Consider the following 115,343-nt stretch of genomic DNA (forward strand, 5'->3'; position numbering starts at 1 on the left):
TATCGAGTATTGGTGACTCAATATAACGTTGTAATAGTGGCTGGGCTACCTGGATTCGAACCAGGGAATGCCGGCATCAAAAGCCGGTGCCTTACCGCTTGGCGATAGCCCAACTGGATGTTTTAAAATCTCGATGAGATTTACAGTCATCAACTGCTCTTACTTACTCTAATCAAAGAGGGTAAAGAATAATGGTGCGGACGGAGAGACTTGAACTCTCACACCTTGCGGCGCCAGAACCTAAATCTGGTGCGTCTACCAATTCCGCCACGTCCGCAGCAAGTTTTTAGTCATAGTCGACGATTGGTGATCAACTAGACGTTGTATGGTGGCTACTGCGGGATTTGAACCTGCGACCCCATCATTATGAGTGATGTGCTCTAACCAACTGAGCTAAGTAGCCAAAATAATGTATTCACACTATTTTAATGTATGGTGCGGTCGGAGAGACTTGAACTCTCACACCTTGCGGCGCCAGAACCTAAATCTGGTGCGTCTACCAATTCCGCCACGACCGCGTTGCTTTTTATTTCAATTAAGAAATCTCTAAGCAAGAGTTTGTAGTCATAGTCGACGATTGATGAATCAACTAGACGTTGTATGGTGGCTACTGCGGGATTTGAACCTGCGACCCCATCATTATGAGTGATGTGCTCTAACCAACTGAGCTAAGTAGCCATCTTTTCGAGCGAGACAATATAATCAATCTCACTGCTAGTGTCATCATCTTTTTCAAGATAAATGCCACTTTTAATTAGTGGCTGGGCTACCTGGATTCGAACCAGGGAATGCCGGCATCAAAAGCCGGTGCCTTACCGCTTGGCGATAGCCCAACAATCGATATCATTAAGACATCTAAATATGGTGCGGACGGAGAGACTTGAACTCTCACACCTTGCGGCGCCAGAACCTAAATCTGGTGCGTCTACCAATTCCGCCACGTCCGCTTTATTTCCTAAAAACTCTTTTAATTCATATTGAATGAAGAAAGTGTTTAGGAAATGGTGGCTACTGCGGGATTTGAACCTGCGACCCCATCATTATGAGTGATGTGCTCTAACCAACTGAGCTAAGTAGCCATTTTCCAAATTTTTGCTCTCGTTGACTTGTTGCCTTATCGCTGAGAACGGGGCGCATTATGCGTAGTTGAGCGAAACCCGTCAACAGTTTTTTTAAATAAATTGCGATAAATCCGTTGTTCGGTTTCTTTTTAAACAAAGAGGCGTATTTGTGATCAAAAACTCACAAAAAATCCTGAATAGCTTCCAAGTTAATGACTTTACTCAGCCTTAATTGAAGGAGTAGCAACAAAAAAGCCAGCAATGAATGCTGGCTTTTATTATTTTAGACTGGTTGTAAATTAAACGTTGAAGCGGAAATGAACCACATCACCATCTTTTACAATGTAATCTTTACCTTCTAGACGCCATTTACCTGCGTCTTTCGCACCGCTTTCACCGTTAAATTCGATGAAGTGGTCGTAACCAACAACTTCAGCACGGATGAAACCTTTTTCGAAGTCCGTATGGATCTTACCTGCTGCTTGCGGCGCAGTTGCTCCAACCGGGATAGTCCAAGCGCGAACTTCTTTAACACCTGCTGTGAAGTAAGTTTGAAGCGTTAGTAGTTCGTAACCAGAACGGATAACACGGTTTAGGCCTGGTTCTTCGATGCCCATATCAGCAAGGAATTCTTCACGATCTTCGTCATCAAGCTCAGACAACTCTGATTCGATAGCGGCACATACTGCTACAACAACGTTGTTTTCTTTCTCTGCGTATTCACGAACCGCGTCTAGGTAAGGGTTATTTTCGAAGCCATCTTCACTAACGTTTGCAATGTACATTGTTGGTTTAAGCGTTAGGAAGTTTAGGTAGCCAATTGCTGCCAGTTCTTCTTTTGCTAGTTCAACGGTACGTGCCATGCCGCCTTCAGTTAATACTGGTAGTAGCTTTTCTAATACAGTGATTTCAAACTTAGCGTCTTTATCGCCGCCTTTTGCTTTTTTAGCATTACGCTGAAGTGCACGTTCACAGCTGTCTAAATCTGCTAGTGCTAGTTCTAGGTTGATCACTTCGATATCTTCAATCGGAGAAACCTTACCTGATACGTGAACGATGTTTTCGTTTTCAAAGCAGCGTACAACGTGACCGATTGCATCTGTTTCACGGATATTCGCTAGGAATTTGTTACCAAGACCTTCACCTTTCGATGCGCCTGCAACTAGACCTGCGATATCTACGAATTCCATTGTGGTTGGAAGGATCTTTTGTGGATTAACAATTTTAGCTAATGCATCTAAACGAAGATCTGGAACCGGAACGATACCTGTGTTTGGCTCGATCGTACAAAAAGGGAAGTTTGCTGCTTCGATGCCTGCTTTTGTCAGTGCGTTAAACAGAGTTGACTTACCAACGTTTGGTAGACCAACGATGCCACATTTAAAACCCATGATATAAACCTTATTCTGCTTTGAACGTATGTAAGCGATTTTGTGCTTTTGATAGGCCATCTTTTAATAAGATGTCTAGGCTACGTACTGATTCGTCTACGACGGCGTCAATACATTCTTGCTCTTTTGCGGGAGCTTTGCCTAATACATAACCTGCAACTTTATCTTTGTGTCCCGGATGGCCGATGCCTAATCTAAGACGATAGAATTCTTTATTGTTACCCTGTTTACTGATGATGTCTTTGAGGCCGTTATGCCCGCCGTGCCCACCACCTTTTTTGAACTTACCTATGCCAGGAGGTAGATCTAACTCGTCATGAGCGACCATGATCTCTTCTGGTTTAATTTGGTAAAACTTTGCAAGAGCTGCAACTGCTTTACCAGACAAATTCATGTATGTCGTGGGGATCAGTAAACGAAGATCTTCACCGTGAACCATTATACGGCCAGTTAAACCAAAGAACTTTGCTTCATTCTTTAGCGTTACATTGTGCACGCGTGCTAATTCTTCAACCACCCAAGCACCCGCATTATGACGAGTTTTGGCGTATTCTGGACCTGGATTTGCCAGTCCAACGAGAAGTTTTATTTGTTGGCTCAAGGTATGGATCTCTCTGGGATTTCAAAAAGCGCCGTATCATATCACATTTTATGAACGAGGTGCGAGACGGCTTAATTTATCCTCGCCAAGGATATTCCAGGTATAAAAAAAGCACTTCACAAAAATGAAGTGCTTAAATTCTGTCGTTAAGTTTAATTAAACTTAGTTGAACATCGCAGAGATAGACTCTTCGTTGCTGATACGACGAATCGCTTCAGCAAGCATGCGAGATAGGCTTAGCTCAGTTACTTTGCCTGTTGCTGCCATCTCTGGAGATAGAGAGATAGAGTCAGTTACGATAACTTGGTCTAGAACAGAGTTCTTGATGTTATCTGCAGCGCTGCCTGAGAATACTGCGTGAGTTGCGTAAGCGAATACACGCTTAGCACCGCGCTCTTTTAGAGCCTCAGCTGCTTTACATAGCGTGCCACCAGTATCGATCATGTCATCAACGATTACACAGTCACGACCTTCAACATCACCGATTAGGTTCATTACTTCAGAAACGTTAGCGCGTGGACGGCGCTTATCAACGATAGCGATGTCTACGTCACCTAGAGCTTTAGCTGTTGCACGAGCACGTACAACGCCACCTAGGTCTGGAGAAACCACTACTGGGTTTTCTAGGCCACGGTTCTGCATGTCTTCTAGAAGTACAGGAGTACCGAAGATGTTATCAACTGGTACGTCGAAGAAGCCTTGGATTTGCTCTGCGTGTAGGTCGATAGTAAGAACGCGGTCAACACCAACGTTAGAAAGGAAATCTGCAACAACTTTTGCAGTGATTGGCACACGTGCAGAACGTACACGACGATCTTGACGAGCGTAGCCAAAGTATGGGATTACCGCAGTAATACGGCCCGCTGAAGCACGGCGCATTGCGTCAATCATTACCACCAATTCCATAAGGTTGTCATTGGTTGGTGCACAAGTAGATTGAATTAGGAATACATCACTACCACGAACGTTTTCGTTGATTTGGACAGCGACTTCGCCGTCAGAAAAACGGTCTACAGTAGCATCGCCAAGAGAGATGTATAGACGGTCAGCAATACGTTGGGCTAGTTCAGGTGTTGCGTTACCAGCAAATAGCTTCATATCAGGCACGGTGGAAACCTCAGGGTTGCGTCCAGTTTTTAAATAGATTGTGGGTGGACTGATTGGTAATCAGTCAAAGTCTCTTTTAAGGGCGAAACATTCCGTCCTTTCGCGACAAATGCGGAGACTGTGTCTGGCAGTTTTTCTAGGATCGAATCGGCTTCTAATTTGCTGCTAAATTCAGCAAAAACGCACGAACCCGTCCCAGTCAATCTCGACGGCGCATATTGTAGCAGCCATGAAAGTTGCTTATCAACCTCTGGGTACAGCATTCGCACAATTTTTTCGCAATCGTTTACGTATTCTTGCTCTAGAAGCGTTGTCAGCGCTCGCTTTGGCGTATTTCGAGTTAATTCTGGGTGTGTGAATATGTCTACCGTTGCTATGCTCACTTGAGGTTTGACAACCAAATACCATTTTTCATCCGGATTAGCAGGGTGTAGCTGTTCACCAACGCCTTCAGCAAAGGCTGAATAGCCGCGGACGAATACGGGGACGTCAGCGCCGAGTTTAAGACCAATGCCAGCAAGCTCATCATCTGAAAGATTCAGTTGCCATAAAAAGTTTAATGCCACTAATACGGTTGCAGCATTCGAAGAGCCGCCGCCAATACCGCCCCCCATTGGTAGCACTTTCTTTAGCTCTATATCCGCCCCGAAAGAGGTTGAGGTATATTGCTGAAGCGCAGTGGCCGCTTTCCAAATTAAATTGTCTTCGGTTGCTACTCCGGGGATCGCGGGCGTGATCGTTATTTGATTGGAATGGCTATTCGCTGTGATCGATAATTGATCACCAAAGTCGACAAATTGAAAGAGCGTTTGTAGCTCGTGGTAGCCATTGTCGCGTCGTCCGGTGATATAAAGAAAGAGATTGAGTTTGGCGGGAGAAGGCCAATGGGTTGTATCTAAAATCATTTCGTCAGTGTCCACTTGGAAATAACAATGTTTATTCGGGTTTGATCTTGCTTAAACGTCAGCTTAGCTGGAAGCGGTAGCTTCAAAGGCGAGTTTGTATTGTCATTGCTTGAAGTCGAACTTGTTAGTTCGATATTTCGATAACTGGTGTAATCGAGTTGCCAAAATTGATGACCAACGACTTTACTGAGCGATGCTAACGTATTGGTGTCATCATTAAGTGTATAAGAGTCTGCTTGCTCTGGGTTACCTAGTAACCATTGGGGCATATGTTGAACAGGGATGCTTAGCCCTGTGAGTTGTTTTACAAGCACTGAGGCATCTTGGTGAGTAAAGACTTCGTCATCGTAAGTGACTACTTTCGCCCCTTGTGCGTCTATCGTTAAATTGAGGGCGGTTTGGCCGAGAAAAGTGGTCAATCTAAGTTGACTTTGTTGTGGGCTATGTTTCCAAATGAAGTTGAGGCTTTGGCGCTGTTCAGGAGAAATATACGCAAGCTTACCGGCTGCTTGATAGTGGGTAAGTTTCTCGAGTTGAATTTGATGGGATTGCCATTCAACACTGGTTGGCTGCTCAGGAATGCTGGAGCATCCAGCCATGACCATAGCAATAAACATAAGGTAGACGATTTTACTAAATCTGCTCATGGCTGCTCACAACTTACTCAAAATAATGAAAAAATCGAGCCAACTATAGCATTGAACTCACGAACTCAGGAAAACAAATCCTGCTTTCCCTTTAAATAGAGCCATGCATCAAGTAAAATTCGGCTCTTATTTCTAATCCCTGATCGAGAACTTCTGATACATGTCTTTGCTTGCCGTAGGTATCAATCACAATACAGCGTCGGTTGAATTGCGAGAAAAAGTCGCTTTTGGTCCAGATAAATTATCTTCTGCACTAGAGCAACTTAGCGCAAATATGCACGTTAATGGGAGTGTAATTCTTTCAACATGCAACCGAACCGAGATTTATTGCGATATTAAATCGGCTGCGAAAAGCAAGGTCATCGATTGGCTATCTGTGTTTCATCAAGTGAGCCCAGAAGAACTTAAACCTAGTTTATATATCCATGAAGAACAAGCGGCGATCAAACACTTGATGCGAGTGTCCTGTGGACTTGATTCTTTGGTGTTGGGTGAGCCACAGATTCTTGGTCAGGTAAAGCAAGCGTATTCAGACTCACGTGAACAGAAAGCCGTTGATGCTTCAATGGAGAAGTTGTTTCAAAAAACCTTCTCTGTGGCAAAGCGTGTTCGTACAGAAACTGAGATTGGCGGCAGCGCTGTTTCAGTTGCGTATGCAGCTTGTACTCTTGCCAAGCATATCTTTGAGTCAATTGAAGACTCAACGGTGTTGCTGGTAGGTGCGGGTGAAACAATAGAACTGGTGGCTAAGCACCTTTCTGCGAATGGTTGCCAAAAGATGATCGTGGCTAACCGTACTCGTGAACGTGCTCTAGGGCTAGCTGAAGAATTTGGTGCTGAAGTGATTAGTTTGAACGAAATCCCTGACCACTTACCGCGAGCCGACATTGTGATCAGTTCTACGGCAAGCCCATTACCGATTATTGGTAAGGGGATGGTGGAAACGGCGCTCAAACAAAGAAAGCATCAGCCAATGCTATTAGTGGATATTGCGGTTCCTCGTGACGTGGAAGCGCAAGTAGGCGACCTAAACGATGCCTATTTGTATACCGTTGATGATCTGCAATCAATCGTTGAAAGCAACATTGAACAGCGTAAGGTCGAAGCCATTCAAGCGGAAGCCATCGTTAGCGAAGAAAGTGCGGCATTCATGACTTGGATGCGTTCTTTACAAGCTGTCGATAGCATTCGTGAATACCGTAAATCGGCCAATGAGATTAGAGAAGATTTATTAAGTAAGAGCTTACAGTCACTTGCCGCTGGCGGTGATCCTGAAAGAGTTTTACTAGAGCTAAGTAATAAGCTCACCAACAAATTGATCCATGCTCCAACACGCGCGCTGCAAAGCGCAGCTGAGCAAGGAGAACCTGCAAAATTAACGGTCATTAGACAGAGTTTGGGTCTTGACGGCCCTCAATAATATTAGACCTCCAACAAGATAAGACATTATGAAAGCCTCGATTCTAGTAAAGCTTGAAACACTTGTTGAACGCTATGAAGAAGTTCAACACCTACTTGGTGATCCAGATGTGATCGGTAATCAAGATAAATTCCGTGCTCTTTCAAAAGAGTACTCTCAGCTAGAAGAAGTGACTGCGTGCTTCCAAGCGTACCAGCAAGCTCAAGAAGATTTAGAAGCTGCTGAAGATATGGCGAAAGAAGACGACGCAGAAATGCGTGAAATGGCGCAAGAAGAGATTAAAGACGCGAAAGAAACCATTGTTCGTCTAACCGATGAGCTTCAAATCTTGTTGCTTCCGAAAGATCCTAATGATGAGCGTAACTGTTTCCTAGAGATCCGTGCCGGTGCTGGTGGCGATGAAGCGGGTATCTTTGCGGGTAACTTATTCCGTATGTACTCAAAGTTTGCTGAGAAAAAGGGCTGGCGCATCGAAGTGATGAGCAGCAACGATTCTGAGCAAGGTGGCTATAAAGAAATGATCGCTAAGATTAGCGGTGATGGCGTTTATGGTGTGATGAAGTTTGAGTCAGGCGGTCACCGAGTTCAACGTGTACCGGAAACTGAATCTCAAGGTCGCGTACATACGTCGGCTTGTACTGTTGCAGTAATGCCTGAAATCCCTGAAGCGGATCTACCGGAAATCAAAGCAGCAGACCTGAAAATTGATACTTTCCGTGCATCGGGCGCGGGTGGTCAACACGTTAACACCACGGACTCTGCAATCCGTATTACTCACTTGCCAACAGGTACAGTGGTAGAGTGTCAGGACGAGCGTTCTCAACATAAGAACAAGGCTAAAGCGATGGCTGTTCTTGCTGCTCGTATTGTACAAGCTGAAGAAGAGCGTCGTGCTGCTGAAGTATCAGACACGCGTCGTAACCTACTAGGTTCAGGTGACCGTAGTGACCGTATCCGTACTTACAACTACCCACAAGGTCGTGTATCTGATCACCGTATCAACCTAACACTTTACCGTCTAAATGAAGTGTTAGAAGGTGATCTGCAAAGCTTGCTTGATCCTGTGCTTCAAGAGCACCAAGCCGATCAGCTTGCAGCATTGGCTGAACATAACTAATTTATGTCATCTAACTATACGGTTGAAGGTGCACTAAAATCAGCAATCGTACAGCTTCAAGAAGGCGATAATCCATCGCCTTCGATTGATGCTGCTGTTCTGCTGTGCCACGCCCTTGATAAACCACGATCCTACCTACTAACTTGGCCTGAAAAATTACTGACTTCAGAACAAGAGTCTACTTTCCATGCTTTACTGAAACGTCGCCTAACGGGTGAGCCCGTCGCTTATATCGTTGGTGAACGTGAGTTTTGGTCTCTGCCTTTGAAAGTGTCCCCATCCACGCTTATTCCGCGCCCTGATACCGAAAGGCTAGTAGAAGTTGCACTCGATAAAACTTTCGGTGCCCAGGGAGAGATTCTGGATTTAGGTACGGGTACGGGTGCTATTGCATTAGCATTAGCCTCTGAAATGCCAAACCGAAAGGTTACAGGGATCGACTTACGTCCTGAAGCTAAGTTATTGGCTGAAGAGAATGCGCAGCGGCTAAACATCGCTAACACGACGTTTTTTCATGGCAGTTGGTTTGAACCTTTAAATGACACTGGTACAAAGTTTGCTTTGATTGTGTCAAACCCTCCGTATATCGAGAAAGATGATCCGCACTTAAGCCAAGGTGATGTTCGATTTGAGCCGATTACCGCATTAGTCGCGGAAGAAAAAGGGCTAGCAGATATAAAGCATATCTCTACTCATGCCCTTGAATTTCTTGAGCAAGGTGGGTGGTTAGCGTTTGAACACGGCTATGACCAAGGGCTAGCGGTACGAGAAATCATGCAAGACCTTGGTTATCATAACGTCGTAACGGAACAAGATTATGGCGGCAACGACAGAGTAACCTTAGGGCAATATTTGCCTCTTAACACCTCTAGTACGCTAACAAGTAGTACAAAATAAGAGAGAGAACATGTACGACGTATTAAAACATTTTCACTTACTAACAGTTGGCTTAAGCGCATTACTGTTATCGGTCCGTTATGCATTGATGATGGCTAACTCACCAATGCTAAAGCACCCATTCCTACAACGCTTCCCGCACATTAATGATTCACTACTGTTACTGTCGGGTATTGGTTTAATCTTCATTACGGGTTTTATTCCATTTACTCCAGCAGCACCTTGGTTAACTGAAAAGTTAACGTGTGTTATGGCGTATATTGCTCTTGGCTTCTTTGCTTTGCGTTTTGGTAAAAACAAGTTATTGAGAACATTTTCATTTTTCGGTGCTCTAGGTTGGTTGGCAATGGCTGGCAAAATCGCGGTCACTAAAGTTCCAACCTTTTTCGGGTAAGCGATGATGTACGAGTTTTTTGATGAAGATTTTGACAAGTTAGAATTAGCCGAAGGAGCGATCATTCTAAATAAAGCTGTGAATCCAGAAACTCAAGATTCATGGGCAGAAAAAGAACTCGATCGACTTTTTAATGAAGCAGAACTGGCTTTAGTCAATGAAATGGACGAGCAGCAGAAGTTTGAGTCGTTTCTGCGTTTGTTCTTTTTTGAATGGGGCTTTAGTGGTGATAAAGAAGCGTACTTTTCATCTGAAAATGCCTTCATTGATAAAGTTCTAGAACGCCGGAAAGGAATTCCGGTGAGCTTAGGAGCTATCTTCCTTTATCTTGGTCGTCGATTAGGCTTCCCACTGGAAGGGGTTTCTTTCCCGACTCAGTTCTTGCTTAAGCTAAATTGGTACGGGCAAACGCCAGTTTATATCAACCCATACAATGGGGAATATGTTGGTGAGCAGACATTGCGAGCTTGGTTAATTGGTCACGATGGACCATTAGCCACGTTAAAGTCGGAGCATTTAGAATCGGCAGACAACCCAACAGTAATCGGCCGCTGGTTAGCACTATTGAAAAGCGCATTGCTACGTGAAGAGCGTTATACATTAGCTTTAAAATGTACCGATCTTGCACTAACGTTTGTACCAGATGACCCGTATGAAATTCGCGATCGTGGATTTATTTATCAACAGTTAGATTGTCATCAAATAGCGGCTTCAGACTATCAATACTTCATTGATCAGTGCCCTGATGATCCCGCGTCAGAATTATTGAAATCTCAAGTGAATGCGATGAGTGAAACGTCCGTCATCATTCACTAGTCCCAAATAAAATTAGAGAGAAAACGATGGAACAGAAAACAGTTCATATTGGCGATTTGCCAGTAGCAAACGACAAGCCATTTACCTTATTTGCTGGTATGAATGTTCTAGAGTCTCGTGACCTAGCCATGCAAATCTGTGAGCACTACGTAAAAGTGACAGAGAAACTAGGTATCCCATACGTATTTAAGGCTTCTTTCGACAAAGCAAACCGCAGCTCAGTACATTCTTACCGTGGCCCAGGCTTGGAAGAAGGTATGAAGATTTTCCAAGAGCTGAAAGATACATTTGGCGTAAAAATCATTACTGACGTACACACTGAAGCACAAGCTCAGCCTGTTGCAGACGTCGTTGATGTTATTCAATTACCAGCATTTCTTGCGCGTCAAACTGATCTGGTAGAAGCGATGGCGAAAACAGGCGCAGTGATTAACGTTAAGAAGCCTCAATTCATGAGCCCAGGCCAAGTTGGCAACATCGTTGATAAGTTTGCTGAGTGTGGCAACGAAAATATCATCTTATGTGAGCGTGGTTCTTGCCTAGGCTACGATAACTTAGTTGTAGATATGCTAGGTTTTGGCGTGATGAAAAAAGCGTCGAACGGTAGCCCAATCATTTTTGACGTGACTCACTCATTGCAAATGCGTGACCCTTCAGGTGCCGCATCTGGTGGCCGCCGTGAGCAAACGGTAGAGTTGGCTAAAGCTGGCTTGGCAACTGGTATTGCAGGCTTATTTATTGAAGCGCACCCGAACCCAGATCAAGCTCGCTGTGATGGCCCTTCAGCGTTACCGCTTGATAAGCTAGAACCGTTCTTAGCGCAAATGAAAGCGCTAGACGACGTGATCAAAGGCTTCGAGCATATCGATATTAAATAATCGTTAATGCAATGATTAAACAAAGGCTGACATTAAATGTCGGCCTTTTTTGTATCTAAATGCTGGCAAGTTAGCGACAAAGTGCCGCTGATGTTTTCGAAAATTGTAGGTTTATCGATGATGTTCTCGCCATTAGCTGTTTGTATTGATATCACAGTAAAACGATTGCTTGTGACCTATTGGATTGAGCAATGTAATCGAATGCAGTTGTTGCACTTTAATGAGTCTTTTATCGTGATCAATTCGACATAAATATGAAATCCTAATGTCACATGTGGTTTGTTAATTTAAACTAAGTCAAGTTTTATAGGTATTTCAGGCAGGTAGATTCTGCATGTCTTATTTTAGCTATAGACCCTATTAAGTAGTGGATATCCCCCCTAAAAGTTCAAAAGGTATGACAATGAAGCAACGCCTTATTCTAAAGACGGCACTTAGTGCTGCGATTCTAGCAACTCTTGCTGGCTGTGCATCTCAACCCACTCATGAGTGGAATCAGGATGAAACCTACAAGCTAACTGTTCTTCACACAAACGATAACCATGGTCGTTTTTGGCAGAATAAATACGGCGAGTACGGCATGTCTGCACGTAAGACGCTAGTCGATCAGCTACGTGCTGAAGTAAAAGCTGAAGGCGGCAGCGTGTTGCTTCTATCTGGTGGTGACATCAACACTGGTGTACCAGAATCTGATCTACAAGATGCTGAACCAGATTTCAAAGGCATGAACAAGATTGGTTACGATGCAATGGCATTGGGTAACCACGAGTTTGATAACTCTCTAGACGTGCTAAACAAGCAAATTGATTGGGCTAACTTCCCAATGCTATCTGCAAACATTTATGACAAAGAGTCTGGTGAGCGTAAATTCCAAGCTTACGAAATGTTCAACAAGCAAGGTATCAAAATTGCGGTTATCGGTCTTACTACTGAAGACACAGCAAAAATTGGTAACCCAGAATTTATCGGCAGCATTGACTTCCGTGATCCTAAAGAAGAAGCGAAAAAGCTAATCGCTGAGCTTCAAGAAACTGAGAAGCCAGATCTAATCTTCGCTGTTACTCACATGGGCCACTACGAAAATGGTCAACGTGGTGTTAACGCTCCTGGTGATGTAGCGCTAGCGCGTTACCTTGATGAAGGTTCTCTTGACATGATCGTTGGTGGTCACTCACAAGAGCCTGTATGTATGGAAGCGCCAAATGTAGTTAAGAAAAACTTCAAGCCTTCTGACGAGTGTCGTCCAGACGTACAAAACGGTACTTACATCGTGCAAGCACACGAGTGGGGCAAATACGTTGGTCGTGCTGATTACGAATTCCGTAACGGCGAACTAGAAATGGTGAGCTACGATCTGATTCCTGTAAACCTGAAGAAGAAAATCAAGGTTGATGGTAAGAAGAAACGTGTACTTATCGAAGATGAAATTGCACAAGATCCAGAACTACTAGAATTCCTACGCCCTTACCAAGAGCAAGGCCAAGCTCAGCTGAACGTTAAGATCGCTGAAACTAACGGTAAACTTGAAGGTGACCGTAACGTAGTTCGTTTCCAGCAGACTAACCTAGGTCGTCTAATCGCAACGTCTCACATGGAGCGTGCTAAAGCTGACTTCGCTGTGATGAACTCTGGTGGTGTTCGTGATTCTATCGAAGCGGGTGACGTAACTTACAAAGACGTTCTAACGGTACAACCGTTCGCAAACATCCTGACTTACACAGACATGTCTGGTAAAGAAGTTCTAGATTACCTAAACGTTGTTGCGACTAAGCCTGTAGATTCTGGTGCTTACGCTCAATTCGCGGGTATCTCGATGACTGTCGCTAACGGTGAAGTATCTAACGTATTCATCGGTGGCAAGCAGCTTCGCCTAGACGAAACTTACCGTTTCACAGTGCCAAGCTTCAACGCTTCAGGCGGTGACGGTTACCCTAAACTGTCTGACCACCCTGGTTTCGTGAACACTGGTTTCGTAGATGCTGAAGTACTAAAAGATTACCTAGAAGCTAACAGCCCAGTAGATGTAAACAAATACGCGCCATCAGGTGAAATGGTTTACAAGTAAGAATGAATCAAGGAGCTAGAAAGCATTTGACTCTAGTCCCATGATAAATTTAACTAAAGCGATGCTCCGGCATCGCTTTTTGTTTATCTGGCTTTTGGATTTGTTATGACCCCTGCTATCAATCTCGCTAAAAAGAAGAAAATTGCTCATACCATTCATCAATATCACCATGACTCTAATAATACTAACTATGGATTAGAGGCGGTGGAGGCTCTTGGTCAGGATCCTAAAACAGTATTCAAGACTTTGCTGTTTAGTCTTAATGGCGAGCCTAAAAACTTAGCGGTTGCGGTGATTCCTGTTGCCCACAAATTGAATTTAAAATTAGCGGCCAAAGCCGCGTCGGGTAAAAAAGCCGAAATGGCGAACCCAGATATCGCTCAGAAGACGACAGGCTATGTGGTCGGTGGCATTAGTCCTTTGGGTCAAAAAAAAGCCTTACCGACTTTTATCGATGAGAGTGCATGTGAGTTAGAAACGATATGCGTGAGTGCGGGAAAACGAGGTTTAGAGATTGAATTATCGCCGAAAGATTTGTCGGGCCTGACACGAGGAAGCTTTGCGAGTTTATGCATGGACTAATGTTAGCACATCAATAAAAACGCCCTTTATCAGCAATAAAGGGCGTTTTCGTTTATTAGAGGTCTATTTTTTTAGGCCAAGCGTACCAGGTGTTCTGCGAGCAGGTTTACCTGATGGCTTGCTTGAATCTGGTTTGTTATAAGAGCGACTAGGGCGCTTATTACCTTGAGAGTCATCGTTGGAGCGACCGCCACCGTTTTTACCACGCTTAGAGTTAGGCGCATGGCGGAACTCGTCTGCGTTATTACCTCTGAAGGTACGTGGTTTACGATCTTTTTGATTACGACGTGCCGTTGAATCTCGATTTTCATCACGACTATCAAATAATTTTGCATCAGTCGCTTTGCGAATACGTTTTCCTTTCGCATCTAATTTAGATGCTTCTTCCGTGCTACTTGAACCTTCGCACATCGCTAGAATTTCAGCGACTTCTTCATCGCTTAGGTAACGCCATTTTCCGTTAGGAATGCCATCAAGAGAAATGTTCATGATACGAACACGGCGCAGCTTAAACACTTCGTAGCCAAGTGCTTCACACATACGGCGAATCTGACGGTTAAGGCCTTGAGTCAACGTAATGCGGAATGAGAACTTCGTTTCTTTTTCTACCTGACAAGGTAAGGTCACCGTATCTAAAATAGGGACACCAGCAGCCATTTTCTTCAGGAACTCACCTGTGATTGGCTTGTCGACACGAACTACGTATTCTTTTTCGTGGTTGTTACCGGCACGCAAAATTTTATTTACGATGTCACCATCGTTGGTTAAGAAAATCAAACCGTCTGAAGGTTTATCTAAACGACCAATAGGGAAGATGCGCTTGTTGTGGCCAATAAAATCCACAATGTTACTTGGAATATCACGCTCGGTAGTACAAGTAATACCGGTTGGTTTGTTCAGAGCAATATAAACGGGTTTCTCTTTTGAGCGGACTGGTTTGTCATCAATACATACGTCATCACCAGGAAGTACTTTAGTGCCCATCTCTGGCACTTTTCCATTAATAGTGACACGGCCTGCATCGATAAGTTTATCGGCTTCACGGCGTGAGCAAAATCCAGTTTCACTGATGTATTTATTGAGGCGTTTAGCTTGGGAATCTTGTGACATGATCATCTCTTAGCGTTTCACAACGTTTCTAGGTAAAAGAAAAGCAACTAAGAATAGTTGCTTATTGATTCAATTTTATCACTAAGTGTGACAATGAGCACTAACTCATTCGCTTCTGATGACGCTCGCGGTTTTCGAGTTTCTTGTCGTTGCTTTTTCTTAGCATGACATAAACAGCGCCACTCCCACCATGGAAAGCTTGAGCAGAGTGAACACATTGCACATCGTTAATTTGACTTAGCCAGTTCGCGACATAGCTTTTCATCATGGCTGGTGGGTTAGAGCGTTCACCCTTGCCATGAACAATGATTACCGTTCGGACATCCATTCTTAAACATTGGCGTAAGAAAGAAAGGATTTCATTGCGTGCGTCTTTAAGTGTCTTTCTATGTAGGTCTAATTTAGCCTGAATCGGATATTTTCCTAAACGGAGCTTTTTATAGACTCCTTCTTGCACACCATCTTTTTTGTATTCAATGATGTCGTCAGGCTTGATCATTGGGCAATAATCTAAAGACAGATAATCCTCATCGTTATCCGATAGCCACATGGCGGCTTCACGCTTGGCGAGTTGAGATTCTGATACTCGATGGACTTTCTGGTGCTCAGCCGTATCGTGATCGATACGCTTTACGTCGTCCATCATCTGTTGGAATAAGTCTAAATCGTCGTCATGAGACATAAGGTTCATCTCAAGTATTCTTTGGGTGACTTGAGTATACCCAAGCTAAGAAAGGAAGTGTTTAAATTTAGTGAGTAGGATGAAAAAACCGGAGTGGACAAGAAGTCGACTCCGGTGCAAAGCGTATCACTATGTTAGTTATTGCTCGATAACTAAATAGGGCTTAGCGATTCTAGTGAGGAGATTTCGCATTCATAACTTTGTAGACGAAGTAGCCTCCATAAAACATCATAAGACCGATAGCGCCAAAGATTACTATCATCGAAGAAAGACCAACTGCATTACCGAATAGAAGATCAAGCCAAAAGTCCATGTGTTTTACCTCAAAATTAGAATACGTGATTCACGGTAAAATTTCCGAAGCAGCCTCACACTGATCTGGATCAATGTTGTTGCATAGGTTAAATATATGTACCTAACATTGAGTTTTTGGTCACATTTTAGCTTGCGCTGTCGGTTAATTGAGCGAACGAATGTTTATTTGAAAAAACTTCACTAAAAGCACTTGCGCAGAAATTCAGAATCCGTATTATACGCTCCATCGACAGGCAATGAGCCAGTTAGATATCTCGGTGAATAGCGCAGCTTGGTAGCGCATCTGGTTTGGGACCAGAGGGTCGGGGGTTCGAATCCCTCTTCACCGACCACTTTTAGAAAGCCTGCTCAATGAGCAGGCTTTCGTCGTTTCGGGACGTAGGAAATAGGATTAGAACCCAGGTAGGGTTCGTCTGATGTTCAGAATAAGCTCTTCACCGATTACATTGAAAAAAGCCGTAGCACTCTTTGCAATAGAAGGGGCTACGGCTTTTTTGCATCTGCACTTTTTATTTCGATTTTGTTTGGTACCCGTGGGTGGGGACTGGAAGCCTAGCCGCGTCGAATCCCTCTTCACCGACCACTTTTAGAAAGCTGGCTCAATGAGCAGGCTTTCGTCGTTTCAGAATGTAGGAAATAGGATTAGAACCTAGACGGGCTTCGTCTGATGTTTAAAATAAGCTCTTCACCGATTATATTGAAGAAAGCCGTAGCACTCTTTATAACGAAAGGGCTACGGCTTTTTTGCATTTGAGAGCAATTTAAACTTTCAGATGATTTGGGCTACAAGAAGTAAGAGGGCTAAATGCCAGCCCAATTCTTTTTCAGAGGCTGCATAAAGAAAAGACTCTGTAGAAGTGCAAAATCTCTGTAGAAGAGCAAAACCGTCTCCCGTCTTAGAACGATGAAGTAAGCCAAGAAGGATTGTCTAGCAATGCAACTGGCTTTTCATTGAACGTATTGAAAAGTCACGGTGCGTTAAATGTTTAGGTGAGCTCATGTGACTTTTTGAAGAAAAGTTCATCTTTTGAATCCCATTGGGTTATATGAAAGGGATGCGTTTTATCTAGGTTAAAATGTGCAGCTTGCTGCTTCACTTTTGGAGAGTTGAGCAACACTAAACCCTTGCTGCTTTAATAGGGCTAATAAGTTTTGCTCACCGACTAAATGCAGTGTACCAACCACAATAAGATGCTTGCTCTTTTCTGAAATTAATTGGTTTCCATCAAGAAGTTCTACCCACTTGTGGTTTCGTGAGTACACAAAACGCTCGTTGATCTCCGGGCTGATTTCACTGGTAATTCCTAAGTCTGCTAAGTTTTCTGTATCGCCTTTTTTCCAGCTTTCGATCATGCAGTTAGTCATATTCGGTGTGTCATCCCATTCATCCAGCCCACTTAGTAGTAAGTCTTTACCATCGTTCGGCAACTGTGTCAGTAAGTTGATTTGAAACTGTAAGCTCTCCAATCCTAGAACGGGAATGTGGTTTTGTTCTGCTTGAGCCATTAAGAAGCTATCTACACCATACTGACTCTTGTAGCCAAGTGACTCGAACTGCTTCATCTGTATAGTGAGCGCTGTAGCCCAAGGTGGTGATTTCAGTAATACGTGAGGGTTCAGGTTGAGTGATTTAGCTATCTCTAGGATCTGTTGTTTCTGTCCACTAGAGAGTAGCTGTTCACTTTGCACTTTAGGTTGAGGGTACTGAACATTCCCATCTTGGCGGATGTCTGCTTCAACAATTAACCCGTCGCTCGTTTTTAAAAAGTCGAGCACTGGCTTAGGGAGTGGGTACATACCTTCATTACCGACATGTACAGAACCAAAAATTAGTAGTTCTTTATCTTCTTTTACCGCACTCCAATATAAAGGTTCTGACATCACTGGTTTAGCGAGCAAGCCCACTAGGAAAAATAGAAAGGTAAGAAGGTAAGAGTGTCGACGCATAGTTGCGCTCCTTTATAGTTCCCTTGCTCGTCAAAACCAATTTAGCGTGATGTTTTTGACGTTTTGTTTTGGGATGCAATTCACAATGTGGTCGGTCAATTTATAACAAGAATAATCAACTTCAAAAAGGATTGTGATTTTTAGGCGGATAAACACGCAATTACTCAAATATATTGTGATGTTAGCCGCATAAATTCCGTCAAAATTAAAGTGACGGAATGTACGTGAGCTCTAAGTTATTAATTTAAAAATAAAATTTTTAGTCACCTAATTTGATGTTTGAACAAGATCACTTTCTTTTATCGATTAAATTCACGCAGAAAAATAACTCCATATAGTTTCTACATCTTCAGAAATGAGCCTTTCTCATTTCAATGTTTTTTGTTTTATAGGTATGTAGAGATGTTAAAGAGAAACTTAATTGCAGTATCAGTGCTCGTGGGGTTAGCGGGTTGTGCGGTGACACAATCTTCAGAGCAAAAGGTTGTTAACTCACTAGCAGATAACTTGGACATTCAATATCAGGTACTGACTAATCATGGGGCAAATCAAGGGTTAGCCTGTCAGGATCTGGGTGCTGAATGGGCGTCATGTAACAAAGTGAACATGACCATGGTTAATCAAGGTGCAGCCATTGATTCTAAGGATTGGGCGATTTACTTCCACAGCATTCGCTTGATTCTGGATGTCGACAACGAGCAGTTTAAGATTTCTCGTGTGACGGGAGACTTACACAAACTGGAACCAACCGAGAAGTTTGATGGTTTTGCGGCTGGCGAAGAAGTGGTGTTACCGCTAATTGGTGAATATTGGCAGTTATTCGAAACTGACTTTATGCCAGGAGCATTTGTGACAGCGCCAAACGCAGAACCAAGAATCATCGCGTCTCTTGATACCGAGGACGTCGCTTCCTTTGTGACGGGATTAGAGGGCGATAACCTTAAGCGTACTCCGGATGATAATAATGTGCTGGCGACAGCGGTTTCTCGCTTTGAAAACAATCAAGATATTGCTACGCAAGATGTCACAAGTACATTACTGCCAACTCCTATGTCGGTAGAAGTTGGTAAAGGTATTGTCGATATATCTAATGGTATTGACCTGCCTGAAGATGTCTTCGATGCAGCGCAGTACTCCGCAATTGAAAACCGTTCTGAAGTGGTAAATGTGAATATTAGCGGTGATCTCCCTGTGAGCGTCACTGTTGTTCCTGCTGATTTCACAGCTGACTTAGCAAAATCTGGTGCGTACGAATTAACTATCCAAAATAGCGGGATTGAAATTAAAGCGTTCGACAAAACGGGTGCGTTCTATGCCGTGCAGTCTATCTTTGGCCTGATAGACAGTCAGAATGCTGAGTCGTTACCACAACTTTCGATTCAAGATGCTCCGCGCTTTGATTATCGCGGTGTGATGGTAGATGTTGCGCGTAACTTCCATTCAAAGGACGCCATTTTGGCAACGCTGGACCAAATGGCCGCGTACAAAATGAATAAACTTCATCTTCACCTTACAGATGACGAAGGGTGGCGTATCGAGATCCCTGGATTACCAGAGCTGACAGACATCGGATCAAATCGTTGTTTTGATTTGGAAGAAAAAAGCTGTCTTTTCCCTCAACTAGGCTCTGGCCCAACTTCTGATAATTTTGGTTCTGGCTTCTTTAGTAAGACCGATTACGTAGAAATCTTAAAATACGCGAAAGCACGTGGTATTGAAGTCATCCCTGAAATCGATATGCCTGCTCACGCACGTTCGGCCGTTGTTTCGATGGAAGCGCGTTATCAAAGGTTGATGGAAGCAGGGAAAGAAGCACAAGCTAATGAATATCGTTTAATGGACCCTCAAGATACGTCTAATGTCACAACGGTTCAGTTCTACGATAAACAGAGTTTCATCAACCCATGTTTAGAGTCATCCACTCGCTTTGTCGATAAGGTGATTTCTGAAGTAGCGATGATGCACCAAGAAGCAGGGGCTCCTCTAACTACGTGGCACTTCGGTGGTGACGAAGCGAAAAATATTAAGTTTGGTGCAGGCTTCCAAGACGTTAATGCTAAAGACAAAGTGGCTTGGAAGGGGACCATAGATCAAAGTGAGCAAGATAAGCCTTTCGCACAATCTCCACAATGTCAGAACCTAATTGCTAGCGGCGCCGTGAGTGATTTTGGCCATTTACCAAGTTATTTCGCTGAGGAAGTTTCTAAGATAGTCGCAGACAAAGGGATCCCTCACTTCCAAGCGTGGCAAGATGGTTTGAAATATAGCGAAGGAGCAGCAGCTTACGCGACTGAAAGTACACGCGTTAACTTCTGGGACGTATTGTATTGGGGCGGTACGGCATCGGTCTACGATTGGTCTAAGAAAGGCTATGATGTAATTGTTTCTAACCCTGATTATGTCTACATGGATATGCCTTATGAGGTGGATCCGAAAGAGCGCGGTTATTACTGGGCAACTCGTGCAACGGACACGCGCAAGATGTTTGGGTTTGCACCAGAGAACATGCCACAGAATGCAGAAACCTCATTAGATCGTGACGGTAACGGATTTACAGGAAAAGGCGAAGTTGACGCAAAACCATTCTATGGCTTGTCGGCTCAACTATGGTCGGAAACCGTGCGTACCGATGAACAATACGAGTACATGGTTTTCCCACGCGTGCTAGCAGCCGCGGAGCGAGCATGGCACAAAGCAGAATGGGAAAACGACTACAAAGTGGGAGTGGAGTATTCACAAAACTCTAAGTTGGTGGACCAAGACGCATTGAACCGTGATTTCAATCGGTTTGCGAATATTTTAGGGCAACGTGAACTTGCTAAGTTGGAGCGCTCGGGTATTGACTACCGATTGCCTGTTCCAGGTGCAAAAATTGAAGAAGGGAAACTCGCGATGAATGTCCAGTTCCCTGGTGTGGAGCTTCAATACTCATTGAATGGTGAAGATTGGATTTCCTATTCTGAGGGTGACCGTCCAAGCGTTGAAGGGGAAGTGTTTGTTCGCTCCGTCTCTGCAACCGGTGAAAAAGTGAGTCGAGTTACCAGCGTGAAGTAACGCGATAATCAAGAGGCTCTCTGGGTATCAGGGAGCCTCGTATTTATATGAGTTATTAAACAGCCCGTCCATTGATAATGTTAGTGATATAGATCTCATTATTCTCGTCAAAAATTAAGTCACACCTAAAAACGTCTAAATCCAGCGTGACCAAGATATACAAATCTATCATTAAGCCTTATTTTTGTGTGATCTGGATCTTTCTTTGTTTGTTCTAAATTTCGTTGAGTTATTTTTATGTTTTTAACTCATTGATTATTAAGTTAAAAATATCTTTGTGGTTTTTGAGTGTGAAGGGGATCACTGATGAATTACTTTTATTTTTCAGGGCGAATTAAATGGAGCAATATGAGTGACATGCCAGGGAGGCAACCCCATTATTAGCGGTCAAGGTGAATGATATACCGACGAGGAACCGCAAAAATTTAAAATAAAGGCAGTTTATTATGAAAAAAGTTATCGCATTAAGTGCACTTTCTCTTGCTTTCGCTTCTAGCGCTTTTGCTGGTTCTTCTTACGTTACAGGTAACCTTCAGTTCCATACTGATAGCGATAAGATGCATGGCTCAGATGTGACTTCTACACTAGAAGCGGGTCATACATTTGACAATTCTTTAGGCGGCTTTACGGTTTACACTGAGTTTGACGGTATTCAACTGGGTAATATGGCTACTGAACCAACAGCAACGGATCGTGGTTCAATGGATTCTGTGTACACAACTGTAGGCGGTGAGCAATCATTCAGCATTAATGATAACTTATGGGTAGCTGCAGGTTACCAGCACGTGATTTATCAAGGCGACACTCTACAGTACCGCCCATTAGTGAAAATCGGCTACAACTTTGATAACGGTCTTCAACTAAGCAACCGTACTCGTGCTCACATGCACGAAGAAAGCGGTAACGACACAGATTTCCGCTTTGATACTCGCATTGCATACGCTTTGAATGACGACATTGCATTAAGCTACAACAACGTTTACGTAATGGCTGGCGACACAGATGCAAATGGTGACGCTAAAGATAGCTCAATGGACCATGAGCTTCGTGCTACTTGGACTCGTCAAGGCGTACAACCTTACTTTGAGTTCCGTAACCAAGGCGATAACACAAACAATGCATTCGTATTTGGTGCTTCTTACGGCTTCTAATGCGTAATCAATTCTTTACTTAACTTACTGTCCATATGTCTTAAGTAAAAACAAAGAGCCTCGCAATTGCGAGGCTCTTTTTGTATGTAAGACGGGAGATTAGTTGCCTTGGTAATGGCGGTATTCGAATACTTGGCCTTTGTCGTTAAAGGCGTAAACAGAGTACTCGTCTTTCTTATCTCCATATTCCATTCCCGGAGAACCCATCGGCATACCAGGTACAGCTAAGCCTTTTGCGTTACGTGGCGGGTTTTCTAGAAAGGCTTTTACGTCTTCAGCAGGCACGTGACCTTCAAAAACATAACCATTGATTTCAGCGGTATGGCAAGAAGCGAGCTCTTGAGTGACTCCTAACTTCTGTTTGATAGGGTTCATGTCTTCATGCAATTTTTCTTCAACATTGAACCCTGCTTCTTTCATGTGCTCTGTCCATTCAGTACAGCACCCACAGTAAGGAGATTTGTGGTTTAAAACATCGGTCGCTAAAGCTTGGCCTGAAATTAAAGTAAGAGCGGCGATAGCGATGGCTTTATTGATCATAGTTAACCTCGTTTATGACTATGTTGATTCTTTAAAGTGGAGTGTTGAGGCTCAAATAGCCTTAATCGGTTGGCATTACTTACAACGGTAATTGATGAGAGCGCCATTGCCGCACCTGCGACAACAGGGCTAAGTAAAAAGCCAAATATTGGATAAAGAACGCCAGCGGCGATCGGAATCCCGAGAGAGTTGTAAACAAAAGCACCAAATAAGTTTTGCTTCATATTCTTTACTGTTGCTTGCGATAATTTGATGGCATTGCTTACGGCTAAGGGAGAAGAGTTAAGCAAAGTCATCTGTGCACTTTCGATTGCGACATCACTGCCGCTCCCCATTGCTATTCCTATATCTGCTTGTGCTAATGCAGGCGCGTCATTAATGCCATCACCAACCATCGCAACGATGGTCGAGTTTTGTTGCAGTGCTTGAATATGCGCTGCTTTTTGGTCTGGCAATACTTCAGCTATGACTTCATCGATACCAAGCTGTCCAGCGATAAGGTGAGCGACTTGTTGATTGTCTCCGGTGAGCATCACCGTATGAATCCCTGCTTGTTTTAACTGTGATACAGCTAAAATACTGTCTTCTTTTATTGTGTCGGAGATACTCAGTGCACCTTGTAATTCGCCATTTATTGCGATGAGCACAGGCGTACAACCAGAGCGGGTACTTTGCTCTAGGAATTCATCGGCCATCTTAGTATCGATCTTCAAGTTCTGGATATAGGAATAAGAGCCAATTTGAATGAATTTACCATCGATTGTCGCTTCAATTCCTTGACCTCGGTGGTTATTGAAGGTGGTTACTGAGTAAGGTGTTAGCTGTTCTTGTTCTGCGAATAAACAAATCGCTTTGGCTAACGGATGCTCAGACTGCAACTCGGCAGAGTAGGCCAGTTTAAGTAACTCTGATGATTCCAGAGTTGGACTAAATATGTTTTGGAGAGTGGGTTTTCCTTGTGTAAGGGTACCCGTTTTATCAAATACGACGGTTTGCACTTTGCTTGCCGATTGAAGCACATCCGCATCTTTGATTAAGACGCCAAACTCAGCCGCTTTACCTACGCCAACAGTGATTGATAGTGGCGTTGCAAGGCCAAGCGCACATGGGCAAGCAATGATCAGAACCGTAGTCGAGACAACTAACATATAACTGGCGCTAGGCTGTGGACCAACCAAAAACCAAACTAATGCGGCAATTACGGCGATTATGACAACAACAGGCACGAACACGGCTGAAACTGAATCGGCTAGTTTGGCAATAGCCGGTTTGCTACTTTGAGCTTGTCGAACCATTTGAATGATGCGAGCCAGCATAGTGTCAGAGCCAATACCGGATGCTTCGATTAGAATACTTCCGTCACCGTTGATGGTTCCAGTCGCGACAGAGTCGCCCACATTTTTTAGGACAGGTAATGGCTCGCCCGTTAGCATTGACTCATCGATATAGGTGTTGCCTTGCCTGACGATACCATCGACGGGTACTTTCTCTCCTGGCTTGATTCTAATCATCATACCGAGCTCGATGGCTTCTACTGAGATAGAACGGTCTTTGCCTTCTACTACTAGCGTAGCGGTTTGGGGTTGAAGATTAATTAAAGCTTGCAGCGATTGAGTCGTTCTTGCCTTGGCTTTGGCTTCAATATAATGACCTAGTGATATTAGGCCGATGATCATAGCGCTGGCTTCAAAGTACACGTGACGAGATTCCAACGGGAACCAGTTTGGAGCTATCACAACAAGCATGGAATAGAACCACGCAGCACCAGTCCCTAAGGCGACAAGAGTATCCATGGTGGCGCGTTTATGTCGAATGGATTGCCATGCATTACTGAAAAAGCTACGTCCAGACGTCGCTAGTAATACAAAGCAAATAATACCGATGAGCCCCCAACCAATTTGATCGGCTTGAGTATTGATCATCATCGAGCCACCAACTACTCCCCACGCCATTAAAGGAATACCTAAAGCTAGAGCTAAGGCTGAGTTTCTTTGGTGTGAACGTTGAATGGCGTGCTGCTTTTGTTGCTGTTTCTGTTGTTGTTCTTTTGGATCGTCGACAAACTCGGCGTGATAGCCTGCAGATTCAACAAGGTGGGTGATCTCATCTGCTAATGCCTCTTTTAGAGAAGAGCTAAATAAGACGGCACTTTGTTCCGCAAGATTAATTTGAACCTTATCAACCAAGTCTGACTTTAAGATTGCTTGCTCTACAGAGGCCACGCAGCTTGCGCATGTCATGCCTTGGATGAGTATATGATAAGAGTACTGACTGTACGTTACCGGGCCAGCTGTAGGCTGTTGCTCTTCTATAGGAGTTGTCGAAGTCTGTTCTGAAAATGGAGCCGCTGAATACCCTAAAATATCCACCGCTTGAATGACATCAGTCTCACTTAAAGCGGTAAACAGTTTAAGATCGGTTTTAGTCACCTCGATAGATTCGACTTTCGGGTTAGCTTCAAAGTGGTCTTTCACTTTCGTTACGCATTTCCCACAGTTCAGGCCGCTTAAGTGCATGTGAAGATCGGCGCCTAATTGGTAGCCGACGTTTTCAATGTTTTTTTGAAGTTCTTGATAAGTTAGTGGTGTCGAGATATCCAGCTGAGTCGGTGAAATATGATTGATCTGGCTACGGTCATCAGCTAACAAGGCGCGTTTTAACTTATTCGCACACCCCATACAGCTTAATCCTGTTAGTGGCACCACATAATGATTCATTTCGACTCTCCATCTCTTATCTAACGCTAAAGATAAACCTTACCTTAAGGGGAAGGTCAATCATCATTTTGCTGATTGGTTGAAATCAACAAAACGTTAATTCTCTCGAATTCACATCGATTTTGACGTTTTTACTTGCGAGACACTTCAAAGTTCCTCCTCAATAAAAATAAAGTTCCCCTAAAGCCAAAATAAATAGAGTGATTTGGATCCTTGTTAGTGAGTTTTTGGGGCCATTTAATTTGCAGAAGGTCACACGTTAAAATGGTTTTAACGAAAGGTTTTTTTATATTTAGTTTATAACTTACTGTTTTTTATTGTTTTACTTGTTTTTATAAAACTGCGTTTTGATGCGCGTCTGATTTAATATCCGAATGTTTTTTTAAGAAAAAAAAGTTTGCCATATTTGCCTCGTCCATAAATAGAACGTTCGTTTAAAGCACTAGCTGACAACGGAATACACAAAAAATAATAGGGGTTAATCTTATGTCTACTTTTAAAAAGACATTGCTAGGAGCGGCTGTTTCTACATTGATGCTAAGCGGTGGTGCGTACGCAGAAGGTGCTAACAGTGATGCAGCAAAAAACTATTTAACTAAAGACTCTTTTGCATACGAAGTGTACGGCATTATAGCGATGCAAGCGGCTTATCGTGATTATGATTCAGGCAGCAGCGCGACAGATGACAATCTGGGTGGCACGCAATTAAATAACGAATCACGTATTGGTTTCCGTGGTAAGAAAGATTTTGCTAACTTCGGCCCAACGTTTATCTGGCAAATCGAAGGTGGTTATGTCGATCCAAGCTTCGGTGGTGAAGGCGCAGGGCTAGGTGAACGTGACACATTCGTAGGCTTTGAAAGTGAGTCACTCGGTCAAATTCGCCTAGGTCGCGTATTAACTCCTATGTATGAACTTGTCGATTGGCCAGCATCAAACCCTGGATTGGGTGATGTATATGACTGGGGTGGTGCTATTGGTGGCGCAAAATACCAAGATCGTCAATCAAACACTATCCGTTGGGATAGCCCTATGTACAACGATGCATTGTCTTTTGATGTTGCGGTTGGCGCAGGCGATAAAGCTGGCTTGGGTGAAGGTAATGACTACTGGAGTGGCCTAGCTGCACACTACAAACTGGGGCCAATTCAATTTGATGCCGCATATGAAGCAAACCGCAACGTCGAGTCTGAATCGATTAAAGACACAAATGGAAATGTAACGACCCAGCACCTTTGGGATAATGATACTTACTTAGTTGGTCTTCAAGGTTGGTTTGATAACGGTATTTCTTTCTATGCGCAGTATAAGATGATGGAAGCGAGTGCGAATAACGGCACTAAAGAGAAACAAAACGCAATGTCTTCGGCAATTATGTACACCACGGGTGATTGGCAGTACAAACTGGGCTACGCAGCTAACTTCGATTTAGAGCGTAACGGACAAACTATTGATAATACAGGTGATGACGTGTTGTCTGCTCAGGTGATGTACTTCGTCGACCCATCAGCAGTACTTTATGTGCGTGCTCGTACTCTAGATTTTGGTGATGGCGCGACGTCTATCGATACTTCTGGCGATGCACGCTGGAAATCAGCCGATTACGATGAGTTCTCTGTAGGTGTTGAATACTACTTCTAATCAGAATCTGACAAAAGTTATGTATCAACATCGTAGATTAATGTAATGCAAATCAAGGGTATGCGAGTCATACCCTTTCCTCGTTCAATATTGGTAATCGTTATGAAACTGAAAAACTCTTTAATGCTAGGCGCTATTCCACTGCTTTTTTCATCCCTTGCGTTGGCGAGTGGAACATTGACGCTTCAACAAGAAATTGTTCCTCAAGTCTTAAATGGTGAGGCGATCGCGTCTTCTCACTTTACGGCCCAAAACACACTGTTGTTAAAAGAAGGAGAAAACCAACTTGCTCTTACGGTTGGGCAAATTGTGTTTGAAGACGGTAAGCGCAGGAAGTACGACTCACAGCCAATTTTGTTGAACTTTGAAGCAGAACAAGATCAATCTTTGTCGATTCACTATAAGACATTCAGAACGATTGAAGACGCTAAAAAGTTTGAACGTTCTCCTGAACTTACGTTTACCAGCGACGATGGGGACGCGGTTGATTTTGAGTTAGTTCAGCTGAGCAAAGGGGGCTTACAAGGCTTCCGTGATTTTGAACGTGAAGTTGCTGATTACAACGCCAAAGCTGGCAATGATGTAGCCGGACATACTAAAACCGTGGTGCCTAAATCATCGGTAAAAAGCGTAGCGGTATTGCAAAGTGAGTTTGCTGAGTTGAATGCAGAACAGCAGCAAGAATTCATGCAATGGGCGATGCGCAATTTAAAGTAATTTCTAGCATTGTAGATTTACCTTAGGGTGGTAAAATGTCGCCACTTTTATCCTTGTATCCGCAGACGGCGCCGTTAAAGCCGCTGCACATCCATCTCTAAGGTATTTAAATGACGGTTAAAACTCGTTTTGCTCCTAGCCCAACTGGCTATCTTCACGTTGGTGGTGCACGTACAGCACTATACTCTTGGCTTTTCGCTAAAAACCAAGGCGGTGAATTCGTTCTACGTATCGAAGACACTGACTTAGAGCGTAACTCTCAAGAAGCGGTAGATGCGATCCTAGAAGGAATGCAGTGGATGGGTATGGAATGGGATGAAGGTCCTTACTTCCAGTCTAAGCGTTTTGACCGTTACAACGAAATGGTTGATAAGCTTCTTGCTGAAGACAAAGCATACAAATGTTATGCGTCTAAAGAGCTGCTTGATGAGATTCGTGCAGAGCAAGAAGCAAACAAAGAAATGGCTCGCTACGATGCTAACCACCCGAAAATTGTTGCAGCGAACGAAGCGGCACAAGAAGGTGATGCGTGCGTTATCCGTTTCCGCAATCCGAAAGAAGGTAGCGTAATTTTTGATGATCAAATCCGTGGCCGCATTGAAATTGCGAACAGCCAGCTTGATGATTTGATCATTCGTCGTACTGACGGTTCTCCAACATACAACTTCGTAGTAGTAGTGGATGACTGGGACATGGGTATCACACACGTTGTTCGTGGTGAAGACCACATCAACAACACACCTCGTCAAATTAACATCTATGAAGCACTAGGCGCGCCAGTACCAACTTTCGCTCACTGTGCGATGATCCTTGGTGATGACGGTGCGAAGTTATCTAAGCGTCACGGCGCAGTATCGGTAATGCAATACCGCGACGAAGGTTACCTACCAAATGCTCTAAACAACTACTTAGTACGTTTAGGCTGGTCTCACGGTGACCAAGAAATTTTCTCTCAAGAAGAAATGATTAACTTGTTCGCACTAGATGCTATCAGCAAGTCTGCTTCTGCATTCAACACTGAAAAGCTACTTTGGTTGAACAACCACTACATTAAAACGTCAGAGCCTGAATACGTTGCTGAATACCTACAATGGCACCTAGACGAGCAGAAGATCGATACCTCGAACGGCCCTGCAATCACTGAAGTGATTAAACTAGTGGGTGAGCGTTGTGACACGCTAATCGAACTTGCTGAGCAATCTCGTTACTTCTACGAAGATTTCTCTGAGTTTGAAGCGGGCGCGGCGAAGAAACACCTACGTGGTGTGGCTAAAGGCCCACTAGAGCTTGCACTTGCTAAAGCTGAAGCACTAGAAGACTTCACAACAGTGAACATCAAAGAAGGCATCATTGCTGCAGTATGTGAAGAGCTAGAAATTGGCATGGGTAAAATTGGTATGCCACTTCGCGTAGCAGTAACAGGCGGCGGTCAGTCTCCTTCAGTTGATGCTGTGATGGAACTTGTTGGTAAAGAGCGCGTAATCGCTCGTATCAAGATGGCACTAGAGTTCATCGCTGAGCGCGAAGCTAATGCTTAATTAAGCTTGTAATAAGCTTAATTAAAAAAGGGTCAGTAACTGAGTTACTGACCCTTTTTGTTGTTACGAACTCTGAGAACTACATCTTATCTTCTGCGATGAGCTGAGTTGCTTGCTCGGGAGTAGTTTTATCAAATAGGATATCCATCATGGCTTTGATTCGCGCCATATCGTCCCCAAATTTTGATAAATTAGCGCTATTTGGTGCTTTGAACTCGACGTTACCAATACGCTCTTGACCTTGATAGGCTGAGATTTTTGCATCGGCAACGAAAGTTTTTAAGTCCCAGCTCCAGCGAGATACATAATCCAGTGTTACTTCTTCTGGGTTATGTTCCGTGTGATCGGCCACCACCTTACATTTCATTTGGTTGTTCAAACACCAGTCGTTCATCGAATCTAAGAATACGGAACGGGTTTTTATGTCTTCGACAATCGTGACACTCGTTAGTACTTCACTATTCGGAATTGCACTTCCGGTATATTTGGGAGCACTACAACCAGCAAGAGTCAGTATCGATACGATGAGTAACCACTTTTTCATCACAGGTTATACCTTCTTGAAAATCAATGAAGTGTTAATGCCGCCGAATGCAAAGTTATTGCTCATCAAATATTCGACTTCTAATTCACGGCCAGAGCCGGTGATGTAATCTAAGTTTCCACAGCGCTCATCAATATTTTCTAAGTTCAATGTTGGGCTGAACCAGTTACTGTGCATCATTTCTAGGCTTAGCCAAGCTTCGATTGCACCACATGCGCCAAGCGTATGACCAAAATAGCTTTTCAAAGAGCTGATTGGCACGGAACCAAAGATGTTTGCCGTTGCATTGCTTTCGGCGATGTCGCCTTTATCTGTCGCCGTACCGTGTGCAGAGATATAACCGACTTTTTTAGGATCTAGCTGCGCATCATTTAGTGCCATTTCCATACAGATCTGCATGGTTTCCATTTGTGGTTGTGTGACATGGGCAGCGTCACAATTGCTCGCAAAGCCAATGATTTCAGCATAGATTTTTGCACCGCGTTCAACGGCGTGTTCGTACTCTTCTAGAATTAAGGTACCAGCGCCTTCACCTATCACTAAACCGTCGCGGTCTTTGTCGTAAGGGCTAGGTGAACCTTTTGGATTATCGTTTTTCAAGCTGGTGGCGAAAAGCGTGTCAAACACCGCTGACTCGGTTGGGCAAAGCTCTTCACCGCCACCTGCTACCATGACGGTTTGATAACCATGTTTAATGGCTTCGTAAGCGTAGCCAATTGCTTGGCTGCCAGAGGTACAGGCGCTACTGGTTGGAATCACTCGGCCTTTCAAACCGAAGAACAAACCTACGTTTACCGCTGCGGTATGCGGCATCATTTGTACGTAAGTGGTAGCGGTGATAGCACGGGTTGATTTTTCATTTAGCATCACACCGAATGCACCTACTGCATCGGTACTGCCTGTTGAAGAGCCGTAAGCGATGCCTGTTTGACCATTGGTCAATACATCGTGACCAATCAAGCCCGCCTGTTCTAGCGCGTTTTCAGTGGCAACAGTAGCAAGGCGTGAAACTCGCCCCATACCTCGTACTTGTTTGCGCTTGTAGTGCTTAGGCAGTTCGAAGTGGTCAATAGGAGCGGCCAGTTTGGTGTTGAGACCGTCATATTGCTCAAAGCTCGGCATATATTGCGTGGCATTTTCACATGTACGTAATTTAGGCTCGACACTGGCCCAATCGTTACCAAATGCAGTGACACCTGACATTCCGGTAACTACGACGCGACGGCTCATACTAAACCTCCATTTACTGAGATCACTTGGCGAGTGATATAAGCAGCAATATCAGACATGAGATAGCTCACTAGGCCTGCCACTTCTTCCGGTTCACCCATGCGACGCAGCGGTACTTGTGGAAGCGCGTGTTCTTTAACATGTTCATCGACCATACCTGTATCGATAAGCCCTGGCGCAACACAGTTTACGGTGATTTTGCGCTTAGCGAGTTCTAGGGCAAGAGACTTGGTTGCACCAATGACACCTGCTTTTGCTGCGCTGTAGTTAGTTTGGCCTCGGTTACCCATGATGCCTGAAACAGAGGCTAAGGTAACAATACGGCCGCCTTTACGTTTTTGCACCATAGGCATAACGCAAGGGTGTAAGACGTTGTAGAAACTGTCTAGGTTAGTGTGAATGACGCCATCCCATTCTTCTTCAGTCATCGCTGGAAATGCCGTATCTCGAGTAATACCAGCATTGTTCACTACACCATAATAGGCGCCATGTTCTGCGATATCGGCTTCTAATTGGCTTCGGCATTGCTCTCGGTTGCTAATATCAAATTGAATAATTCGACCTTGGCCGCCATCTTTATGAATCGCATCTAAGGTGTCCAATGCGCCTTGTTTGTCGCCCATATAATGGACAGCAATAGTGAATCCATCTTTTGCCAGTTGGATTGCAATGGCTCTACCAATGCCTTTACTGGCACCAGTGACTAAAACTTGACGAGTCATGACTGGCTCCTAATTTTCATTTCTTGTAATTTCTTTTCGGATGGAACGTAAACGTTCAACTGGCACTCAGCGACGGTTTTACCTTGGTGTTCTACTTTTGCCGTAAATACAGCCATGCCGTTGTCTTCCATGAGTTGTTCCGCGTAAATATCTAAGGTTTGCCCTTTGGTAAACTCATCGCACATTGCTTTGTAGCGTCGGCTACCTAGTAGAAACCCTATCGGAGGCTGTAAGCCTTTCTGCAGTGAATGATAGCCGGACCAAGCTGCGACCGATTGCGCCATAAATTCTATTCCTAAGTAGGCGGGCGCCGATTGCGATGTGGAATCAAAGAAAATACAGTGCTCGCCGATATCCACTTGGCAATGGATCGACTCATCTTCAATTGTGATTGCACGATCGATTAAGATCATCGGCTCATCATGGGGAAGCAATTGGTTAATAGACGGGATATCAGTCATTTACGATACCAAAAATAAGGCTAATATTATTGCCACCAAACGCGAAAGAGTTGCTCAGGATGGCCTTAGATTGTAATTTTTGCGTACAGTTTACCAAATCCACTTCAATATCCTCAGCTTTATCCTGAGTTTTTTGTAAGGGAAGCGTAAGGTCATCCTTTAAGATATTCCATGCTAGAGCTGCTTCCACAGCGCTAGCAGCACCGAGTGTGTGCCCCGTTAATGGCTTGGTTGAGCTTACTGGTGTCTTAGTACCAAAAACTCGATGAATGGCTTTGGCTTCCATACTGTCATTCAAAGGTGTCGCGGTACCATGTGCGTTTACATAGCCAATACTGGAGGGCTCTAGCCCTGCATCGTTAAGGGCATTCCGCATCGCTTGTTCTGCCCCATTTCCTTCAGGGTGAGGCGCAGATATGTGGTGTGCGTCTGAGCTGTCTCCTACACCAAGTAACGCAACGTTTGGTTGTTGAGTATTTATGGGCTTATCTCGACTTAGCAGCATGAAAGCAGCCGCTTCACCTATGTTGATTCCATCTCGGTACTGGCCAAAAGGCTGACACAGTGCGGAGGATAATGCTTCTAAACTATGGAAGCCATTTAATGTGAGCTTACATAAGCTATCGATACCACCCACCAAAACCGCGTCAACTATTCCTGATTTCAGCAGCCTTTTCGCTGTGAGATAGACTCGTCCACTCGATGAACACGCCGTCGAGATTGCGTAGTTAGGCCCAGTCGTTCCTAAGTATTGGCTAACAAATTCGCTGACATTGCCAAGCTCTTGTTTTGAATAATGGAAATCGGCAGGGAACTCTCCAGAATGCATCTTTTCTTTAAAGGCTATTTCTCCATCCGAAATACCTGAGGTGCTGGTGCCTAATACTACCGCGACACGCGAACGTCCATATTGCGCGATTGCGTGATGGATTTGCGGTTCAATACTGTATAAGGCCGACAAGGCTAAGCGGTTGTTGCGCGTGTCATAGGCGGCGAAATCGCTGGGTAAAGCAGAGAGGCTTTCTGACACGCGACCCACAACAGTGTGGCTACCGTCGTTCAGAATACTACTGTCTACTACCATGTTTGGATTTTCGCCAGATTGCAGCGCATTGCGGATATCTTCTTCGGGGCTCCCTAACGCTGAATGCAGACTGCAAGCCTGAATATAGATGGGATATTTAAATTGTTGATTCATAGCCTAGCCAGTCTTTATTGAGTAATGGTGTGATTCAGCGTTTGAATGGAGATCAAGTAGCTTAACTGTAAGTGTTGGAACGTCATACTTCCATTGAGCCTATCTTTCGCTGATGTTGAATCTTGATAGGTGATTTCTATTATTTTTTGGTCGTCACTATCAAACACGATACGTCGATTATCCGATTCAACCATTTGCCAGCCAATAGCACTGAGGGGCTGGTGCCACGCTTGCATAGGCCATAGTGTAAGCATCAGATTAAAAAGTACCTGCTCAGGCTGAGGAAGCTTCCCTTCTAACCCATTGAGTACGCTGGTTTCAATACGATTATCTTGGTACTTGAGAGTTAGAATACGCGTCCCCCAAGATGAGAATCCAGCTAAATTGATTTGTTCCGATGTGACTTCAAGTTGGACGGGCAGTTGTTGCGTGGTTTCATCCCATGTGGCAGAGACTAGCTGCGTCGCGGTCACTTGATAACCAAGTTCGCCTGGTGTTGGCAGGTGGAGTTGAATACCTTGACTGATCTCCACACTCGGGGTGGTCGAAGTAAGAGGCTGTAGGCTACAGGCCGTTAAACTAACAAGTGCAACGAAGATTAGAAGAAGTTTCATCGGTTATCCTTTTCTATCGTTTGTTGAATTGCCATGGGCGCCAATAACCAAGCAATGAAAATACCGGTAAGAACTGTTATACCAAAGCTATGAATCGCGTGGGTCTGGCTTAAGGCCAGCAGGCCAAACGACAGTAGCGTTGTCATTGCAGATAACGTGATGGCCAGCAAAGTACTCTGGCCTTGATTTTGTTCTGAGAAGAACAAGGTGTAGTCAATGCCGATGCCAAGAATGAGAATCAAACCTAACAAATTAAAAAGATTGAGTGACGAACCAAGTGCTGCCGTAATGGCTAGTGCAGCAATGCCTGCGATTAAAGAGGGCAAGATCATTTTTAGGCTCTGTTTCCAGCCATAACGCCAACTTAGTAAAGCGAAAATAGTGATGAGAGCGAGTGACAATAACTCTGCAATTTTGACGCGATACTCCCCAAATAAGTTTGAAATATCCTTGGCTTTATTTAGGTAAACGATCCCTAAATCTTTGGCTTTTGGAGAGGCTAGCCATTGTTGGAATTTGGCATCATCTTGAATGCGTTTAAGCATAACGACCGAAGAAAACTGGTGATCGTTAACATCTAACCACATGAATCGCATTGGCTTTGAAACAGGGGACTTCAAAAACTCATCTATCGTAATGGGAGCGAAAGCAGGGAGGTCGGGTATGTTACTCCATCCTAATGTTGATTGGAGGGTTGCGCCTTTCTGTTCGTAAAGTTGTTCGATGAGTTGGTAATGTTTCGCCTGTTGACTTTGGCTTGGCAGGTACTGGTCAATGCTTTGGTGGCCAGAGATAACTTGTTGTTTGGTGAGTATATCGAGCTCTACTGATGCTTGAGATAGTTTATTTAGTAACGATTCCGGTGATTCGGCAGTGACGAGTAACATTTGTTGAGAATTATTAATGCCTGCAAGATCGGCAATGACTTGCTCTTGATCTTGCAAGTGTTTAGGCATGGCTTGCAGTTGGCGAATATCATCATCGTAATGGATTTGTGAAAGTCCAATCAGGCTTAATAAGGTAATGGCACATGGTAGGCCATAAGCTAGCTTAGGGCGTTGCCATAAAGACAACCATTGAGTCAGAATACTTTGCCCAGGTAAAGTCCTAGTCGCTTGGCTCGGTGAGCGAGCGAGTAACGGATACCAACACACAACACTCGCATAGGCCGCAAATAAGCCTATCGCCGAGAACAGTGCGAGTTGTTGCAAGCCTGGAAACGGTGCTATCAATAGCCCGAGATAACCAATCAAACTGGTTATAAGCCCCAAGGTGATGGCGATGAAAATATGCTGTAAGCCTTTACGGCTATTCCATTGATTACCAGCAGCAAGGCGATCCGTTAAAAAGTGGAACGCATAGTCAATGGACACGCCGATTAGGCTTGCACCAAACACTAAACTGAAAAGATGTACCTGACCAAAAATCGCTATAGTCGATGCTAACGCAACCAGCAGTCCCGTTGAGATGGAGAGCAGGGCAAGGCTAAGAGGCAGTGCGCTACGAAATACCCATAGAACCAGAAATATCACACCGAGCAATGAGCCAAGACCAATGGTACTGATTTCCGATTTGGCACTTTGGGTTCCATAATCTGCGTAGAAAACCACCCCGGTATGGCGGGGCTCAACGTTATACTGCTCAGAAATCTGTTTTTCTAGAACAAATAATTCAGGTAATTGTTTTTGTACCGACAGTTGATAGGGCGAACCTGCAAGCTCTGCGCTGAGTAATACGTGGTATTGGTCATTTTTTTCGGCAGTAAGAAAACCATTACTTAATGAAAAGTTGCCTGATTTTACGCTAAGTTCGGTAATGTATTCGCGAAAAAGCAAGAATGGGTCTTGGCTTAGTTCGCTTGCGGTAACCCCAAGGAATGGGTTGTAGAGCGACTGTAATACAAATTGTACTCTGGAATCTGGCGCTGTACTGATAGTGTCGGCTTGGCTTTCTGTAAGCAGTTGCGCTCGATACTTGAAATAGAACTCTGCCCATTTTGATTGGTCGTCTTGACTGATTTGTCCCTGAACAGAGCGAAACAGGCTGAACTTTTGAAGCAGCTTTTCAAATGCTTGTGCCGCTCTTATGACATCTTGTTTAGAGTCGCTGCTGATTACCAGTACGACTTGGCTTCCCATGCTATCAGCAACTTGCTGGAAAGCATTTTCTGCAAGTGAGTTTTGCTGATTTTCTGGCAGTAGTTTTAATATATTGGTTTCTATCGGAGATTGTTCCGAGAGCGCGAATTGCTTGACCAATAAGGCGCCAAAAATCAATACAACAGCTAGCCAAATGACCGCTAGCTTAGAATTTGAATTGCGCTTGTTCTGCATCATTCAGAGTGTCTGGTTGGTGAGTGTGGTCTGAAAACTCTATTGAAGTACTGTCGCCTCTAACCTCTAGTAAAGTAATACTTTCAATGTCGGTATTACCATTAAGAACAATTTGTTTGAACACAGCGTTGAGTGGTGCTTGTTTCGGGCTAAGCTCAATCGCCCAGTGGTCAGCATTGGTTGTAAAAGTTAATTCGAACTGCTCCGCTAATTGCTTGGTATCACCATGGAATACAGATAAGAAAATATGGCTGAAGTAAAATGCCATTGGGTTTTCTTGGGCCGTAATGACTTGTGGCTCTTGATTAGCAAATCGCTGGCTGAGTTTATCTTGGGTAAGCACTAGCTCCACAGGAAAAGGCAGCGTTTGCTGCCATAGCAGACCATGAGTTTTATCGAGCAAGAAACTGCCGCTTGACACCAAAGGTTGAGCGAACATTTCCATGATACGAGTTTGGGTAAACTGACCACGTACTATGTTGTGGCTAGAAAGCGCCATTTGGACATCTTCTAAGGTATTGATTGAAGTAACCTCGTTGTGGGCTACTTGGTTTACTTCTTTCGTTGTCGGAACTGCTAATAGGCTTGTCGGTAACACGGCTAATAGCGCCCACAGTGTAAGTGATTTCATGGGCTTACCTATCATTGATACATTGATTGGATGGTAAGCAGCCATACTGATGCCAATGCTCAACTTTGTCTATGAAGACCTTTGGAGATACAAAACACATCTCTTCGTTTGACATTTCTACAGCAACCTGCATGGTGTGAGCTTTGCACATTCTTACGCCAGTTTGAGCATCGTGGATCTGGTAATCAACGCGTAAGCGGTTTTCCCATTCAGTTAGTCGGGCGGACACTTTGATCGCATGATTGAATGGGATGGCTTTTACGTACTTAACACGAGTATCGATAACTGGCCACATGTAGCCAGAGTCCTTCATTTCCACATAATTGTATTCAAGCTGTGCCATAAGAATTCGACGCGCCTCTTCAAAGAATCGGAAATAGTTTCCATGATAGATAACACCCATCGGGTCGGCATCTTGGAAAGAAGTCACCAGTTCAACTTGGGACTTGATTGGATAAAGGATTTCTGACATCTGTAGGCCCTAATTGGTTGGCTAATATAACGACCAGCGCTGCGCTCTTATTTGAGCTATAAAGTGGCGAAGATCAGCTTCAAGTGGACGATCTTCTACAACAAACTCAAATTCTTCCAATACCGCATCGCGGATCGATTTAAGATTGTCGCTCATATGGTGTTCATCCAGTTCTTTGTGACGCTTACGAAGTTCGATGGCTTGAGTACCAGCTAGCAATGAAGCGGCTGCTACTTGCTCGGTAAGCTCCAATACACGTAAACAGTCGCGAGCGGCTATTGTCCCCATGCTCACTTTGTCTTGGTTGTGGCATTCGGTAGAACGTGAGAAGACACTTGCAGGCATAGTGTGTTTCAAAGCTTCTGCCGTCCATGCTGAGATACCAATTTGTACGGCTTTGAAACCATGATTGATAGGCTTACGTTCGCCTTCGGCACCGGTTAGGTTAAATGGAAGCCCGTTATTGAATTTGTAATCCATCAACTGCGCCATTTGACGATCCAATAAATCAGCTAAATTCGCAACTGCGGTCTTTAGTGTGTCCATCGCCATCGCAATATGACCGCCGTAGAAGTGACCACCGTGCAGTACGCGTTCGTTGTCGCCATCGATGATTGGATTGTCGTTTGCACTATTAAGTTCATTTTCAATCATTTGGCGTAGCCACGGCAGGGAATCTTGAACCACGCCGATCACGTGTGGGGCACAACGTAATGAGTAACGATCTTGTAGTCGATCACTGTTTCTTGGTGGACGTTCGGCTTGTAAATCATCACGTAACCAAGCCGCTACTTGTTGCTGACCGGGGTGAGGTTTGACCGCGAATAAAGTCTCATCAAAATGGAAATCGTTACCATGCATGCCCACCGATACCATAGCGGTAATTTTGGTGGATAGCTGTGCTAAATATTCAGCTCGTTTGTAGGCAATGCACGCCAACGCCGTCATAACCGAGGTTCCATTCATCAACGCCAAACCTTCTTTTGGCTTGAGTTTGATTGGTTTAATACCTAGTTCTCCAAATACTTCAGAAGTTGGACGTACTTCACCTTTGTAGATCACCTCGCGCTCACCAATCAGAGCGGCAGCTAAATAAGACAAAGGTGTTAAATCTCCGCTCGCACCAACGGAGCCTTCTTGAGGAATGCGCGGTGAAATATCGTGGTTAATTAGGGTAACAATTTGATTCAATAAGTCGTGAGTGACGCCAGATACACCTTGTGAAAGTGAACACAAGCGTGTGGCTAATACGGCTCTAGCTTGCTGATGATCGAGAACTTCACCAAGGCCGCAGCCATGGAAGCGAGTCAGGTGTAATGGCAGTTCATCGACAAGTTCAGGTGGGATTGCCACAGTACATGAGTCACCGTAGCCCGTTGTTACGCCATATATAACGCCTTCTTCTTTCAGTAAACGTTCTAGAAAGGCTACGCCACGGTCAATTTTTCCGACAAATTCTGGGTCTGTGTTCATTTGCGCAGATGCGCCTTGAGCGATCTCGACTACATCTTCGATGGTAAGGCGCTCAGCACCAAATGTGATGTTACTTTGTTTGTTCGTTGTCATTGTGCTGGCTACTTAATTTCCAAAAATTAAAAAAGTTGTACCACTGAAGTGGAGCTTGCAAAGTGTAATGTTGGAGCCGATTTGCATATTGTTGAACTATGTTCTCAAGTGCTTGTTGGCGCTCCTTGCGAGGAAGCACGATCTTGTCGCTAAAGTGCTCGAAGTAGACATTAAAATGAGGCTCTTTCTTTTGATTGTCTCTGAGCCCAAATAGTAAAAATACTGGGGCTTTCAGCACTGATGCCAACATAAATGGCCCTTGTGGAAATGGTGCACTTTTTCCAAGAAAGTCAGCCCAAACAGAGCGACTTTCTTTGCTGGTGGAAGTGCGGTCACCGACAATTACGATCCACTCACCTTGTTCGAGTTTCTGCTGAAGTAAGATCGCAGTGTCGGGGCCCATTTTGTTTACTTGGATCAGGTTTAATTCAGACTTCGGGTTTACGGCTTTCATTACCGTGTTAAAACGTTCGGCATGCTCCGTAAACACTAACGCATTGATTTTGATATGGGAGTGACGGCGACTTAGCGCTCGGCATAACTCTATATTGCCTAAATGCGACCCTAAAATAACGACGCCTTGGTTACGTTCGATCATAGAATCAAAGTGTTCTTGGCCATGAATCGTTAGGTTTTTCACCGAGAAATCGCCTTTCCATGCGGCTAATTTATCGAGCATAGTATGGCCGAACGACAGCAAGTGATTGTAGGTCGTCAAATTGCTTGGCAGCGTGATAGAGCGCTGCTTACTGTATTCAGAGAGCTGAGCTAAGTATTGTTGTGAGGCCTGTCTTGCTTGGCTCCCCGTCAGGTGATAGTAATGCATAACAACTTTGAGGAAGGCGTTAAACACCTTGCGGCCAAGTAAGGAATAGACTGCAAGCAGAAGCTTGATACCAAGCACCGTTCCTTTTTCTTGAGTTCGAGACCAATGTGTTTCATTCGTCGATTTGGATTTTAGAGTGCGAGTGAGTAATTTAGGTGCTCGTGGTAGCATCCCGAAAAATAGTCGGGTGTGCATCCAACTGATTTTCACGTTATCCCAGAGTGCATCAAAATGAGAAATGCCACCTTCAGGGTAAATCACGCGAGTATCGACAAATCGAGTATCACAACCATCCCAATACATACGCACCATAATCTCAGTATCAAAATCCATTCGCGATCCAATAGAATATTGATTGATGGTGGCTAGTGTTTGTGTAATCGGATAAGCGCGAAAACCGCACATACTGTCACGTACTGACAATGATAGAGTCTCAATCCAAACCCAAACGTGTGTGATATATCGACCATACAATCGAGACTTTGGCACACTCTCATCGTAAATAGGTTTTCCTGAAATGAGATCTTCCGGATGTGCTTGAGACAGTGCAATGAGTTCTGGCAGGGCTGCTATGTCGTGCTGCCCATCCGCATCTATTTGAATCGCATGACTGTAGCCAGCTTGGTGAGCGTAGCGAATACCCGCTTTAACGGCTTCTCCTTTCCCCTGATTATGCGGCAAAGAGACTAATGACGTATTATCGGCTTCAGACGCCGATTCTAAGGCGCGCTGAGTTTGAGGTTGGCTACCATCGTCGACTAAAATAATAGGGAGATTAAACGGTCGCAGTGATTCCATCACCCTTGGAATGGTTGAACCATGGTTGTAGCAAGGGATGATAAAGCACGCTTGGTAACTGTCCATAAGATCGTTACTCACCTTTGTGTCCCAACTTCATTTTTCCCGAAGCGTGAGTGATCGAACCCTCTTCAGAGCTGTAACGAAAAGCGAGCTTTTGCTTGTTCTCGTCCCAATCAAGCGAAAGCGTGACGTTCGCATTCGGCAAAATGGGTTCTTGGAATTTGATGACTTCCATGCCTTTAAAGCTTTCAGGTACATTGAGATATTCTCTCGCGTAGTAAATAGCCCAATCGATTTGAGTGACACCTGGAAGAATAGGGAAACCTTTAAAATGGCCTTGGAAATCCAATATATCGTCGTCCACTTGCATTTGGATGGTAATAGATTGATCCGTTATTTGATGGGACAACAATGTAGGCTTTCTTTTTTTCATAATATCAACTAATAAAAAGTGGTGATGATATGTTGAGTAAGGTTCTGACGTACTGTTCGCTACACTGAAAGAAGCTTTTCAATATCCGAGATGAGGCGCTTCCCTTGGCTATTTAATGGGATTTCTCCACAAACACGATAACGTCTAGGGATGGCAATTGGTTCAAGCCATTGGCGTAATTCGCTGCGTAGCAGTAACCAAAACTTGCCTTTGCCTATTTGAGCTACCTTTTCTTGCCCAGCTTCTGAAAGCACCAACGCAGAGGCTAACGTTAAGCGTTGTCCTTGTTCAAAAGGGAGAACCACGCATTCTGAAATCCATGCTAGCTGCTCTAAACGTTTTTCGACTTCGACCAGAGATATACGCTTTTCCTCTATTTTGATAACACGATCAGTGCGACCTTTGAGAATAAACTGAGTGCCATTGATAAATTCACACTCGTCAGCAGTCTGATACCAATGATTGATGTCGATAAAAGGTGATTTAAGACCAAGGCAGTTTTCACTATTTAGCTTAGCCTGAATGCAGCTAAATAAGGTCCACGGAGATTGACTGCTGTGTTGCTGGCGAAAAGCGATGCCACCAGTTTCGGTGCTGCCAAAAACTTCAACAGGGTAAGTACCAAAGAGTGAGTGGGCGAGCTGGGCGGAATCGAAGCTTAACGGGCCACCAGAGGAAAAGACCATTCTCATTGGCTTGCTTGAAAAGTTAGTACTCATGCGTTTTAGCAGCGCAGGGCTGCTGATTAGAACGCTATCTTGGGCAGCAACGTTCATTACCTGCTCAGGAAATTCTATGTTCTGACAAGAAAATGGTCGTTGAGTGCAGAGCGGCCATAACAACCGAAACAAAAGGCCATAGATATGCTGCTGTGAAACCGTGCTATGTATGCGACAACTTGAAAGCGCGTCACCCCATTGTTGCTCTAATTGAACAAGTTCGGTGTCAATCTGGCGTAGCGACTTATGGATGGCTTTTGGTGTGCCACTTGAACCAGAGGTGAAGAGCGTTAATGAGAGTACATCAAGGTTTAAGTCATGGTGAAGACTTGGTTGAGCGGCTCCTCGCTTTTTAAGCTCCAACGCTAGATCGATATTGAGCTTGCCAGAGATCGCTTCGACCGCATCATCGTGCAGTAGGCCATCAAACTGTGCGGACAACTCATTTAATGCCGCGGGCTGGTAATTGCCCGGTAAAACAATGTGCTTTTGGCTATGCGCGCAAGCCATGAATGCAATCGCAAATTGATAGCTGTTTTGCGCACAGATAGCGAATTTAGTTTCAGGCAGTTCTGCTAGTTCTTCGGTTAGCTTTGCGACTGATTCGCTAAAGTGCTTCCATGAATACGTTTCAGCACCATCAAATGCAACGGGGCGTGATGCATCATGTGGGCTAGCCATTATTTGGCTTAGGGAACAAAATTGTGGAGATGATGTATTCATTGTTATTCGCTTTGACGTATTTTTTGCCTAACAAGCCATTCAATGACAAAGAGTGAACCAGCAAGTAAGTAACTAATTAATCCGTTAAAAAGAGTCCAAATCTCTAATGACTGAAAGCAGGTATAGAAAGCGATAGAGGCATTAATAATGAAAAATGCACACCATACTTTGGTGACTTTTCTTGTATAACGAACCCCGCTTTCGGGTAAGTCTGGTTCCTGTAAACGGGCTAAACGCTCGATGATGGTTTGTGGTTGTTTTAGGCTTAAAGCAAATACCGTCAACATGCACAGACTCACTACGACTGGGTAATACGTGAGCCAACCATGCTGTTTAAAGGTGACGCCAAGCAACAATAATAAGATGCCCGCGCTGCCACTAATCCAAGCTAATTGTTTAAGCTCTTTAATTTTGGCTTGTGACCCTGCAAAGATCCGCACTGCAAAAATCGCAGCCAACAATAATCCAACGGTTTGTAGCCCAAACCTATTGATACCGAAATAGACGGCAAGGGGATAGGCCACAAGGACTAGAGCTGACAATGCGGCCAGCAGACGTCGCATTAAGCGTCCTTCAATAATTCAACTACAGATTCGACCACGTCATCTACAGTGCGTACTGCTTTGAATTCGTCAGGTTTGATTTTCTTACCTGTTACATTTTGCAGGTGAACCACTAAGTCGACGGCATCAATACTGTCTAGATCTAAGTCTTGATAAAGATGCGCTTCTGGGGTGATGTCTTCTGCATCTAATTCAAACAATTCAACCAGAGCATCTTGTACTTGAGTGAATACTTCTTGTTTATTTACTGCGGTCATAACAATTCTTTCTATTTGCTGGTTTGCGAAGAGATGTAGTTAGCTAAATTTGCGACAGAGGCAAAATGCTCACGAGTATTTGAATCATCAGCATCAATGACAATGTTGTATTTCTTCTTGATCGCTAAACCTAACTCTAAAGCATCAATGGAATCTAACCCAAGGCCATCACCAAAAAGTGGTGCTTCAGTTTCAATTTCATCAATAGAGATATCTTCTAAATTTAATGCATCTATGATTAATTGTTTTAACTCGTTATGTAATGTGTCCACTATGACCTACTTATAATTTTATATTCCGGCAATCATTCTGAAAAAATAACCTGAGATAAATGACGATTTAAGCGCCTTGCTGCACTGGTTAAATTATTGGATTGCTCAATAAAGGGCTCAACCTCTATATTACCTTTCACTTCGATATGAAAAAAGGGTTTCGTTTTTGGTACTTGGTACCATTTTTTCTCTTTTGTGAGAAAACTGGGCGAAACGGTTATATTTACAACTCTTAAATCAGTAGAAGTTCGTGTGGCAATTTGTGCTGCACCTCGTTGAAGGCTTGGTTTAATACCGGGTGTTGTGCGGGTACCTTCAGGAAATACTAATAATACATTCCCTTTATTAAAGCGTTCTTCGCAGCGTGACATTAAATCGTCGGGATCATTATTTGGGATATATCCTGCCGCTTGAACAATTCTTTTCATAAAAGGATTCGACCAAATAGACGCTTTTACTAAGCAATCGCATTGCGGTAACTGAGAAGCAATTAACACGTAATCTATTAGGCTAGGGTGGTTCGCTACTATTAAACAACCTTTATTTTCACGTAATAGCCCTGCCCCCGTGATTTTGTAGTCAATCGCACCGGTAAACTTCATAATCTTGCAGAACCAGTCAAAGGTAATTTGAATTAAGCGCTGCACTTTAAGCTCAGTTTGCACTCCGGGCTTATTGGTCAGTGCGAGTAACGGAATTATGATGAAGCTTAATGTTAGGCCACCAAGCCCGAAGATACTGAAGCATAAACCTGTGGCAAAAATGCGCCAGTATTGGTTTAACTTAAGCATCATGGTGTTTGTTCCAGTGCCAAGTTTGGCCCAAGCCTTCGATAGACCACGCTGCATCATTATTGATGATGCGTTGTAAACACAGCAAACCTTGAGTCAATGAAGGGTTAGCTGCCTGAACATCTGGCGTGTTATCTTGGTGAGTAGAGCGAGCGAGTGAATACTGCTCTCCCTGAGATAGTACGATTGCTAGAGCGTAATCAGAAAAATCATTGGATTCATATTGTTGATAGACACTTGGCAGGGGCTGATCAAAGTCGACCAGTAAAACTTTTTTATTCGGGTTTTCATCAAGATACAACAAAGCGTCAAGTAGCGCGTTGTGGAATGTATCTTCACCGGCGGCAATAGATGTGAGAGGGATAGACTGTTTACTCGCAATCGTCGTTAACCCTGCAGCGGTATTGTGAACTGATTGTGCAAAAGCCATAGGTGAAGCATCTTCACCTTGTAATATCGATTCGATTAACGTGGCAGTGCGGTGCAGCTCACCGTGACGGCTAGAAAATACTAAGTAATCGATTTCTTGATTTTTAATCACACGTAAAGCAGCTTGCACAGATAATTTACTTTGCACACTCATACGGCGACGCATCATCGCAGGGAGCTCGCTCGCGTCAATTTTACCTTCGGTTGACCAAGTAATATGTTGCGCCCATTCTTTCCAATGTTGCGGTTCGGTTAAACCTAACGCACAGGCTGTCCAACTTTCGATATTGAAGGTGAATAAATGTGTGTGATTTGACATAGGATATTGATTTAATTTGAGTCTAACTAAATACTTACAGCGTTATACATAGTTCAAATTGAGGGATATATATGAAACACATTAAAGTAGCGATATCACTAGCGTTTATATTGCTTCTCGCGGGTTGTGGTCGAGTGCAACCTGTGATGAATATTGAGGATACTCCAGTTGCTTATAATCTTCAAAGTAAACAAGTGAAATCAGCAATATATGAAGCTGCAACAAATCGTGATTGGTTAGTGAGTGAAGTTAAACCTGGTTTACTTCGTGCTGAGTTATTTGTTAGGAGTCATCATGCGGTAATTGAGATTCCGTATTCTGACAAATTTTATTCAATACAATATGTTGAATCAGATAACTTAAAATATAGCGATGGAAATATTCACCGAAACTACAATCGCTGGATTAACAATTTAAATACTGATATTAAAAACAAACTAGCCAAACTTTCCGCTAGCCAATAAATAATTAACATATAGGTTATTTGTGTCTCAACATAATATTGATCCATTTAATGCTTTAGACGCGAAAACAGAGGCGCAAAAGTTATCTTTTGCGCCTATTGTTTTTCATACCGCGAGAACGTTACGTGATTTAAAAATCCTAGAGGCGCTTGATTGTGCTGGTGATACGGGGCTTGAAGCTAGTGACATTGCTCAACGCACTGGTGTATCGGAGTACGGCGTTAAAGTCCTGCTTGATATGGCCATTAGTGCCAATATCGTATTATGGAACCGTCCGAATTATCGCTTGGCTAACCTAGGGTATTTCTTACTTCATGACGGTATGACTAATGCCAATATGGATTTCACTGCGGACGTTTGCTACGCCGCAATGATGCATTTGACAGAATCCATTGAAAAAGGTGTGCCCGCGGGTTTAAAGGAGCTCGGTGAATGGGAAACCATTTATCAAGGGCTATCTCAACTTCCAGAGCAGGCCAAACAGAGTTGGTTTAAGTTTGATCATTTCTATTCAGATCGCTCTTTTCCCGTTCTACTGGAAACCATCTTTAAACATCAGCCGAAAACGATCGTTGATATTGGCGGTAATACCGGAAAGTGGGCGATGCAATGCTGTAAACATAACGCGGAGGTGGAAATCACGATTGTCGATTTGCCTCAGCAACTTGAGATGGCAATGAAGAATGCCTCAGAGCATGGTTTCGAGCATCGAGTTCATCCTTTCCCTGCAAACATGCTTGATAAACAGCAAGCACTCCCAATACAGGCGGATGTTTGGTGGATGAGCCAATTCTTAGACTGTTTTTCACCGATGGAAATTCTAAGTATTCTTAAGCGTGTTCGAGCTAATGTAACACCAGAAGATCGAGTGTACATATTAGAGCTATTTTGGGATGCGCAAAAATACGAAGCTGCAGAATATAGTTTAAATGCCACGTCTTTGTATTTTACTTGTTTAGCTAATGGCAACAGCCGTTTTTATCGTAGTGAAGACTTCCTCGAAATAGTGGCAGAAGCAGGCTTTGAAGTAACAACTCGTACCGACAATATTGGCCTAGGACACACTTTACTTGAGCTAAAAGCTGTCTAAAAACAGCTGGTTGAGTGGGTTATCTCAGTATTTAAGAAGAAAGTATGAAGACAATTTCAACACAAGTAGTGGTTATTGGTGCAGGCCCTTCAGGGTCGGTTGCCGCGGCTTTATTACACGCGCAAGGGATTAAAGTCCGAGTCATTGAGAAGAGCCTATTTCCCCGTTTTTCTATTGGTGAAAGCTTGCTACCTGCCTGCATGGAAGTGTTAGAAAAGGCTGGTATGACTCAGGCAGTGAATCAAGCTGAGTTCCAATATAAAGACGGTGCTACCTTTCGTAAACGAGGTGTGTATACCACCTTTGATTTTCAAGATAAATTCTCGATTGGCCCTGGCACGACTTTTCAGGTTCAGCGTGGATCGTTTGATAAAGTATTAGCCGATGAGGCAAGTCGACAAGGTGTCGATATTCGCTATCAACATGAACTGAAAGCGATCTCATTTTTAGATACTCATACCTTGTTGGACGTTAGTGTAGAAGGGGGCGAAGATTATCGTATCGAAGCGGAGTATGTACTGGATGCCAGTGGCTTTGCACGGGTATTACCACGAATGCTACAACTTGAAGAGCCTTCTTGCTTGCCACCAAGAAAAGCGCTTTTTACTCATGTAACGGATAACATTGATTGTGAAACCATTGATGTCCCGTATGACAGAGACAAGATCTTGATTTCTGTTCATCCTGATAACCCCAATGTTTGGTATTGGTTGATCCCGTTTAGCAACGGTACGGCATCTTTTGGCGCAGTTGGGGAACCTGAATATTTCGAACACTACCCTTTGGATAACTTAGAAGCGTTGAAACAGTTGGCGGCTGAAGAGCCAGGGCTTGCCGAAGTGTTGAAGAATGCGAAATACAATAACCCTGTCGGTGAGATTGGCGGCTATTCAGCGAATGTGAAACATCTCGCGACAAGGCGCTACGCCTTACTAGGCAATGCCGGGGAATTTTTAGACCCGGTTTTCTCTTCGGGGGTGACAATTGCAATGAAGTCGTCAGAGCTGGCTGTGAACTGTGTGGTGAAGCAGCTATCGGGCGACAATGTCGATTGGCAAGAAGAGTATGCTAAGCCTTTAATGGTTGGAGTGGATACATTCAGAACTTATGTTGAAGGATGGTATTCAGGGGAGCTACAAGACGTGATTTTTTACTCGGATCCTAATCCAAAAATTAAGCAGATGGTGTGCTCGATTCTGGCTGGTTATGCATGGGATCAAACCAACCCCTACGTGAAAGAATCGCGTCGCCGTTTAGCCACTTTGGCTGAAATTTGCCGCGCAGGATAAGAAAAAATAGCCGATGATTCGGCTATTTTTCGTTTTAGATGGGCTTGTATCTTCAGCTCAATAGTTACCTCAGAACAATCGCTATTTCAGATCAATACTATTTAATCGGCCCATAAATATAAGTAGGTCGATGCTGTCTTTGTATGCTTCAAGTAACGCGCGTTTAGTTTGAGAGTAAGCTGCCAGTTTGCCATGTTTTTTGATTGAACAGACTTTGGTTTTGTAGCGGTATTTCCCATCTTCAGTGAAGACACGCCACTTCGCGATGTAGCATTCGTCTCGATGCTCAGGATCGGTCAATGTTGGGTTAGGCTTAAAGACAACTTTTGGCTCTAAACTATGAGGAAGGCGAGTCATTAGGTATGGGTCTTTGAGTACCCGATTCCAAAATTTCCCCCACATCTCTTTCCCTAATTCATTCCGCATTTTGAGTGCTTTCTTCAGTGCTTTTTCTTCACCCATACGGACAAAGCCCACTGAGCGATGAAGTACGGTATCATCGGGGGTATGAATATGAATTTTGAAGGCGGTTTTGCCTTTAGAGATAAATCGGTGGCCAGTACTGCCGATCAAGTTGTTTTGGCTCATATCTTATTAACTAACAATTGTATTAATAGCAGGTTACGACAAATCATCAAAAACCGAAAGGACACTTATTGTGTTTATGATTATTAAGTATAGCTTTCACCTCCAAAATTGCTTTATAGCAAAGCCAGAGGAAGGTCAGTGCTTTGTCAACTGCGCTTTAATATCCCGCTAAATTCAGTTAGTTGAATGGAATATAAAATCCAAAAATAATGGCGTTTTCCCCTTTACCAAGTGGGTCATCATCGGTAGTTATTGTGGTCGCAAGGTAAGGTTCGAAAGTTGCTATATCGGTATATTTAAATTCCAACTCATATTCTTGCCAAGACTTGAAGCCTCCCTCTATAGGGTTCATGTTGGTCGAGGTTGCTGTTAGGGTGAACTCATCGCTGAGTGGGAGTCCTGTTATGAGATCAGTTCTGATTAAATCGAAGCCATTGTCACCAAGTTGATGGTCGAGTCGAACTTGGCCGGCAATATCGATGCTTTCAACCCCCAGATAAGCCCAGCCTACGCCAGCTTTTAACGCGTCACTCTTGTTGACCACGTAATTGTATTTGGCAGCAATGCCCATTAGCCAGTTCTCTGTTATCGGTACTAGATAGGTAAGTCCAGGGTGAATGTTTGTGGTGGTGCCCAATTTAGTCGTAGTGCCATTGAGCTCTAACGTTGTGTTTAATATGCCGCTCCCCACTTTACCCCAGGCGCTATGCAGTTCTGCGAAGTGTCGCTCGAAATTCTGTCCTCGTTTCTCAAATTTGAATTCAAGTAAATGATCGGTGGATTGAGCGGAAGTGGTGAACAGAGCCAAAGCTACGGCTAGGGTTTTCTTCATGTTGGGTCACTCTTTAAGGGGGAATTTCTCGACACGGAATATGGCATTGAATAATCTCATTTCTAAATCATTAATGTAGGGTTGAATCCTCACATGAACATCAGCTATGAACAGATAAGAACCTTTGTTGCGGTGGTAGAAGCGGGGTCTTTTAGCTCAGCTGCAAGAAAGCTGGATAGACACAGAACAACGCTTGGGCAGGTGATCAGCAATCTTGAAATTGAAGTGAACATGACGCTGTTTGATCGCAGCGGTAAATCCCCACGTTTGACTGAACATGGAAAGGCGCTTTATAAGCATGCCAAAAGCTTGTCTGATAGCACGATAGCTTTTAGTACTTTATGCCAAAGCATTGAGTCGGGCATCGAAAGTAATTTGACGGTTTATCACACCGATCTCATGCCTGTCGGGATGATTCGAGATGCTATGCGTGGCGTTCGTGCTCAATTCCCAAATGTGAATATCCACTGGTTGCATCGTAGTAACCAAGAAGTCAAAAATGCTTTAGAAAGTGGCGAGGCTGATATAGGTATCGTTTTACACCATCACAGTAATTCTATAAGCCCAAGAGATAATGTTTATTTGATTAACATGCCTTTTAAGGTGGTTGCTCATCCCAATTTTTTCAAAGATGAGGTAAGTAAGCTGCGTTTAAAGGACCTGAAAAGTTATAGACAGTTGTTCCTTGAAGATTATTTGTACGCCAACATTGAAGACATTATGACGGTGTCGCTTGATGTGCAGCGCATTGAAAACATGAATATTTTATTGGAACTATTGAAAATCGAAGAAGGCTGGGCTGTGGTGCCAGCGCATGCGGTGGAGAGGGAGCTGAAAAATGGTGAGCTAGTTGAAGTTGAGGTGGTTGAGCTTAATACGTTACCTAAGTTTCCGTTATCCATTTTATACATGAATCATGCTAATAGCGGCCCGGTTAGACGTTGCATGATTGATTTGCTGGCGGCTTCTTCCAGGGAATACGAACGCTAATCCTATTCTATTTCCCACCATCAACATGAGGATCTAATCCATCATATGTGATTTATTCTGTTTGAATCTTTGCTCTATATTATCGGTATAGCGAGTCAATCGTTCAGTATGTGTATTAGCACCGGGCGATCTCCGCACTTTCTCGGATCATTAGAATGAGGTTTATTTATGAAGAAATCACTTATTGCACTAGTTGTTTCTCTTGGTTTGTACAGCCATACAGGATTTACGGCAGAGCAATCTCTAATGGAATCAGTACAGCAAGATAGCCCGCGCTTGGTCGAAATATTTGAGGGGATCCACGCGAACCCTGAGATCGGTTTTATGGAGTTTAAAACTGCAGAGCTGGTTGCTAGTGAATTAACAGCGCTAGGATTTGAAGTTCATGAAGGCATTGCTCGAACCGGGGTGGCTGGTGTCATGAAAAATGGTGATGGTCCTGTTGTCATGTTTCGTGCAGACATGGATGCGTTACCCATAAAAGAGCAAACTGCTCTCGCGTACAGCCCTAAATCTCCAAGCAAAGACAGATTTGGCAATGATGTCTGGGCGATGCACGCTTGTGGTCATGACGCACACACCACTTGGTTGATTGGTATGGCAAAGCAGCTGGTGGATCGAAAAGATGAGTGGAAGGGCACTGTAGTATTAGTCGCACAGCCAGCAGAAGAGATGATCATGGGGGCGACGGCCATGGTTGATGATGGCTTGTACGATCGAGTTCCTGTGCCAGATATCTTGATTGCTGGTCATACGCACCCAGTAATACCTGAAGGGTCAGTTGCGATTAGTGATGGCCGTAGAATGGCAGGTACCGATCAAATCGATGTTACGATTCAAGGCGTGGGAGGGCATGGCTCAACGCCACACGCATCTAAAGACCCAGTGGTGATGGCGGCAATGTCGGTGATTGGTTATCAAACAGTGGTCTCTAGAATGACAGATCAAAGCCAGCCAGCAGTACTTACGGTAGGCGCAATTGAGACCGGCTCTGAGAACAATATTATTCCAGATTCAGCGACATTGAAGCTCAACTTACGTTGGTACCGAACGGAAGAGCGGGACGCGATGTTGCAAGGTATTAAACAGGTCACGGACAACGTTGCCCGCATGTATGGCATGCCAGAGAATCAAATGCCGAGCTACGAAATGAAAGGGTACTCTACTCCAGTGATTAACCCTGTAGCGGAAAGTGAAGTTGCTGAAAATGCAATGAAATCGGCGATTGGTGAAGGTAATGTAATGGCAGGGTTCCCACCCGTTATGGGCTCTGAAGATTTTCATATGTTGTCTCATCCATTCCCTGAAGTGCCAATTGTCTATGTTGAAGTGGGCGCGGCAAAGCAGCAAGTGTGGGATGATTTTATAAACGAAGGGGCTCTACCTGAATACATTAATCACAACCCTAAATTTGTGGTTGAGCAGGGGAGTATCCCAACTGGAACAGCAGCTTTAACCTCAGTGGTGTTAGAGTTTCTTGATTAGCAGCGTGATAATGCACTTGGCATAATTAGAACTGAATAAAAGAAAAGGCTTAGAGTGCGACTCTAAGCCTTTGTTGATTTGGCGCTCCCGACAGGATTCGAACCTGTGACCTGCCCCTTAGGAGGGGGCCGCGCTATCCAGCTGTGCCACGGGAGCATATTTTCATAATACTGAATTCATTAAGAAAATAAATACACCCGTTACATAATCTTATGCATCACATCACCAATCTGGATACTGCCTGCCAGGTTTGGTTTATCCACGGTTAATTCGGCTTCGTTTTCGTAGACACGAGAAACCGTAAGGATCATTTCACTCTGAGAGACTTTATTGCGTGGCAGGCCATTTTGATCGATGAATGAACCTGTGTGCCACAGTTGCAATTTGTCGCCTTCTTTTACGCCATGGGTGCGGCCAAGGCTCATCGTAATCGTATTACCGAATACAGCCGATACTTCTGGTAGTGTAATTTTACATGATACTTGAGATTCTAAATCGAGCATGATGTTACGGCTGACACGCAACATCATGCTGCCGTATGTGGATGCCCAGAAACGTGCACTACGAGTGTCGACTTCACTGGTTTTCGGAAATGGCCACTTCGCGACTTCTCGGTAAGCACGGTTATACACTTCGTGGCCAGTTTTGCCATCAAAGACCTGCATTTCCAACGCAAACTGGCGGTTTATGATGTCGTCTCGCAATAGTTTGCTTTCCACTGTAGCGGTTAAATCGGTGATGACACCACCGATAATGTATTGTGCGCCGGTGTCTTGAGCGATCATTTTCAAGATTTCAGGTTGGCGTTTGTTGATTTCATAATCGGTTGTACCAACAGAGACAAAGCTACGAGATTCTTGCGAAAGTTGACGGTTAACCACATGGCTAAAGTCGTCACCTAGCTTATAGATTCGACCCATGACCGCCTGTTGAGGAGAGGCAATATCGATGTTGCCGACTAAAAATGTCTTTTTGTATTGGTTCACATGGCAACCATTTGCCGAAGGGTAGATATCGATCCTTGCTTTGATCTGCATATTGCCGCCACGGGTTTTTTGTTCTTCTATCAATATGTAGCGAACTTCGTGGTTGGTGAATTGGTACTCTTCTCTCTCATCTTCAAGCAGCGGCATTATATTACTGATACTACCGATATCGGCGCCAGAAAATTGAACAGCCTTATATAACGCGTCTTCTAGAGCGTGCAATCGAGCGGTCTTTTCCGATGAAACAATAGCGGCAACTCCGGTAACCTCATACCAAGATGCTTTCACATTGAAGGATGCGAATGTCATTAAAGTGATTGAAAATAAAATAGAAAATATTTTTTTCATTAGTTGTTACCAGTTGGGTATAAATATTGCTTATGTTTTGTAAGCTGATTTTGGTGTTGTTTTTCTTTATATCGACAAGTAATGAAAAGCAAAGACCGTTCCAACATTGTAATCCACTAGAGACTCTAATGTAGAGAACAAGTTGGCACTGGGTTAGCACTAAATACTATCTGGAGATTAGTACAATGAAAAAATGGTTTGTTGTGGTGACCATGATGTTACTTACGTCATGCGCATACTCACCCATCTATAATGGTAAGTCTGAGTACTCGGGCAGCCAATTTATGTTAATGGACAGCCCTCGTCATACCATGGACTTCTTTGTGGAAAGCATGACGGAAGACCTGATTTTATCGAATACCAGCGTGTCGGCTCGTACTCCGATCGCGATCACCTCTTTTGTCGATCTACAAAACATGGATGCGACTAACTGGTTAGGGAATTCGGTTTCAGAAGGCTTTATCCATCAGTTTCAACGCCGTGGATTTAAAGTGGTCGACTTTAAAACGACAGGATCAATTCAAGTGACTAATCAAGGTGACTTTGCCTTGAGCCGTGATTGGAAAGATCTTGCACAAGAGCAAGATGTACAATACGTACTAACCGGTACTATGCTTCGTCAAGAAGGCGGTGTTTTGGTTAACGCTCGTGTTGTGGGTATGCAAACTCGGGTAGTGGTCGCAACCGCACAAGGTTTCCTACCAGCAGATCGTATAGGTCGAGATTTGGATACATTGAATAGCATTCGAACTCAAGATGGCGTTATTATTCGTTCAGACCCAACACTAACACAACCATACACAGTTATTCTTCGCCCTTAGGAGCTTGTCACATGAAGAAGGTAATATTTGTTTTAGCCGCCTTGTTATTAGTAGGCTGTCAGCCACTACAAAGTATGCGTTCGGATGACTTTTTAGTGGCGGTAGGCTATGCAAGTATTAGCGAGCAGTCTGGTCGAAATGATGAAGAAAAGCGTATTCGTGCAATGCGAGCTTCCAAGATTGATGCTTATAGAGAACTCGCTGAGCAAGTCTACGGTATGCGAGTCAGTGGGCGTGCTGCGCTTGAAGATCAACGCCTTGGAACAGAGCTGACTTCTGGAGCTGTTGATGGTGTGATTCGTGGTGCAGAAGTGGTGCGTAGCTACCCAGTTGGTGATAGTTATGTCACTGAGCTCCAGCTTGATATTAAGAAAATGGAAAAGCTGCGTGACTACGGTGAAGTACAGCAAGTGCCAGAGAAAAGGCAGCAAACTTTATTCTAATGCTTCCTACTGATTGGTTTAAGGTGTTTTCCAGATAGTGCCTTAAGCCTAGATATAAAAAAGCGGCAAAGTATCTACATACTTTGCCGTTTTTTTATGAGTTCATTTTTGTATTCAGGTTTAGAGCTTGGCTCTGGCACTTAAGCCTTGATGTTTGTACCTAATGTTGAAACCGTATGGGTTTGACCGCCTGCATTGTAGGTCATCCCAATTTTACCGTGGCTTTGCTGCATCATATTATTGAGCTTGTTAAAGCTTAATTGCGCGCGGCTTAGCGCTTCACCATTAACTAAGTTCGCTTGCTGGCAATCGTGCACAATCGATTGTATCTGTGCCACGATAGCTTTTAATTCTGGATTCTCGGATAGCTCTGCCACATTTGAATGTGCAGCAATCCGTTGGTCAGTTTGGTTGAGTTGGTTAACCAGTCCCATTTTTTCTTGGGCCAGTTTTTCAATGTCCGCTGAATTTCGGCTAGTGATCGCAAACTTCTCTGACTCTAATAGTTCAGCTAATGACTGAGCATTTTGAAGTTGGAAGTTAACTAAATCGACTAACGCGGCCATAACTAAACCTGCTTACTACTAATTTCTATGAGCCTTAAAGGCCTTTAAGCTCGTCTTCGAACTTGATCATGTTGTCAGCTAGCTTTTCTGGGTCAACGGTATATGAACCGTTTGCGATTGCTTCTTTGATAGCGGCAACTTTTGCGCTGTCAAAGCTTGGCTGCGAAGCCATATCTTGATGTAGCTGACCAATCGCTTTGCCCTGTTGACTTAGAGACACTGCATCTTTGTTACTTGGGGATTTGGCTGCGGTGTCCGAACTAGTGGTTTGTGTATTAGAGTCGGCACGTGAAGGACTTCGACTTGTAGTCGTTAGTGTTTGTCCTGAACGTATGTTATCAATGCCTGCCATATAAGAGCCTTTTCTACAAAAATGGGAACCTGTACAGTCGATATCGACTTAAGGTTCGAATACTTTAGTCTTTTTTTAGCTAAATATTCAACCAAAGAGCCTAATAAAACACCATTCAAATACAGTGGCGTATCCAGTAAAAACTCAATGTCACACAGAATATGGTTTAAAGGCTGACTAAAAATACACAGTAACTTCTGAAATCCCCGTTACTATTCCTTCAATTATACGCTGAGACTTGTCATTTTTCACTCTAACTTGGTCTCCGGCTGAACCATCGGTCAGAGCGGTCCCCTTAGTTGTGATAGTCATCCCACCTTTGACGGCTTGTATCACGACCTTTTCATTGCGGCACACGACGCAAACATCGCCTCTTTCAATGACGCTCCCAGGGCGAATATTCTTTTTCGCTTTGGCCCCGACCACTTGTTCAGGAAGCGAAAAGCCTTCACGGCGAAAACGTTTGAGTTCGATCATCGCCATAGAAACATCATGGGCCCCGATCATTTCTCCGCGCACGATGGAGCGGTTGGCGGTGACCAAAGGAACGGACATAGATAAGCGAACAGGGACGTATACACGCCACTCATCGGGTATGCATTGAACCAACACGGTTATGCTACTTCTTGAACCGTTGGTGCTGGATGCGCTGGTTTCGAGTGGGATAGGGCAGTCGGTCGCTTTAATTCGAGAATCAATATTTGCGGCAGTTATGGCTAATTCACCACCAACAGGTTGTTCTATAGTATTTAGAATATGTTCTTCAGCAGCGGCACGGATCACATCAACTTGCTCAGGCGTGGCCGCTTGAGCAAAAAAACTAAACAAAATTGCTAAAATGCCGATAGACTTAGCAAAAGTTTTATAGAAAGCTCTACACTTAGATATGGAAAAAAGATGTAGAGATGAATTATAATACATCGTTCTGTTTCTCTGGTGGTTCGTAGCCTGTAGTAGACTAACACTTTTTCTCATAAAAGTTTGATATGGAGATGAGCTTATGTCGGGTATTCTTGATTCAGTGAATCAGCGTACGCAACTCGTCGGTCAAAACCGATTAGAATTATTAACCTTTCGCCTAATGGGGCGTCAGCGCTACGGCATCAACGTTTTTAAAGTAAAAGAAGTATTACAGTGTCCTAAATTGACTCTAATGCCAAATTTGCACCACTTGGTAAAAGGGGTGGCTCATATCCGAGGACAGACAGTATCAGTCATTGATTTAAGTTTAGCTGTTGGTGGGCGTGCAACGACTGATATTGACAAATGTTTTGTTGTTATCGCTGAGTTCAACCGAACCATACAAGCTTTCTTAGTGAGTTCAGTAGACCGAATCGTCAATATGCACTGGGAAGCCATTCTGCCGCCACCTGATGGCTCTGGTAAAGAAAATTACTTAACGGCCGTCACGAACATCGATAATGAATTGGTCGAAATTCTAGATGTTGAAAAAATTCTTGCCGAAATTTCTCCAGTTGATGAAACGATGGATGCGTCGATCGGCGAATCTATTGCGGAAGTCGAAGCTGAAAAAGAGATTGTTCGTCGTATTCTTATAGCCGATGACTCGACAGTGGCGCGTAAGCAAGTTCAGCGAGCGATTGAATCCATTGGTTTTGAAGTCGTAGCCGTTAAAGACGGTAAAGAAGCGTATGAAAAGCTTATGGAGATGGCTTCTGAAGGCAGTATATATGAGCAAATATCCTTGGTTATTTCCGATATCGAAATGCCAGAAATGGATGGTTATACTTTAACTGCCGAAATTAGACGCCATGCTGAACTTAAAGATTTGTACGTAATTTTACACTCTTCACTCAGTGGTGTATTTAACCAAGCTATGGTTGAGCGTGTAGGAGCAAACTCTTTCATCGCGAAATTTAACCCAGATGAGCTTGGTGCAGCAGTGAAAGCTGCCTTAACTAACTAAAAGAGACATTAATGACTGCTATAACAATAAGTGATCAAGAATATCGCGATTTCAGCCGTTTTTTAGAATCTCAATGTGGCATCGTTTTAGGTGATAGTAAGCAATACCTTGTACGTAGCCGACTCAGCCCATTGGTTGCCAAGTTTAAATTGGCTTCTTTGTCAGACTTGCTGAGAGATGTGGTAACAGGAAGAAACCGCGAGTTGCGAGTTGCTGCCGTAGATGCAATGACAACGAATGAGACACTTTGGTTCCGAGACACTTACCCGTTTGCTGTGCTGGCGGATAAGCTATTACCGGAAATAGCGGCAAATAAGCGCCCAATCAAAATTTGGTCAGCGGCAAGTTCCTCGGGTCAAGAACCATATTCGATGGCAATGACCATTTTGGAAACTCAGTCTCGTAAGCCGGGAATGTTGCCTAACGTTTCTATTACCGCAACGGATATTTCTGCAAGTATGCTAGATATGTGTCGTGCTGGTGTGTATGACAACTTAGCCCTTGGTCGAGGTTTATCACCAGAGCGTCGTCGTACCTTCTTTGAAGATGCGGGTGATGGCCGAATGAAAGTGAAAGATAATGTAAAACGTATGGTCAACTTTAGACCGCAGAATTTGATGGATAGTTACGCGCTATTAGGAAAGTTCGACATTATCTTTTGCCGAAATGTATTGATTTACTTCTCTCCCGACATGAAGTCTCAAGTGTTAAACCAGATGGCGAATAGCCTAAACCCAGGTGGTTACCTTCTATTAGGGGCGTCTGAATCTTTGACTGGTTTAACCGACAGGTTTGAAATGGTGCGTTGTAATCCAGGTATCATCTACAAACTGAAATAAAAAATCGGACAACAATCTCAAAACCCAGCCTAGTGCTGGGTTTTCTTTTTTAGGCAATCCGATATATCTTTAAGCAAGAGCGACATTCCAAACGACTCTAATTCTTGGCTTGCAAATTGCAGGCTAGCATCTATGAAATTGAAGTGAATTTTGAATATCTACCGTAGTATTTAAAGTTGGTATGAAGATTGCTTTAATTATTTTATGAAAGTCAGTTCTTGAGTTGAGGTTTACATGGCTATTTCTTTTGACAATGCATTAGGCATTCACCAGCACACAGTTGGTGTACGTGAGCGCAACGCTGAGGTGATCTCCACCAATATCGCGCAAGCAAACACGCCTGGGTACAAATCGAAGGGAATGGACTTTAAGAAATCGCTGCAAGCGGCAAGTTCGGGGGCAAGCATTGGTCTTAGCCGTACGGATGGTCGGCACATTTCTGCCTCTACGAATGTGACTGGGGAAAGTATGTATCGTATCCCTACACAGCCTGATACTGGTGATGGCAATACGGTGGATTTGGATTTAGAAAGAAACCTTTTTATGCAAAACCAAATCAGACACCAAGCGTCGCTGGACTTCCTAGGAAGTAAATTTAAGAACTTAACGAAAGCAATTAAAGGGGAATAATTAGATGAGCTTATTTAATGTATTCAATGTAACTGGTTCTGCGATGAGTGCTGAGTCTGTTCGTCTAAATACGACCTCTTCAAACCTTGCAAATGCAGACAGCGTAAGTAGCTCAGCTGAAGATACTTACAAAGCTCGCCACGCAGTGTTTGGTGCTGAGTTAAATAAGGCGCGCTACAACGGTGACCACACGGTGCCAGTAAAAGTATTAGGAATTGTAGAAAGCGATAAGCCGCTCAGTGCGGAATATAACCCGGATCACCCATTAGCAAATGATGAAGGCTATATCTACAAGCCTAACGTTAATGTTATGGAAGAAATGGCGAATATGATTTCTGCTTCACGTGCGTATCAAACGAACGTACAGGTTGCAGACTCAAGCAAACAAATGCTGCTGCGTACGCTGCAGATGGGTCAATAAGGATAAGGAGGTAGCATATGGCCGGAATCAATAATGTTGGTCAAAGCGGCTTGTCCTATGTTGATCAGCTTAAAAGTCTTCAAGACAACAAGAAGCCCGATGAAACAACAGGTAAGCAGGATCTTAATCAAGAAGACTTCTTATCGTTGTTGACCAAGCAACTTGCTCAACAAGACCCTTTTAAGCCGGTCAGTAATGACCAGATGATTGCGCAAATGGCTTCATTTGCGACCGTAGACGGCATCGGAAAAATGAATACACAGTTTGAAAGCTTGAATTCATCGATGACTTCTAACCAAGCATTACAGGCATCTTCTTTGGTTGGCCGTGATGTATTGGTTCCTGGTGCAGCAGGTGTGAAACAGGCAAACGCCGGAATGGCGGCAATGGTCAAACTTCCTCAAGCGATGGATAACCTTATGGTCCGTGTTGAGAACGAAGTTGGCCAATTAGTACGAACTTTTGAAGTTGGTGCACAACCTGCCGGTGACACACGTGTTGAGTGGGACGGAAATGACGAAAACGGTAACCCATTGCCGGCCGGTAAATACAATGTGAAAGCAGCGGGTTTATTGGATGGTGAGAGTGCAGAGTTCCCAGTGTCGACTTATGCGAACGTGAACAGTGTGCTTCTTGGCAAAGGTGATGGCAACGTACTGCTCAATCTGGCTGGTTTTTCTTCGCCAGTTCGACTTGCTGAAGTACTAGAAGTTGGCAAAGCGTAACTCTTTATAGAGTCAATATGCTAGCTAGATTAGGAGAATTTTGGAATGTCTTATATTGCTTTAAGCGGATTATCCGCCGCTCAGTTAGATCTGAATACAACCAGTAATAACATTGCTAACGCAAACACTTTTGGCTTTAAAGAGTCTCGTGCTGAATTTGGTGATGTTTACTCTAGTTCTTTGTTTACTAATGCAAAAACCACTGCTGGTGGCGGTGCTCAAGCGAACAAAGTTGCTCAACAATTCCATGAAGGTTCAAGTATTTATACGAACAACCCGATGGACTTACGAGTGAGTGGTACTGGCTTTTTCGCGGTAGCGAAAGACCGTATGGTTCCAGAGATCAATGAACTGACTCGTAATGGTGCTTTCCACCTAAACAAAGATAACTACATGGTTACCAGTAACGATGAGTTTCTTTTAGGCTACGATGTGGATCCAAATAGTGGTGAAGTATTGTCTTACGCACCAAAGCCACTAGACATTCCAGCTGAATTTGGTAAACCAAAGCAGACTGAAAATATTGATGTTGGTGTAAACCTTCCTGCAAACGGCGATCTTAAAGATCCTGCGTTATTCAATTACCAAGATCCGGATACTTTCAACCGTGCGACTTCTTCTACGGTTTATGACTCTATGGGTCAATCGTACAAACTAACGACGTATTACTTGAAAGATTCAACGCAACCAAATACTTGGCAAACTTACTACACCATGACAGATGATGTAGGTGAGAAGCCGCTGAATATTGTTGGTGGTGATGCGGCAAACGCGACTGGTCACGTTGGCCACACCATGAAGTTTAACAACGATGGTACGTTGGCGAGTTTGAATAACGGCCTACCAATCACTTCAGAAGCCTTAGGAGCGGGTGCAAATCCTGTAAACCTTAACGGTGCTGATGTGACACAAACTCTGAACTTTGGTTTAGATTCTTCGACTCAATTTGCAGCCCCATTTGAACTAACTAAGTTCGATGAGGATGGTGCAACGGTTGGTTTCTTAACTAAAATCGATTTTGATGAATACGGTAGTGTTTTAGGTACCTACTCGAACGGTGAAAACGTGATTCTGGGTCGTGTTGGCTTGGTGCGTGTACCAAATGAGCAAGGTCTGGATAAGAAAGGTGGTACCCAATGGGATTCTACGAATTACTCTGGTGATAAGATCTGGGGTGAATCGAACAAGGGCTCATTCGGTAGCATTAACAACGGTTCATTAGAGCAATCGAACATCGATATGACTCAAGAGCTAGTCGATTTAATTTCTGCTCAGCGTAACTTCCAAGCGAACTCACGTTCTCTAGAAGTACATAACCAACTACAGCAAAATATTCTTCAAATTCGTTAATCGAATTCGGATTGTAATTATCTGTTTATACCGCTCTTGGCTGTTTACATAGCCAAGCGCGGTGTTATTTGTACTATGAATGATTTTGCCGCAAGTGTTTGCCGCTTGACATTGCCATAGGGCAAGCTTATTCCAATTTTTATCCTCCTTTCTCAGTAATAAACTCTAATTTCTATCCAACTATCTGATTACTAACGCTTTATATACATTGGCACACCTATTGCTTATCTAGCTTCTAGAAGATGATTTTTTGGAGCAAATTATGGATCGTGCACTGTTTCTTGCCATGAGTGGCGCAAAGCAAAATATGCAAGCTTTGCAGCTTCGTGCAAACAACTTAGCAAACGTAAGCACTACCGGTTTTCGTGCCGATTTAGCACAGGCTCGTTCAATGCAAGCATACGGTGAAGGCATGCCAACCCGCGTGTTTAGTATGACTGAACGTCCTGGCCATAATTTCTCACAGGGCAGTGTTGTTACCACTGGGCGCGATCTGGACGTAACGGTTGAAGGTGACGGTTGGATTTCCGTGATGGATAAAACCGGTCAAGAAGGCCTAACGCGTAACGGCAACCTCAAAATCGATCAAAACGGTCTATTGACGAATGGAAGTGGGCACTTAGTGCTAGGCGACAATGATGCTCCTATTACGCTTCCAATTCCACTGAGCAAAGTAGAAATCGGTACAGACGGTACGATTTCAGTACTGCCACAAGGTGCTCCAGCTGAAGAGTTGGAAATCGCTGGCAGAATTAAACTTGTTCGCCCAGATAACCAGACACTGTTTAAAGACACGAATGGTTTATTCCGTTCAAAAGATCCAAACCAGGCATACGAAGCAGATGCTGCTGTGAAACTGTTAACAGGTGCTATCGAAGGCAGTAACGTTAATGCCGTAGGCGAGATGACTAGCCTAATTGACTTACAACGTCAATTCGAGATGCAGGTCAAAATGATGAGCACAGCAGAAGAAATGGACAAATCGTCTGATTCTTTGCTTCGTATGAGCTAACTGATTTTTTAAGGGGATTGCTATGCATCCAGCATTATGGGTAAGTAAAACTGGTTTAGATGCCCAACAAACCAATATTTCAACGATTTCAAACAACTTAGCGAATGCTTCAACCATTGGCTTTAAGAAAAGCCGCGCAGTGTTTGAAGACCTGTTTTACCAAAATATCAATCAACCAGGTGGTCAGTCTTCTCAAAACACTGAGCTACCGAGTGGTTTAATGTTAGGTGCAGGTTCAAAGGTAGTCGCGACTCAAAAAGTCCACACTCATGGTAATGCTCAAACGACGACCAACAGCTTAGATATGATGATTGAAGGCGATGGCTTTTTCCAAGTCGAGATGCCAGATGGAAATATTGGTTATAGCCGTAACGGTCAGTTTACTCTAAATGGCGATGGTTCAATTGTAACGACAGGTCAAGGTTACCTATTACAACCTGAAATCGTTATTCCAGAAGATGCGATTTCGATTACTGTCGGTAACGATGGTGAAGTGTCGGTACGTATGCGTGGTGAACAAAACAACGTAGTGGTAGGGCAAATTACTATCACTGACTTTGTGAATCCTGGCGGCCTTGAACCTATTGGTCAGAACTTGTACTTGCCTACTGGCGCAAGTGGTGACCCTCAAGAGGGGGTTCCGGGCATTGATGGTTTGGGTGATATTCGTCAATCGATGCTAGAAACATCGAACGTGAATGTGACAGAAGAACTGGTAAACATGATTGAAGCGCAACGTGTTTATGAAATGAACTCAAAAGTGATTTCATCTGTCGACAAGATGATGAGCTTTGTTAACCAACAGCTATAACCGTTAGGCTTATTGTTTACTGAGAGTGTATCGCTATGAAACGATTATTTTGTTTTGCACTAATTGCATCTATGACTGGCTGTTCTATGTTAGAGCCGATCGAAACACCAGAAACCGAAAACGCGACAACGATTGTTGATGCGGTCGAAGGTGACAAGTCAGCAGAAGAAAGTTCTGGCATTGTTGATACATTACGAGGCCGTACGGATCCGATCTCCGGTGATCCGGCATGGGCACCAATTAACCCGAAACAAAAGCCTGAACATTACGCTGCTGCTACTGGTTCGTTATTTAATGTGAATTACATCGGTAGTATGTACGACGACTCTAAGCCTCGCGGTATTGGGGATATTATTACCGTTGCGTTAGATGAAAATACGCGTGCAACCAAAAAAGCGAATGCGGATATGTCGAAATCGAACGATTCTTCGATGGAGCCGCTGGCTGTTGGTGGGCAAGAGCTGACGATAGACAAATACAATTTCTCTTATGACTTGAGCAACACCAACACTTTTGCTGGTGACGCTTCAGCAAACCAAAGCAACAGCATTAGTGGTTACATCACGGTTGAAGTTATCGAAGTATTGGCGAACGGCAACTTAGTGGTACGTGGTGAGAAATGGATGACATTTAACACAGGTGACGAGTACATTCGCTTGAGCGGTACGATTCGACCAGACGACATTGATTTCGATAATACCATCGCTTCAAACCGTGTTTCTAACGCGCGAATCCAATATTCAGGTACTGGTGTACAACAAGATATGCAAGAGCCTGGATTCTTGGCACGATTCTTTAATGTAGCTTTATAAGTATAGTGTTGGCGTCGTTGAATTGACGTTAGCCTCAAGAAACATAAATTAGGTTACGACTATGAAAAAGCTTACTTTCTTACTACTGGGCATGATTTTTCTTGCCACTAGCGCCCAAGCCGCTCGAATTAAAGACGTGGCGAAAGTGGCAGGTGTACGTAGTAACCAATTAGTAGGCTATGGTCTCGTAACTGGTTTACCTGGCACTGGTGAGTCAACTCCGTTTACGGATCAAAGCTTTAACGCGATGCTGCAAAACTTTGGTATTCAGTTGCCGCCAGGTACTAAGCCAAAAACCAAGAACGTTGCGGCTGTTATTGTAACGGCAGAAATGCCAGCGTTTACCAAGCAAGGTCAGCAAGTGGACGTGACGGTTTCTTCAATTGGCTCAGCAAAAAGCTTACGTGGCGGCACCTTATTGCAAACCTTCCTCAAAGGTTTGGATGGGCAAGTTTATGCCGTAGCACAAGGTAACCTTGTAGTAAGTGGTTTTAGTGCTGAAGGTGCTGATGGCTCTAAGATTGTCGGCAACAACCCAAACGTTGGTTTAATCTCAAGCGGTGCGACAGTAGAACAAGAAATCCCGACACCATTTGGTCGCGGTGACTACATCACGTTTAACCTTATTCAATCTGATTTTACGACTGCCCAGCGTCTCGCTGATGCGGTAAACAATTTCCTTGGGCCTCAAATGGCATCTGCGGTAGACGCGACGTCGGTAAGAGTTCGTGCTCCTCGCGAAATCAGCCAGCGTGTAGCATTTTTATCTGCAGTAGAAAATGTTGAGTTCGACCCAGCTGAAGGCTCTGCCAAAATCATTGTAAACTCTCGTACAGGCACCATTGTCGTCGGTAAACACGTAAGGTTGAAAGCGGCAGCAGTAACCCATGGTGGTATGACAGTCGCGATTAAAGAAAACTTGAATGTTAGTCAGCCCAACGCGTTTGGCGGTGGTCAAACGGTAGTGGTTCCAGATACCGACATTGAAGTGACTGAAGGTGACGGCAAAATGTTCAAGTTTGAGCCGGGCCTAACGTTAGATGATTTGGTACGTGCGGTTAATGAAGTTGGCGCAGCCCCTTCGGACCTTATGGCAATTCTTCAAGCCCTCAAGCAAGCCGGTGCACTTGAAGGTCAGTTGATCATTATCTAGGGAGCGATGAAGATGATTAAAAATCAAAACGACATCGGATTTATCCACGATATTGGTAGCTTAGACCGTTTACGTCAGCAAGCCGTTAATGGTGAAGAAGGAAGTGAGCAAGAAGCGCTAAAAGCGGCAGCGAAACAGTTTGAATCTATTTTTACTTCCATGCTGTTTAAGTCGATGCGGGATGCTAATTCTAGTTTTAAATCTGACATGCTGAATAGCCAAAATGAACAGTTTTATCGCCAAATGCTGGATGACCAAATGTCGAGTGAGTTGAGTGCATCAGGCTCACTTGGCTTGGCTGATATGATAGTGGCGCAGCTGAGTGCTGGGCAAAGTGGCGATAGTTCAGAAGTTCAAATGCGAAATGAAGCGTTTAATACGACATTGCGTTTACCAACCGATGAAGAAAAAGCGCGTAATATTGCAGCGACTCTAGAGAAGCAGAATCAAGTTCGTAGTGCTACACCGTCTTCATTTGACTCACCTGAATCGTTTGTTTCTTCGATGCGACCTTATGCGGAAAAAGCGGCACAAGCTTTAGGTGTGGATTCCTCACTATTATTAGCTCAGGCGGCTTTAGAAACCGGTTGGGGTTCGAAAATGGTGAAAAACTCGTTGGGTAATAGTAACAACCTATTCAATATAAAAGCAGACCGCAGTTGGAAAGGTGATAAAGTAGCGACTCAAACTTTAGAGTTCCACGGTAAGACTCCGGTTAAAGAGTCTGCGTCTTTCCGTTCTTATTCTTCATTTGAAGATAGCTTCACGGATTATGTGAAATTCCTAAACGAAAACCCACGATACGAAACCGCTCTGCAAAACAACGGAAGCTCAGAATCCTTTATTAAAGGAATCCACCAAGCAGGTTATGCAACGGATCCAAATTACGCTGATAAAGTACTCCGAGTCAAAGCGAAAATTGACGAAATGAAATGATTAAACAAGGGCTTACGTAGGTAGGCCCTTCTTTATTTCCCCTTTTAAATCCCCGATACACATCTTATCTAACCTTTGGCACATATTTTGCTTTTATAACTAATGAGTTAATCGGTTAACGCTGATTTTATTTAGTTTTTGGGGGCATTATGGCGTCGGATCTTCTGAATGTAGGTACACAAAGTGTTCTTACTGCTCAGAGACAGTTAAATACAACTGGTCATAACATTTCGAATGTAAATACAGAGGGTTATAGTCGCCAGTCTGTCATTCAAGGTGTAAATGCCCCGCGCCAGTACGGCGGCCAAACCTATGGTATGGGCGTACATGTGGAAAATGTTCGCCGCTCGTGGGATCAGTTTGCCGTTAATGAACTGAATTTATCGACAACCAATGCCGCGAATAAAAGCGATGGTGAAGTGAACATCGATATGCTCTCTAGCATGCTTTCTTCTGTAGCATCCAAAAAAATTCCCGAGCATTTAAATGAATGGTTTGATGCGGTTAAGACTTTAGCGGATGCGCCGAATGATGTCGGTGCACGTAAAGTGGTGCTTGAAAAAGCAGGGCTTATCAGCCAGACCGTAAATGAATTTCACGAGACCATACGTAAGCAGTCCGATGTGACCAATAAAAAGTTGGAAATGGGTGTTGAGCGAATGAATCAACTCGCGGTTGAAATTCGAGATATTCACCGCTTAATGATGCGAACGCCTGGTCCACATAATGATCTACGAGATCAGCATGAAAAGCTGATTAATGAGTTATCTGAATACACCAAAGTCACCATAACACCACGCTCAAACGCTGAAGGTTATAATGTGCATATCGGCAACGGGCATACTTTGGTTTCTGGCTCTGAAGCGAGCCAATTAAAGTTGATTGATGGTGTACCGGATGCTCATCAAAAACGTCTTGCGATCGTCGAAGGTAAAGTGCTGAAGCCTATCACTAGTAAAGATATGGACGGCAAAATCGGCGCGATGCTTGATATGCGTGATGAGCTAATTCCAGGCGTGATGGATGAACTTGGGCGTATGGCTTTGTCTTTTTCTCACGAAGTGAATAGCTATCAAGCACAAGGTTTAGATCTACGCGGGGAAATTGGCGGTCTGATGTTTACCGATGTCAACTCAGAGCTTTCGGCTAAATCTCGTGTTATCTCCAGCGGTCAATCGCAAGCGGACCTTGCTGTGTATATCGCTGACACGTCACAACTTAAAGGTGGCGAATACGGTTTGAAATATGATGGCAGTGATTACTTCGTCACTAAGCCAACAGGCGAAACGGTTAAGGTGAGTACCGATTCGAGCGGCAAGGGTTTTTATATCGATGGCATGTTGGTAGAAATCCGCAATCCGCCAGCTTCCGGAGAGAAAGTGCTTCTTCGTCCAACTCGAAATTCTGCAGCAATGATGAAAATGGAAACCAATGATCCGAAAACCATTGCTGCGCAGAGTTATGAAGCCTCGACGACGTTCGCGCAGGGTAACGCCAAATTTAAAATCCTAGGTGCTGGGGAATTACGTGAATTTGAAGTGATCGTATCTCCTAAAGGTGACCAGTTTGCGGTAACCGATACAAAAGGGCGAGTGCTATTGCAGCCGCAGCCATATCCGCCGACTGGCCCTGTTACCGTTCAGGGGACAACGTTTGAGCTGACTCGCGGTGCGATTGCGAATGACAAGTTTACGGCAAACTTAGTCCCTTCAGAAGGTGATAACGGCAACTTACGTAAACTACAAAATATTCAGACCGATAAGAAGCTTGATAACAACGAGTCGACAGTTCTCGATATTTACCACAACTTGAATACCAATACCGGTTTGAAAGCATCGACAGCGACTCGACTCAGCGATATTGCCGAGTTAGAAAAAGAGGCCGCACAAGAGCGTATTGCTTCGATTTCAGGGGTTAACCTCGATGAAGAAGCGGCAAACATGATGAAGTTCCAACAAGCCTACATGGCATCGTCTCGAATCATGCAAGCGGCGAACGATACTTTTAATACTATTCTGGCGTTGAGATAAGGAGGGAGTTAAATGTTAAATCGAATTTCTAGCTTCCACAATTATCAGTCAGTACAGAATGATTTACGTCGTCAAGAGAACAAAGTTCACCATAACCAAGCTCAATTGGCGTCTGGTAAGAAGCTGATGTCACCCAGTGACGATCCGCTTGCGACTCACTACTTGCAAAATATAGGTCAGCAGTCTGAGCAATTAAAGCAGTATGTTGATGCCATTATTTTGGTGCGTAACCGTCTTGAACACCATGAAGTGATCATCGCGAACTCAGAAAGTTTTGCCGATGATGCGAAGCGTACCGTGATGGAAATGATTAACGGTGCGTTATCACCAGAAGACCGTTATGCGAAAAAGCGCGAGATCCAAGAAATCGCAAATAACTTTTTGAATCTAGCGAATACGCAAGACGAATCAGGTAACTACACATTTGCTGGGACAAAACCGAAAAGTCAGCCGTTCTTTAGAGATAACGAAGGCAACGTAACGTATGCCGGAGATGATTATCAACGAAAAATGCGTGTCGCAAGTAGCTTTGAAATGGCAATGAATGATCCGGGCAGCAAGTTATTTATGGAAATTGATAATCCATATGGTGACTTTGAACCCCAGTACGAATTGCAGGCTGCGTCTGAACTATTACTAGAGCGCGCCACCAGTAGCACTTTTGAAGACTCTTCGACTTACAAAGTGACGTTTGTCGACATGCAAAACGGCAAATACGGTTATCAGCTTGAAAAAGATGGCAGCGTAGTCGATGCCAAAGAGTTTGATCCTTCCACTGGTATTGAATACGAAGGGTTAAACATTCAGGTGAAAGGTCAAATTACCAAAGGTGACTCAATTACTCTTGAGCCAAGAGAAACGTTCACCATCTTTGACACTTTTCAGGATGCAATGAAATGGGCAGATTCTTCGGTGGCCGATGCCTCGGCAACGGCAAAGCTGCACCAGGCAACAGAAGAATTTCACGCAGCATTCATCCATTTGAATAAAGCAAGAACAGACGTTGGTGCTCGATTAAGCACGCTTGATATACAAGAGCAGCAACATGAGGATTTTAAGCTTTCGTTAGCGAAATCGAAAAGTAACTTCGAAGATTTGGATTACTCAAAGGCGATCATTGAATTCAATGAGAATTCTCGAGCGCTGCAAGCCTCTCAGCAGGCTTTTGGTAAAACCAAAGATTTAACCTTATTTAATTATATCTAATCAATTCTCTAAGTGTTCTCAATGCCTTATGTGCCATGCCTTAAGTGCGAGAAAAAGAGTGTTGAATGCTGTTTTAGTGCCTTAACGAAAATTTAGGTATGGAAGCGGCAAAAAGCGGCAACTGGAGTTGCAGTGTTTGCCTCCGCTTGTTTCTAAAAGAAGTTTTACCACTTTGATGTGGAAGTTATGAATCATAACTTGCTGAAATAATAGATTTTTAAGTTTTTAAAAGTCACTAGGTAAAACTTGGCATACTACTTGTATGTATATTAATCAGAAATGATTTACACAGTTTTTAAATTCCCCATCGGGGATTTAGCAAGTAATTTACGGTCAGTGCTTATCCAAATGAGAGTAAAGCTGGCCGCTTCGCAGAAAGCTTGCGAACTCAAAAGGAGAGCAAAATGGCTATTACCGTAAGTACCAACGTATCCGCTATGACAGCGCAACGTTACTTGAATAAAGCCTCTAGTGAACTAAACACTTCTATGGAGCGTTTGTCATCAGGGCATAAAATTAACAGTGCAAAAGATGATGCGGCAGGTCTGCAAATCTCGAACCGATTGACAGCGCAATCTCGTGGTCTTGATGTGGCGATGCGAAATGCTAACGACGGTATCTCTATTGCTCAAACCGCTGAAGGTGCGATGAATGAGTCAACCAGCGTATTGCAACGTATGCGTGACTTGGCAATTCAATCAGCTAACGGTACTAACTCACCAGCAGAACGTGAAGCACTAAACGAAGAGTCTATGGCGCTTCAAGATGAGCTTAACCGTATAGCAGAAACAACTTCATTCGGTGGTCGTCGACTTCTCAATGGATCGTTTGGTGAAGCTTCGTTCCAGATTGGTTCTAATTCTGGTGAAGCAATGATCATGGCGTTGACCAGTATTCGTGCTGATGATTTCCGCATGGGCGGTACGACGTTTGATTCTGAAAACGGCAAAGATAAAGATTGGCAAGTTCCTGCTAATGCGCGTGATTTGAAATTCGAATTCACCACTAAATCGGGCGAAGAAGTATCTCTAGATATTCAAACCAAAGCTGGTGACGATATTGAAGAATTAGCGACTTACATCAATGGTCAGTCTCATTTGGTGAACGCTTCGGTTACGGAAGATGGTCGTCTACAAGTATTCGTCGCGGAACCAGACCTGGAAGGACCAATGTCAATTTCTGGTGGATTAGCTTCAGAACTGGGTATTAGCAGCGAAGGTCGCGATACCACGGTTCAAGATGTTGATTTAACGAGCGTTGCAGGTTCACAAAATGCAATCAGCGTGTTGGATGCGGCATTAACGTATGTTGATTCACAACGTGCAGATTTAGGTGCGAAGCAAAACCGTTTAAGCCACAGTATTAACAACTTGGCTAACGTTCAAGAAAACGTAGATGCTTCAAACAGCCGAATTAAAGATACGGACTTTGCGAAAGAGACGACGCAAATGACGAAAGCTCAAATATTGCAGCAAGCAAGTACTTCAATACTTGCCCAAGCTAAACAGTTGCCAAACTCTGCGATGTCTTTACTGCAGTAGTTTATGGTTGACCTTGCTGTTGATGTTCAGACGTGAGCTAGACAGCAGGGGATACTTTGGCAAGCATACTTACTATTGGATGATTGGCTCTCTCATCTCTCACCGGCTTCTCGTTTTTACAGTAAGAATGCACTCGGTAAGAAGGGAATATGTTCATTTCTCGATGATCTCCTCATAGGCTCTGATTACCAACCAGCCCCAGTTCTCTCAAAGGAAAAGGGGCTTTTCTCTTTCTGGTGTACTGCTTTTTATTTAATGCATCTCTATTACTTAAGAGAGATGGTAATCTCCAGTATCACTTGCTTGTTCTAGCACTCCTCATTCGGTGTTTTTCTACTGACTTTCTCCACTCATCCGTTGTTTTTATCTGGCTGTTTTCTCACGTTTTTTAATTAAATGAATTTATTTTGATTTTTTTTCTAAAGGATTTGAAAACCGCGCCGTTAATAAAAGTAACTTTGAGAGAACTACTTGGTTTTCCGAGACGTCGGAAACCGTAATAACGGAAAATCAATTGGAGAAATCACCATGGCAGTGAATGTAAATACAAACGTATCAGCAATGACAGCGCAACGTTACCTAAACAATGCGAACAATGCTCAGCAAACATCAATGGAACGTCTGTCTTCAGGCTTCAAGATTAATAGCGCAAAGGATGACGCGGCAGGGCTACAAATCTCTAACCGTTTGAACGTTCAAAGTCGTGGTCTTGATGTTGCAGTACGTAACGCAAACGACGGTATCTCAATTGCACAAACGGCTGAAGGTGCAATGAATGAGACAACAAATATCCTGCAACGTATGCGTGACTTGTCACTACAATCTGCAAACGGTTCTAACTCAAAAGCAGAACGTGTTGCGATTCAAGAAGAAGTAACAGCACTGAATGACGAACTAAACCGTATCGCTGAAACAACTTCTTTCGGTGGTAACAAGCTACTAAACGGTACATACGGTACTCAATCATTCCAGATTGGTGCAGACAACGGTGAAGCCGTGATGCTAGGTCTGAAAGACATGCGTTCTGATAACGCTCAAATGGGTGGCATGAGCTACCAAGCGGAAGAAGGCAAAGATAAGAACTGGAACGTTCAATCTGGCTCAAGCGATTTAACCATTGCCCTTACAGATACTTACGGTAACGAGCAGGAAATTCAAATCAACGCGAAAGCAGGCGATGATATTGAAGAACTAGCGACTTACATCAACGGTCAACAAGACCTTGTAAAAGCGTCTGTAAATGAAGACGGTCAGCTGCAAATGTTTGCTGGCAACAACAAAGTTGACGGTGAAGTATCATTCTCTGGTGGCCTTGCAGGTGAGCTAGGCATGCAAGATGGTAAGCAAGTAACGGTTGACTCTATCAATGTTACTTCAGTGGGCGGCGCTCAAGAGTCAGTAGCAATTATCGATACTGCGCTTAAGTATGTAGATAGCCACCGTGCAGAGTTGGGTGCATTCCAGAACCGTTTCGACCACGCAATCAGCAACTTGGACAACATTAACGAGAACGTAAACGCGTCGAAGAGCCGTATCAAAGATACCGACTTCGCGAAAGAAACGACTCAAATGACCAAGTCACAAATCCTGTCTCAAGCGTCAAGCTCAATTCTTGCGCAAGCGAAACAGGCACCAAACTCAGCGCTAAGCCTACTAGGTTAATTACTGATTTAGGTAATAATCTAGCGATAAGCTTGCCACACAATTTGCTCGTGGTGAGAGATGAGCGTGAAACCCAGCTTCGGCTGGGTTTTTTCATGCCTGCAGGTTTTATACCTACACTATAAGTAGTAAGAGCAAGCGAGCCGTTTTGTCTTATCTTTAGAACGATATAAAGCAATAACTTAGATGGATATAGGTCACAGTTTTCATTGTGATGAAAAATAATACAGAAAAAAGCGATTAATTTACTAAAGCTTCTAATTAATAGGCCGTTAAAGGGATTGAGAGAAATGAGATGTATCAAAGTGAGGTGAGAGTCACCGAGATACATCAAGTAATGCCTAAAGGAGATCTATTATGGCAATAAATGTAAACACGAACGTGTCTGCAATGACCGCACAGCGTTACCTAAACAATGCTGCTGAAGGTACTCAAAAATCGATGGAGCGTTTGTCTTCAGGCTATAAAATTAATAGCGCAAAAGACGATGCTGCTGGTCTTCAAATCTCTAACCGCTTAACTTCGCAAAGCCGCGGCCTTGATATGGCTGTGAAAAATGCAAATGATGGTATTTCTATCGCTCAGACCGCTGAAGGTGCGATGAACGAGTCTACTAACATTCTGCAACGTATGCGTGACTTAGCACTTCAATCATCAAACGGCTCTAACAGTAAATCTGAACGTATCGCGATTCAGGAAGAAGTAACGGCGCTAAATACTGAATTAAACCGTATCGCAGAAACGACCTCTTTTGGTGGTAATAAACTGCTTAACGGTACTTACGGTAGCCAATCTTTCCAAATCGGTGCATCTTCTGGTGAAGCGGTAATGCTTTCTATCGGAAACATGCGTTCTGATACGTCTGACATGGGCGGTAAGAGCTATTCAGTGGAAGAAGGTAAAGATGCTTCATGGCGTGTAGGCGCTGGCGCAGACTTAACCATGACTTACACTAATAACTTTGGTGAAGAACAAGAGTTAACGATCAATGCGAAAGAAGGCAACGATCTAGAAGAACTTGCGACTTACATTAACGGTCAAAGCCAAGATGTGAAGGCATCGGTTGGTGAAGACGGTAAGTTCCAACTTTTTGCGACTAACCAGAAAGTGCAAGGCGACGTAGAGTTCGGTGGTAGCTTAGCTGGCGAATTGGGTATCGAAGATGGCAAGAACGTAACCGTTAATGACATCGACGTAACTTCAGTTGCAGGTTCAAACGAAGCAGTATCCATCATTGATGGCGCACTTAAAGCTGTAGATAGCCAACGTGCTTCTCTAGGTGCATTCCAAAACCGTTTTGACCACGCAATTAGTAACTTAGATAACATCAACGAGAACGTTAATGCTTCTCGAAGCCGTATCAAAGATACCGATTACGCTAAAGAAACAACTCAGATGACGAAGTCACAAATCCTACAACAGGCGAGTACTTCTATTCTGGCGCAGGCTAAGCAGACACCATCTGCAGCTCTAAGCTTATTGGGCTAAACTTATCGTATGATAGGTTAGGCAATAGGTTTCTATTGCTGGCTCATAAGGTGGAAGGGAGATTGTTATGGAAATACCATCCTACACATCGAACATCCAGCCTTACGGCTCGCCAAGTGGCATTAAAATTGCTTACGAAGAAAGTAGTAGCGCGCCTAGTATTTCGAAACCTAGGGAAGCAGTACCAGCCGAAAAGGTAGAGCAAAAGCAAGAAAGTTCTACTGAAACCGCGATAAAGTTAGCTCAAGAGCGTCAAGAGCTTAACAAAGAAGAGCGGGTTAGGATGGTAGAGAAAATGAATGAGTTTATTTCCTCTATCAATAAAGGGATTGCTTTCAAGGTGGATGAGGAGTCCGGAAGGGATGTTGTGACGATTTACGAAGCAACAACCGGGGATATTATCCGACAAATCCCGGATGAAGAAATGCTGGAGATTTTAAGGCGCCTAGCAGCCCATACCGCCAGTTCAGGTTTATTGGTGGAAAAGGTATAAGTCGTTTTATTGAGGTGATTGGATGAGTTTAGGCCCTATGGGGATGTCGTCTGGCATGGATATCAATTCTATGGTCAGCAAAATTGTTGATGCGGAGCGTGTGCCTAAACAGCAACGTATCGACAATGAGCGGGCACAGATTGATTCCAGTATCAGCGCCTATGGCCGACTCAGAGAATCGCTGGATTCGATGAAAAATCTGATGGCAATCTTTCGTCAGGAGAAAGCATTTGCGGTACGCACCGTAGAAAGTACTGACGAGGGTGTTGTCTCAGCGACTGCAACTACAGAAGCGATAGCAGGTAAATATGCCATCGATGTGTTGCAGCTTGCTCAGAGTCATAAAGTGGCTTCAGACGTATTATCTGAAGACATGAAGTTTGGCCCTGGTAAGCTGCAGGTTTCGCTTGGTGAAGACAGCTTTGACGTACAAGTCGATTCAAACTCAAAGTTAATCGACATTGTCAGAGGTATCAACGGCGCCGGATCGAATCCGGGCGTTCGTGCTTCCATTATTAATGACGTAGAAGGCCCTCGCCTGATTGTTGCTTCCAACTTATCAGGCAAAGAGCATCAAATAAGTATTCATGTGGATGCCGAATCAGGCAATCCGCTAAAGAAACTCGAATATAAAACTCTTGAAGAGCGCGTAAAAGCTTTGGAAGAAGCTCGACTTGCAGCTCAAGAGATCCTTTCCGAAACCCCACAGGGAAAAGCCATAGATGCGATTGATGATGCCCTTACTGGTGAAGAGGCTGTCGATGAGCAAGGCAACCCTATAGAAGATCCTGAAAAAGATGGTTTAGTCGATCCTTTATTCTCGGATGACGACGGCAGTTTATCGTTTGGCCAAAAAGCGGCACTTGCTGGCCAAGAAGCTTTAGATGCGGCCGCCGCGTCTGCGTCTGCTTTACCTGAAGATAATATCGGAGGTTGGACAGAAACGGCCTCAGGTACTCTATTGGATTCTTATCACACGCCTGAATTAGAGCTTGACGAAAAAGCGATTGAGAAGGCGCCAGATATTCCAGGGTGGTCTAATACAGCGTCAGGTACACTGACGGATTCTTATGTAACACCGAAAGAAGCGCAGCAAAAACTTGAAGCTGAGCAAGCTCGTATTGAAGAGCAATTGGCTAAAGAGAGTGAAGAGCTAGCGGCTAAAGTCGATCGCGGTGAATTGACAGCTGAGCAAGCGAAAGAGATCGAGCGGTCAAAACTGGCACCTGAAGAGCGCGCGCATTTAGAAAAAGTTGATAAAGCGAAAGAAGATCTTGACCGAGCACAGCGATCTTTTGATACCTATGATGGTATGACCGAGGTGCAAACCGGCCAAGACTCAATGGTGGTACTCGATGGTGTTGCCCAATTATCTAGCCACAACAACATCATAGAAGATGCGATTGAAGGCATTGATCTGACCGTTAAAGGAAAGACTCCAAAAGACAAAGCTCCTGCAGAAATTGGGGTTGAGTACGATAGACAAAGCGTACGTGATGACATTGAAAGCTTTGTCCAAGCCTATAACCAATTTTATCAAGTTTCGAAAAACTTAGCGGGTGTCGACCCTGCGACTGGCCAGAAAGGCCCACTTGCGGGGGATAGCACGGTTCGAAATGCTGACTCACGATTGAAGAGCGTGTTTTCGACCAATATTGAGAAAGCGCCCGAGAATTTGAAGTCGTTAACCGAGTTCGGTATTACGACTACTCGTCAAGGCACACTCGAAATTAACCATGACATGTTAGATCGTCAGCTAAACAATAACTTTGACAAGTTAGGTGATTTTTTTGGCGGCAATACGGGATTTGCTAAACGTGTTGAAGATGCTATTCAAGGAATTACAGGGGTAACAGGTTCGATTCGTACTCGAGAGAAAAGCCTTACTGAGCAAAATTATCGATTGGCAGATAACCAGGCGGCATTAGATCGCCGTATGGATAGCCTCGAAAGTCGTACGCATGCAAAATTTACCGCCATGCAGGACGCAACAGGCAAAATGCAGTCTCAACTTGGCAGCATGATGAGTGCATTAGGCTAACCGATGAAGAATGAACTCCAACAACTTTGTGAACTCGATCAACAAATCTTCGCAAAATTTGATAAAAGTGAAATTATTCCTGAAGAAATTCATGAACTAGTCGATAACAGGGAACAGTTATTGCAAAACATTCTGCAGTTACTTGAACAGTTTCCGGAAGTTAAACGTAGTTCAGAGTGGTTTGAAGCAATTAATCGAACCAAAAATTTAGTTGCATTGATGCAGTCTGAAACCGGTCGAGTTGGAAAAATGCTACATAAATATCGACACGGCAACAAATCAGTACAACAATATAAAAGATTTTTATAAAAGAGGGTTACTATGCGCGGTTCTTTACAGGCATACAAAAAGGTATCAGTGGATAGTCAGCTTAGCGCTGCCTCACCCCATAAAATAGTGCAAATGCTTATGGCAGGCGCTATTGAAAGGTTGATTCAAGGCAAAGCAGCAATGCAAGCGGGGAACATCCCAGTGAAGGGTGAACGCTTGGGCAAAGCTCTTGATATTATTATAAGTTTACGTAGCTGCCTCTCAATGGATGACGGCGGTGACATTGCCAAAAACTTAGATCAACTGTACGAATTTATGATCACTCAGATCTCTGCGGCCAATCATCAAAATGACCCTCAACCTATTGATGATGTGATTGAAATTATCCGTGAGATAAAAGGTGCTTGGGATCAAATCCCTAACGAGTATCACAACCTTACCGCTGCGGAAGTTGGTATCTAAAGAAATATTAAAGTTCCAACCAAGCTCACATCAGCTAATTGCTTGGTTGCCTTATTTTTTTATTCAAATAAAATAGAGTCATTAGTAAGCCTAATGGCTTTTTTTTGTGGTTAATTTCCGAAATTTGCTTCTCGTTTGCTCTAAAGTATAAATATCCATTTAATTTTAGCGCGACGCTGTTCTGGTTTTTCCCCGCATCGCACCAATGATTAAGGCTATAATTCCTAGTTATGCAAGGTTTGGCAAAACTGCTTGTAGTGGACGATGACTCTCATAACCGTCGTAACCTAAGCACAATATTAGAATTTGTTGGAGAGAGCTGTGAAGTGATCAGCTCTGAGCAAGCCAAAGAGATCGACTGGTCTCATGTTTGGGCTGGGTGCATTATTGGTTCTATCAAAGGAAATGGCTTTGCATCTTTGCTTAATCAGCATTTGGTTAATGCAAATCACATTCCTCTGCTTATCGTGGGTAAGAATCAATACCCGGTCGATGATCTTCCTAATTACGTAGGCGAGCTTGAGTTCCCGCTTAACTACCCTCAATTGAGTGATGCTTTACGTCATTGTAAAGATTTCCTAGGGCGTAAAGGCGTTCAGCTTGTCGCTTCTTCCCGTAAGAACACTCTATTTCGCAGCCTTGTTGGGCAAAGCTTAGGTATTCAAGAGGTTCGTCACCTTATTGAGCAAGTTTCAACAACTGAAGCGAATGTATTGATTCTTGGTGAGTCTGGTACTGGTAAAGAAGTGGTCGCACGTAACATTCATTATCACTCTAACCGCCGCACTGGCCCATTTGTACCGATTAACTGTGGTGCGATCCCACCAGATCTTCTTGAAAGTGAACTCTTCGGACACGAGAAAGGTGCATTTACTGGAGCCATTACTGCACGTAAAGGGCGCTTTGAGCTAGCGGAAGGCGGCACGCTGTTCCTTGATGAAATTGGTGATATGCCAATGGCAATGCAAGTGAAGTTGCTACGAGTTCTGCAAGAGCGTTGTTTTGAGCGTGTGGGTGGTAACACGACCATTAAAGTTGATGTTCGAGTTATTGCTGCGACTCACCGCGACTTGGAAAGCATGATCGACGATGAATCATTCCGTGAAGACCTCTTCTATCGTTTGAATGTATTCCCGATTGAAATGCCAGCGCTGCAAGACCGCAAAGAAGACATTCCTCTGCTTCTACAAGAATTGATGACTCGTATGGAAGCGGAAGGTAGCTTACCGATTTGCTTCACTCCGCGAGCAATTAATTCTTTAATGGAACATGATTGGCCAGGAAACGTTCGTGAATTGGCGAACCTGGTTGAGCGTATGGTGATCTTGTATCCAAATAGCTTGGTTGATGTCAATCATCTTCCAACTAAATACCGCTACAGTGATATTCCTGAATTCCAGCCAGAGCATGTGTCTTATGGTTCGGTTGAAGAACAAGAGCGCGACGCATTGGCTGATATTTTCTCTGAAGATTTCAGTTTTGATCAGCCTGATGAAATGACGGATAACGTCAACGCTCCCCAAGAGCTGCCTCCTGAGGGGGTAAACCTCAAGGAGTTACTTGCAGATCTTGAAGTGAATATGATCAGCCAAGCGTTAGAAGCGCAAGGCGGGGTTGTCGCGCGAGCTGCGGATATGCTTGGCATGCGTCGAACCACTTTGGTTGAGAAAATGCGTAAATATAACTTACAGCGTTAGGTGTTATTGAGTTGATGTAGGGTAGGTTTAGAGCCTAAAACCCTGAGTCAACTTCTTGTCGCTAACCTAACTATGTGATAAATATAAGAAATAGCCTGGCATGCCTTTTGCGTGACAGGCTATTCTAGTATTTGAGGCAAAATTCCGACATGCAAACACCGAACGAATCAGAAAATCAATCTCACTTAGACTCTGTAGAACAGCAAGTAGAGCGCTATAAGCAAGTGCTCGATGTTATGCCTGCCGGAGTTATTTTGCTCGATACACAAGGTGAGGTACGAGAAGCAAACCCGGAAGCGCATCGAATTCTAGGTGTTGAGCTGGTGGGCGAAAAATGGTTTTCGGTGATTCAAAGTGCGTTTGATCCTAAAGACGATGATGGACATGAAATCTCGCTCAAAAACGGCCGAAAAGTAAGATTGGCGATCTCCGCTTCGACGACAGGTCAATTGATCTTAATTACTGATTTAACGGAAACGCGTTTGTTGCAATCTCGAGTCAGTGATTTACAACGTTTGTCTTCACTTGGGCGCATGGTGGCTTCTCTAGCACACCAAGTTCGTACACCTTTATCGAGCGCAATGTTGTATGCTTCTAATTTAGCGGCACCAAATTTAGCTCCCGCTACTAAAAATCGTTTTCAATCCAAGTTGATGGACCGATTGCATGATCTAGAAAAGCAAGTTAACGATATGTTGTTATTTGCAAAAGGTGGCGATAACAAAGTGGTTAAGCCATTTACCATTGAAGAGCTGATCGGTGAGTTTCAGCCAATGGTAGAGACTTCTTTAAAGAACAATCAAATTGATTACTGCCAAGAAGTTGAAGAAGAGCAAACCCAAATGATGGGGAATGCTAATGCTATTGCTTCCGCATTAAGTAACTTGGTGCTTAATGCAATCCAGATAGCTGGTAAGGAATCACAAATCGATGTGTTTTTTAGGCCGGTTAATGGTGAATTACGGATATCTGTGCAAGATAGTGGACCAGGTGTTCCAAAAGAACTACAAAATAAAATCATGGAACCATTCTTCACAACACGTTCTCAAGGTACAGGCCTTGGTTTAGCAGTAGTGCAGATGGTATGTCGTGCACATGATGGCCGACTAGAGTTAATATCAGAAGAAGGGGATGGCGCGTGCTTTACCATGTGCTTGCCTCTTGAGAAACAAATGTAGCGACGACTATCGTCAATCTAAAAAAATCAACACTGGAGAATCACATGGCTCAAAGCAAAGTGTTAATCGTAGAAGACGATGAAGGCCTACGCGAGGCACTCGTTGATACGCTGGCTCTGGCAGGGTATGAATGGCTAGAAGCCGATTGCGCAGAAGATGCTCTGGTTAAACTAAAGTCAAATCAAGTTGATATTGTTGTCTCTGATGTCCAAATGGCGGGCATGGGAGGCTTAGCGCTACTACGAAATATTAAACAGCATTGGCCGAATTTACCTGTGCTGCTGATGACGGCATACGCCAATATCGAAGATGCGGTTGCTGCGATGAAAGAAGGTGCTATTGATTACATGGCGAAGCCATTCGCGCCTGAAGTGCTGCTGAATATGGTGAGCCGCTATGCACCTATCAAATCAGACGATAACGGTGATGCTGTTGTCGCGGATGAAAAGAGCCTGAAATTATTAGCTCTCGCCGATAAAGTCGCTAAAACTGATGCAAACGTTATGGTACTTGGCCCAAGTGGTTCAGGTAAAGAAGTGATGTCTCGTTATATTCATAATGCATCTAGCCGTAAAGACGGGCCTTTTGTAGCAATTAACTGTGCCGCAATTCCAGATAATATGCTTGAAGCGACGTTATTCGGCTATGAGAAAGGGGCTTTTACCGGGGCGATACAGGCTTGTCCGGGTAAGTTTGAACAAGCTCAAGGCGGCACTATCTTGCTTGATGAAATCAGTGAGATGGATCTAAATCTGCAAGCTAAATTGCTACGCGTCCTTCAGGAACGCGAGGTAGAGCGACTAGGTAGCCGTAAAAGTATTAAACTTGACGTTAGGGTACTAGCGACCAGTAACCGTGACCTTAAGTTATATGTGTCGGAAGGCAATTTCCGTGAAGATTTATATTACCGTTTGAATGTATTCCCAATCGTATGGCCCGCATTATGTGAGCGAAAGGGTGATATTGAGCCGTTAGCGAAACATCTAGTCGAGCGTAACTGTACTAAACTTGGTCTGCCGGTACCGTCAATTTCGGACGAAGCGATCGCTAAGCTAATTCATTACCCTTGGCCTGGTAACGTCCGTGAATTGGACAACGTCGTTCAGCGAGCTTTGATTCTAAGTGAGCAAACCAACATTACTGGTGAACATATATTACTAGAAGGGGTCGACTGGCAGGATGCGAGCAGTCTTCAACATGTCGTAGAAAGTGGTGAAGTGGCGACTCCGGCTATAAAGCCAGTTGCGGAAGTTGAAAGCCTAGTGAAGCAGCCTGCAGTTAGTGAAGGTTTAGGCAATGAACTGCGCGACCAAGAATACGCGATTATTCTTGAGACTTTGGTGGCGTGTAATGGGCGACGTAAAGAAATGGCAGAAAAATTGGGTATTAGCCCACGGACTCTGCGTTATAAGCTAGCGAAAATGCGTGATGCTGGAATCGATATTCCAAATTAGTTTTGAATTTTTTCGTGTATAGTGCGCAGACCCTGCGTTATACGATAAAGTTATTTATATCGCATGGCACATAAATTGCTCCGTCAATAATAATACATTAGCAATGGTCAGTTTTTTGACTTTTGAGGTACGAGATGAGAATAGAAGGTTTACAGGGCGAAATGCAGGCCATGATGGTCGAAGCAGCGAATGCGCGCCCTGCCGCAACGGGACAAGCGGTTGGTGCTGACTTCGGCGACATGCTAAGTAAAGCCATCAATAATGTGAATTCATTACAGAAAACTTCTGGTGATCTTCAAACTCGTTTTGACCGTGGAGACGAAGACGTATCATTGTCCGATGTAATGATCGCACGTAATAAATCTAGTGTAGCTTTTGAGGCCACCATCCAAATTAGAAATAAATTGGTTGAGTCCTATAAAGAGCTAATGAACATGCCAGTATAAGTTAGGTAGTAATTAGTGGCTGATGATAATCAATCAACGGATTTAGCGGTAGCAGATAACGACCACGCAATGGTTGCTAGCTCAGACCTCGATACTGAAGGTCAAAATCCAGATCTAGAAGAAAGAAGTACCTCCAAGTTTGACATGGCAGTAGGGGATTTAGACCTACTGCGTCAGGTTGTTTTGGTTTTATCTATTTCTATCTGTGTAGCCTTGATCGTAATGCTGTTTTTCTGGGTAAAAGAGCCAGAGATGCGGCCATTAGGCGCATACGAAACCGAAGAGTTGATTCCCGTTCTAGACTATCTCGATCAGCAAAAAATTGATTACTCTCTAGATGGCAATACCATTTCTGTTCCGGCTAGCGAATACAATAGTTTGAAGCTAGACATGGTACGTGCAGGTTTGAATCAGCAAAAAAATGCTGGTGATGACATCTTGATGCAGGATATGGGCTTTGGTGTTTCTCAGCGTTTAGAACAAGAGCGTTTAAAGCTAAGTCGCGAAAGGCAGCTTGCTAAAGCCATCGAGCAAATGAAGCAAGTACGGAAAGCTCAGGTGCTATTGGCGTTACCAAAACAAAGTGTATTTGTAAGACATAATCAAGAAGCATCAGCGTCTGTTTTCTTAACGTTGAAAACAGGAGCTAACCTTAAGCAGCAAGAAATAGATTCCGTTGTTGATATGGTGGCGAGTGCGGTTCCTGGAATGAAAACTTCCCGAATCACTGTTACGGATCAGCATGGTCGCTTACTAAGTTCTGGTTCGCAAGACCCGATGTCTGCTGCTCGTCGAAAAGAGCATGAATTAGAGCGTAACCAAGAACAAGCCCTTCGAGAAAAAATTGATTCAGTGCTGATCCCTATCCTAGGTTTTGGTAACTATACCGCTCAAGTGGATATCCAATTGGACTTCAGTGCTGTCGAACAAACGCGTAAACGTTTTGACCCAAGCACACCAGCTACTCGAAGTGAATATACTTTAGAAGATTACAATAACGGTAATGTAGTTGCTGGCGTACCCGGTGCGTTGAGTAACCAACCCCCAGCTGATGCTTCTATTCCTCAAGATGTCGCTCAAATGAAAGATGGCTCTATGATGGGGCAGGGTTCCGTTCATAAAGAAGCGACACGTAATTTTGAGCTAGATACTACAATTAGCCATGAACGCAAACAAAGTGGAATCGTTAACCGTCAGACGGTTTCTGTGGCGATTAAAGACCGACAATCCGTTAACCCTGACACGGGCGAAGTGACGCATACACCGCTTAGTGAAAGCGAAATTAATGCGATTCGCCAAGTGTTGATTGGTACCATCGGCTTTAGTGAGCCTCGCGGTGATTTACTGAATGTACTGAGTGTTCAGTTTGCACCTCAGGTCACAGACGTTGTGGCAGATGTACCAATTTGGGAACACCCTAACTTTAATGACTGGGTTCGTTGGTTTGCAAGTGCGCTCGTGATTATTGTTGTAGTACTCGTTTTAGTACGCCCAGCGATGAAGAAACTGCTCAACCCTGCTGAAGAAGAAGACGACCAAATGTATGGTCCTGATGGACTTCCTATCGGCGCTGATGGTGAGACGAGCCTTATTGGTGGTGATATTGAAGGAGGCGAATTGTTTGAATTCGGCTCTAGCATAGATTTACCAAACCTTCATAAAGATGAAGATGTACTGAAAGCGGTGAGAGCTTTGGTTGCAAATGAACCAGAGCTAGCGGCTCAAGTAGTGAAGAATTGGATGGCAGATGGCTAATGAAATTGTAGAGCAAACAGCGGGTGGTGAAGTCGCAGAAGTTGCCGATGTTGATATTTCAACGATATCCGGTGATGAGCGAGCTGCAATCTTGCTGTTGAGCTTAAATGAAGAAGATGCCGCTGGCATTATTCGTCATTTAGAACCGAAACAAGTACAACGTGTTGGTAGCGCTATGGCGCGTGCCAGTGATCTTTCTCAAGAAAAAGTGGGAGCAGTTCACCGCGCATTTTTGGATGATATTCAAAAATACACCAACATTGGTATGGGCAGTGAAGACTTCATGCGTAATGCGTTAGTAGCGGCGCTAGGTGAAGATAAAGCAAACAACCTTGTTGACCAAATCTTGCTTGGAACTGGCTCTAAGGGTCTAGATTCATTGAAGTGGATGGATCCAAGGCAGGTGGCAAGCATCATTATCAACGAGCACCCGCAGATTCAAACTATCGTATTGTCTTACTTAGAGGCCGATCAATCTGCTGAAATTTTGTCTCAATTCCCTGAACGTGTACGTTTAGATCTGATGATGCGTATTGCTAACCTAGAAGAAGTTCAACCATCCGCACTGGCAGAGTTGAACGAAATCATGGAGAAACAGTTTGCTGGTCAAGCTGGTGCTCAAGCCGCGAAAATTGGTGGCCTGAAAGCTGCTGCCGAAATCATGAACTACATGGATAACAATGTTGAAGGCTTGCTTATGGATCAAATCCGTGATCAAGACGAAGACATGGCGACGCAAATTCAAGATCTTATGTTTGTCTTTGAGAACCTTATCGAAGTGGACGACCAAGGTGTACAGAAGCTGCTGCGTGATGTTCCTCAAGATGTACTTCAAAAAGCGCTTAAAGGTGCGGATGAAGGTCTACGTGAGAAGATCTTCAAGAACATGTCTAAACGTGCTGCCGATATGATGCGTGATGACATAGAAGCAATGCCACCAGTGAAAGTTTCTGATGTTGAAGCGGCCCAAAAAGAAATTCTGGCCATTGCCAGGAAAATGGCCGACAGCGGAGAAATTATGCTGTCTGGCGGTGCCGACGAATTCCTATAATTTAGAAATCGTTAAGCCCCATTTATTGGGGCTTTTTGTTTTAAAGACCCCTTGTCGTTATTCACACTTTAGTAGGTATCAATATGTCCAGTGAACGAAAACGTGGCTTTCTAAGACCAGATGAAGACCAAACTATCGCTGAGCCTCAAAAGTGGGGGTTGCCAGATTACAGCTCTGAAGTTAATAAATCCGCGAAAGAAACCGCGTTTAACTATGATCCAAGCTGGATGCCCACGGTCGATGAAGCTATTGAAGACGAAGAGCTTGTTCTAACAGAAGAACAGATAGAACAAATTAAGCAAGGCGCTTATCAAGAAGGCCTACATCAAGGGCAAGAGGCAGGCTTTAAGCAAGGTTATGATAAAGGTAAAGAGGAAGGTATGGCGGCTGGCCATGCTGAAGGGCTTGAAGCGGGTAAGCTCGAAGGGGTCACCGCTGGGCAAGAGTACATTCAACAGCAAGTAGCCGTGTTTATGGGGCTTGCAAATCAATTCGCCCAACCGCTTGAGTTGATGAACGCCCAAGTTGAAAAACAATTGGTTGATATGGTGCTGACTTTGGTGAAAGAAGTGGTGCATATCGAAGTGCAAACGAATCCTCAGATTATATTAGATACCGTGAAAGAGTCGGTCGAGTCGTTGCCGATCTCTGGTCATGCAATCACATTAAAGCTGCACCCAGAAGACGCTGAGATCATTCGTTCTTCTTACGGTGAAAACGAACTCGATTGCCGCAACTGGACTTTGGTTTCAGAGCCTGCCCTTAATCGTGGTGATGTGCAGATTGAAGCTGGTGAGTCGAGTGTAAATTATCGCATGGAAGAACGCGTACGTAGTGTGATTCAAAGTTTTTGCGGCGCTAACCGCCATCAAGGGCACGACTGATGTTAGAGCTAGCAGAGCGCTTAGGCCAATATAAAACGCACGGCTTGAAATCACGTCCGATTGCTTCTGGTCGATTGGTTCGAGTGGTTGGTTTAACGTTGGAAGCGACTGGCTGTAAAGCACCTATCGGCAGTCTATGCCTTGTGGAAACCATGTCTGGAGAGATGGAAGCGGAAGTTGTCGGTTTCTCTGGCGATAACTTATTCTTGATGCCAAGTGAACAAATCACTGGAATCTTACCTGGTGCGAAAGTGACACCTATGACCGGTGAAAGCGGAATTCCTGTTGGAATGGAGTTATTAGGTCGTGTTATTGATGGCGTAGGTAACCCCATTGATGGCTTAGGCTCTCTTTACACTGAGCATCGTGCACCTTTTAACGCTGAACCAATTAACCCATTAGCTCGTAAACCGATTTCCGAGCCACTAGATGTTGGCTTAAAAGCCGTCAATGGGCTTTTAACTGTGGGTAAAGGCCAACGTATTGGTCTGTTTGCTGGTTCCGGTGTAGGTAAATCGGTCACGCTTGGCATGATGACTCGAGGCACCACGGCTCAGGTTGTGGTTGTAGGCTTGATTGGTGAGCGTGGACGAGAAGTTAAAGAGTTCATTGAGGAAATTCTTGGGGCTGATGGGCGTAAGAGATCCGTTGTGGTTGCAGCCCCGGCAGATGCGTCACCATTGATGCGCTTGAAAGGCTGTCAAACGGCATTAACCGTAGCGGAATATTTTCGCGATCAAGGGTTGGACGTTTTGCTCTTGATGGATTCCCTTACTCGTTTCGCGCAAGCACAGCGTGAAATTGCCCTTTCTGTGGGGGAGCCGCCAGCCACGAAAGGCTATCCACCCTCTGTATTTGCTAAGCTGCCAGCTTTGGTTGAAAGGGCCGGTAACGGAAGCGATGAACAAGGTTCGATAACGGCATTCTTTACTGTATTAACCGAAGGTGATGATCTTCAAGATCCTATTGCCGATGCATCACGGGCAATTCTTGATGGTCATATCGTACTATCTCGAGAAATGGCGGATGCTGGCCATTATCCTGCGATTGACGTAGAGAAATCGGTCAGCCGTGTCATGCCACAGATTACGACTGAAGAACACGTATTGATGTCGAAAGCCGTTCGACAAGTACTGTCGATTTGCCGTAAAAACCAAGATTTGGTGTCTATTGGTGCGTATAAGCCGGGCACGGACCCTGCTATTGATAGTGCGTTTACGCTTAAGCCTAAGCTTGATGAATACCTACAGCAAAAGATGAAAGAAACCGTTCCATATGATATGTGCGTAAACATGCTAAAACATGTTCTAGGTGGGTAATAGCGTATGGATAACGCACTTGAATTTTTGCTTGATCAGGCAAAAGATAAAGAGAATCAAGCGGTGTTAGCTTTGAATAAAGCGAATGCCGAACTCGAAGATTATTATCAACAAGTCTCTCAAATTGAGCAGTATCGATTAGATTACTGTCAGCAATTGGTCGATCGAGGTAAACAAGGGCTTACCGCGAGTCAATATGGTCATTTGAACCGATTCTTAACCCAGCTTGATGAAACATTGTCGAAACAAAGGGAAGCTGAACAACATTTCAAAACACAAGTAGATAATTGCCAAAACTATTGGATGGAATTACGTAAGCAAAGAAAATCCTACGAATGGCTGATGGAGAAAAAACAAAAAGAACATCAGCAGTTACAGGACAAGCGAGAACAAAAGCAGATGGATGAGTTTTCCACTTTGTTATACAGCCGTCGTAAAAATTAGGGCTTTATTCCAATCTTCCCTTTCCGTTCTAATTAAGTTTGTCTACGTTGGCCTTTGGCTTATTTCTTGCTTGTATCTAGGAATTATCACTTTGTACTGACGCCGCAAAGTGTTTTCTTTACCTTGCTTTCTTTCGCTTCGCCTTAAAGCAAATCAATATAGAGCTTGTAGATATGAATATTAGCCTTCCCACAACATCGACGAGTACTAAATCCGCACCTATTTTAGATGTAAGCAGTTCCGATTCTAAAGTGGAAGGGGACGGTGAATCTAAAGGTTTCTTGGAAACATTAACGGATGTGTTTTCAAGTAAAGAAGCTGAATCTTCGGAAAAGGTGACATCAGAAGATAAGAGTGATGTTGAGAAACAAGCCGACTCATCGACGGAAAATTCTGAGAAAGGTGGATCTAAAGAAGATAAGCAAGTTACTGAATCTAAAAATGAATCCTCACCGGAACAAATCAGCAAAGGAACTCAGAGTGAAAGTACAGATGCCGTTCTAGCATCGGATGTCGATGACTCTGAAGCCGATTTGAAAGTGGAAGCAGATAAAGCAGTCACTAACGAAAATAAGTTGTCTTCTGGGCAAGGTACAGAGCTCAAGAAAGCGCAAGACCTAGAGTCAGCCGCTAAGGCTTCGGTCGCAATGAGTGAAGGAAATAAGCTTCTAGGGCAGTTAGATGAAGCGAATCAAACCCTCAAAACGGCAGACGGCAAAACTTTGCCTCAGACGTCAGAGCAACTATCTAAGCTGACTCAAGACTCTTCACAACAGCCAATAGCTGAGCAAAGGAAGCGTGTTGATGAAGTGACAGCTTCTAATATGGCCGCAGGTGTCACTGCCACAAAAATCGAAGGTGAAGCCTCCGTCAATAATCAACAAGTTTCCCCAAAAGAAACCAACTCACTAGAGCGCTTTATCCAAAAGAACACGCCGCAAGCACAAGAATTATCTAATACTGTTCCTATAGCGGCTGGAAGCGCAGTAGCTTCAAACTCTTTGGTACAACAGAGCGGTGGAGCCACGGCTTTGAAAACGAGCAATATTCCAAACGTTAACGTGGATGAAGAGGGTGGACTACAAGCGAGCAACGCTGTCTTGAACGGGCAAACGCTCAATCCCCAGTCTACGGTAGTCAGTAACGCTCAATCGGTGGCAATAACTCCAGAACAAGCTGCTTTGGCAACAGCTGGAGTGTCTGGAGTAAACCTCGCAACGACTAATCAGCAAATTGCGCCAGAAGAGTTAGTTGTGGCGGTACAGCAAGTACAGGCTCAAATATCAGAGACTGAACAAGTCGCAAGTGCATTGTTAGTGAAACAAGCGAGCGGACAAGCTTTGTCTTCGCAAGAACAACAAGCTTTAGCTCAGGCGAACCAAGAACTAGACGTATTGAATACTCAATTAGAAGTGTTAGTTGCGTCAACTACGGGCACACAACCAGAGTTTATTACAGAAGCGGCGATAGCATGGGGAAGTGTCGCAGCTCCACAAGAGGTTAAATCTGCAGCTGTGTCTGAGAACACTGTTGCGACTCGAGCTGCTCAAACGGGCATTGCAGCTTCGGTACATCAGGCTCTGGCTCAAAATAGTGTAACGGCTACGCCTTCTGATAAAGCTCTAAGCTCGTCGATTCCTCAAGCTAACAACATTGATCCTAGTTTAATGGCGGCCACCACACCGACCGCGGTTTCAAGTGTTAATGTCGCCAAATCCAGCTCCGCGGACGCAATGCTAAAAGCTGGCGCAAGTGGTGCTGCACTCGCTGGGTTGAGTCGTTCTCAGTCAAAAGACGATGCTAAAGACAGTAATTTGGCTCAGCAAATTGCTGCAGCTTCTGGTCAGCAAGGCTTATCTAGCACCACTCCGACTCGCTCAGAAATTCAGGCTCAGCAACAAGCGCCATTGCAGCTGACGAAAGAGTTAGCCAATGAGCAAGTAGCGGAAAAAGTTCAAATGATGATGTCTAAGAACTTGAAGAATTTGGACATCCGTTTGGATCCGCCAGAGCTAGGTAGAATGCAGATTCGAATGACAATGAATAATGATGTAGCAAATGTACATTTCACGGTGACAAATCCGCAGGCTAGGGAAATTATCGAACAAACCATCCCTCGTTTAAGAGAGATGTTGGCTCAGCAAGGTATGCAACTTTCTGACTCTTCGGTTCAGCAGCAAGCATCAGGTCAACAACAAGGTGGTTACAATACCGCCGAAAGTAATGGCGATGAAGGAAGTAACCGCACAAATGGTGTGCAAGGTGATGAAAACCTTGATACCGACATCAATCTTGAATTGAATGTCGCGTCAAAGCGTGATGGAATTAGTTATTATGCCTAGAATTAGATACGCGTAAGTAATTAAAACTAAAAAAGTTAGAGAAGATTATGGCAGACGAACAACAACCAGAAGAAGCCCCAAAAGGCAAAAGTAAATTATTAATCATCATTATTGCTGTCGTTGTGTTATTGGCTGGTGGTGGCGGTGCGGCATTTTTTTTAATGGGCTCTGACGACTCTGCAGCGCAGGAAGAAGCGGCAGCTGAAGTCGCCGTTGTTGTTAATGAACCTGTTGCCTACGTGAATATCCCTCAACCATTTTTATTTAATGTGTCCGGCGACAAAAAAGATCGCTTAGTGCAAATCAAAGCTCAGTTGATGGTGCGTGGAACGGAAAATGAAGATTTGGCACGATACCACTCCCCATTAGTTGAGAGTACGTTACTTGCAACATTTGCCTCAGCGACGGTCGATCAATTGAGATCGCCAACCGGCCGAATTGAGTTGCGCGACAAAGCGACCGAAGATATTAAGGCAAGCCTGACTCAAGCGGTTGGGCAGCCAGTGATCGAAAAAGTATTGTTTACTGACTTTGTAATCCAATAGGTAACTCGTGACCGATTTATTAAGCCAAGACGAAATTGATGCGCTGTTACATGGTGTCGACGATGTAGAAGAAGTTGATGAGGTCGTAGAGGTCGAGTCCGAAAATGCGGTCAACTTCGACTTCTCATCTCAAGATCGCATCGTTCGTGGTCGAATGCCGACCCTTGAACTTATTAATGAGCGTTTCGCACGTCATATGCGAATTAGCTTGTTCAATATGCTGCGAAAAACAGCAGAGGTTTCGATCAACGGCGTACAAATGATGAAATTTGGTGAATACCAAAATACCTTGTACGTTCCTACGAGTTTGAACATGGTACGCTTCAGACCTTTGAAAGGTACTGCATTGATCACAATGGAGGCGCGTTTAGTCTTCATTCTGGTGGAGAACTTTTTCGGCGGAGATGGCCGCTTCCATGCGAAAATTGAAGGTCGTGAATTTACACCTACCGAAAGACGTATCATCCAGTTGCTTTTAAAAATTGTCTTCGAAGACTACAAAGAAGCATGGTCTCCTGTGATGGGCGTTGAGTTTGAATACCTAGACTCCGAAGTAAACCCGAGTATGGCGAACATTGTGAGCCCGACGGAAGTAATTGTCGTGAGTTCTTTCCACATCGAAGTTGATGGTGGTGGTGGTGATTTTCACGTAGTTATGCCGTATTCCATGGTAGAGCCCATCCGTGAATTGCTCGATGCAGGTGTTCAATCGGACAAAATGGAAACGGATGTACGTTGGAGCTCCGCACTTCGTGATGAGATCATGGATGTTCCAGTGAACTTTCGCGTTAACTTATTAGAAAGAGATATCTCACTCCGTGATTTGATGGAATTACGTCCTGGGGATGTGATCCCAATTGAAATGCCTGAAAATGCGACCATGTTTGTGGAAGAATTGCCGACATACCGTGTGAAAATGGGCCGCTCAGGCGACAAGTTAGCCGTTCAAGTGTCAGAAAAAATTGAACGACCTCATGTGGTGAAAACCGACCTCGCTTTCTTAGGGAAAGATATTATGTCTGACCTAGATGGTGATGAAGAAACCGAAGAATAATAGAAACGATTTATAGGATTTACTATGGAACCGAGTGAAGACCAAAAGCTGGCGGACGAATGGGCTGCCGCACTTGGCGAAGATCCAGATGCACCTGCCGTTGATGTTGACGATGTACTAGCGGCACCGCTTGATGAACTGACGGATTCTTCTACGCCGATTTCAGAAGATGAGCGTCGTAAACTGGATACCATCATGGATATTCCAGTGACGATATCGATGGAAGTTGGTCGTTCTCAGATAAGTATTCGTAACTTACTGCAATTAAACCAAGGTTCTGTTGTTGAGTTAGACAGAATCGCAGGTGAATCACTAGATGTGATGGTTAACGGTACCTTGATTGCGCATGGCGAAGTGGTCGTCGTGAACGATAAATTTGGTATCCGATTGACGGATGTTATTAGCCAAACAGAACGAATTAAGAAACTTCGTTAATGAAGATATTGGGATACGCTCTTGGTGCTGGGGTAACTTGGTTACTGACACCATCAATCGCTTTTGCAGCGGATGCAGCAACTTTAGATTTAGCGACCACATTTGGGTCGCTAATTTTGGTTATTGCTTTCATTTTATTTATCGCTTGGCTGTTAAAGCGCATGCAGGTGCCCTCATTAGCCAACCAAAATGGCTTGTCTGTCGTTAGACAAATCCCTGTGGGTACGAAAGAGCGGATAGCAATTGTCCAAGCGGGCGAAGAGCAGTTCTTGGTTGGGATCACTACTCAATCGATTCAATTGATTTCAAAGCTTGATAAGCCTTTGAGTCAAGAAGCGATGGAAAAAACGTCATTCTCGACTCAACTAACGCAGCTACTAAAAAATGATGCTAAAAAATAATCGATGGTTGGTTTTGTTTGCACCGTTAGTATTGGCACTGTCAGTACTTTTTTCTAATGGTACTTTTGCACAAGAAGAATTAGCGTCGACGATACCATCCTCTGCGTTAGGTGCTGAAAGCGTTACTGTCACCGCCATGGAAAAAGATCAAAGCGGCTCTCAGACGATGTCGACAGGTAGCGTGTCTGGTGGTGGGATCCCGGCGTTCACTATGACAACAAACGCAGACGGTAGCGAAGATTATTCAATCAACCTTCAGATCTTAGCGTTAATGACCATGCTGGGCTTTTTGCCTGCGATGGTTATTTTGATGACATCGTTTACTCGTATTGTGGTTGTGATGTCGATCCTTCGACAAGCAATGGGTTTACAACAAACGCCTTCAAACCAGGTCATCATTGGTATTGCGATATTTCTGACATTTTTCATCATGTCACCTGTAATAAACCAAGTTAATGAACAAGCGGTTCAGCCTTATCTTAACGAACAAATCACAGCGAGACAGGCGTTCGATGTGGCGCAAGAGCCGATGAAAGCCTTTATGCTTAAGCAGACGCGTATTAAGGACTTGGAAACGTTTGTCGAGATATCCGGTGCAGAAGTCACTAATCCTGAAGATGTTTCGATGGCAATTTTGATCCCAGCTTTCATCACATCAGAGTTAAAAACCGCTTTCCAAATTGGCTTTATGCTGTTCTTACCGTTTCTGATTATCGATTTAGTCGTTGCATCGGTATTGATGGCGATGGGTATGATGATGCTATCTCCAATGATCGTATCGCTACCGTTTAAATTGATGTTGTTCGTGCTAGTGGATGGGTGGAATTTGATTCTCTCGACGCTCGCCGGCAGTTTTGCCTTGTAGCTGGAGGAATAATGAATCCAGAGATATTCGTAGAACTGTTTCGAGACGCACTATGGATGGTATTGATTATGGTTTGTGCCATTATCATTCCAAGCCTGTTAATTGGTCTGGTTGTGGCGATCTTTCAAGCGGCAACATCGATTAACGAACAAACCCTAAGTTTTTTACCGCGTTTGATCGTGACTCTATTGGCATTGATGTTATTCGCTCACTGGATGACACAAATGATGATGGAGTTCTTTTTCGACATCATTGAGCGCTTACCTCAGGTTTTATATTAGCGCGCTATGGAGTATCCAACGGCGATTGTACTGGAGTGGCTAGCCAATTATTTTTGGCCGTACACTCGTATTTCCGCAATGCTGATGGTGATGACAGTAACAGGGGCGAGATTTGTTTCCCCTCGAATTCGTTTGTATCTAGGCTTAGCCATTACTTTTGCCGTGATGCCTGCCATTCCCGCAGTTCCGACCGACATTCAATTGCTCTCCTTTCAAGGTTTTTTGATCATCTTGGAACAAATCATCATCGGTGTAGCGATGGGGTTTGTAACCCAATTTATGATTCAAACCTTTGTAATGCTTGGTCAAATTTTAGGTATGCAATCGAGCTTAGGTTTCGCTTCAATGGTTGATCCCGCTAACGGGCAAAACACGCCTGTACTTGGTCAGCTATTTATGTTTTTAGCGACCATGTTCTTTCTGGCCACCGATGGCCATTTGAAAATGTTGCAGTTGGTTGTATTCAGCTTCAAGACGTTACCGATTGGTAGTGGCGCTTTAACGACAGTCGACTTTCGAGAGTTGGCGTTATGGCTTGGCATCATGTTCAAAACAGCGCTTGCGATGTCGCTATCGGGAATTATTGCGCTGTTAACGATAAACCTCTCGTTTGGTGTAATGACGCGTGCGGCGCCTCAGTTGAATATCTTCTCTTTAGGCTTTGCGTTTGCTCTGTTAGTGGGTTTACTGCTTTGTTGGTATATCCTAGGCGGCTTATACAGTCACTATGAGCTATTCTGGTTGGAGGGTGAGCAACAAATATGTCGCTTAATCCGCTTAAATTGTTAGGAGGCTGATTTGGCAGAGTCAGACGGTCAAGAACGCACAGAAGACGCCACGCCCAGACGCTTGCAACAGGCCAAAGAAAAAGGGCAGGTTGCAAGGTCAAAAGAGTTAGCTTCGGCTTCGGTACTTATTGTCGGCGCAATCGCGCTTATGTGGTTTGGTGAAGGCATGTCGAAAGCCATGTATGAAACCATGGAGCGTTTTTTTACGTTAAGCCGTGACGAGATCTTCGATCTTTCCAAACTATTTGATATCGCTGGCGGTGCGTTAGCTAATTTATTGTTTCCGTTATTTCTTATCTTGGTGACTCTGTTTGTTGCAGCTATGATTGGTGCGGCTGGTGTTGGTGGGATCAGTTTTTCAGCACAAGCTGCGATGCCGAAAGCATCAAAAATGAATCCGTTAAGTGGTATTAAGCGGATGTTTGGTCTGCAAAGTTGGGTTGAGCTAATCAAATCAATTTTGAAAGTGGCACTGGTGTCAGGAGTTGCGATATACCTGATACAAGCATCTCAAGCTGATTTGATGCAGCTGAGCATGGATGTTTACCCGCAAAACATCTTCCACGCGTTAGATATCTTATTGAACTTTGTCTTATTGATCAGTTGCTCATTGCTGGTAGTGGTAGCCATCGACATCCCATTTCAAATATGGCAACACGCTGACCAATTGAAAATGACCAAGCAAGAAGTTAAAGATGAATACAAGGACACGGAAGGTAAGCCTGAAGTTAAAGGACGTATTCGTATGTTGCAGCGTGAAGCTGCTCAGCGCCGAATGATGGCTGATGTCCCTCAAGCGGATGTCATCGTGACTAACCCAGAGCATTTTTCGGTTGCATTAAGGTATAAACAAGACACAGATAAAGCGCCTGTTGTGGTTGCCAAAGGTGTGGACCACATGGCGATGAAAATTCGAGAAATTGCGCGAGAGCATGATATTTACATTATTCCAGCGCCACCTTTAGCTCGTGCCTTGTATCATACCGCCGAATTAGAACAAGAAATCCCTGATGGATTATTTACGGCGGTCGCTCAAGTGCTAGCGTACGTCTTCCAATTAAAACAATATCGAAAACGCGGTGGGCAAAGGCCAAAGCTACAAGATGAAAATATGCCAATACCACCTGAGTTACGCCATTAAATAAATGGATAGGCTGTGATATCAGCTGCTTAACGTGACAGTATATTGACGAAAATGAGTGGTATAGAGCTTGCTTTAACCACCTGATGTCGCCAGAAATTAAACTTAAAAAATAGCCTGAATTTATGAAATTTTCTCTTCCGTTTGCGGATAAATTACCAGCGATACCTAATCGAGCTATGCCAGCCATTGGTGCGCCGATTATGGTACTTGCGACGCTGGCGATGGTGGTTTTGCCTATACCAGCGTTTCTACTGGATATGTTTTTCACCTTTAATATCGCTTTGGCTATGGTGGTGTTATTGGTAACAGTGTACACCCGTCGTCCCCTCGACTTTGCAGCTTTCCCAACCGTTCTATTAATCGCTACTTTACTACGTTTGGCTTTGAACGTTGCTTCAACACGTGTGGTATTGCTAAATGGTCATGAAGGCGGAGATGCGGCAGGTAACGTAATCGAAGCCTTTGGTAACGTGGTTATCGGTGGTAACTACGCGGTCGGTTTAGTGGTGTTCTTGATCTTAATGATCATTAACTTCATGGTTGTGACCAAAGGTGCTGGGCGTATTTCAGAAGTTAGCGCGCGTTTTACCTTGGATGCCTTACCGGGTAAACAAATGGCGATCGATGCCGATTTGAACGCGGGCTTGATTGATCAAGAACAAGCTAGAACGCGACGTTTTGAAGTGACCAAAGAAGCCGATTTCTATGGTTCAATGGACGGTGCTTCTAAATTCGTAAAAGGTGATGCAATCGCCGGTATTTTGATTCTCTTCATCAATATTATTGGTGGATTGAGTATCGGTATGGTCCAGTATGACCTCGAATTTGGCAACGCGATTGAAATCTATACCTTGCTAACCATTGGTGATGGCTTAGTCGCACAAATCCCATCTCTGTTACTTTCTATTGCTGCTGCAATGATGGTGACAAGACAAAACACCGATGAAGACATGGGGCAACAGCTGGTATTCCAGATGTTCGACAACCCTAAAGCGCTAATGATTACAGCGGGTATCCTTGGAGTTATGGGGATTGTCCCTGGCATGCCTCATTTCTCTTTTCTATCTTTAGCAATTATTGCTGGTGCTGCAGCTTATTACATCAATAAAAAGCAGAAAGACGCAGCGAAAGAACCAAGTGTTCCTGCCACTCAAGAAGCGGGTGGAGAAGCATCCTCTCAGAAAGAACTCTCTTGGGATGATGTACAGCCTGTCGACATTATTGGCCTTGAAGTCGGCTACCGCCTAATTCCGTTAGTTGACCGTGACCAAGGTGGTGAGCTCCTGGAACGAGTGAAAGGGGTTAGGAAAAAGCTTTCTCAAGACTTTGGCTTCCTCATTCCAGCGGTGCATATTCGCGATAACCTAGAGCTAACACCTAATAGCTACCGAATCACTTTAATGGGGGTAGCGGTAGGCGAAGCTGAAATTCGCCCCGACCAAGAGCTGGCAATTAACCCAGGACAAGTTTACGGTATGATCGAAGGTGAACCGACCATTGACCCGGCGTTTGGCTTGGAGGCGGTGTGGATCCGAGAGGAGCAACGAGAGCATGCTCAGGCACTAGGCTATACTGTAGTAGATTCTTCGACTGTACTCGCTACGCATTTGAGTCAGTTACTGACAAATAACGCATCACAACTTATTGGACATGAAGAAGTTCAGAACTTGTTAGAGATGCTAAGTCGTAGCACACCTAAATTGGTGGAAGGGTTTGTACCGGATCAATTGTCGCTGGGTGTGGTGGTTAAAGTTCTACAAAACTTGTTGAATGAAGCCATACCAATTCGAGATATTCGTACGATTGTTCAAACCTTGTCCGAGTATTCAGGGAAGAGTCAAGAACCTGACATATTGACCGCGGCGGTTCGTATATCGCTGAAACGATTAATTGTTCAGGAAATCAATGGTATAGAGCCAGAGCTGCCTGTGATAACATTGATTCCAGAGCTGGAACAAATCTTGCATCAGACCATGCAGGCTTCAGGTGGTGAATCTGCTGGTATTGAACCTGGATTAGCCGAGCGTTTGCAGACGTCATTGAGTCAAGCAACGCAAGAACAAGAACTGAAAGGCGAACCAGCTGTGTTACTGACTTCAGGTGTACTTCGCTCAACATTGGCGAAGTTTGTGAAAAACACAATACCGAGTCTAAGAGTGCTTTCTTATCAAGAAATACCGGATGAGAAACAAATTCGAATAGTACAAGCTGTTGGTAATTAGATCCCCTAGAAAATACGGATTATTGAATTGAAAATTAAACGATTTTTTGCCAAAGACATGCGAACGGCGCTGCTCCAAGTTAAAGAAGAACTTGGTTCAGAAGCTGTGATCATGTCTAACAAGAAAGTCGCTGGTGGGGTTGAAATTGTTGCAGCAATCGACGGCGAAACCGCCAATACCAATGCTGCTTCACGTGTTGCAAAACAGCAACAGCCTGCTCCTAGCCAATATTCTCAAATGGCGGCGCCAGCAGCTCCATCTCGTCGTCAATTAGATGATGACCGAGTGAGCTTGCAAGCAAGTTCTGAAGCAGGACGCTCAATGACGAAGCGCTTTGCTAACATGCTTAAGCAATATAGCGCGGGAGCAGAGCTAGAATCAGACCACAAAGCGGAAAATGAAGATTCGCTTTCGGCTTTGCTTAATCGTCAAGCGAAGAATGGTCAACGCCAACTAGGCGAAGATAGCCGACAAGCTCCTCAATCTGGTTTAGCCAAACTTATCGCTGAAGATCGTCGCGTGGAGCGACCAGCACCGCGTCTAGATCCAACCCGCTACGATAGAAACCGAGAATCAGCTCAGCAATCGACTTCTGATACTGAAATGGAAACCATGCGTGAAGAGATGACGTCTATCCGTCGTCTTCTGGAGCATCAAGTTTCCGGCCTAATGTGGCAGGAAGTTGAGCGAAGAGAACCGCTTAGGGCTATGCTGATAAAAAGGTTAGAACGCATGGGTGTATCTCAGGAGCTGGCTGACCAAATGGCTTGCTATATTCCAGAAGATACGAAACCGGCGAGAGCATGGAAAGCGTTACTCGCATTGGTTGCTGATCAAATTACGGTGACCAAGCAAGATATTTTAAAGCGTGGTGGTATCGTTGCATTGCTTGGCCCTACAGGGGTTGGTAAAACCACTACGGTAGCAAAGTTAGCTGCACGAGCAGCAATGGAATACGGTTCTGACAACGTTGCACTGGTGACAACAGATACTTACCGAATCGGTGCACATGAGCAACTATCGATTTATGGAAGAATTATGGGGTGTCCTGTAAGAGTTGCTAAAGATTCCAGTGAGTTAGCCGATGTAATATATCAGCTAAGGAATCGTCGCTTAATTTTGGTCGATACCGCAGGTATGGGTCAACGTGACGTTCGCTTGTCAGAACAGCTTGATACATTGATGCAAGAGAGTGGCTCGGTTATCCATAGCTACTTAGTTTTACCCGCTACTGCACAACGTAAAGTGTTACAAGAAACCATAGAGCACTTTAGACGCATTCCTCTTTCAGGGTGCATCATGACTAAACTGGACGAATCGTTAAGTTTAGGTGAATTCATCAGTGTAGTAATTCAAAACGCGTTGCCAGTTGCTTACATAGCAAATGGGCAACGGGTTCCTGAAGATATTGTTATAGCGCAGCCAAAGTACATGATTGCTAAGGCTAACGAGTTGCTAGAAAAGTCGACAGAGAATGAACCTCATTACTGGAACAGCGATTCCGAAGGACTCTAGGCGGCGGATAAATATGACTGAAAATATGATACATGATCAAGCTAGCGGCCTCCGTCGCTTAACGAAGCCTTCATTAACGAAAGTAATCGCGGTTACTGGCGGTAAAGGTGGGGTAGGTAAATCAAATGTAACGCTGGGACTAGCGATTTGCATGGCGCGTCAAGGCAAAAAGGTAATGGTACTTGATGCGGATTTAGGCTTAGCAAACGTTGATGTGATGTTAGGTATTCGCTCGAAGCGAAACTTAGGTCACGTACTCGCGGGTGAATGTGAATTAAAAGATGCGATTGTCGAAGGTCCGCACGGGATCAAAATTATACCGGCGACTTCAGGCACGCAGAGCATGACCGAACTGTCTCATGCTCAGCATATTGGTCTGATTCGAGCATTTGGCTCGCTTGAAGATGAAATGGACATCCTTTTAATCGACACCGCAGCGGGTATATCTGACATGGTAGTGAGTTTTTCACGTGCCGCGCAAGATGTTGTTGTAGTGGTTTGTGATGAGCCAACTTCTATCACTGATGCATATGCCTTGATTAAGTTACTGAGCCGGGAACATCAGGTTCAGCGCTTTAAAGTTGTTGCAAATATGGTCAGAAGCTACCGAGAAGGCCGAGAATTATTTGCAAAGTTGACCTTGGTCACAGAGCGCTTCTTGAATGTGAGCCTTGAACTCGTAGCATGTATTCCTTTAGATGATAAAGTGCGTCAATCAGTTAAAAAACAAAAGATTGTTGTGGATGCATTTCCTCGCTCACCAGCGGCACTAGCGATCAGCTCGTTAGCCAACAAAGCGTTAACTTGGCCAATTCCGAAAACGCCAAGTGGACACTTAGAGTTTTTTGTTGAGAGACTACTTAATCGAAGTGAATTCTTAGAGGAACCATTTGGTGAATAAAGCGCTTACTTATGACCAACATGCAAATCTCAATAGCCAGCAGGCATTTTTTGAGAAGTATTCGGTGCTGGTTAAACGTATCGCTCATCATTTATTGGGGCGATTACCGCCTAATGTTTTAGTTGATGATCTCATTCAAGCCGGAATGATAGGTTTGATTGAAGCTCAGCAGAACTACGATGGTTCAAAAGGCGCAAGTTTTGAAACTTACGCAGGAATACGGATCCGTGGCGCGATGTTAGATGACATTCGCCGTGGTGATTGGGTTCCGAGATCAGTGCATAAGAATAATCGTGAGATTAGTAATGCGATCTCAGAGCTTGAAAGTTTGTTAAATCGCGACCCAAGTGATGCCGAAGTGGCGAAGCATATGGGGCTGTCTTTAGAACAGTATCATAGCGCTTTAACAGATATTAATTGTTCAAGGCTGGTTGGAATTGAAGATTTGGGTGTTTCAGACGACGCCATTTCGCCAAATGAAGATTCACGAGATAATGCACCTTTTCAAGGAGTTGCAGACGAATCTTTCCGCCAAGCTTTGATCGATTCAATAAAACAGCTTCCAGAGCGTGAAGGCCTAGTACTTTCGCTCTATTATGATGAAGAACTAAACTTAAAGGAAATTGGAGAAGTATTAGGTGTCAGCGAATCTCGTGTCAGCCAAATATTGAGCCAATCGATGCAGCGTTTACGCACTAAACTTAGTGCATGGACACAGAACGACTAACAACACTGATTTCTAACTCAGTGGAGGCAATTTTGAACAAAAACATGAAAATTCTCATTGTTGATGATTTTTCAACGATGCGCCGTATTGTTAAAAACTTATTACGCGACTTGGGCTTTAACAATACTCAAGAAGCTGATGATGGTTTGACAGCGCTACCAATGCTTAAGAAAGGCGAATTTGACTTTGTAGTAACAGACTGGAACATGCCTGGTATGCAAGGTATCGATTTGCTTAAAAACATCCGTGCGGATGCAGAGCTAAAGCATTTACCAGTTCTGATGATCACAGCAGAAGCAAAGCGCGAACAAATCATCGAAGCCGCTCAGGCTGGCGTAAATGGCTACATTGTTAAGCCATTTACAGCTGCGACTCTAAAAGAAAAACTAGACAAGATTTTTGAGCGTTTATAAGCCCTAAATTACTTTGTCTTCAGGACGCTGCCTTAATTAGCTTTGGCTAGTTTGTTTGTAGGTAATGGCTTTCTCAATGTAAGTCATTACTTTCTTTAAGTAGCGTTGCATATATGCGGAGAAAGGCCAAATCAGGATGATTTCATTAGAACAAGCGAAACAATTGGTCCAATTGCTAGAGGCTGAAGAGCAACAAGAAGCCGATGCACTCGTTCGTAGCATTTATGAGGGAGCAACAAACCCTATGCTACAAGAGATTGGAGAATTAACACGCGACCTCCATGACTCTCTGACCCAATTTAACCTCGACGAGCGAATGAGTGTTATCGCTAATGACGAAATCCCAGATGCTCGGGATCGCCTTCAATATGTCATTGATAAAACCGAGGTTGCGGCGAACAAAACAATGGATGCCGTCGATCGTTGTTTACCAATTGCGGACAATCTTCATGAGTGCTTATTGCAGGTAAGACCGCAATGGAATGAACTGATGCATGGCCGAATCGAGCTTGCTCAATTTAAGGCTTTATGTCACCGCATAGACGGGTTACTTGTCCAAGTAGAAGGTGATAGCACCGAACTACGTGGACAGTTAACAGAAATCTTAATGGCACAAGACTTCCAAGATCTTACTGGGCAGATCATCAGCAAAGTCATCACTTTAGTTAATGAAGTTGAAGGGCGTTTGGTGGAGATCCTTACAGCATTTGGTGCTAGTCAGACAGAGCAAACCGCCGACAAAGAGAAGAAAGCATCCATCGAAGCAGAAGGGCCAATCTTGAACCCTGAAGAAAGAACGGACGCTGTTGCATCGCAAGATGAAGTGGACGATTTGTTGTCGAGTCTCGGATTTTAAAGGTAACGTATGAGCTACGAATTAGACGAAGATATTCTTCAGGACTTTTTAGTCGAAGCCGGAGAAATATTAGAACTTCTATCTGAGCAATTGGTAGAACTTGAAAACAACCCTGACGATAAAGATTTGCTTAATGCGATCTTCCGCGGGTTCCACACAGTAAAAGGTGGTGCAGGATTCTTGGCACTTACCGAGCTGGTGGATACTTGTCACGGTGCTGAGAACGTGTTCGACATTTTAAGAAATGGCCAGCGCAGCGTATCAGCGAGTTTAATGGATACAATGCTCCAAGCATTAGATACTGTTAACCACCAATTCCAAGCCGTACAAGATCGTGAGCCTTTAGTTCCAGCTGAGCAAGCTTTGCTGGATGAGCTTCACCGTCTTTGCCGACCTGAATCAGAAGACGAAGTTGCAGCTGCTCCTGTAGTTGAGGCTCCACCTGTCGTTGAGGAGCCTGTTGTCGAGCAGCCAGTTGTGGAAGCACCTGCATCTGTCAGTGCCTCTTCGGTTGATGAAATTTCTCAAGACGAATTTGAAAAACTTCTCGATGAGCTTCATGGTAAAGGAACAGCGCCATCTGCCGCTGCTGCCCCAGAGGCTCCAGCTCCAACACCTGCTCCGGCCGCATCACCTGCACCAGTGAGCGGTGATATTACCGATGATGAATTTGAGAAGTTATTGGATGAATTGCATGGTGCGGGTAACAGCCCGACCTCTGAAGGCGCTGCTGCAACGCCGCCTCCACCACCTCCTCCGGTAACTCCACCACCTGCTGCGGTATCTGCACCAGGAGGTGATGACTTGATGACAGATGAAGAATTCGAAAAACTTCTTGATCAGTTACATGGTTCGGGTAACGGCCCATCGCCTGAAGAGTTAGAAGCTGCAACAAAACCTGCTGCTGCAAACCCGCCTTCAGATAAGGCTCCAGAACCAGTAGCGGCGGCACCAGCCCCTGCGCCACAGGCTGCAGCCCCTAAAGCAGCCCCTGCGGTTAAAGCTGAACCTAAAGCTCCGGCACCAGCGAAAGCGGAAGCCAAAGCTCCTGCTGTTAAGAAACAGCAAGCTGAAGCGACAGTGCGTGTAGACACTTCTACGCTTGATACGATTATGAATATGGTCGGTGAGCTAGTATTGGTAAGGAACCGTCTGGTAAGCCTTGGCTTGAACAGCAATGATGAAGAAATGGCAAAGGCCGTCTCTAATCTAGATGTAGTAACGGCTGATTTACAAGGCGCGGTAATGAAAACGCGCATGCAGCCAATCAAAAAGGTATTTGGTCGTTTCCCTCGCGTTGTACGTGATTTGGCTCGTAGCTTGAAGAAAGACATCGTGCTAGAGATGCGCGGTGAAGAAACCGATCTTGATAAAAACTTAGTTGAAGCGCTTGCTGATCCACTGATTCACTTGGTTAGAAACTCCGTGGACCATGGTATTGAAATGCCGGAAGACCGTGTGCAAGCGGGCAAATCTCGCACAGGTAAAGTGATTCTTTCTGCTTCTCAAGAAGGTGACCATATTGAACTTGCCATCGTTGATGATGGTGGTGGTATGGACCCTGATAAGCTTCGTGGCATTGCTGTTAAGCGTGGAATCATGGACGAAGATGCGGCATCGCGCCTTTCTGATAAAGAGTGTTTCAATCTAATTTTTGCACCAGGCTTCTCGAGTAAAGAGCAAATCTCTGATATTTCCGGCCGTGGTGTAGGTATGGACGTTGTTAAAACAGCGATTAACACCTTGAACGGTTCTATCGATATTGATTCTGAAATGGGCAAGGGGACGAAGATTACGATCAAAGTTCCACTGACCCTAGCGATTCTACCGACTCTAATGGTAGGTGTAGCTGGTCACCCATTCGCGTTACCTTTGGCGTCAGTTAACGAAATCTTCCACTTAGATCTAAGCCGTACTAATGTCGTGGATGGGCAACTTACGATTATCGTTCGTGAAAAGTCGATTCCTTTATTCTATCTACAAAATTGGTTAGCTCCTCAAGCTGGTCACGTTGAATTACGTAAAGGCCATGGTCATGTCGTAATTGTTCAGTTGGGTAGTCAGCGAGTAGGCTTTGTCGTAGACGCGTTAATCGGACAAGAAGAAGTGGTCATTAAGCCACTAGATAACCTATTACAGGGTACGCCAGGCATGGCAGGTGCGACCATTACAAGTGATGGTCATATTGCACTAATTTTAGACGTGCCAGATTTGCTGAAGCAGTATGCAGCAGCTTCAAGAATTTAATTAAGGATAGATATGGCGATTAAAGTATTAGTCGTTGATGATTCAAGTTTTTTTCGCCGTCGTGTAAGCGAAATCATCAACTCAGAAGCTCGCCTAGAGGTGATGGACGTTGCCGTTAATGGTCGTGAAGCTGTTGAAAAAGCAAAACAACTGAAACCTGATGTAATAACAATGGACATCGAAATGCCTGTTATGGACGGTATCACTGCCGTCCGTGAAATTATGGCTGCTTGTCCAACTCCGATCTTAATGTTCTCTTCTCTAACGCATGATGGCGCAAAAGCGACTCTTGATGCGTTAGATGCTGGGGCGTTGGATTTTCTTCCTAAGAAATTTGAAGACATAGCGCGTAATCGAGATGATGCAGTGTCGCTTCTGCAACAACGAGTGATTCAGATTGCATCAAAACGCGGCATGATGAGAAGAGCTCCTGTTGCTCGAACTGCGCCAGCTGCGACATCAACTACACGTAGTGCAGCACCTGCTCCCCGTAGTGCGCCAGCAGCTCCTTCTGCGGCAGCTCGCTTTAAAGCTTCGGGTAAAAAATATCAGCTAACGGCGATTGGTACGTCTACCGGCGGGCCAGTTGCACTGCAGAAAATTCTGACGCGCTTACCTGCGAATTACCCACATCCTATAGTGTTGATTCAACATATGCCGGCGACCTTTACCGCTGCGTTCGCAAGCCGCTTGAATACTCTATGTAAGATTCAGGTGAAGGAAGCAGAAGATGGTGATGTACTGAAACCGGGTGTTGCGTATTTAGCTCCAGGCGGCAAGCAAATGATGATAGATGGTCGACCAGGTTCTGCACGCCTTAGAATTATCGATGGCGGCGAACGCATGAACTACAAGCCATGTGTTGATGTAACGTTTGGCTCAGCAGCTAAAATTTACAACGACAAAGTACTTTCTATGGTCTTGACCGGAATGGGTGCGGATGGTCGTGAAGGCGCACGTATGTTGAAATCAGCTGGCGCAACGATTTGGGCACAAGACGAAGATAGCTGCGTTGTATATGGCATGCCACAAGCAGTAGCTAAGGCGGGCATTTCAACTGAAGATCTGCCTCTTGATAGAATTGCCGAGCGAATGCTTGTTGAAGTCGGGCAGGCCTAGGGACTATTCATGATTGTTTGGAGTGTTGCAAACCAAAAAGGTGGAGTCGGTAAAACGACAACGACGGTTACGCTTGCTGGCTTACTGAGTCAAAAAGGGCATCGCGTTTTACTTGTCGATACTGATCCGCACGCATCACTAACAACTTACTTAGGCTTTGATTCGGATTCGGTTGAAGCCAGTTTGTTTGACTTGTTTCAATTAAAAGAATACTCCCCTCAGAGCGTTAAACCATTACTGCTAAAAACTGGGGTAGAAGGGATTGATATCATTCCTGCTCATATGTCTTTAGCTACGTTAGATCGTGTGATGGGTAATCGAAGTGGTATGGGGCTTATTCTAAAGCGTGCGTTGCATGCCCTTCAAAATGACTATGACTATGTGTTGATCGATTGCCCACCTATTTTAGGGGTCATGATGGTTAACGCGTTGGCAGCCAGTGATCGTATCTTGATTCCAGTTCAAACTGAATTCTTAGCGATGAAAGGCTTGGAGCGTATGGTCAGAACGCTGACTATAATGCAGAAGTCGCGTAAAGATCCTTTTAAAGTGACGATCGTACCGACTATGTACGACAAACGTACAAAGGCATCTTTACAGACGTTAACCCAGCTTAAAAATGATTACCCAGACCAAGTTTGGTCGTCTGCCGTTCCGATTGATACCAAGTTCAGAGACGCGAGTTTGAAGCGTTTACCCGCTTCTCATTTTGCTTCTGGGAGTCGTGGCGTGTTTGCTTACAAGCAGCTGCTTATTTATCTTGAGAGGCTGGCAATAGATGAGCAACTTTAACAGCCTTTCAAGCGAGCAAGCGCTCGACGACTATTTCACCGCTTTATTGGACGAAACTCCGGAAGCCGTTGAAGAATTGCTTGACGAGAATATTGTAGATATATCATCTGCAGAGCCAGAGCCAGAGCCAGAGCCAGAGCCAGAGCCAGAGCCAGAGCCAGAGCCAGAGCCTCAACCTCAGCCGAGTACTTTTAGCACTTATTCTGAGATCAAAGCAGAAGAGCTAGAAGTACCGAACCTTGATGATGTTCAAAAGTTATTGAGTCAGTTGGAATCAACCAATGTTGTCGCTGAGCTGAACCTCGAAGAGGTCATTGATCAAAATACTGAACAACTTGCTCAGGTCACAGCAGTAGAAGAAGTCGCTGAGCCTGTTGTTGAAGATGTAGAAACCGTTGAAGAAATTCAGGGCTGGGACATTGAAGAAGAGGTGGTCATTGAGCAGGAAGTAATTGAGCCTGTTGTTGACAACGCTGAACCAGAAATAGCTGTTGAACCGGAAACTCAAACTGGCGGCAGCGACAGCCTAACAACTTGGGAAAGTACCGTTAGGCAGGAAGACTTCCAAGTCCTGTATTTTGATGTTAACGGTGTGACTTTTGCTGTGCCTCTCGACGAGCTTGGTGGAATTCACAAACTGGCCGATTTAAGTAATTTAATAGGTCGACCTGCTTGGTATTTAGGTTTACAAACCAATCGCGACAATCAACTTGATGTTGTCGATACCGCTAAGTGGGTGATGCCTGAAAAATTAGTTGATGATTCTTATAAAGAAAATTATCAATATATTGTAATGTTAGGCGAAAGCCTATGGGGGCTCGCAAGTACTGAGCTTAAAGGTACAGAGTTACTCAATACTGAGAAAGTACGCTGGCGAGAGCAAGCGGGGAAACGCCCTTGGCTTGCCGGTATGGTCAAAGAAAAAATGTGTGCTTTGATTCATGTTGAAGCATTAATAGCTATGCTTAATGCAGGGCTAGATGTAAAAGCATTAGATTAATAATAGTGAGTCGGGAACGACATTAAGAGGATTAAATATGTCTCAAACGAACGAAGTAGAAGTAAGAAAAGATCAGGGTAATGATGAAGTACTTCAGTGGGTGACATTCCAACTAGAAGAAGAAACGTACGGCATTAACGTAATGCAAGTACGTGAAGTTCTTCGTTATAGTGAAATCGCTCCGGTACCAGGTGCTCCTGACTATGTATTAGGTATTATTAACCTACGTGGTAATGTTGTTACAGTTATCGATACTCGTTCACGTTTCGGCCTAATGCAAGGTGAGATCACGGATAATACTCGTATCATCGTAATCGAATCTGAGCGCCAAGTAATTGGTATCTTAGTTGATAGCGTGGCTGAAGTGGTTTACCTACGTTCTTCTGAAATTGATACCACACCAAGTGTAGGTACTGATGAAAGTGCTAAGTTCATCCAAGGTGTAAGTAACCGTGATGGTAAGCTTCTTATCCTTGTTGATTTGAACAAGCTACTTAGCGACGAAGAATGGGATGAAATGGCTCACCTATAATGGATGAGGCAATGCTTTCAAGCCCGATACTGCTTATAGGCGGTATTAGTATTATTGTACTGTTGTTTGCTGTCGTACTTATTCGTATCAAATCAGTATTGCAGCAGCAAGTGCAACAGTCTCGCCAACACGTGCGAGCGCTTGAGAAAGAACTACAAAAATCCAGTAAGCAACTTCTTGAAGTCCGTTCTGTTGTGGTTGGCTTGGGCCAGCGAGTTACTGAGCAGCAAGATATCATTCAGCACTTAAATGAAAGAGTTGTTGAACTAGAACACGCAGACACGGATGGTAGGCTTTATACACGAGCGACCAAAATGGTACAGCTCGGGGCTGGTATTAATGAACTGATTGAAGAGTGTGAACTTCCGAAAGCAGAAGCGGAGCTTATGATGTCTTTGCAAAATAAGCTTGCAGGAAAGGAAAAAGTGCCACCGTTGCGCAGTAATCCGACACACGCTCAGGAAGCAAATGAAGTTCCACCTCGTCGAAAACATCGGCGGTGATATTCGGAATATCAAACAGTTACATTTTAGAAAAGAAGCTTCGGCTTCTTTTTTTGTTTTCGGTATTCTATTTATAGAACGATGTATCTAAGTGATTGTTCCGGCGAGAAATAACGCGTAAGTCGGTAAATGTGTAAATTGTGATGACACATTAACAGTTTCTTACGGAGTTTGTTCATTCCTCAACCGCTAGTCCTATTTTGTGCCCTATTTGCTGTGCTACTATAGCAATCTCATTTTCATACCAATTGTACGCATGTTAGAAGTCTCAAACTTAACCGCTATTCGTGACGAAAGAGTCTTATTTGAATCTTTATCATTCCAGCTTCAAGCTGGGGATCTTGTGCAAGTCGAAGGTCGAAATGGTACTGGTAAAACGACCTTACTCAGGATTATCTCTGGGTTGGGAGACCGAGATGAGGGTTCAATTGCGTGGAAAGGTGAGTCGATTCAATCTAATCGTGATGCGTACCATCAAGATTTATTGTTTCTAGGTCACCAGACAGGCGTCAAAAGAGAGTTGAGTGCGTACGAAAACTTACATTTCTATCAGTCTATTCATAGCTCGACCTCAACCAAAGACGATATCTATTTTGCTCTGACCCAAGTCGGATTGGCAGGGCGAGAGGATGTACCTGCTGGCCAGCTATCGGCAGGTCAACAGCGACGAGTCGCGCTAGCCCGTTTGTGGTTAAGTAAGCAAAAACTTTGGATTCTAGATGAGCCTTTGACCGCAATTGATAAGCAAGGTGTGAAAGTTCTAGAGTCGTTATTCATGAAACATGCAGAAAGTGGTGGAATCGTTTTATTAACCACTCACCAAGACATGTTTGCTGATAGCCCGAAACTAAAAAAAATAAAACTGGGTGAGTAAAATGATTTCTTCAATGACAACGATCATTCGTCGTGAGCTATTGATTGCTTTTCGCCGTCAGGCCGACATTTTTAACCCTCTGTGGTTTTTTATCATAGTGATCACATTGTTTCCTTTGAGTATTGGGCCTGAGCCAAACCTCTTAGCTCGAATTGCGGCAGGTATTGTTTGGGTAGCTGCGCTCTTATCGGCTTTGTTGTCTTTAGAACGATTATTTAGGGATGATTTTCAAGACGGATCATTAGAACAAATGATGCTGATGCCCATCCCGTTGCAGTTGGTAGTATTGTCCAAGGTCATAGCGCACTGGTTATTGACTGGATTACCATTAATCCTCATCAGCCCATTATTGGCGGTTTTGTTATCTTTAAACTTCGATACTTGGCTCTCTGTCGTGCTTACTCTTCTTGTAGGCACTCCGGCACTGAGCTTTATTGGAGCGATAGGCGTGGCGTTGACCGTTGGGTTACAAAAGGGTGGGGTATTACTGAGTTTGTTAATACTGCCTTTGTACATACCAATCTTAATTTTTGCCACGTCAGCCATCGATGCGGCAGCTCTTGGTGTCGCGTATAACGGACAGCTTGCGATTTTGGGTGCGATGTTTGTTGGGGCTATGACTATGACCCCGTTTGCGATAAGTGCCGCTTTACGTGTGAGCGTGAACTAATTCGAAATATAAGACTCATAGAGTCGTCTTAAAAATATAATAATTGCAGTAAGAAATATGCTGTAAGCAATATGAAGTAAGAGTGAGAAAAAATATGTGGAAATGGCTACATCCCTACGCCAAAGCAGAAACTTCCTACCAGTTGGCAGGTAAGCTTCTACCTTGGTTCTCAGTATTGGCCTTATTGTGCTTATCGGTTGGCACAGTATGGGGGCTAGCTTTTGCTCCTTCTGATTACCAGCAGGGCGATAGTTTCCGAATCATCTACATTCACGTTCCTTCTGCTATCTGGTCGATGGGCGTATACATGTCGATGGCAATCGCTGCCTTTATCGGCTTAGTGTGGCAAGTAAGGTTGTCAGACATGGCCGCTCTCGCTATGGCGCCAATTGGTGCTGTGTTTACTTTTATCGCTCTATTGACGGGTGCGGTTTGGGGTAAACCTATGTGGGGTGCTTGGTGGGTATGGGATGCCCGTTTAACCTCTGAACTCATTCTTCTATTTTTGTATCTTGGTGTTATCGCGCTTTATCACGCATTCGACGACCAAAAGACTGCGGCGAAAGCAGCAGGTATTTTGGCCATTGTTGGCGTAATCAATCTACCGATCATTCACTTCTCTGTTGAGTGGTGGAATACACTTCACCAAGGTGCAACGATCACCAAATTCGCGAAGCCATCCATTTCTAGCGATATGTTATGGCCACTTCTATTAAATATTTTCGGTTTTGCGTTCTTCTTTGGCGCTTTGACTATGGTTCGTTTCAGAAATGAAATCATCAGTAAAGAAGGTCATCGCCCTTGGGTTCGTAAACTTGCAGCTGAAAAAGCTCAGTGAGGTAATTAAATATGTATTTTGAATCTCTGAGTGATTTCTTTGCTATGGGAGGTTATGCCTCTTATGTGTGGAGCGCATTTGGAATCACCTATTTGTCGATGTTTATTCTATACATCGTGAGCATTCGTCGTGGCAAAAAATTGCTAAATGAAGTACAGGCTAAAATTGATCGCCAAGCGCGAATCGATGCAGCAAAAAATATGGAGAACACTCTATGAATCCAAGACGTAAAAAGAGGCTAGGGATCGTATTAGCTATCTTTTTGGGTATTAGTGCCACTGTCGGTTTGATGGTTTATGCACTGAATCAGAATATGGACTTGTTCTATACCCCAACTGAATTAGTGAACGGTAAACCAGACGGTACTAAGCCTGAAGTCGGACAAAGACTCCGTATTGGTGGCATGGTAGTAGTTGGCTCTGTTAAGCGTGACCAAGAATCACTGCGTGTGAGTTTCGACCTGGCTGATGTAGGCCCGAAAGTCACTATTTACTACGATGGCATCCTTCCAGATTTGTTCCGTGAAGGTCAAGGCATCGTAGCTCAAGGCGTACTAAAAGATGCGACAACGATTGAAGCGTTCGAAGTACTTGCAAAACACGATGAAGAATACATGCCAACTGAAGTGGCAGAAGCAATGAAGAAGACTCATGAACCATTGCAATATTCTTCTGAGCAAAAAGAAGGAAGCGCGAAATGATCGCTGAGATTGGCCAATTTGCCATGATCCTTTCGCTAGGCTTAGCTTTGTTGTTGAGCGTGCTGCCGTTATACGGTGCAGCTAAAAACAACACTATGCTAATGAATAGCGCAAGACCACTATCTTGGGGGATGTTCTTATTCCTCGCTCTGTCGTTTGTTATTTTATGTTATGCATTCTATACCAACGACTTTACCGTCGAATATGTCGCGAATAACTCGAATACGCAGCTTCCTTGGTACTATCGTATTACCGCAGTTTGGGGCGCTCATGAAGGCTCACTATTGCTTTGGGTATTGATTCAAGCAGGTTGGACAGTAGCGGTTGCTACGTTTAGCCGTGGTATGCCTCAAGAATCTGTTGCACGTGTATTGGCTATCATGGGCCTAATCACTGTTGGCTTCTTGCTGTTCATTATCGTGACATCGAACCCGTTCATCCGAACACTACCTTTCTTCCCGGTAGATGGTCGTGACTTGAACCCATTGCTTCAAGATCCGGGTTTGATTATTCACCCGCCAATGCTTTACATGGGTTACGTTGGCTTCTCGGTTGCGTTCTCTTTTGCTATTGCATCTTTGATGTCAGGTCGATTAGATACTGCTTGGGCTCGTTGGTCTCGTCCGTGGACTACCGCTGCATGGTTATTCCTAACACTAGGTATCGCTCTAGGTTCATGGTGGGCTTACTATGAACTTGGCTGGGGCGGCTGGTGGTTCTGGGATCCAGTAGAAAACGCGTCATTCATGCCTTGGTTGGCAGGTACTGCTCTAATGCACTCTTTAGCTGTGACAGAAAAGCGCGGCACATTTAAGGCGTGGACTGTACTACTAGCAATCTCTGCATTCTCATTGAGCTTATTAGGTACCTTCCTAGTTCGTTCGGGCATTCTTGTATCTGTTCACGCATTTGCTTCAGATCCAGCGCGCGGCATGTTTATCTTAGGCTTCTTAGTCTTCGTAATCGGTGGTTCATTACTATTATTCGCAGTTAAAGGTGCGGCGGTCCGCGTACGCGGAAACTTCGACCTTGTTTCTCGTGAAAATGCATTGCTAGGTAACAATATCCTTCTTATCGCAGCACTTGTTGTGGTGTTGGTTGGTACGTTATTACCGCTAGTTCATAAACAGATTGGTTTAGGTTCAGTATCTATTGGTGCACCGTTCTTCGACATGCTGTTCGCATGGTTGATGATCCCGTTCTCGTTCTTGCTCGGTATCGGTCCACTGATCCGTTGGAAGCGTGACAACTTATCTAAGTTGATCAAGCCAATGTTGGTGTCCGGCGCTATTTCATTTGGCCTAGGCGCACTGTTTGTGGTTCTTTTGGCGGAACGCTTTAACACGATGGCGTTTATCGGTTGGGTAATGGCGCTATGGATCATTAGCATGCACGGTTTCGAATTGTACGAGCGTGCGACTCACCGTGACACTTTCTTTAAAGGTATTAAGAAACTACAGCGTAGCCATTGGGCGATGATGTGTGGTCACATCGGTTTAGCGGTAACGGTGATCGGTATTGCAATGGTTCAAAACTACAGTATCGAACGTGATGTACGTTTAGCGCCGGGCGAAAGCTTCCAGCTAAACGAATACAACTTCTACTTTGATGGTGTGCGTGACAAAGACGGTCCTAACTACGACGGTTACATTGCTGACTTCGAAATAACGAAAGACGGCAAGTACATTAACACGCTTCATGCAGAGAAGCGCTTCTACACAACGGCTAAGTCGATGATGACAGAAGCAGCAATTGATCGTGGTATCACTCGTGACCTATACATTGCGATGGGTGAGCGTTTAGACGACAACAAGTCTTGGGCTGTACGTATTTACTACAAACCGTTCGTACGTTGGATTTGGGCTGGTTCATTGATTATGTCGATTGGTGGTGGTTTAGCGATCACAGACCGTCGTTACCGTTTCCGTAAAACTGAAAAAAAGAAGCAGCAGCTTGAAGAGCAGGAGGCATAAATGAACAAAAAAATTCTATTTATTCCGCTGATTGCATTTATGGTGCTAGCAATGGTTTTCGCCACCCAACTGGTTCGTAACCAAGGTGGCGATGATCCGACTAAACTGGAATCTGTACTGATTGGTAAAACGGTACCAGAGTTTCGTTTAGAAGATTTAGCAGAGCCAGGAAAGTTATACGATCAGGCTATTTTTAAAGGTGAGCCTTTGCTACTTAACGTTTGGGCAACTTGGTGCCCAACGTGTTACGCAGAGCACTCATACCTAAATAAATTGGCTGCTGAAGGCGTAAAGATTATCGGCCTTAACTATAAAGATGATCGTAATAAAGCGGTTCAGTGGTTAAACGAGCTTGGTAATCCATACCTTATTAGCTTGTTTGATGGTGATGGTATGCTAGGGCTTGACCTAGGTGTGTACGGCGCGCCAGAAACGTTTCTTATCGATGCAAATGGTGTCGTTCGCTACCGTCATGTTGGCGATGTAAACGATAGCAATTGGAATGAAACGCTTGAGCCTATGTATCAAGAGCTGTTAGAGGAGGCGAAATAATGAAACGTTTCCTACTCGCTTTAGTCGCAACGTTCGCAGTGTCACTCACTGCGACGGCAGCAATTGAAGTGTATGAATTTGAAACCTTGGATCAAGAGCAGCAGTTCAAAGACCTAAGTAATACACTTCGTTGTCCTAAATGTCAGAACAACACTATTGGCGATTCAAATGCTGAGCTTGCTCAGGATCTTCGTCAAAAAGTGTATGAGATGACAAAACAAGGTCAGTCAGAGCAAGAAATCATTGATTACATGATTGCTCGTTACGGCAACTTTGTTACTTATAATCCGCCTCTGACGATTGCAACCGCCATTCTTTGGGTTGGCCCGTTTGCAGTCATAATCTTCGGTTTTGGCTTAATTGTATTACGTAGCCGCAAAGGTAAATCGAAAGTGGCTGAGTCTAAAAAAGATTGGGACGCAGACAAAGAAGCGCGCCTAAAAGAGTTACTTGAAGAAGAGAACAACGACGGAGACAAAAGATAATGACGCTATTTTGGGTATCTACCATTGTTCTTACTCTTTTAGCCTGTGCTCTCGTGGCATTGCCGCTTTTAAAACAGAAAGCGAACAATGACGAAGCGTTGCGTGACGAGTTAAATAAAGCGTTCTATAAAGACCGACTCACTGAGCTTGAAGAGGAAACCGCGGAAGGTTTGGTCGAAGATCAGCAAGAACTGATTGCTGACTTAAAACAGTCTTTATTAGATGATATTCCGACACAAGAAAAAGTTCAGCAAACTAAAATGTCGACGATGGGAGTGCTTGTTCCTTCAGTCGCTTTAGTGATAGTTGTGACTTACGGAATGTACGCGAAGTTTGGTGCTGCAGATAAGGTTCAGCATTGGCAAGAAGTTAGTGCTAACTTACCAGCGCTATCTAAAAAGCTAATGTCACCAGATGGAACAGCGCTTACTGAAGATGAAATGTCTGATCTAACCTTGGCACTTCGTACTCGTTTACATTACCAGCCGAAAGACTCTACAGGTTGGTTGCTGCTAGGTAGAATTGCGCTAGCAAACCGTGATGCTGATACGGCTATCGATGCGATGAAAAATGCCTATCGTTTAGAGCCGAAAAACGATGATGTTCAGTTAGGTTACGCTCAAGCACTCATGCTTTCACCAGATGAAGCAGATCAAAATGAAGCAAGACTGCAGCTTAGTCGCTTAATTCAGAATGATTACGTCGATCTAAGAGTGTTCTCGTTACTGGCATTTGATGCGTTTGAACGTCAAGACTACCCTGGTGCTGTTAAGTACTGGAGTATCATGCAGCAAATGATTGGGCCAGAAGATAGCCGCTATGAAATGCTGAGTCGTAGTATTGAAAGTGCAACCAAGAAGATGGGTAGCAATATCGCAACAGGTAAAAGTGTAGCGGTTACATTGGACCTGGCTGATACAGTAAATGCAGATCCAAATTCTGTATTGATTGTTTCAGTGCACGGTGCAGACGGTTCACCGATGCCAATCGCAGCGGCACGTTACCCATTAGGCAGTTTCCCTCGTACTGTAGTACTTGATGATGGAAATAGCATGATGGAAGGCCGTAATTTGTCTAGTCT

Annotated in this window: 115 protein-coding genes and 10 tRNA genes (1 of these 125 running past the window's edge); 81 read left to right on the top strand and 44 right to left on the bottom strand. The window is 44.1% G+C overall.

What is annotated here, in order from left to right:
- Nucleotides 1-37 precede the first annotated feature (37 nt).
- From ELZ11_RS11305 to lolB, 13 genes are all read right to left on the bottom strand, one after another.
- A tRNA-Gln gene (locus ELZ11_RS11305) sits at nucleotides 38-112 on the bottom strand.
- 80 nt (nucleotides 113-192) lie between these two features.
- Nucleotides 193-277: transfer RNA gene (locus ELZ11_RS11310), tRNA-Leu, on the bottom strand.
- Nucleotides 278-326: 49 nt separating this feature from the next.
- A tRNA-Met gene (locus ELZ11_RS11315) sits at nucleotides 327-403 on the bottom strand.
- A 30-nt stretch (nucleotides 404-433) separates the two neighbouring features.
- A tRNA-Leu gene (locus ELZ11_RS11320) sits at nucleotides 434-518 on the bottom strand.
- An 83-nt stretch (nucleotides 519-601) separates the two neighbouring features.
- A tRNA-Met gene (locus tag ELZ11_RS11325) sits at nucleotides 602-678 on the bottom strand.
- Nucleotides 679-758: 80 nt separating this feature from the next.
- Nucleotides 759-833: transfer RNA gene (locus ELZ11_RS11330), tRNA-Gln, on the bottom strand.
- A 29-nt stretch (nucleotides 834-862) separates the two neighbouring features.
- Nucleotides 863-947, bottom strand: a tRNA-Leu gene (locus tag ELZ11_RS11335).
- Nucleotides 948-1,002: 55 nt separating this feature from the next.
- A tRNA-Met gene (locus ELZ11_RS11340) sits at nucleotides 1,003-1,079 on the bottom strand.
- 281 nt (nucleotides 1,080-1,360) lie between these two features.
- Nucleotides 1,361-2,452 (bottom strand): redox-regulated ATPase YchF, encoded by a 1,092-nt coding sequence (gene ychF / locus ELZ11_RS11345; protein WP_137357532.1) that lies wholly within the window; start codon nucleotides 2,450-2,452, stop codon nucleotides 1,361-1,363.
- A 10-nt stretch (nucleotides 2,453-2,462) separates the two neighbouring features.
- Nucleotides 2,463-3,053, bottom strand: coding sequence for an aminoacyl-tRNA hydrolase (gene pth, locus ELZ11_RS11350; RefSeq protein WP_137357533.1), 591 nt, complete (start codon nucleotides 3,051-3,053; stop codon nucleotides 2,463-2,465).
- Nucleotides 3,054-3,215: 162 nt separating this feature from the next.
- A complete protein-coding gene (locus ELZ11_RS11355; RefSeq protein WP_137357534.1) occupies nucleotides 3,216-4,160 on the bottom strand; it encodes a ribose-phosphate pyrophosphokinase in 945 nt (314 codons plus the stop codon).
- Nucleotides 4,161-4,189: 29 nt separating this feature from the next.
- The gene (gene ispE / locus ELZ11_RS11360; protein WP_137357535.1) at nucleotides 4,190-5,065 is read right to left on the bottom strand and encodes a 4-(cytidine 5'-diphospho)-2-C-methyl-D-erythritol kinase; all 876 of its coding nucleotides are present in this window, start codon (nucleotides 5,063-5,065) and stop codon (nucleotides 4,190-4,192) included.
- A complete protein-coding gene (lolB, locus tag ELZ11_RS11365; protein WP_137357536.1) occupies nucleotides 5,062-5,712 on the bottom strand; it encodes a lipoprotein insertase outer membrane protein LolB in 651 nt (216 codons plus the stop codon). Before lolB ends, ispE begins: the two co-directional genes overlap by 4 nt.
- Before the next feature lie 160 nt (nucleotides 5,713-5,872).
- Between lolB and hemA the strand changes: the two genes are divergently transcribed.
- From hemA to ybaK, 9 genes are all read left to right on the top strand, one after another.
- Nucleotides 5,873-7,132, top strand: a complete 1,260-nt coding sequence (hemA, locus tag ELZ11_RS11370; RefSeq protein ID WP_137357537.1) for a glutamyl-tRNA reductase — start codon at nucleotides 5,873-5,875, stop codon at nucleotides 7,130-7,132.
- Nucleotides 7,133-7,160: 28 nt separating this feature from the next.
- Nucleotides 7,161-8,249 (top strand): peptide chain release factor 1, encoded by a 1,089-nt coding sequence (gene prfA, locus ELZ11_RS11375; protein ID WP_137357538.1) that lies wholly within the window; start codon nucleotides 7,161-7,163, stop codon nucleotides 8,247-8,249.
- Nucleotides 8,250-8,252: 3 nt separating this feature from the next.
- A complete protein-coding gene (prmC, locus tag ELZ11_RS11380) occupies nucleotides 8,253-9,146 on the top strand; it encodes a peptide chain release factor N(5)-glutamine methyltransferase (protein ID WP_137357539.1) in 894 nt (297 codons plus the stop codon).
- 10 nt (nucleotides 9,147-9,156) lie between these two features.
- Complete coding sequence (locus ELZ11_RS11385; protein ID WP_137357540.1) at nucleotides 9,157-9,540, top strand: SirB2 family protein; 384 nt, start codon at nucleotides 9,157-9,159, stop codon at nucleotides 9,538-9,540.
- Nucleotides 9,541-9,546: 6 nt separating this feature from the next.
- Nucleotides 9,547-10,356, top strand: coding sequence for a SirB1 family protein (locus tag ELZ11_RS11390; RefSeq protein WP_137357946.1), 810 nt, complete (start codon nucleotides 9,547-9,549; stop codon nucleotides 10,354-10,356).
- A gap of 26 nt (nucleotides 10,357-10,382) precedes the next feature.
- On the top strand, nucleotides 10,383-11,234 hold the full coding sequence (gene kdsA, locus ELZ11_RS11395; protein WP_137357541.1) for a 3-deoxy-8-phosphooctulonate synthase: 852 nt from the start codon (nucleotides 10,383-10,385) through the stop codon (nucleotides 11,232-11,234).
- 36 nt (nucleotides 11,235-11,270) lie between these two features.
- Nucleotides 11,271-11,486: a hypothetical protein gene (locus ELZ11_RS23800; RefSeq protein WP_167494671.1), complete on the top strand. Its 216-nt coding sequence runs from the start codon at nucleotides 11,271-11,273 to the stop codon at nucleotides 11,484-11,486.
- 151 nt (nucleotides 11,487-11,637) lie between these two features.
- Complete coding sequence (ushA, locus tag ELZ11_RS11400; RefSeq protein ID WP_137357542.1) at nucleotides 11,638-13,299, top strand: bifunctional UDP-sugar hydrolase/5'-nucleotidase UshA; 1,662 nt, start codon at nucleotides 11,638-11,640, stop codon at nucleotides 13,297-13,299.
- Nucleotides 13,300-13,404: 105 nt separating this feature from the next.
- Nucleotides 13,405-13,881, top strand: coding sequence for a Cys-tRNA(Pro) deacylase (gene ybaK, locus ELZ11_RS11405; RefSeq protein ID WP_137357543.1), 477 nt, complete (start codon nucleotides 13,405-13,407; stop codon nucleotides 13,879-13,881).
- Nucleotides 13,882-13,944: 63 nt separating this feature from the next.
- Here ybaK and rluF read toward each other — a convergent pair whose 3' ends face one another.
- From rluF to ELZ11_RS11420, 3 genes are all read right to left on the bottom strand, one after another.
- On the bottom strand, nucleotides 13,945-14,991 hold the full coding sequence (gene rluF / locus ELZ11_RS11410; protein ID WP_137357544.1) for a 23S rRNA pseudouridine(2604) synthase RluF: 1,047 nt from the start codon (nucleotides 14,989-14,991) through the stop codon (nucleotides 13,945-13,947).
- 100 nt (nucleotides 14,992-15,091) lie between these two features.
- The gene (smrA, locus tag ELZ11_RS11415; RefSeq protein ID WP_137357947.1) at nucleotides 15,092-15,673 is read right to left on the bottom strand and encodes a DNA endonuclease SmrA; all 582 of its coding nucleotides are present in this window, start codon (nucleotides 15,671-15,673) and stop codon (nucleotides 15,092-15,094) included.
- A gap of 172 nt (nucleotides 15,674-15,845) precedes the next feature.
- The gene (locus ELZ11_RS11420; protein WP_137357545.1) at nucleotides 15,846-15,986 is read right to left on the bottom strand and encodes a DUF3149 domain-containing protein; all 141 of its coding nucleotides are present in this window, start codon (nucleotides 15,984-15,986) and stop codon (nucleotides 15,846-15,848) included.
- Between the two features lie 257 nt (nucleotides 15,987-16,243).
- Between ELZ11_RS11420 and ELZ11_RS11425 the strand changes: the two genes are divergently transcribed.
- Nucleotides 16,244-16,320, top strand: a tRNA-Pro gene (locus tag ELZ11_RS11425).
- A gap of 739 nt (nucleotides 16,321-17,059) precedes the next feature.
- Here ELZ11_RS11425 and ELZ11_RS11430 read toward each other — a convergent pair.
- Entirely contained in the window at nucleotides 17,060-17,935 is an 876-nt protein-coding gene (locus ELZ11_RS11430) for a TraB/GumN family protein (RefSeq protein ID WP_137357546.1), read from the bottom strand.
- Nucleotides 17,936-18,337: 402 nt separating this feature from the next.
- Between ELZ11_RS11430 and ELZ11_RS11435 the strand changes: the two genes are divergently transcribed.
- Entirely contained in the window at nucleotides 18,338-20,989 is a 2,652-nt protein-coding gene (locus tag ELZ11_RS11435; RefSeq protein ID WP_137357547.1) for a beta-N-acetylhexosaminidase, read from the top strand.
- Nucleotides 20,990-21,435: 446 nt separating this feature from the next.
- A complete protein-coding gene (locus ELZ11_RS11440; RefSeq protein WP_137357548.1) occupies nucleotides 21,436-22,140 on the top strand; it encodes an oligogalacturonate-specific porin KdgM family protein in 705 nt (234 codons plus the stop codon).
- A gap of 99 nt (nucleotides 22,141-22,239) precedes the next feature.
- Here ELZ11_RS11440 and ELZ11_RS11445 read toward each other — a convergent pair whose 3' ends face one another.
- Both ELZ11_RS11445 and ELZ11_RS11450 read right to left on the bottom strand, forming a co-directional pair.
- The gene (locus ELZ11_RS11445; protein WP_137357549.1) at nucleotides 22,240-22,680 is read right to left on the bottom strand and encodes a DUF411 domain-containing protein; all 441 of its coding nucleotides are present in this window, start codon (nucleotides 22,678-22,680) and stop codon (nucleotides 22,240-22,242) included.
- A 2-nt stretch (nucleotides 22,681-22,682) separates the two neighbouring features.
- On the bottom strand, nucleotides 22,683-25,397 hold the full coding sequence (locus ELZ11_RS11450; protein ID WP_137357550.1) for a heavy metal translocating P-type ATPase: 2,715 nt from the start codon (nucleotides 25,395-25,397) through the stop codon (nucleotides 22,683-22,685).
- A 486-nt stretch (nucleotides 25,398-25,883) separates the two neighbouring features.
- Here ELZ11_RS11450 and ELZ11_RS11455 point away from each other — a divergent pair, with 486 nt between their 5' ends.
- The 3 genes from ELZ11_RS11455 (at nucleotide 25,884) to gltX (ending at nucleotide 29,293) form a co-directional block, all read left to right on the top strand.
- Nucleotides 25,884-27,038 carry a porin gene (locus tag ELZ11_RS11455; protein ID WP_137357551.1) on the top strand — a complete coding sequence of 385 codons (1,155 nt, stop codon included), beginning with the start codon at nucleotides 25,884-25,886 and terminating at the stop codon, nucleotides 27,036-27,038.
- A gap of 102 nt (nucleotides 27,039-27,140) precedes the next feature.
- Entirely contained in the window at nucleotides 27,141-27,755 is a 615-nt protein-coding gene (locus tag ELZ11_RS11460) for a YccT family protein (protein ID WP_137357552.1), read from the top strand.
- Nucleotides 27,756-27,865: 110 nt separating this feature from the next.
- Complete coding sequence (gene gltX / locus ELZ11_RS11465; RefSeq protein WP_137357553.1) at nucleotides 27,866-29,293, top strand: glutamate--tRNA ligase; 1,428 nt, start codon at nucleotides 27,866-27,868, stop codon at nucleotides 29,291-29,293.
- Nucleotides 29,294-29,372: 79 nt separating this feature from the next.
- On the opposite strand, the gene ELZ11_RS11470 is transcribed toward gltX, so the two are convergent.
- The 18 genes from ELZ11_RS11470 to ELZ11_RS11555 are packed head-to-tail and all read right to left on the bottom strand — an operon-like array spanning nucleotide 29,373 to nucleotide 45,197.
- Nucleotides 29,373-29,837 carry an Sbal_3080 family lipoprotein gene (locus tag ELZ11_RS11470; protein ID WP_137357554.1) on the bottom strand — a complete coding sequence of 155 codons (465 nt, stop codon included), beginning with the start codon at nucleotides 29,835-29,837 and terminating at the stop codon, nucleotides 29,373-29,375.
- Between the two features lie 6 nt (nucleotides 29,838-29,843).
- On the bottom strand, nucleotides 29,844-31,067 hold the full coding sequence (locus tag ELZ11_RS11475; RefSeq protein ID WP_137357555.1) for a beta-ketoacyl-ACP synthase: 1,224 nt from the start codon (nucleotides 31,065-31,067) through the stop codon (nucleotides 29,844-29,846).
- Nucleotides 31,064-31,789 carry a 3-ketoacyl-ACP reductase FabG2 gene (locus tag ELZ11_RS11480; RefSeq protein WP_137357556.1) on the bottom strand — a complete coding sequence of 242 codons (726 nt, stop codon included), beginning with the start codon at nucleotides 31,787-31,789 and terminating at the stop codon, nucleotides 31,064-31,066. The genes ELZ11_RS11475 and ELZ11_RS11480 overlap by 4 nt, the downstream gene beginning before the upstream one ends.
- A complete protein-coding gene (locus tag ELZ11_RS11485; RefSeq protein ID WP_137357557.1) occupies nucleotides 31,786-32,250 on the bottom strand; it encodes a hotdog family protein in 465 nt (154 codons plus the stop codon). The genes ELZ11_RS11480 and ELZ11_RS11485 overlap by 4 nt, the downstream gene beginning before the upstream one ends.
- A complete protein-coding gene (locus ELZ11_RS11490) occupies nucleotides 32,243-33,448 on the bottom strand; it encodes a beta-ketoacyl-[acyl-carrier-protein] synthase family protein (RefSeq protein WP_137357558.1) in 1,206 nt (401 codons plus the stop codon). The genes ELZ11_RS11485 and ELZ11_RS11490 overlap by 8 nt, the downstream gene beginning before the upstream one ends.
- 14 nt (nucleotides 33,449-33,462) lie before the next feature.
- Entirely contained in the window at nucleotides 33,463-34,062 is a 600-nt protein-coding gene (locus ELZ11_RS11495; protein WP_137357559.1) for a DUF3261 domain-containing protein, read from the bottom strand.
- The gene (locus tag ELZ11_RS11500; protein ID WP_137357948.1) at nucleotides 34,059-36,395 is read right to left on the bottom strand and encodes an MMPL family transporter; all 2,337 of its coding nucleotides are present in this window, start codon (nucleotides 36,393-36,395) and stop codon (nucleotides 34,059-34,061) included. The genes ELZ11_RS11495 and ELZ11_RS11500 overlap by 4 nt, the downstream gene beginning before the upstream one ends.
- Nucleotides 36,367-37,026 (bottom strand): outer membrane lipoprotein carrier protein LolA, encoded by a 660-nt coding sequence (locus ELZ11_RS11505; protein WP_137357560.1) that lies wholly within the window; start codon nucleotides 37,024-37,026, stop codon nucleotides 36,367-36,369. The genes ELZ11_RS11500 and ELZ11_RS11505 overlap by 29 nt, the downstream gene beginning before the upstream one ends.
- 4 nt (nucleotides 37,027-37,030) lie before the next feature.
- Nucleotides 37,031-37,498 carry an acyl-CoA thioesterase gene (locus ELZ11_RS11510; RefSeq protein ID WP_137357561.1) on the bottom strand — a complete coding sequence of 156 codons (468 nt, stop codon included), beginning with the start codon at nucleotides 37,496-37,498 and terminating at the stop codon, nucleotides 37,031-37,033.
- 21 nt (nucleotides 37,499-37,519) lie between these two features.
- The gene (locus tag ELZ11_RS11515) at nucleotides 37,520-39,064 is read right to left on the bottom strand and encodes an HAL/PAL/TAL family ammonia-lyase (protein ID WP_137357562.1); all 1,545 of its coding nucleotides are present in this window, start codon (nucleotides 39,062-39,064) and stop codon (nucleotides 37,520-37,522) included.
- Nucleotides 39,042-40,754 carry a glycosyltransferase family 2 protein gene (locus ELZ11_RS11520; protein WP_137357949.1) on the bottom strand — a complete coding sequence of 571 codons (1,713 nt, stop codon included), beginning with the start codon at nucleotides 40,752-40,754 and terminating at the stop codon, nucleotides 39,042-39,044. Before ELZ11_RS11520 ends, ELZ11_RS11515 begins: the two co-directional genes overlap by 23 nt.
- Nucleotides 40,755-40,761: 7 nt before the next feature.
- Nucleotides 40,762-41,124, bottom strand: coding sequence for a 3-hydroxyacyl-ACP dehydratase FabZ family protein (locus ELZ11_RS11525; protein ID WP_137357563.1), 363 nt, complete (start codon nucleotides 41,122-41,124; stop codon nucleotides 40,762-40,764).
- A gap of 59 nt (nucleotides 41,125-41,183) precedes the next feature.
- Nucleotides 41,184-42,566: an AMP-binding protein gene (locus tag ELZ11_RS11530; protein WP_137357564.1), complete on the bottom strand. Its 1,383-nt coding sequence runs from the start codon at nucleotides 42,564-42,566 to the stop codon at nucleotides 41,184-41,186.
- Nucleotides 42,567-42,568: 2 nt separating this feature from the next.
- Nucleotides 42,569-43,129, bottom strand: coding sequence for a COG4648 family protein (locus tag ELZ11_RS11535; protein WP_137357565.1), 561 nt, complete (start codon nucleotides 43,127-43,129; stop codon nucleotides 42,569-42,571).
- The gene (locus ELZ11_RS11540) at nucleotides 43,129-43,386 is read right to left on the bottom strand and encodes an acyl carrier protein (protein ID WP_137357566.1); all 258 of its coding nucleotides are present in this window, start codon (nucleotides 43,384-43,386) and stop codon (nucleotides 43,129-43,131) included. Before ELZ11_RS11540 ends, ELZ11_RS11535 begins: the two co-directional genes overlap by 1 nt.
- A gap of 11 nt (nucleotides 43,387-43,397) precedes the next feature.
- On the bottom strand, nucleotides 43,398-43,658 hold the full coding sequence (locus ELZ11_RS11545) for a phosphopantetheine-binding protein (RefSeq protein ID WP_137357567.1): 261 nt from the start codon (nucleotides 43,656-43,658) through the stop codon (nucleotides 43,398-43,400).
- 32 nt (nucleotides 43,659-43,690) lie between these two features.
- Nucleotides 43,691-44,449 (bottom strand): lysophospholipid acyltransferase family protein, encoded by a 759-nt coding sequence (locus ELZ11_RS11550; RefSeq protein WP_137357950.1) that lies wholly within the window; start codon nucleotides 44,447-44,449, stop codon nucleotides 43,691-43,693.
- A complete protein-coding gene (locus ELZ11_RS11555; RefSeq protein WP_137357568.1) occupies nucleotides 44,442-45,197 on the bottom strand; it encodes a beta-ketoacyl synthase chain length factor in 756 nt (251 codons plus the stop codon). Before ELZ11_RS11555 ends, ELZ11_RS11550 begins: the two co-directional genes overlap by 8 nt.
- 71 nt (nucleotides 45,198-45,268) lie before the next feature.
- Here ELZ11_RS11555 and ELZ11_RS11560 point away from each other — a divergent pair, with 71 nt between their 5' ends.
- Genes ELZ11_RS11560 through ELZ11_RS11570 form a run of 3 tightly spaced genes read left to right on the top strand, consistent with a single transcriptional unit; the run spans nucleotide 45,269 to nucleotide 48,040 of the window.
- Complete coding sequence (locus tag ELZ11_RS11560; RefSeq protein ID WP_137357569.1) at nucleotides 45,269-45,661, top strand: hypothetical protein; 393 nt, start codon at nucleotides 45,269-45,271, stop codon at nucleotides 45,659-45,661.
- Between the two features lie 22 nt (nucleotides 45,662-45,683).
- Complete coding sequence (locus ELZ11_RS11565) at nucleotides 45,684-46,751, top strand: class I SAM-dependent methyltransferase (RefSeq protein WP_137357570.1); 1,068 nt, start codon at nucleotides 45,684-45,686, stop codon at nucleotides 46,749-46,751.
- 44 nt (nucleotides 46,752-46,795) lie between these two features.
- Nucleotides 46,796-48,040 (top strand): NAD(P)/FAD-dependent oxidoreductase, encoded by a 1,245-nt coding sequence (locus ELZ11_RS11570; RefSeq protein ID WP_137357571.1) that lies wholly within the window; start codon nucleotides 46,796-46,798, stop codon nucleotides 48,038-48,040.
- An 81-nt stretch (nucleotides 48,041-48,121) separates the two neighbouring features.
- Here the strand turns inward: ELZ11_RS11570 and ELZ11_RS11575 are convergent, their stop codons facing one another.
- Together ELZ11_RS11575 and ELZ11_RS11580 are read right to left on the bottom strand one after the other, a co-directional pair.
- Complete coding sequence (locus ELZ11_RS11575) at nucleotides 48,122-48,628, bottom strand: Fe3+-citrate ABC transporter substrate-binding protein (RefSeq protein ID WP_137357572.1); 507 nt, start codon at nucleotides 48,626-48,628, stop codon at nucleotides 48,122-48,124.
- 178 nt (nucleotides 48,629-48,806) lie between these two features.
- Nucleotides 48,807-49,460: a hypothetical protein gene (locus ELZ11_RS11580; protein ID WP_137357573.1), complete on the bottom strand. Its 654-nt coding sequence runs from the start codon at nucleotides 49,458-49,460 to the stop codon at nucleotides 48,807-48,809.
- Nucleotides 49,461-49,553: 93 nt separating this feature from the next.
- Between ELZ11_RS11580 and ELZ11_RS11585 the strand changes: the two genes are divergently transcribed.
- Complete coding sequence (locus ELZ11_RS11585) at nucleotides 49,554-50,450, top strand: LysR family transcriptional regulator (RefSeq protein WP_137357574.1); 897 nt, start codon at nucleotides 49,554-49,556, stop codon at nucleotides 50,448-50,450.
- A 168-nt stretch (nucleotides 50,451-50,618) separates the two neighbouring features.
- Nucleotides 50,619-51,935 (top strand): amidohydrolase, encoded by a 1,317-nt coding sequence (locus tag ELZ11_RS11590; RefSeq protein ID WP_137357575.1) that lies wholly within the window; start codon nucleotides 50,619-50,621, stop codon nucleotides 51,933-51,935.
- A 79-nt stretch (nucleotides 51,936-52,014) separates the two neighbouring features.
- Here ELZ11_RS11590 and ELZ11_RS11595 read toward each other — a convergent pair.
- Both ELZ11_RS11595 and ELZ11_RS11600 read right to left on the bottom strand, forming a co-directional pair.
- Nucleotides 52,015-52,091: transfer RNA gene (locus tag ELZ11_RS11595), tRNA-Arg, on the bottom strand.
- A gap of 44 nt (nucleotides 52,092-52,135) precedes the next feature.
- A complete protein-coding gene (locus tag ELZ11_RS11600) occupies nucleotides 52,136-53,269 on the bottom strand; it encodes a flagellar assembly protein FlgT (RefSeq protein ID WP_137357576.1) in 1,134 nt (377 codons plus the stop codon).
- Nucleotides 53,270-53,454: 185 nt separating this feature from the next.
- On the opposite strand from ELZ11_RS11600, the gene ELZ11_RS11605 reads away from it, so the two are divergent.
- Both ELZ11_RS11605 and flgP read left to right on the top strand, forming a co-directional pair.
- On the top strand, nucleotides 53,455-54,090 hold the full coding sequence (locus tag ELZ11_RS11605; protein WP_137357577.1) for a FlgO family outer membrane protein: 636 nt from the start codon (nucleotides 53,455-53,457) through the stop codon (nucleotides 54,088-54,090).
- 11 nt (nucleotides 54,091-54,101) lie between these two features.
- Complete coding sequence (gene flgP / locus ELZ11_RS11610; protein WP_137357578.1) at nucleotides 54,102-54,533, top strand: flagellar assembly lipoprotein FlgP; 432 nt, start codon at nucleotides 54,102-54,104, stop codon at nucleotides 54,531-54,533.
- A gap of 140 nt (nucleotides 54,534-54,673) precedes the next feature.
- Here flgP and ELZ11_RS11615 read toward each other — a convergent pair whose 3' ends face one another.
- The 3 genes from ELZ11_RS11615 to flgA all read right to left on the bottom strand — a co-directional run bounded on the left by ELZ11_RS11615 (nucleotide 54,674) and on the right by flgA (nucleotide 56,372).
- The gene (locus tag ELZ11_RS11615) at nucleotides 54,674-55,099 is read right to left on the bottom strand and encodes a flagella synthesis protein FlgN (protein ID WP_137357579.1); all 426 of its coding nucleotides are present in this window, start codon (nucleotides 55,097-55,099) and stop codon (nucleotides 54,674-54,676) included.
- 34 nt (nucleotides 55,100-55,133) lie between these two features.
- Nucleotides 55,134-55,451, bottom strand: a complete 318-nt coding sequence (gene flgM, locus ELZ11_RS11620; RefSeq protein ID WP_137357580.1) for a flagellar biosynthesis anti-sigma factor FlgM — start codon at nucleotides 55,449-55,451, stop codon at nucleotides 55,134-55,136.
- 177 nt (nucleotides 55,452-55,628) lie between these two features.
- Nucleotides 55,629-56,372, bottom strand: coding sequence for a flagellar basal body P-ring formation chaperone FlgA (flgA, locus tag ELZ11_RS11625; RefSeq protein ID WP_137357581.1), 744 nt, complete (start codon nucleotides 56,370-56,372; stop codon nucleotides 55,629-55,631).
- A gap of 79 nt (nucleotides 56,373-56,451) precedes the next feature.
- On the opposite strand from flgA, the gene ELZ11_RS11630 reads away from it, so the two are divergent.
- The 59 genes from ELZ11_RS11630 to ccmI form a co-directional block, all read left to right on the top strand.
- The gene (locus tag ELZ11_RS11630) at nucleotides 56,452-57,378 is read left to right on the top strand and encodes a chemotaxis protein CheV (RefSeq protein ID WP_137357582.1); all 927 of its coding nucleotides are present in this window, start codon (nucleotides 56,452-56,454) and stop codon (nucleotides 57,376-57,378) included.
- A gap of 11 nt (nucleotides 57,379-57,389) precedes the next feature.
- Nucleotides 57,390-58,217, top strand: a complete 828-nt coding sequence (locus ELZ11_RS11635; protein WP_137357583.1) for a protein-glutamate O-methyltransferase — start codon at nucleotides 57,390-57,392, stop codon at nucleotides 58,215-58,217.
- Between the two features lie 234 nt (nucleotides 58,218-58,451).
- Complete coding sequence (gene flgB / locus ELZ11_RS11640) at nucleotides 58,452-58,847, top strand: flagellar basal body rod protein FlgB (RefSeq protein ID WP_137357584.1); 396 nt, start codon at nucleotides 58,452-58,454, stop codon at nucleotides 58,845-58,847.
- Between the two features lie 4 nt (nucleotides 58,848-58,851).
- Nucleotides 58,852-59,268 (top strand): flagellar basal body rod protein FlgC, encoded by a 417-nt coding sequence (gene flgC / locus ELZ11_RS11645; RefSeq protein ID WP_137357585.1) that lies wholly within the window; start codon nucleotides 58,852-58,854, stop codon nucleotides 59,266-59,268.
- Between the two features lie 17 nt (nucleotides 59,269-59,285).
- On the top strand, nucleotides 59,286-59,993 hold the full coding sequence (gene flgD, locus ELZ11_RS11650) for a flagellar hook assembly protein FlgD (RefSeq protein WP_137357586.1): 708 nt from the start codon (nucleotides 59,286-59,288) through the stop codon (nucleotides 59,991-59,993).
- A gap of 45 nt (nucleotides 59,994-60,038) precedes the next feature.
- Nucleotides 60,039-61,343, top strand: coding sequence for a flagellar hook protein FlgE (gene flgE, locus ELZ11_RS11655; protein WP_137357587.1), 1,305 nt, complete (start codon nucleotides 60,039-60,041; stop codon nucleotides 61,341-61,343).
- Nucleotides 61,344-61,605: 262 nt separating this feature from the next.
- Nucleotides 61,606-62,355, top strand: a complete 750-nt coding sequence (locus ELZ11_RS11660; protein WP_137357588.1) for a flagellar basal body rod protein FlgF — start codon at nucleotides 61,606-61,608, stop codon at nucleotides 62,353-62,355.
- A 22-nt stretch (nucleotides 62,356-62,377) separates the two neighbouring features.
- The gene (gene flgG / locus ELZ11_RS11665) at nucleotides 62,378-63,166 is read left to right on the top strand and encodes a flagellar basal-body rod protein FlgG (protein ID WP_137357589.1); all 789 of its coding nucleotides are present in this window, start codon (nucleotides 62,378-62,380) and stop codon (nucleotides 63,164-63,166) included.
- A gap of 35 nt (nucleotides 63,167-63,201) precedes the next feature.
- Complete coding sequence (gene flgH / locus ELZ11_RS11670) at nucleotides 63,202-63,978, top strand: flagellar basal body L-ring protein FlgH (RefSeq protein WP_137357590.1); 777 nt, start codon at nucleotides 63,202-63,204, stop codon at nucleotides 63,976-63,978.
- 61 nt (nucleotides 63,979-64,039) lie between these two features.
- Complete coding sequence (locus ELZ11_RS11675) at nucleotides 64,040-65,131, top strand: flagellar basal body P-ring protein FlgI (protein WP_137357591.1); 1,092 nt, start codon at nucleotides 64,040-64,042, stop codon at nucleotides 65,129-65,131.
- Nucleotides 65,132-65,143: 12 nt separating this feature from the next.
- Nucleotides 65,144-66,067 (top strand): flagellar assembly peptidoglycan hydrolase FlgJ, encoded by a 924-nt coding sequence (gene flgJ, locus ELZ11_RS11680; protein ID WP_137357592.1) that lies wholly within the window; start codon nucleotides 65,144-65,146, stop codon nucleotides 66,065-66,067.
- A 149-nt stretch (nucleotides 66,068-66,216) separates the two neighbouring features.
- Nucleotides 66,217-68,097, top strand: a complete 1,881-nt coding sequence (gene flgK, locus ELZ11_RS11685) for a flagellar hook-associated protein FlgK (protein ID WP_137357593.1) — start codon at nucleotides 66,217-66,219, stop codon at nucleotides 68,095-68,097.
- Between the two features lie 12 nt (nucleotides 68,098-68,109).
- Nucleotides 68,110-69,303: a flagellar hook-associated protein FlgL gene (gene flgL, locus ELZ11_RS11690; protein ID WP_137357594.1), complete on the top strand. Its 1,194-nt coding sequence runs from the start codon at nucleotides 68,110-68,112 to the stop codon at nucleotides 69,301-69,303.
- A gap of 404 nt (nucleotides 69,304-69,707) precedes the next feature.
- Entirely contained in the window at nucleotides 69,708-70,844 is a 1,137-nt protein-coding gene (locus ELZ11_RS11695; protein ID WP_137357595.1) for a flagellin, read from the top strand.
- Nucleotides 70,845-71,372: 528 nt separating this feature from the next.
- Nucleotides 71,373-72,506 (top strand): flagellin, encoded by a 1,134-nt coding sequence (locus tag ELZ11_RS11700; RefSeq protein WP_137357596.1) that lies wholly within the window; start codon nucleotides 71,373-71,375, stop codon nucleotides 72,504-72,506.
- Nucleotides 72,507-72,863: 357 nt separating this feature from the next.
- Nucleotides 72,864-73,994 carry a flagellin gene (locus tag ELZ11_RS11705; protein WP_137357597.1) on the top strand — a complete coding sequence of 377 codons (1,131 nt, stop codon included), beginning with the start codon at nucleotides 72,864-72,866 and terminating at the stop codon, nucleotides 73,992-73,994.
- A gap of 67 nt (nucleotides 73,995-74,061) precedes the next feature.
- On the top strand, nucleotides 74,062-74,487 hold the full coding sequence (gene flaG, locus ELZ11_RS11710) for a flagellar protein FlaG (protein ID WP_137357598.1): 426 nt from the start codon (nucleotides 74,062-74,064) through the stop codon (nucleotides 74,485-74,487).
- A gap of 22 nt (nucleotides 74,488-74,509) precedes the next feature.
- Entirely contained in the window at nucleotides 74,510-76,528 is a 2,019-nt protein-coding gene (fliD, locus tag ELZ11_RS11715; protein ID WP_137357599.1) for a flagellar filament capping protein FliD, read from the top strand.
- Between the two features lie 3 nt (nucleotides 76,529-76,531).
- Nucleotides 76,532-76,837 (top strand): flagellar protein FliT, encoded by a 306-nt coding sequence (gene fliT, locus ELZ11_RS11720; protein WP_137357600.1) that lies wholly within the window; start codon nucleotides 76,532-76,534, stop codon nucleotides 76,835-76,837.
- 12 nt (nucleotides 76,838-76,849) lie between these two features.
- Entirely contained in the window at nucleotides 76,850-77,260 is a 411-nt protein-coding gene (fliS, locus tag ELZ11_RS11725; protein WP_137357601.1) for a flagellar export chaperone FliS, read from the top strand.
- A 230-nt stretch (nucleotides 77,261-77,490) separates the two neighbouring features.
- A complete protein-coding gene (locus tag ELZ11_RS11730; protein WP_137357602.1) occupies nucleotides 77,491-78,957 on the top strand; it encodes a sigma-54 dependent transcriptional regulator in 1,467 nt (488 codons plus the stop codon).
- Between the two features lie 149 nt (nucleotides 78,958-79,106).
- A complete protein-coding gene (locus tag ELZ11_RS11735; RefSeq protein WP_137357603.1) occupies nucleotides 79,107-80,135 on the top strand; it encodes a sensor histidine kinase in 1,029 nt (342 codons plus the stop codon).
- Nucleotides 80,136-80,179: 44 nt separating this feature from the next.
- Nucleotides 80,180-81,589 (top strand): sigma-54-dependent transcriptional regulator, encoded by a 1,410-nt coding sequence (locus ELZ11_RS11740; protein ID WP_137357604.1) that lies wholly within the window; start codon nucleotides 80,180-80,182, stop codon nucleotides 81,587-81,589.
- Nucleotides 81,590-81,723: 134 nt separating this feature from the next.
- Nucleotides 81,724-82,035, top strand: a complete 312-nt coding sequence (fliE, locus tag ELZ11_RS11745) for a flagellar hook-basal body complex protein FliE (RefSeq protein WP_137357605.1) — start codon at nucleotides 81,724-81,726, stop codon at nucleotides 82,033-82,035.
- A gap of 15 nt (nucleotides 82,036-82,050) precedes the next feature.
- Nucleotides 82,051-83,790: a flagellar basal-body MS-ring/collar protein FliF gene (gene fliF / locus ELZ11_RS11750; protein ID WP_137357606.1), complete on the top strand. Its 1,740-nt coding sequence runs from the start codon at nucleotides 82,051-82,053 to the stop codon at nucleotides 83,788-83,790.
- The gene (gene fliG, locus ELZ11_RS11755) at nucleotides 83,783-84,841 is read left to right on the top strand and encodes a flagellar motor switch protein FliG (RefSeq protein WP_137357607.1); all 1,059 of its coding nucleotides are present in this window, start codon (nucleotides 83,783-83,785) and stop codon (nucleotides 84,839-84,841) included. The genes fliF and fliG overlap by 8 nt, the downstream gene beginning before the upstream one ends.
- Before the next feature lie 83 nt (nucleotides 84,842-84,924).
- Entirely contained in the window at nucleotides 84,925-85,725 is an 801-nt protein-coding gene (fliH, locus tag ELZ11_RS11760) for a flagellar assembly protein FliH (protein ID WP_137357608.1), read from the top strand.
- Entirely contained in the window at nucleotides 85,725-87,044 is a 1,320-nt protein-coding gene (gene fliI, locus ELZ11_RS11765) for a flagellar protein export ATPase FliI (protein WP_137357609.1), read from the top strand. Before fliH ends, fliI begins: the two co-directional genes overlap by 1 nt.
- A gap of 6 nt (nucleotides 87,045-87,050) precedes the next feature.
- Complete coding sequence (gene fliJ, locus ELZ11_RS11770; protein ID WP_137357610.1) at nucleotides 87,051-87,488, top strand: flagellar export protein FliJ; 438 nt, start codon at nucleotides 87,051-87,053, stop codon at nucleotides 87,486-87,488.
- A 173-nt stretch (nucleotides 87,489-87,661) separates the two neighbouring features.
- Complete coding sequence (locus tag ELZ11_RS11775; protein WP_137357611.1) at nucleotides 87,662-89,830, top strand: flagellar hook-length control protein FliK; 2,169 nt, start codon at nucleotides 87,662-87,664, stop codon at nucleotides 89,828-89,830.
- A 47-nt stretch (nucleotides 89,831-89,877) separates the two neighbouring features.
- The gene (gene fliL, locus ELZ11_RS11780) at nucleotides 89,878-90,375 is read left to right on the top strand and encodes a flagellar basal body-associated protein FliL (RefSeq protein ID WP_137357612.1); all 498 of its coding nucleotides are present in this window, start codon (nucleotides 89,878-89,880) and stop codon (nucleotides 90,373-90,375) included.
- A gap of 7 nt (nucleotides 90,376-90,382) precedes the next feature.
- On the top strand, nucleotides 90,383-91,429 hold the full coding sequence (fliM, locus tag ELZ11_RS11785) for a flagellar motor switch protein FliM (RefSeq protein ID WP_137357613.1): 1,047 nt from the start codon (nucleotides 90,383-90,385) through the stop codon (nucleotides 91,427-91,429).
- Nucleotides 91,430-91,453: 24 nt separating this feature from the next.
- On the top strand, nucleotides 91,454-91,864 hold the full coding sequence (gene fliN, locus ELZ11_RS11790; RefSeq protein ID WP_137357614.1) for a flagellar motor switch protein FliN: 411 nt from the start codon (nucleotides 91,454-91,456) through the stop codon (nucleotides 91,862-91,864).
- Nucleotides 91,864-92,265, top strand: coding sequence for a flagellar biosynthetic protein FliO (gene fliO, locus ELZ11_RS11795; RefSeq protein ID WP_137357615.1), 402 nt, complete (start codon nucleotides 91,864-91,866; stop codon nucleotides 92,263-92,265). The genes fliN and fliO overlap by 1 nt, the downstream gene beginning before the upstream one ends.
- Nucleotides 92,252-93,130 (top strand): flagellar type III secretion system pore protein FliP, encoded by an 879-nt coding sequence (fliP, locus tag ELZ11_RS11800; protein ID WP_137357951.1) that lies wholly within the window; start codon nucleotides 92,252-92,254, stop codon nucleotides 93,128-93,130. The genes fliO and fliP overlap by 14 nt, the downstream gene beginning before the upstream one ends.
- Nucleotides 93,131-93,141: 11 nt before the next feature.
- A complete protein-coding gene (gene fliQ / locus ELZ11_RS11805) occupies nucleotides 93,142-93,411 on the top strand; it encodes a flagellar biosynthesis protein FliQ (protein ID WP_137357616.1) in 270 nt (89 codons plus the stop codon).
- A gap of 6 nt (nucleotides 93,412-93,417) precedes the next feature.
- Entirely contained in the window at nucleotides 93,418-94,200 is a 783-nt protein-coding gene (gene fliR, locus ELZ11_RS11810; RefSeq protein ID WP_137357617.1) for a flagellar biosynthetic protein FliR, read from the top strand.
- Nucleotides 94,201-94,209: 9 nt separating this feature from the next.
- Nucleotides 94,210-95,340: a flagellar biosynthesis protein FlhB gene (flhB, locus tag ELZ11_RS11815; protein WP_137357618.1), complete on the top strand. Its 1,131-nt coding sequence runs from the start codon at nucleotides 94,210-94,212 to the stop codon at nucleotides 95,338-95,340.
- A gap of 125 nt (nucleotides 95,341-95,465) precedes the next feature.
- The gene (gene flhA / locus ELZ11_RS11820; protein WP_137357619.1) at nucleotides 95,466-97,565 is read left to right on the top strand and encodes a flagellar biosynthesis protein FlhA; all 2,100 of its coding nucleotides are present in this window, start codon (nucleotides 95,466-95,468) and stop codon (nucleotides 97,563-97,565) included.
- Nucleotides 97,566-97,592: 27 nt separating this feature from the next.
- Nucleotides 97,593-99,080, top strand: coding sequence for a flagellar biosynthesis GTPase FlhF (gene flhF, locus ELZ11_RS11825; RefSeq protein ID WP_137357620.1), 1,488 nt, complete (start codon nucleotides 97,593-97,595; stop codon nucleotides 99,078-99,080).
- Nucleotides 99,081-99,093: 13 nt separating this feature from the next.
- Nucleotides 99,094-99,981, top strand: coding sequence for a MinD/ParA family protein (locus ELZ11_RS11830; RefSeq protein WP_137357621.1), 888 nt, complete (start codon nucleotides 99,094-99,096; stop codon nucleotides 99,979-99,981).
- Nucleotides 99,974-100,708 carry an RNA polymerase sigma factor FliA gene (locus ELZ11_RS11835; protein WP_137357622.1) on the top strand — a complete coding sequence of 245 codons (735 nt, stop codon included), beginning with the start codon at nucleotides 99,974-99,976 and terminating at the stop codon, nucleotides 100,706-100,708. Before ELZ11_RS11830 ends, ELZ11_RS11835 begins: the two co-directional genes overlap by 8 nt.
- 44 nt (nucleotides 100,709-100,752) lie before the next feature.
- On the top strand, nucleotides 100,753-101,121 hold the full coding sequence (gene cheY, locus ELZ11_RS11840; RefSeq protein WP_137357623.1) for a chemotaxis response regulator CheY: 369 nt from the start codon (nucleotides 100,753-100,755) through the stop codon (nucleotides 101,119-101,121).
- A 136-nt stretch (nucleotides 101,122-101,257) separates the two neighbouring features.
- Nucleotides 101,258-101,977 carry a protein phosphatase CheZ gene (locus ELZ11_RS11845; protein WP_137357624.1) on the top strand — a complete coding sequence of 240 codons (720 nt, stop codon included), beginning with the start codon at nucleotides 101,258-101,260 and terminating at the stop codon, nucleotides 101,975-101,977.
- Between the two features lie 9 nt (nucleotides 101,978-101,986).
- Nucleotides 101,987-104,224, top strand: coding sequence for a chemotaxis protein CheA (locus tag ELZ11_RS11850; RefSeq protein WP_137357625.1), 2,238 nt, complete (start codon nucleotides 101,987-101,989; stop codon nucleotides 104,222-104,224).
- A gap of 12 nt (nucleotides 104,225-104,236) precedes the next feature.
- Nucleotides 104,237-105,343, top strand: a complete 1,107-nt coding sequence (locus tag ELZ11_RS11855; protein ID WP_137357626.1) for a protein-glutamate methylesterase/protein-glutamine glutaminase — start codon at nucleotides 104,237-104,239, stop codon at nucleotides 105,341-105,343.
- Nucleotides 105,344-105,352: 9 nt separating this feature from the next.
- Nucleotides 105,353-106,135 (top strand): ParA family protein, encoded by a 783-nt coding sequence (locus ELZ11_RS11860; protein ID WP_137357627.1) that lies wholly within the window; start codon nucleotides 105,353-105,355, stop codon nucleotides 106,133-106,135.
- On the top strand, nucleotides 106,122-107,135 hold the full coding sequence (locus ELZ11_RS11865; RefSeq protein WP_137357628.1) for a chemotaxis protein CheW: 1,014 nt from the start codon (nucleotides 106,122-106,124) through the stop codon (nucleotides 107,133-107,135). The genes ELZ11_RS11860 and ELZ11_RS11865 overlap by 14 nt, the downstream gene beginning before the upstream one ends.
- Nucleotides 107,136-107,172: 37 nt before the next feature.
- On the top strand, nucleotides 107,173-107,667 hold the full coding sequence (locus tag ELZ11_RS11870) for a chemotaxis protein CheW (protein WP_137357629.1): 495 nt from the start codon (nucleotides 107,173-107,175) through the stop codon (nucleotides 107,665-107,667).
- On the top strand, nucleotides 107,667-108,170 hold the full coding sequence (locus tag ELZ11_RS11875) for a DUF2802 domain-containing protein (protein ID WP_137357630.1): 504 nt from the start codon (nucleotides 107,667-107,669) through the stop codon (nucleotides 108,168-108,170). Before ELZ11_RS11870 ends, ELZ11_RS11875 begins: the two co-directional genes overlap by 1 nt.
- 256 nt (nucleotides 108,171-108,426) lie before the next feature.
- A complete protein-coding gene (gene ccmA / locus ELZ11_RS11880; protein WP_137357631.1) occupies nucleotides 108,427-109,044 on the top strand; it encodes a cytochrome c biogenesis heme-transporting ATPase CcmA in 618 nt (205 codons plus the stop codon).
- Between the two features lies 1 nt (nucleotide 109,045).
- Nucleotides 109,046-109,714, top strand: a complete 669-nt coding sequence (gene ccmB, locus ELZ11_RS11885) for a heme exporter protein CcmB (RefSeq protein ID WP_137357632.1) — start codon at nucleotides 109,046-109,048, stop codon at nucleotides 109,712-109,714.
- A gap of 94 nt (nucleotides 109,715-109,808) precedes the next feature.
- Nucleotides 109,809-110,552: a heme ABC transporter permease gene (locus ELZ11_RS11890; protein ID WP_137357633.1), complete on the top strand. Its 744-nt coding sequence runs from the start codon at nucleotides 109,809-109,811 to the stop codon at nucleotides 110,550-110,552.
- An 11-nt stretch (nucleotides 110,553-110,563) separates the two neighbouring features.
- Nucleotides 110,564-110,770 (top strand): heme exporter protein CcmD, encoded by a 207-nt coding sequence (ccmD, locus tag ELZ11_RS11895; RefSeq protein ID WP_137357634.1) that lies wholly within the window; start codon nucleotides 110,564-110,566, stop codon nucleotides 110,768-110,770.
- Nucleotides 110,767-111,252: a cytochrome c maturation protein CcmE gene (gene ccmE / locus ELZ11_RS11900; protein ID WP_137357635.1), complete on the top strand. Its 486-nt coding sequence runs from the start codon at nucleotides 110,767-110,769 to the stop codon at nucleotides 111,250-111,252. The genes ccmD and ccmE overlap by 4 nt, the downstream gene beginning before the upstream one ends.
- Nucleotides 111,249-113,225, top strand: a complete 1,977-nt coding sequence (locus ELZ11_RS11905; protein WP_137357636.1) for a heme lyase CcmF/NrfE family subunit — start codon at nucleotides 111,249-111,251, stop codon at nucleotides 113,223-113,225. Before ccmE ends, ELZ11_RS11905 begins: the two co-directional genes overlap by 4 nt.
- On the top strand, nucleotides 113,226-113,777 hold the full coding sequence (locus ELZ11_RS11910) for a DsbE family thiol:disulfide interchange protein (protein WP_137357637.1): 552 nt from the start codon (nucleotides 113,226-113,228) through the stop codon (nucleotides 113,775-113,777).
- On the top strand, nucleotides 113,777-114,262 hold the full coding sequence (locus ELZ11_RS11915) for a cytochrome c-type biogenesis protein (RefSeq protein ID WP_137357638.1): 486 nt from the start codon (nucleotides 113,777-113,779) through the stop codon (nucleotides 114,260-114,262). The genes ELZ11_RS11910 and ELZ11_RS11915 overlap by 1 nt, the downstream gene beginning before the upstream one ends.
- Nucleotides 114,262-115,343 carry the 5' portion of a c-type cytochrome biogenesis protein CcmI gene (gene ccmI, locus ELZ11_RS11920; RefSeq protein WP_137357639.1) on the top strand. The gene runs 133 nt beyond the window's last position, so the window shows 1,082 of its 1,215 coding nt (coding positions 1-1,082); its start codon is at nucleotides 114,262-114,264; the stop codon falls past the right edge of the window. The genes ELZ11_RS11915 and ccmI overlap by 1 nt, the downstream gene beginning before the upstream one ends.

The sequence above is a fragment of the Vibrio profundi genome (genome assembly GCF_005281835.1).
Classification (GTDB): domain Bacteria; phylum Pseudomonadota; class Gammaproteobacteria; order Enterobacterales; family Vibrionaceae; genus Vibrio; species Vibrio profundi.

Coding starts and splice junctions, on each gene's coding strand:
- ychF (WP_137357532.1), bottom strand. CDS start 2,452: ATGGGTTTTAAATGTGGCATCGTTGGTCTACCAAACGTTGGTAAGTCA.
- ispE (WP_137357535.1), bottom strand. CDS start 5,065: ATGATTTTAGATACAACCCATTGGCCTTCTCCCGCCAAACTCAATCTC.
- lolB (WP_137357536.1), bottom strand. CDS start 5,712: ATGAGCAGATTTAGTAAAATCGTCTACCTTATGTTTATTGCTATGGTC.
- hemA (WP_137357537.1), top strand. CDS start 5,873: ATGTCTTTGCTTGCCGTAGGTATCAATCACAATACAGCGTCGGTTGAA.
- prfA (WP_137357538.1), top strand. CDS start 7,161: ATGAAAGCCTCGATTCTAGTAAAGCTTGAAACACTTGTTGAACGCTAT.
- prmC (WP_137357539.1), top strand. CDS start 8,253: ATGTCATCTAACTATACGGTTGAAGGTGCACTAAAATCAGCAATCGTA.
- ELZ11_RS11385 (WP_137357540.1), top strand. CDS start 9,157: ATGTACGACGTATTAAAACATTTTCACTTACTAACAGTTGGCTTAAGC.
- ELZ11_RS11390 (WP_137357946.1), top strand. CDS start 9,547: ATGTACGAGTTTTTTGATGAAGATTTTGACAAGTTAGAATTAGCCGAA.
- kdsA (WP_137357541.1), top strand. CDS start 10,383: ATGGAACAGAAAACAGTTCATATTGGCGATTTGCCAGTAGCAAACGAC.
- ELZ11_RS23800 (WP_167494671.1), top strand. CDS start 11,271: ATGTCGGCCTTTTTTGTATCTAAATGCTGGCAAGTTAGCGACAAAGTG.
- ushA (WP_137357542.1), top strand. CDS start 11,638: ATGAAGCAACGCCTTATTCTAAAGACGGCACTTAGTGCTGCGATTCTA.
- ybaK (WP_137357543.1), top strand. CDS start 13,405: ATGACCCCTGCTATCAATCTCGCTAAAAAGAAGAAAATTGCTCATACC.
- rluF (WP_137357544.1), bottom strand. CDS start 14,991: ATGTCACAAGATTCCCAAGCTAAACGCCTCAATAAATACATCAGTGAA.
- smrA (WP_137357947.1), bottom strand. CDS start 15,673: ATGTCTCATGACGACGATTTAGACTTATTCCAACAGATGATGGACGAC.
- ELZ11_RS11420 (WP_137357545.1), bottom strand. CDS start 15,986: ATGGACTTTTGGCTTGATCTTCTATTCGGTAATGCAGTTGGTCTTTCT.
- ELZ11_RS11430 (WP_137357546.1), bottom strand. CDS start 17,935: ATGCGTCGACACTCTTACCTTCTTACCTTTCTATTTTTCCTAGTGGGC.
- ELZ11_RS11435 (WP_137357547.1), top strand. CDS start 18,338: ATGTTAAAGAGAAACTTAATTGCAGTATCAGTGCTCGTGGGGTTAGCG.
- ELZ11_RS11440 (WP_137357548.1), top strand. CDS start 21,436: ATGAAAAAAGTTATCGCATTAAGTGCACTTTCTCTTGCTTTCGCTTCT.
- ELZ11_RS11445 (WP_137357549.1), bottom strand. CDS start 22,680: ATGATCAATAAAGCCATCGCTATCGCCGCTCTTACTTTAATTTCAGGC.
- ELZ11_RS11450 (WP_137357550.1), bottom strand. CDS start 25,397: ATGAATCATTATGTGGTGCCACTAACAGGATTAAGCTGTATGGGGTGT.
- ELZ11_RS11455 (WP_137357551.1), top strand. CDS start 25,884: ATGTCTACTTTTAAAAAGACATTGCTAGGAGCGGCTGTTTCTACATTG.
- ELZ11_RS11460 (WP_137357552.1), top strand. CDS start 27,141: ATGAAACTGAAAAACTCTTTAATGCTAGGCGCTATTCCACTGCTTTTT.
- gltX (WP_137357553.1), top strand. CDS start 27,866: ATGACGGTTAAAACTCGTTTTGCTCCTAGCCCAACTGGCTATCTTCAC.
- ELZ11_RS11470 (WP_137357554.1), bottom strand. CDS start 29,837: ATGAAAAAGTGGTTACTCATCGTATCGATACTGACTCTTGCTGGTTGT.
- ELZ11_RS11475 (WP_137357555.1), bottom strand. CDS start 31,067: ATGAGCCGTCGCGTCGTAGTTACCGGAATGTCAGGTGTCACTGCATTT.
- ELZ11_RS11480 (WP_137357556.1), bottom strand. CDS start 31,789: ATGACTCGTCAAGTTTTAGTCACTGGTGCCAGTAAAGGCATTGGTAGA.
- ELZ11_RS11485 (WP_137357557.1), bottom strand. CDS start 32,250: ATGACTGATATCCCGTCTATTAACCAATTGCTTCCCCATGATGAGCCG.
- ELZ11_RS11490 (WP_137357558.1), bottom strand. CDS start 33,448: ATGAATCAACAATTTAAATATCCCATCTATATTCAGGCTTGCAGTCTG.
- ELZ11_RS11495 (WP_137357559.1), bottom strand. CDS start 34,062: ATGAAACTTCTTCTAATCTTCGTTGCACTTGTTAGTTTAACGGCCTGT.
- ELZ11_RS11500 (WP_137357948.1), bottom strand. CDS start 36,395: ATGCAGAACAAGCGCAATTCAAATTCTAAGCTAGCGGTCATTTGGCTA.
- ELZ11_RS11505 (WP_137357560.1), bottom strand. CDS start 37,026: ATGAAATCACTTACACTGTGGGCGCTATTAGCCGTGTTACCGACAAGC.
- ELZ11_RS11510 (WP_137357561.1), bottom strand. CDS start 37,498: ATGTCAGAAATCCTTTATCCAATCAAGTCCCAAGTTGAACTGGTGACT.
- ELZ11_RS11515 (WP_137357562.1), bottom strand. CDS start 39,064: ATGACAACGAACAAACAAAGTAACATCACATTTGGTGCTGAGCGCCTT.
- ELZ11_RS11520 (WP_137357949.1), bottom strand. CDS start 40,754: ATGGACAGTTACCAAGCGTGCTTTATCATCCCTTGCTACAACCATGGT.
- ELZ11_RS11525 (WP_137357563.1), bottom strand. CDS start 41,124: ATGAAAAAAAGAAAGCCTACATTGTTGTCCCATCAAATAACGGATCAA.
- ELZ11_RS11530 (WP_137357564.1), bottom strand. CDS start 42,566: ATGAATACATCATCTCCACAATTTTGTTCCCTAAGCCAAATAATGGCT.
- ELZ11_RS11535 (WP_137357565.1), bottom strand. CDS start 43,129: ATGCGACGTCTGCTGGCCGCATTGTCAGCTCTAGTCCTTGTGGCCTAT.
- ELZ11_RS11540 (WP_137357566.1), bottom strand. CDS start 43,386: ATGACCGCAGTAAATAAACAAGAAGTATTCACTCAAGTACAAGATGCT.
- ELZ11_RS11550 (WP_137357950.1), bottom strand. CDS start 44,449: ATGCTTAAGTTAAACCAATACTGGCGCATTTTTGCCACAGGTTTATGC.
- ELZ11_RS11555 (WP_137357568.1), bottom strand. CDS start 45,197: ATGTCAAATCACACACATTTATTCACCTTCAATATCGAAAGTTGGACA.
- ELZ11_RS11560 (WP_137357569.1), top strand. CDS start 45,269: ATGAAACACATTAAAGTAGCGATATCACTAGCGTTTATATTGCTTCTC.
- ELZ11_RS11570 (WP_137357571.1), top strand. CDS start 46,796: ATGAAGACAATTTCAACACAAGTAGTGGTTATTGGTGCAGGCCCTTCA.
- ELZ11_RS11575 (WP_137357572.1), bottom strand. CDS start 48,628: ATGAGCCAAAACAACTTGATCGGCAGTACTGGCCACCGATTTATCTCT.
- ELZ11_RS11580 (WP_137357573.1), bottom strand. CDS start 49,460: ATGAAGAAAACCCTAGCCGTAGCTTTGGCTCTGTTCACCACTTCCGCT.
- ELZ11_RS11585 (WP_137357574.1), top strand. CDS start 49,554: ATGAACATCAGCTATGAACAGATAAGAACCTTTGTTGCGGTGGTAGAA.
- ELZ11_RS11590 (WP_137357575.1), top strand. CDS start 50,619: ATGAAGAAATCACTTATTGCACTAGTTGTTTCTCTTGGTTTGTACAGC.
- ELZ11_RS11600 (WP_137357576.1), bottom strand. CDS start 53,269: ATGAAAAAAATATTTTCTATTTTATTTTCAATCACTTTAATGACATTC.
- ELZ11_RS11605 (WP_137357577.1), top strand. CDS start 53,455: ATGAAAAAATGGTTTGTTGTGGTGACCATGATGTTACTTACGTCATGC.
- flgP (WP_137357578.1), top strand. CDS start 54,102: ATGAAGAAGGTAATATTTGTTTTAGCCGCCTTGTTATTAGTAGGCTGT.
- ELZ11_RS11615 (WP_137357579.1), bottom strand. CDS start 55,099: ATGGCCGCGTTAGTCGATTTAGTTAACTTCCAACTTCAAAATGCTCAG.
- flgM (WP_137357580.1), bottom strand. CDS start 55,451: ATGGCAGGCATTGATAACATACGTTCAGGACAAACACTAACGACTACA.
- flgA (WP_137357581.1), bottom strand. CDS start 56,372: ATGTATTATAATTCATCTCTACATCTTTTTTCCATATCTAAGTGTAGA.
- ELZ11_RS11630 (WP_137357582.1), top strand. CDS start 56,452: ATGTCGGGTATTCTTGATTCAGTGAATCAGCGTACGCAACTCGTCGGT.
- ELZ11_RS11635 (WP_137357583.1), top strand. CDS start 57,390: ATGACTGCTATAACAATAAGTGATCAAGAATATCGCGATTTCAGCCGT.
- flgB (WP_137357584.1), top strand. CDS start 58,452: ATGGCTATTTCTTTTGACAATGCATTAGGCATTCACCAGCACACAGTT.
- flgC (WP_137357585.1), top strand. CDS start 58,852: ATGAGCTTATTTAATGTATTCAATGTAACTGGTTCTGCGATGAGTGCT.
- flgD (WP_137357586.1), top strand. CDS start 59,286: ATGGCCGGAATCAATAATGTTGGTCAAAGCGGCTTGTCCTATGTTGAT.
- flgE (WP_137357587.1), top strand. CDS start 60,039: ATGTCTTATATTGCTTTAAGCGGATTATCCGCCGCTCAGTTAGATCTG.
- ELZ11_RS11660 (WP_137357588.1), top strand. CDS start 61,606: ATGGATCGTGCACTGTTTCTTGCCATGAGTGGCGCAAAGCAAAATATG.
- flgG (WP_137357589.1), top strand. CDS start 62,378: ATGCATCCAGCATTATGGGTAAGTAAAACTGGTTTAGATGCCCAACAA.
- flgH (WP_137357590.1), top strand. CDS start 63,202: ATGAAACGATTATTTTGTTTTGCACTAATTGCATCTATGACTGGCTGT.
- ELZ11_RS11675 (WP_137357591.1), top strand. CDS start 64,040: ATGAAAAAGCTTACTTTCTTACTACTGGGCATGATTTTTCTTGCCACT.
- flgJ (WP_137357592.1), top strand. CDS start 65,144: ATGATTAAAAATCAAAACGACATCGGATTTATCCACGATATTGGTAGC.
- flgK (WP_137357593.1), top strand. CDS start 66,217: ATGGCGTCGGATCTTCTGAATGTAGGTACACAAAGTGTTCTTACTGCT.
- flgL (WP_137357594.1), top strand. CDS start 68,110: ATGTTAAATCGAATTTCTAGCTTCCACAATTATCAGTCAGTACAGAAT.
- ELZ11_RS11695 (WP_137357595.1), top strand. CDS start 69,708: ATGGCTATTACCGTAAGTACCAACGTATCCGCTATGACAGCGCAACGT.
- ELZ11_RS11700 (WP_137357596.1), top strand. CDS start 71,373: ATGGCAGTGAATGTAAATACAAACGTATCAGCAATGACAGCGCAACGT.
- ELZ11_RS11705 (WP_137357597.1), top strand. CDS start 72,864: ATGGCAATAAATGTAAACACGAACGTGTCTGCAATGACCGCACAGCGT.
- flaG (WP_137357598.1), top strand. CDS start 74,062: ATGGAAATACCATCCTACACATCGAACATCCAGCCTTACGGCTCGCCA.
- fliD (WP_137357599.1), top strand. CDS start 74,510: ATGAGTTTAGGCCCTATGGGGATGTCGTCTGGCATGGATATCAATTCT.
- fliT (WP_137357600.1), top strand. CDS start 76,532: ATGAAGAATGAACTCCAACAACTTTGTGAACTCGATCAACAAATCTTC.
- fliS (WP_137357601.1), top strand. CDS start 76,850: ATGCGCGGTTCTTTACAGGCATACAAAAAGGTATCAGTGGATAGTCAG.
- ELZ11_RS11730 (WP_137357602.1), top strand. CDS start 77,491: ATGCAAGGTTTGGCAAAACTGCTTGTAGTGGACGATGACTCTCATAAC.
- ELZ11_RS11735 (WP_137357603.1), top strand. CDS start 79,107: ATGCAAACACCGAACGAATCAGAAAATCAATCTCACTTAGACTCTGTA.
- ELZ11_RS11740 (WP_137357604.1), top strand. CDS start 80,180: ATGGCTCAAAGCAAAGTGTTAATCGTAGAAGACGATGAAGGCCTACGC.
- fliE (WP_137357605.1), top strand. CDS start 81,724: ATGAGAATAGAAGGTTTACAGGGCGAAATGCAGGCCATGATGGTCGAA.
- fliG (WP_137357607.1), top strand. CDS start 83,783: ATGGCTAATGAAATTGTAGAGCAAACAGCGGGTGGTGAAGTCGCAGAA.
- fliH (WP_137357608.1), top strand. CDS start 84,925: ATGTCCAGTGAACGAAAACGTGGCTTTCTAAGACCAGATGAAGACCAA.
- fliI (WP_137357609.1), top strand. CDS start 85,725: ATGTTAGAGCTAGCAGAGCGCTTAGGCCAATATAAAACGCACGGCTTG.
- fliJ (WP_137357610.1), top strand. CDS start 87,051: ATGGATAACGCACTTGAATTTTTGCTTGATCAGGCAAAAGATAAAGAG.
- ELZ11_RS11775 (WP_137357611.1), top strand. CDS start 87,662: ATGAATATTAGCCTTCCCACAACATCGACGAGTACTAAATCCGCACCT.
- fliL (WP_137357612.1), top strand. CDS start 89,878: ATGGCAGACGAACAACAACCAGAAGAAGCCCCAAAAGGCAAAAGTAAA.
- fliN (WP_137357614.1), top strand. CDS start 91,454: ATGGAACCGAGTGAAGACCAAAAGCTGGCGGACGAATGGGCTGCCGCA.
- fliO (WP_137357615.1), top strand. CDS start 91,864: ATGAAGATATTGGGATACGCTCTTGGTGCTGGGGTAACTTGGTTACTG.
- fliP (WP_137357951.1), top strand. CDS start 92,252: ATGCTAAAAAATAATCGATGGTTGGTTTTGTTTGCACCGTTAGTATTG.
- fliQ (WP_137357616.1), top strand. CDS start 93,142: ATGAATCCAGAGATATTCGTAGAACTGTTTCGAGACGCACTATGGATG.
- fliR (WP_137357617.1), top strand. CDS start 93,418: ATGGAGTATCCAACGGCGATTGTACTGGAGTGGCTAGCCAATTATTTT.
- flhA (WP_137357619.1), top strand. CDS start 95,466: ATGAAATTTTCTCTTCCGTTTGCGGATAAATTACCAGCGATACCTAAT.
- ELZ11_RS11830 (WP_137357621.1), top strand. CDS start 99,094: ATGACTGAAAATATGATACATGATCAAGCTAGCGGCCTCCGTCGCTTA.
- cheY (WP_137357623.1), top strand. CDS start 100,753: ATGAAAATTCTCATTGTTGATGATTTTTCAACGATGCGCCGTATTGTT.
- ELZ11_RS11845 (WP_137357624.1), top strand. CDS start 101,258: ATGATTTCATTAGAACAAGCGAAACAATTGGTCCAATTGCTAGAGGCT.
- ELZ11_RS11850 (WP_137357625.1), top strand. CDS start 101,987: ATGAGCTACGAATTAGACGAAGATATTCTTCAGGACTTTTTAGTCGAA.
- ELZ11_RS11855 (WP_137357626.1), top strand. CDS start 104,237: ATGGCGATTAAAGTATTAGTCGTTGATGATTCAAGTTTTTTTCGCCGT.
- ELZ11_RS11860 (WP_137357627.1), top strand. CDS start 105,353: ATGATTGTTTGGAGTGTTGCAAACCAAAAAGGTGGAGTCGGTAAAACG.
- ELZ11_RS11865 (WP_137357628.1), top strand. CDS start 106,122: ATGAGCAACTTTAACAGCCTTTCAAGCGAGCAAGCGCTCGACGACTAT.
- ELZ11_RS11870 (WP_137357629.1), top strand. CDS start 107,173: ATGTCTCAAACGAACGAAGTAGAAGTAAGAAAAGATCAGGGTAATGAT.
- ELZ11_RS11875 (WP_137357630.1), top strand. CDS start 107,667: ATGGATGAGGCAATGCTTTCAAGCCCGATACTGCTTATAGGCGGTATT.
- ccmA (WP_137357631.1), top strand. CDS start 108,427: ATGTTAGAAGTCTCAAACTTAACCGCTATTCGTGACGAAAGAGTCTTA.
- ccmB (WP_137357632.1), top strand. CDS start 109,046: ATGATTTCTTCAATGACAACGATCATTCGTCGTGAGCTATTGATTGCT.
- ELZ11_RS11890 (WP_137357633.1), top strand. CDS start 109,809: ATGTGGAAATGGCTACATCCCTACGCCAAAGCAGAAACTTCCTACCAG.
- ccmD (WP_137357634.1), top strand. CDS start 110,564: ATGTATTTTGAATCTCTGAGTGATTTCTTTGCTATGGGAGGTTATGCC.
- ccmE (WP_137357635.1), top strand. CDS start 110,767: ATGAATCCAAGACGTAAAAAGAGGCTAGGGATCGTATTAGCTATCTTT.
- ELZ11_RS11905 (WP_137357636.1), top strand. CDS start 111,249: ATGATCGCTGAGATTGGCCAATTTGCCATGATCCTTTCGCTAGGCTTA.
- ELZ11_RS11910 (WP_137357637.1), top strand. CDS start 113,226: ATGAACAAAAAAATTCTATTTATTCCGCTGATTGCATTTATGGTGCTA.
- ELZ11_RS11915 (WP_137357638.1), top strand. CDS start 113,777: ATGAAACGTTTCCTACTCGCTTTAGTCGCAACGTTCGCAGTGTCACTC.